This window comes from Erwinia sp. L03-1, from assembly GCF_058686115.1.
This window is the reverse complement of record NZ_CM178762.1, coordinates 461,374-576,716: the sequence shown is the minus strand read 5'-3', so window position 1 is coordinate 576,716 and position 115,343 is coordinate 461,374. Positions and strand designations below refer to the sequence as shown.

Sequence of the window (115,343 nt, the reverse complement as noted above, 5' to 3'; positions counted from 1 at the left end):
AGCGCAGCCGTTCATTATCACTGTGGCGAAACAGATATTCGCTTTCGATCTCAATCACCAGCGGCGCGTGGGCAATGAGTCTGAACTGATAAAACTGCTGCGCGCGCTTTGCTTCATACAGCGAGGGGTGCGGCGTGCGATCGGCAAACAGCAGACCGTTCATGCAGAACTGGCGATCGTTCGGCTTATCACCAAAGTCCCCGCCGTAGGCAAACCATTGCTGGCCGTCAGCCTCCCGTTTTAGCAGGGACTGATCGACCCAGTCCCAGACAAAGCCGCCCTGCAAGCGCGGATACTGACGGAATGCCTGCCAGTAGGTATGAAAACCGCCGAGGCTATTTCCCATCGCATGTGCGTATTCACAGAGGATCAGCGGCCGGGTTTCTCCCGGCAGGCTGAGCCATTTCTTAATCGACCACTTCGGCACCTGGGGAAAAGGCTGATCCTTATCAACCCTGGCGTACATGGGGCAGAGGATATCCGTGGCGGCGGTATTGGCCCCGCCTCCTTCATACTGTACCGGACGGGTGGGGTCCGCTGCTTTGACCCAGCGGTAGAGCGCGTCCTGCGTGGCACCGTGCCCGGACTCGTTGCCGAGCGACCAGATAATGATGCAGGGGTGGTTGCGATCGCGCTGCACCATTCGCGTCACCCGCTCGCTCATGGCCGGGAACCAGGCCACATCATCCGACAAACGGCTCATCGGCTGCATGCCGTGGGTTTCAATATTCGCCTCATCCACCACGTACAGTCCGTAGCGATCGCACAGGCGATACCAGAGCGGGTGGTTAGGGTAGTGTGAGCAGCGTACCGCGTTGAAATTATTCTGCTTCATCAGGCGGATATCCTGGACCATGGTCTCAGGATCCATCACCTGGCCGCGTTCAGGATGATGCTCGTGACGGTTAGTGCCGCGAATCAACAGCGGCTGGCCGTTAAGCGTTAACAGGCCCTGTTCAATGCGCACCTGGCGAAAGCCGACGTCGCAGGCTTCTGCCTCCAGCAGATTACCCTCAGCATCGGTCAGCAGGATCACCGCCCGATAGAGGTGCGGCATTTCGGCACTCCATAAGCGCGGCTGCTCGACAGGCAGCTTGAGTTCGGCCCGCTCGGCGTAGTGACCGCGCTCATCTATCACGGCGCTGCCGGGTCGGACGCTGCACTCTCCCACCAGTACCTGCTGCCACCACAGCTGAAGGGTAATGCGGCTTGCCGCCACCTCCTCCCCGGCAAGCTGGATATTCGCCACCAGACTGGCGGCAGAGAAGTCAGCGTTAAGATCGGTTTGCAGATGAAAATCAGCCAGCCAGGTCACCGGTTTATGCAGCAGCCAGACGTCGCGAAATATGCCGCTCATTCGCCACATATCCTGATCCTCCAGCCAGGTGCCGTCGCTCCATCGCAGCACCATCACCGCCAGCCGGTTCTCTCCGGCTTTCAGCAGCCTGCTGAGATCGAATTCGGCCGGTAGCCGGCTGTCCTGTGAATAGCCTACCCAGACGCCGTTGCACCACAGATGAAAAGCCGAGCTAACACCCTCAAAGATAACGCGCGTGCTGCCTTTCTCCAGCCAGCTGGCGGAGACCTGAAAGCTGAGCGAGTAACAGCCGGTGGGATTCTCGTCCGGCACCGCTGGCGGGGATCCCGCAATGGGGTAGTTTATATTGGTGTAGATCGGCGCATCATAGCCGTGCAGCTGCCAGTTAGCGGGTACCGGGATTGTCGCAGCGTCTGCAAGATCGCCCGCAATCCAGGCGTCCGGCACCTGATAAGGGCTGTGAAAATAGCTGAACGTCCAGTCACCGCTGAGCCTGCACAGGCTGGGGCTTTCATCTTCATCGCGGGCGGCCGCGGCCTCTCGCCAGCTGGCAAAAGGCGGGTGCGCGGGCAGGCGATGAAGCTGGGTAACACCCGGGCTTTCCCAGTCCTTACGAGCCAGAAGCGCAGATAAACTGACGCTGTGGGAGGATCTTGACGCATCGTGCATATGTCGCTCCAGAAAGGTTACCAGCCAGCACCGGGATGACACTATGTTGACCCGCCGTCTGGCTGTAAAGCTGACAGCGCGGATTCGGTGAGACGTCTCACGAAACAAAACGGCGCGACACCGTTAAGAGCGGGTAATCGGCCATAGAAGAATACGCCCTCTTTTTGTGTTAATTAGCAGGAACTTATATGAATAATTACTAAGGGCATTTATGCCTTGCCCTGCTCTCTGCCCCGGCGGCATGATGATCCCGACCGTTCAGCCAGAAGAGATCGCTATGAAGATATCCCCACAGCATCAGCCGCTCGCCGATTCACTCCAGGCCCTGCGCCAGGAGCTTCATCGTCACCCCGAGCTGTCTCGCCAGGAGTTTGAAACCACGGCCCGCCTGCGCGCGGCGCTGACGGAGCGGCAGATCCGCGTTCTGGACCTGCCGCTGGAAACGGGCCTGGTGGCAGAAGTGGGCAATGTGGATGGCCCGCTGGTGGTGCTGCGCGCCGATATTGACGCATTACCGATTGAGGAGCAGGCCGATGTGCCCTGGCGTTCACTGAATAAAGGCGTGATGCACGCCTGCGGACATGATTTTCACGCTACGGCGGCGCTGGGAGCGGCTATTTTGCTGAAGAAAAAGGAGTCCTCGCTCCCTGGCCGGGTGCGGATCCTGTTCCAGGCCGCCGAAGAGACGGGTCACGGTGCATCGGCGCTGCTGGCTACCGGCGCGCTGGATAAGGCTGGGGTGATTTTCGGTATTCATAACGACCCAACGCTACCGGTTGGCGTGGCGGGCAGCAGGGAAGGTCCGCTCACCGCCGCCGTCGATCGCTTTGCCATTACCATCAGCGCCAAAGGCAGCCACGCCGCGCGACCGCATGATGGCAACGACCCGATCGTAATTGCCGGTCAGCTGATTAGCACGCTGCAAACGCTGATCAGCCGCAACCTGCCCCCGGAAGAGACCGCCGTGCTGTCGATTACGCAGGTGCACAGCGGCAGTACCTGGAATGTGATCCCGGATGGCGCCTGGCTGGAGGGCACGGTTCGCACCTTTAGCGCCACGGCACGTACGCTGATTGAGCGGCGTCTGCGCCAGGTTCTGGACGGCGTCGCCGCCACCTTTGATGCCAGCATCGTGCTGGACTGGCAGCCCGGCCCGCCATCGGTGGTGAACGATCGCGGGTGGGTCGATTTTGCACTTGAGCTGGCCCCCGCAGCCGGGTTTGAACCCCGCGAGGTGCCCGCCAGCCCGATAGGCGAAGATTTTGCTTTCTACCTGCAACGGCTGCCGGGTGCCTTTTTGATGATTGGCTCGGGTGGCCCCTTTGCACTGCATCATCCACAGTTTCGCGTGGACGATCGCGCACTCTACCCAACTGCGGACTATCTGGCCCGAATTGCGGTAGCCGCGCTGGATAAGCTACACCGCAGCCAGCATGCCGCCATCAACAAACAGCAGGTGGCCGTTGACGAAGTTCGAGGCATTTGAGGCGAGAAACACTGCGGCCCCAACCAGCTCCTCCGGATCACCCCAGCGCGCCGCCGGGGTGCGTTTGCACAGCCAGTCACTAAATTCCGTATTCTCCACCAGCGCTTTGGTCATCGGGGTATCGAAGTAGCCGGGTGCAATACCGTTGACCTGAATATTGTAGCGGGCAAGCTCGGTACACATGCCGCGCGTCAGCATTTTGACCGCGCCCTTAGCCGCCGCGTAGGGGGTGATGGTGTCGCGCCCCAGCTCGCTCTGCATTGAGCAGATATTGATAATCTTCCCGGCCCTGCGTTCAATCATCCGTTTAGCAACGGTCTGTGAAACCACAAATACACCGGTCTGATTGGTGGCGATGATCTGATTCCACTCCTCCAGCGGGAATTCAGTAAAGGGATGCCGCCGCTGGATCCCCGCATTATTAAACAGGACGTCTATCGGGCCGATATCCTTTTCGATCATCTGTATGGCCTTCTCCACCGCGGGTGCCTCTGAGACATCAAATACCGCTGAGTGCGCACGGTATCCCTCCTCGCGCAGCTGTATAACCGCTTTCTCTGCCCGCTCCGCCGAGGTGCCGTTGATAATGATCTCTGCGCCGTGAGCGGCCAGGCCTCGCGCCATAATAAAGCCAATTCCCTGGGCTGCGCCGGTGACCAAAATGCGTTTATTTTCCAGACTGAATAACTGACTCATGATTTTCTGCTCCGTCCCGTGCTGGCGGGTTGTGAGAAGTTGAGAATAAAACGCCCGTAACTCGTACCGATAATGCCACCGTTTTCAGGCAGAAAGTATCCCTGCTGCGGGAGACAGGCGATGTCGCTTTATCTAACCTCAATAATCCACCCTTGTAACGGCGGCGAAATAAGTAATAGTCCTTACTTCTATAATTAGAATAAGCAGGATAACCAATAAATATAACGCAGGTGCCCAGGGTAAATCACGCTACATTAAACTGTACTCACCTTCCCGGCAGCGACAGTTTCCCTACCCGTGCCAGGGATCTGCCTGAGGTTAATCCAACATATCCTGCCCATGGAAATATATGGTCGAAAACGAGCAGTATTAACTGAACTGCACATTGATCTTCCCTGAGAGATATAAATATGCATAAAACAACAAAAAAACTGCTTTTACTAGCACCCGCCCTTATTATCAGTTTGATCAGTGAAAATACTTTCGCTGAAGAGGCCGGTATCATAATTTCTAATACATCAGCGGGTCCGGAAAAATGTATGGACCTTGCGAGTGATAATAAGAATATTGTTTTTAACCAGTGTAGCAGTGCGGGGTCACAGAAGTGGCTTATATCGCGCGCCTCACTACAGTACAATACCATCAAAAACAGTGCGCTTCCGGCGACGATCTGTCTCTTCTCTTCACCCGATGGAAAAAGCATTGATATGCGTGCCTGTAATAGCGGTACATACAGTTCACAGACATACTGGTCCTTAGATTCACGCTCAGTCTTCAATTACTCTATAATCAGTAAGATCCAAAAAGATTATGGGCGTAATGGCGAACTTTCCGTCGATGACAATAATAAACTCGCCTTAAATAAAGGATCTGACGCCAACGGGCTATGGACGTTAAAAAATTACTCACCGCACAGAAGAAGCATGAAGGGATCGCTGAACATACTGTTATTAAACACCCATTTTACGGGTAAAAAAGAAAGCTCAACAGATGCAATCAGGAAAGCACTTTTCGGGGGAAATGGCCCCAATAGTTCGTTAAGCGACTATATCAGACTGGCCTCCCGTGGTGCGCTGACCCTTAAAGAGGGTAAAACGCTTGATAACCTTGATATCGGTGCACCTGGAGAGAAATGCGATTCCATTCAATACCGGAACAAAGCTCTTGAGCTTGCTAAAAAAGAGGGCGTGGACGCGTCCAGTTACGACATGGTTATTGTAGAGCATACAAGTAACAGCAAGTGTTCATATGCTGCCAATGCCATTTTCCCTACCTCATTAAATGCGCCGGGGAAATTTATGACCTCTAATGCCAGCGGCCACAAACCCTGGGTGTGGTCGCACGAGTTTGGACATGCGCTGGGGTTTGCTCACTCAAACATTCTGGTTGAATGCCCTGCAACTGAATCCGGCGTTAAAATTGATGACAGCTGTAAGATCGGTGGCAAAGACGGTGGGAGTAATGATATCTCGGACACCATGGGGGGCGGTGGCAGCCGGATGTACCCGGTTAATTATATGTATGAAGCAGGCTGGTTAACTGACGAACAATTCCCGATTGTGGGCGACGGCACCTATAAAATTGCTCCCCTGCTTGATGATAAAGAGGGTAAACAGGGCTTACGTATCGCGCGTAACAATAAAAGTTTCCCTTATCTGACCCTGGAATATCGTCAGCCTGGCGGCTTTAACAGCAACTGGCCTGTCGATTCGCCGTTCATTAACGGCGTTATTGTCAGAGAAATTAACCCCCAACTGTTGAAAAGCTATAACGTCATTATTAATACCACCCCAGGCAGCATCGGTCGTGAAGACCCGCCGCTAATGCCGGGCAAGACTTTATATGACACTTATTCAGGCAAGCTGATCACCATTAAATCAGTAGATAAAACCGGTGCAGTGGTGACGATTTCTGAGGGTGAACCGGTAAAAATCCCCGCATGGTCTGCATCTGTTAATTATGCTGCTCCCTGCCAGAAAGTGACCTATCAGGGTGATGCCTGGGAAAACGGCTGGCAAACCCAGGGGGTGATACCGGGTTCAGATGGAGAATGGGGCGTGTGGCGCAAAATCAACAGCGATAACTTTTTCGAGGACTGTAAAGCCGGTATCGATGTCGCCGCAGATACGTTACCGGCTGATGTGAGTGATATTCATTAGTAGGCTATAGCGCTATTTTCCCGGTCAGTAGCCAGATAAACATGCACTGGCTACTGGCCGGGAAAAGGGGGGCTTACCGCACCGCTTTCACTTCCGTCACCAGAGTAGGTAAATCCCAGGTTCCCCCACCGCGAATATAGCGGCACATTCCGGTGGTGGCGATATGGCTTTGACGGAATGCTTTTCCATCCCATACCCAGCTTGCCGAACTCCAGCAGTCACCGATACCCCGGCCTTTCTGAGCCATAGTAATCACCCCTTTATCGTATCCGGAGCCGGAGTCAGTCACCAGCACCGGAGGTTCAGACAGTTTTGCATCCGTCACCCAGTAGCCATAACCTTCGTTATAGGCGGCCCGCCAGCAGAGCGCGGATACCAAAACGTGACTGTCATCCAGCGGCGTCACCGAGAGCCTGTCGTCCTCCGCATCGTCCTTGCGCTCATCTGAGGGCTGCTGACGGTCGCAATAATCATTGCCCTTTAGCGTCACCCGTATTTTAGGTTTAAAGAGGGCGGTTTCCGCTGCCGTTAGCGGGCGAGTGGGGCTTTTACTGACGCTCGCAGCCTGAATAACCGGTGCCGGAACGGCGGGTAACACGCTGCTTTCGGGCTTATCACCCTTTTTGGTCAGCGCACCCGGCGTACCGATGCGCCCCTGCACCTCATCCATTTTCAGCATGACGGCTGAAGCCCCTTCGCCAGAGAGGATAAAAGGCGCAGCACCGCCCCTGAATTCGACTTTTGCGCTGCCCTTAACGGCCCGGATAACGGCCTGGATTTGGGACGCCGACAGCTGCCACGCTTCATCTTTAACCGAAGCCAGCTCGCCGACCGATCGGCCGTTGATCCACAGGGTTAGCTTCGTCACGGGTGCCGCTTTATCCGCATCGGTGTCGGCCAGTATCACCTCGCCCGCTGGCGCGATATCAGGCCCGGCGTCGCGGCTCAGTAACACCGATCCTCCCTCGCCCTCTTCTTTCGCATAGCCTGCTGCGCGGCAGGTCAGCGTATTGTCGCAGGCAAGCTCCCAGTCTTTATGCTCGAAGCTCACGCCGGTTTTATCCGCCATCGCCGGGGCGCTGAGTAGGGTCATCGCGACCAGGGCTGTTTTGTAGAGGTTTTTCATGCCATCTCTCCGTAATGGTTCAGGCCATGAGGGTAGCATAAAGCATCAGCGTCCACTCAGTACCGCTCTGATTGACCGGTATCTGGTCTGTAAATGGGTGTAGTGGGACACTGAATTTGACTGCTACATAAGGTGTTAACGCCATCAGCTTCCTGCTATTTATACTCGTAGTACCGCTCAATGAGGCGCTGGTGGCAGCGTCCGATATATAAGCCCAAAACGATAATAAGCATCACAAATAATATGATAAATGCCAGCCCGCCTATAAACCACCAGCCAGAGACCCGGGCATCTGCCCACCCTCCATTTCGAAGGGAAATAAACAGAACCAGCCCCTCAGCTCCCATCATCAATAGCACATACAACATATATTTAAAGTTTGCGAAAATCCCCCCATCCTGATCCCAGTCATCAACGGTGTGGGGCCTTGTTTCACCGCTTATCAACGCCAGATTAACCTGCTGGTTTTTGACCTGTTGTGTAGCTAGAAGTTGTGCCCGCTGGCCGTTGCGTATTGCACGAGCGCCCCATTCCAGCATCAGCCACTGATAACCCGGCGTCCAGGTTTCGGCCAGACGCATACTGTGCCAGCGTTGGCTTTTTACACCTGTATCAACCTCAGTAAAAGCATCTGATAACAGGTTCAGGCTTTCTCCCTGCAGATTTCCGGTCCAGATATGACGCAGATCCGCGGGATTTATCTGTTCAGCAGCGAACAGAACGTTCAGGTATTTTCCAACCCTATGTTGCTCACTGTTGAGGCTGCGGAAACACCAGACGGGCATTCTGGTATCAGGTATGGATCTCCGGCGAGAAAACAACAAGGCTGTCGCATATTCACAAAAATCATCGTCGTTATCTGCATGAAGTTCAGCCACAATCAACAGACGAAATCCGCTAAATGGGTTCAGAGTCCACTTCTCCAGCAGCGCTCTTTCCGGCAACTCGCTGAGAATTTGGATGTTTGACTGACTGAACGCCGGGCAGGACTGTTGCAGTAGCGTTCCCACCTCCTCGCTGATACTGTCACTGGCATTACGTATATATAACCAGACCTCCGGCCTGTCATAGCGGTCATCGATCATGCTGATATCCAACCGATCCATGAGCGTCTTTATCGTCTGTTGAGTGCGGCTCAATCCCTGTTCCTCATCTTCCCCGATACTCAGCTTACGGGGGATATCCTTCGCCGCTGGCATTTCGCCCTCCAGCCCGATCATCTTCAGCGCCGCGTTGTCTAGCGGGAAAAGTGAGTGGTGTTCAGCAAGTCTGATGCAAACGGCAGCATGTTGCTGCCATTGCTGCCGATTTAGCCTGTAGTGTTCATTTGCTATAGCATACCAGCCGCGGGTAATAAGGTAGCCAATGGCTGCGGTAGTTAACACCATCAGGACAAGAAGTACCGGTAAAACCAGTAATCGCCAGATCATAATCTCCATCACCCGCGTTTCCGCATCCAGCGTGACCACTCCGATCGTCAGAGCGAAAACTGCTGCCAGGATACAGCAGACGATGACGATAACACGCGAGATATGTGGCTCAGGCAACCCCTTATAGTCAGGGGGGATTTTCCAGAAATACTTCATTTAGCTGGCTCCAGCCTCGGGCAATGATGAAATAAATGCACAGCCACATTGCGCATGGCATTGATCCACCACCACATTACGCCCGTTCATCATCCAGGAGGGGTGCCCTTCTGCAGCTAGCGTTTTTCCGTGAACCGCACAGAAAGCACTGTCTCCCTGCAACATCACTGTTTTACCATCAAATACTTCGCCACTGGCACCCGTGACAGTACCTCCCTTTGTCAGGCCATCGCCAAAACGGATAACGCCTTTCACCATAAAGACTCAACTCCCTGTAATGAATAATTCGTACCAGATATTGGGCAACTACAGCCCGGCGTTTAAATCGCACTGCATCCGCGTCCAGCCCCGATAGTTTTTCACTTCCGGCACCTTATCGGGCAGGTTCTGGAAGTTGGTGTAATACTGGTCAACCAAACGATGCAGGATGCGGGGATCGATATAGTTCAGTCCCCAGGTAGAACGCGCCCCTGGATGCACAGCATTAATATGATGTGCAATCTCCCTTCCCCGGAAGGTAATGGTGTAATCAATTCCCGGTCCGCCAGGCTCAAGACGGGGATCGTCAAACGGCAGCGAGGACATATAAATATGCCCCTGGTTTGTCAGAAGGAAGCCCTGGTCGTTAACGACTGTCAGTGATTTGATATTGTCATAGGCAGGAGAATCTGAACCATCATCTTCTTCTCCTTTAAATTTCACAGGGGCACGATTCCATGTTCGTCCATAATCTTTTGAAACCAGCACGCCAGCACTAATACTCCATCCGGGAACAGCAATATAGCGTTCTGAGGCGTTGATATAAGGCTTTGTGAATATCCGGTAAAATTGAGACATCGCCTGACTGCGAATTCCACGCTTCTGGTCGACAAACCACAGCTCTCCCTCGCAGTTAAAGCCCTTCAGCTCCAGCCAGCGGTGGTCGTCAAAACGGTACACCACCTGTACCGGCTTCTGTTTAGTCGCCAGCGACTGCTTCAGCGAGAATGACCCGTTACAACCCGTCAGAAGGGAAAGTGAAACCGCCAGCAGCCATACCCGGCCTGATTTACGCATTACCATATACTTTGCCTGCCATCGGCGGGGTGGATAAAATTCTCACCATCATGACTCAACTCCCTGTAATGAATAATTAGTACCAGATATTGGGCAACTACAGCCCGGCGCTTAAATCGCACTGCATCTTCGTCCAGCCCCGGTAGTTTTTCACTTCCGGCACCTTATCGGGCAGGTTCTGGAAGTTGGTGTAATACTGGTCAACCAAACGATGCAGGATGCGGGGATCGATATAGTTCAGTCCCCAGGTAGAACGTGCCCCTGGATGCACAGCATTAATATGATGTGCAATCTCCCTTCCCCGGAAGGTAATCGTGTAATCAATTCCCGGTCCGCCAGGCTCAAGACGGGGATCGTCAAACGGCAGCGAGGACATATAAATATGCCCCTGGTTTGTCAGCAGGAAGCCCTGGTCGTTAACGACTGTCAGTGATTTTATTTTGTTATAGACAGGCTTATTTGAACCATCATCTTCATCTCCATAAGCTCTTGAGGTTTGCCAGGTTTGACCATAATCCCTGGATACACTCATAGCTCCGGTCATATCCCAGCTAGGAACGGCGATATAACGCTCAGAGGCATTGATATAGGGTTTGGTGAATATCCGGTAAAATTGTGACCAGATCTGGCTTCTGATACCCCGATTTTTATCGACAAACCACAGCTCACCCTCGCAGTTAAAACCCTTCAGCTCCAGCCAGCGATGGTCGTCAAAGCGATACACCACCTGTACCGGCTTCTGTTTAGTCGCCAGCGACTGCTTCAGCGAGAATGACCCGTTACAACCCGTCAGAATGGAAAGTGAAACCGCCAGCAGCCATACCCGGCCTGATTTACGCTTTACCATATACTTTGCCTGCCATCGCCGGGGTGGATAAAATTCTCACCATAAAGACTCAACTCCCTGTAATGAATAATTAGTACCAGATATTGGGCAACTACAGCCCGGCATTTAAATCGCACTGCATCTGCGTCCAGCCCCGATAGTTTTTCACTTTCGGCACCTTATCGGGCAGGTTCTGGAAGTTGGTGTAATACTGCCAGGTCAATTTGTGCAATATCCGGGGATCCACGTAATTCAGCCCCCAGGTTGAAGAATTCCCGCCAATACCAGGGTTACCGGCATTAATATGATGTGCAATCTCTCTTCCCCGGAAGGTAATGGTGTAATCAATTCCCGGTCCGCCAGGCTCAAGACGGGGATCGTCAAACGGCAGCGAGGACATATAGATATGCCCCTGGTTTGTCAGCAGGAAGCCCTGATCATTAATGACGGTAAATGATTTGATATTCTCGTAAACGGGTTTATTTGTTCCATCCTTTTCCTCACCTGTTATTGATGCGCTATGCCATGTTCTCCCGTAATCTTTGGATACTCTTATGCCCGCCTCCCCCCAAATGGGGATTGCAATATACCGTTCAGAAACGTTCAAATAAGGCCTGGTGAATGTGCGATAAAATTGGTAAAAAACCTGACTGCGAATTCCACGCTTCTGGTCGACAAACCACAGCTCTCCCTCGCAGTTAAAGCCCTTCAGCTCCAGCCAGCGGTGGTCGTCAAAGCGATACACCACCTGCACCGGCTTCTGCGGCTTCTTCAAAGAAAATGTGCCGGTACAGCCCGTCAGAAGGGAAAGTGACACCGCCAGCAGCCATACCCGGCCTGATTTACGCATTACCATCCCCAGACTCCCTTTTCACCGTCCCCTGCCGGGACCTCCTGATACCCTGCCGGTTCCGGCATATCCCACTGGGGCAGGGGGATTTCACGGTTGTGTATTTCCGGGTGACGGGCCGGCTCCACCCTGACGGCCGGGGCATATTCATTCACCACGCCAAACTCCCCTGTGGGTAAAACCGCATCAGGTTTGTTCATATAGTCTTTTGTTCGTTCTGTTCGAAGTTTCCCTGTTTTGTAATAACCCTTAGTGTCCGCATCAGGATTATTCCAGTGCCGCCAGTCAGCCATGCGGATCAGGCGCTGCCAGAACTCCCGGTCCTCAAACGCCATACAGTTACCTGTCGCCAGGTCATAGGCCATCGCCTTCTCCGGCACGTCCGGACTCTGCACAATCGACGAGTGCTGGCTGAACCTCACCGGATCGCCATGCTTCTCCATCTCATTAATTTCTTCGTCGCTCTTTTTGCGCAGCAGAAAATATTCCGGCCGCTGGCGCGATCCCCCCACGCGTCCTTCGGTAAACCGGGTTTTATAGTGAAGGTTGACGGCGCTCAGTTCCGTTGCGGTCAGCACATGCCCCGGCTGCAGGGTGTAACCATGAATTCGCAGCAGCGGGCGAGTTTCTCTTACCTGCCAGACGCCTTCATACGCCCGGGCTGAATAGTCGGTATAGCGGTCTTCACCCCGCACGCCGGCTTTATATTTCATCCCGTCCGCGTTGTCGTGGCCCATCAGGGTGAAGGTAAACACCTCCGGCAGCGCTTCCGCATTGATGGTCACCCCACTGTGCAGGGGATAAGCCGCGTTGGTCGGCCAGCCATCATATTTAAAATCCCCCGCCCGGTACGCGGGCTTTTCAAAGGGCTGCGCGGCAGGCTCACCGCCAGCGGTATAATGCTGGCAAAAGACGCGCTGAAAAAGATTGGGGAGGTCGCCAGCAAACGCATCAGGAATACCGCGCCAGCCGATCCCCTGCACGTTCATCAGCGATACCGTGCCATCGTCCGGGCAGAAATAGTTGTATACCCGCCCGTAATTGTTGCGGCTGTAGCGCGGGTCGCTGTGCCAGTGGTGTTTACGCCCCAGCGTACCGTCGTTGTACATGGCTTTCACAAAGTCAGGGTGGTAACGCCCGGCCGGGTCAAATTTCGGGTTGGTGGCCATCAGCCGGCAAAAGTTACGCAGCGTTTCCCGCCGAGCCCTGCTGGTCTGCTGCCGCCCGGGAAGCGGGTTTTCCATAAAACGGTCATCCAGCGAATAGGGCGAATGGCAGAGGATGGCGCAGTCTGCGGGATTAACATCTTTATCCTGTTGTTTAACCAGCATGTTCGCCAGCATGGTGATAAGGGTGCCCTGGCTGTGGGCCACAATATTGATGGTGTCGTGTTCTGTTTTAGGATTTCGTCTGATTTCCAGTATCAAATCTGCCAGCCGCTGGGCGGCGAAGAACTGGTAAATACGGTGGGGATTGCCATAAATAGGGTGGGTAAAATCCCCGCCGTTCAGTTTGCGGCTGTAAATCCCAGCCATCCAGATCGCACCGCCGCTGGCACCCGGCCCCAGCATATCCGGAATGCAGGTGGTGGCGTTGGCAAAGGGGCCGCCGTTTTTTGCCGCCGCCTGGTTCAGCACGTTACCGTAATTATCATTGCAGTAGCCGCGACCTTCCGGATTGAGCCTGCGCAGGCGGGCCGGGTCATCTTCCTGGTAAGCATCGTAAGGCAGCACCGTTTCCAGCCCCCGTTTTCTGACTTCCTCCCGGTAGCGGCACTGGTCTTCGTTATACGCCTGATGGTCAACGGGACGGTAGCCCCAGAAGAACGGAATAATGGGCGAGCGGCCGCTGCACGTTATCCTTCTGGGGGCACCGCTCAGATCGGTCAGCCCCGCCATCTCTCCCCACTGATGCACAAACATATCGTCTCTTGCCAGCCGCGTGTTCAGCCCGGCCACAATGCCCTGCTCCTGATTCTCATAGGCCTCACCGACATCATTGACGCCGTGCACCAGGATAACAATACAGGGGAGCGGGCTTTTCACCGCGAAATCCTGACATATCATCGCGCCTGCGGTATCGCGCTGAAGACCGATAAAACTCCCCAGCTCGGGGTTGTTATAAACCCGGTCCGGTGTTTTTTCCCTGGTCATAATTTAGAACTCCTGACGAGTGTAATAACGAACTGCTCCGTTTCAGCAATATCCAGCAGGGGTGAGTAACCCTTGTCATCCGTTACCCCTTCCGTCACGCTGCCATCCGGTTTCTTTACCCGGAAAGCCTGATGGCCCAGCGGGTGGTTGCGGCCCCCTTCACGAAACAGCCGGGCCTGACGAGCCAGCGGGTTTTTCTGAAAAACGGGAGACACAATCTTCGCCGTATCCCCTTTCTGGTAATTCAGCGCAGGGGATTTTTGTTCGATGCGGGTTGGGGAGAAGATTTCCACGCCGCCACTGGGATGAATGCGGATCCCCCCGCCACCACAGTGAAGGAACAGTCCGTTTTTGGCACTGAGCTGCATCTCACCATTGACGCTGGTCAGGTGCATATCCTGGTCAGAAAGTGCAGCCAGCTTGCCGCGCTGGGCCTGTAGGGTGATATTGCCGCCTGCCGCAATCAGCTTAATACCCACCCGGCGAACAAACGCCGATATCCCCTGCCCGGCGGCCAGTGACAGCGTTTTGAAAATGTTGACGCTGCCACTATTACCCGCCGTCACCACTACATCCTGTCCGGCAGAGAGCTGGATATTTTCCGGCGTGGCCTGCGCAATGCCGGCATCTCCCCAGGCGACAATGCCGGGTTTTTCCAGCCCGGACAGGGCCTGGTTCATATTCTGCTGTGTATCGGTGTTCACCGCATCAGCCCCGGCGCTTCCGGCACTGGACTGGAGGGTGTAGGCCATGCTCAGCGCCTGCTCAAGGTGCCGGATAATTTCTGCCATATCGAGCTGTTTACCGCTGGCCCCGGGCTGCGCAGAAGTGGTCAGCAGAATACCTTCAGCCGCTCTCAGCGCCGCATGTTTGTCCGTGCGAAGCTCTGCCCCTTCGCCGCGAGGCTTGCGGCTGGCGTCCACCATGTGCCCAATATTCAGCTGCGATTTACCGTACCCGGTCGCCAGCTTGATATGCTCGTGGTTTGTCTCATCCTCCATCCGGAGTTTGTTTTGCCCCAGGGTGCGGATAACGTTGCGGGTGCTGTTGCTGTCATTAACCACATCGGGGTTAAGCGCATCGTGAAGCACATGGGCAATATAAGGACGCTCCGGGTCTCCCCCCTCAAAGGCCACGGCCACCTCCGTGTTATCCAGCAGGGGGAAATGAATACCAAAGCGATCACCGGCGTAGATACGCGCCAGGCGCACCGGCATGCTTTCCCGTCCTTTGTCCCACTCATCAAGGTCAAAGCTGAATTTTACGCGGTAACGCCCGTCTTTGTCGGGGCGGGCCAGCCGGTCATTATCGCTGAACCCCGAAACGCGCGCAGGTACGGTGCCGGAAATGATCGGACGGGGAAGTCGTTCAGGACGAAAGGCACTTAGCTCGCTGTAAGGGATGCCACTCAGCTCAGCCTGGAAAGCGTGGCTACGTGATGCACTGCTTTTCAGGCTGGTGACCAGCAGTCCCGGCGAGAAGGCCTCGGGATGCGGACCATCAATGTCGGCCACCACACCGGGTAACAACGTCGGGTCATCCGCTACGGCTTCCAGCCGGATGCGTTCACACAGATGGCGCTCGTGGCGAATGCGGGCGTAAAACCAGCTTGTTTCGGCCTGTCCCCCGCTGATGCTTTCCCAGCGGTCGCCCTCATCATGCTGGATGTCCGCATAGTGGTAATCACAGCCGGTGGTGAAGGGAGCCTGCCGGCTGATGTCCGCCACCGACTCAAGCGGCATGAAGCGCTGTATTCGGTAGTTATAATCGCGGGTACGTACAGCGGCGGGGATCACACTGGCATGACTTATCATTTTTCGGATGGTCGGTTGTTCCCCGACCATACCCGATAGCGGCAATGTCGTAATGTTATGCCCGAAAACATAAGAACTCTGACTGTCACCAAATACCATCACCGTCACGCTGCTGACGGTTTCATGTGGTTTGAAACGGAACCCTATTCCCACCTCGGACAGCAGGCGCTGGATAAAGGCCAGGTCCGTTTCTCCCCACTGAACAATCATTTCGCGCAGAGGGTACGACCAGGACAACCCCTCCATATCAATTTCATAGCCTTCCATGCCGTGAGACTTCAGCAGGTTGCTGACCAGCTCAGGGACAGACATTTGCTGGTAGATAGCGTAGCGGCGAGAGTGGCGGAGGAGCGTGAGCGGGTGTTCAAGGATGGCTTCGTAAAACGATTCATCCAGACTGCTCGAGAGCCGGGAAAGTGAAGTGATCACGCCAGGCACTTCACGCAACGTTTGCCACTTACTCTTCTCCGGCTGGTGGCGAGACCAGCCAGCCGTGGGCCTGCGCATAGTCAGTACCGCAGGTTTCATCATCACCACGTCAGGCACGATATCCTTGTCTGCCGAGGTGAAGCGAATCACATAGCGGTACGGCTGACTTAGCGTTTCTTCACCGGTAAATGATGCAACATCCGCATAAATACCGGGCTGCTGGAAATCCAAAAGATAACGATTAAGCGTATTTACCGGGTCCTCAGCTGCGGTTCCTGAATGGGTCATGTTTTCTCCTTAAAACACCCATAAAGACTGTGGCTAATGGTACACAGGAACCCTGGCGTTTTGTATAAAAATTATCCCGGGAAGTGAATTATGCGATCAAAGTAATATTTTACACGGGACGAGACTGGGGGGATTACAGAACGTCGCCTGAAAAGGCTATATGACTATAGTGATCAAGAAACACTGTCCACGATTTTAGCGTTTTTCCAGAACAATCGTTCTGATTCATTCGGCGTCAAACCACCATTATATTGATGTGGTCTGAGCAGGCTGTAATATCTCGTTATGTAATTAGTTATCGCTGTGCTGGCCTCACTAAAATTAGCATATCCATTATCTGGCATCCACTCCGTTTTCACGCTTCTAAAAAAACGTTCCATCGGGCTGTTATCCCAACAATTCCCCCGACGACTCAGGCTTTGCTTTATCTAATATCTCCACAGTAACTGTCTGAAATACCTGCTGGTAAAGTGGCTACCCTGGTCCAGGTGATACAACACATTAGCGGGCTTTCCTCGCGCTTCCCATGCCATGCACAACGCTTTCGCTGTCAGTGTAGAGTCCGGGAAAAATGACATCGCCCAGCCAGCCGGTTTACGGGAAAACAAATCGAGTACAATACCAGATAAGCCCAACGTTTTCCCGCCCATATAAAAATCACATCACCGCATCAGGCCTGATTACGCTCGGTAACAGCAAACGGGCGATTCAGATAATTAGGGATCTCAATATATTACTCAGACGCCTTCTTATAACGATGACCAGGCTGCTGGCAGCTAATAATTATTGAGCGCTTTCATCAGCCTTCTTGATAAAAAATAGATTATTAAATCTGACGGACCATTAAGAGAGAAGAGCGGAATTTTTACTTCAAGCATTGGCATCACTTCAATTCGTTAGCAGCCGAACTGATCAACTAGTTGACCAAAGTGCTGCAAGCAAATCAGCTGACCACTCATAGATATATGAATCATCGTCAAGTGCTTGTAGCGCCATAGCTTCTTTACTTATTTTTTCTTTCTGATATTTAACCTTACATTGCTGGGCGAACTCTCTTATTCCGGAGATTTCATTTAAGGCGCCATGTTGAAAATATTCCTCAACCTCCCCTTCCCTTACAGAAACACATGATGGAGGGTGGAATATATTTTTTTCATCTAATTCATCAAAATTCATAATGTATCTCCTGGATTTTTCAAATGATTCATGTGAATTTATCGAAGAACTAATATGAAGCAAATATATTGCGGTATTTAAACCTTCCCAGCACAACCCGATTTTGTCTAATGTCTCACTAAGAACCCCAACAAACTCAAGGCACAAGTCTTTATCTTTATAGGATATTGCAATGCAAAGTGTAATTAACTGTGGCGCACATCCCAAAATGAATTCATCATAATCCCTTGATAAACCGAAAGCAGGAGTAATCATAGGCATGTTAGAGCTATTTCTCTGCCAGTTAAGTAACAACGAAGACCAGCATTTAGAACTTTCAGTGTTTTTATTTAGTCCACATAAAAGAGCAGTAATAATTGGAATGCACCACTGATTACCAAGGTATGAGTCTAAAATTGTATCGGAGAAATTATTTTTAGAATCGACTGTAATTAAACTAACCAAGTCAGGTAAAATCTTTGAATCGGAACGACTTATTTTAATGTACGAAGAAATAACTTCTATTCTGGACAGTCCTAAACTAACCGCACCTATTAGCAACTGAGAGCAATTAACTTTTTCTGCCCACAGCTCTGAAGTAAGTAGATTATGCAACTTTAGATAGCTAACATCGTTTTTTACACGAGCATGTTGAGTTAGAATGTCTTTAATAAGATCATTCGCTGAATTGCTACCAACAAGGTAAATTCTGTAATTATGCTTTCCGTATAGAGCTTCTAAATTTCTAGGTCGTGCTGAACTAGTCCCACCCTGTGCGACAACATGAAAGAAAAAGAGAGGTTTCTCGAATGTTCTGTTTTCTTGAGCATAAATTTTTAAAGGGTTATTTGTCATCCCATTGGTAGCTTTACTTTCAACTTCGAAGATAAAGAGCGGGAAGCGATTTCCCTCTTGTGAGAACCATGCAACATCAACGGCTGGTGGCTCACCATATGAAGGTTTATCAACTGGGAACTCTTTTTCAACATGATAACCCAGAACCCGACCTAACTGGACGATTCCCTCTATTAATTGCTTACCTGCTGTGAGTTTATGGTTAGCCATTAAATAAACTGCTCCTCCATCATTGCCAGCTCATAGCCAAACTGATTACGATTATATATTATTTCTATAACATCAATATTGAAGAGCACTAAAGGTATCATGATCAGCTCCCCGTTAATTAATAGAACCCAATCATTAAGTTATATTGATTGTGGCTTAGGTTTGCCCCTGGCACTAAACAGCCCGTCAATATACCTAAAATATGTCGTCTAAATTGACCAGCCCGATAAATCAAACCAACACTTTCAACCCATGCTTCTGCACCACAGTAAGCAGTTTCAGCGCCAGACCACCAGGACGTTTTACGCCACTTTCCCATTTCTGCACCGTTGACACACTGGTATTCAGGTAACTGGCAAAAACCGGTTGGCTGACGTTCAGCTTCTCACGCAATGCTTTAATCTCAACAGGTTGCAGATCGTCCACGTTATTAAGGCAGGCTTTATCAAAGTTGCGCATCGTTTCCTGTGGGATAGCTTCGACGCTGAATAATCCGGAAGCCGCGCTGTGGATGGCCTCAAATGCAGGACTCTTGAATTTACTTTTTGCAGTCATGGCAAATCTCCACCAGTTCTTTACTCTTAATCAGTGCCGTAATCTTTTCATCAGCAAGGGCAGCATAGTGCTTTGCTAATTCGCGGAATCCGGCCAGTTCGCGATTATCAATGTTTGTCATATCCTGTTTGGCATAAAGGAACGTATAAAACCAGTGCTCCCCACCTTTCGCCAGAATAATGGCGCGATCGCGATTCTGGTTCAGCCGTTTCTTGTAAACTCCCCCGCCGAGGTCGTCAGCCCTACCTTGCATCACCGCCTCAATAGCCTGGCATAACTCGCTATCTTTAATCGCGTGAGATTTAGCTACCTTACTGAACCATTTAGTTTTGAATACGCGCATCAGGCTGACATCCTGTTACCTTAACTATAGCACCTGGTGCGAGGTTACTCTCTTTTCTCATTCGTGCAAAGTACCTGAAGACGACATAATTTTGCTGTATTTTAACCACGCATATCCGCTGACAACGACAGCCAGCCAATGTTTCCAGTATCAGGAAGATATGAGCGACCTGTGAGAAACGCTTTCGGGTAGTCAGAGGCAGATAACAATCTGGCGGAAAATGCGCTGCGGATGGTAAGCCCAGGTCGTAAAAACTTCCTGTTCTTCGGCTCCGACTTTAGCGGAGAGCGCGGTGTGCCCCCTGTATAGCCCGATCGGGAGCGGAGGGTTTAATGTGCTTATAGCCACTAAACCCTCTCGCTAATTTTAGTCGAAATAATCCCTATCCAGTTTGGGTATGCGTAGCAGGCGTGAAGAGACACTCACCTAATTTTCGGTCATTAAATGCACCAAACGTTGCCCATCAATCAGTGCTGTTCCTTCCAACTGATGAGAAAAATCCCGCGCCTGAGCGGTAAAACCTGATGTGGTGATAAATACGCCACAACGACTTCCTTATCCCTCTCTTGCTTACAACTGGCGCTGCTGGAGACTGGAATAAATCGTTTTGATTTCACCTGTTAAGCTTTCACCACGATAGACCATTGACGTATCGTACCGTTGATATTTCTCTTCTCGCGTGGCGCTAAACCAGTTAAATGACCCTACACACAGCAGCCCCTCGTCCCCAATCACAATTTTACTGTGAACGCGTTTGACCAGCTTCGTCGCAATACCCATCTCGTTCAGCTTTTCCAGTGCGGCATGAAGATGCTGCTTTTTCTCTATGTGCTTTTGATAATCAGCGTGTTCAGTGTTGTAATTTCTGTCCGTAACCACGGTGATATCAATACCACGCGATCGCGCCTGCATCATCGACGTCAGAAAGCCGGTTTGCTCCAGCTTTTGCCAGCTCAACCAGGGAGAAACGATGGTAATGTTCTTTCCGATAGTGCCGAAGGTCTGGTTCAGAAACGCATCATGCTCCTCCACCCCGTGCAGCGTAGAGATCTGCGTCTGGGCTGTGCTTAAATCTTTGCGTTCCAGAAACTCAAACTGCAATGCATTGCTGTCTGAGGCAAACAGATATTTTGCCAGCAATCCTCGTGGCGAAGAGCCTGGCTGGATCTCAAACAGATCCATATCACCGAAGACCAGGAAGCTATCTTTGGCACGAGAGACGGCGACGTTCAGCATGCTGCTGTCGCTGTCGATAAAACCGCCGTCCTCATGTTTGGAATAGACCGGGGAGAAGAGCACGATCGCTCTTTCCGCCCCCTGCAGGGAGTGCACCGTGCCCACCGTCAAAGAATCGTCACCGCCGCTACAGTTAATGTCGAACTTACGCAATGCCGCTTTGATGGCGTTAACCTGCGCCGAAAAGGGCGTAATGACCCCCACCACTTTATGCAGCGGCTCACCGTAATGGCGCTCAATTTCCTCTTTTTGCGCCACCAGCCAGGCCGCTATCGTTCCGGCCTCAAAGGCGTTATAACGACTCCCACCGTTTGTCTGCATGGCTTTACCGTCGATATGCAGATAGCCCATTGCCGGAAAAGGCTTATCTTTTACAATACCCCGTTTAGGCTGTAATTTACCGTGATAGCACAGTGCATTACAGTAGCCGATAATGTTAGCGAAGCAGCGACGATGCTCGTACAGGTACATCCCACGAGCCAGATCCGGGTCATACTGATAGAGCGAGGTAAACTGGGCCACCTTCATGACGCTGCCGGACGCCGCACTTTTACCTGAATCACATACCCGTGCATAGGCTTCCGTCAGTTCTTCCTGGGTGCCACCGGGGAGAATGTTCTCCTCTACCATATTGCCCATATCGATACCGGGCAAACTGTTCCAGATCGGCGCGATCTGTTCCGTATCGCCTATCACTAATGCTTTTTTCGCCAGCGCGAAGGAAGCCGCGGCCACCTCAGGGAGCACCTGCCCCGCTTCATCGACAATCAGCAGATCGGCAAAATTATATAAATAACTATCGTCAAATTTCTTCGCCCCACCAACATGTTCCCTAATGACCAGATGGTGAGGCAGCATATAGCATGTCATCACCACACAAGGCGTGAGCTTCATTCTCCGCTGCCAGCGGGCCTTAACCGCTTTCGCCCCTTTTAGGCCCTTTTCTTTCTGTACGTTGTCAATGGCAGCCATATCCATCAACCACCGGCCTTCCCAGTAGTGCGTTGCCAAAAGGAACACCGGGAAGCGAATCTGCGTATCAGCCAGCTCATCGGCACCGGCCAGGCTCAGTTCCTCTTCGCCTGTATATCCCAGCGTCCGGGCCAGGCTATCCCAGTACTTGATAGCCTCACGTTCCCGTCGGGAAACGTCCTGAGCATGATTGATTTGCTGTTGATAGTCGCTCTGCTCTTTTTGTGACCGCGTAATCAGGCCGTCGATATACGCATCGATCCCTTCCGGCACAGTCCCCTGGAACGCGGCCATTCTTGTGCCAAAAGTAGCGTCGAGTATGAGGTTAATCTGGTAGTGGCGCTTAGTGCGAACGGCGGGGATCCAGGAGAATAACGCATATACTATCGACTCATCGGCGCGATATTGCTGCCACTGCTTTTTGCCCTGGGTTAACAGCGCGATTTCATCTGTGCTGTCGTGCAGTAACCTGCTTTTGTCCTGAATATACTGCCCGAGATCTTCGCTGATGGCGTTTCGCTCCTGACGAATACGGTTCAGGCTGTCCCAGGCGGGTTCAATTAGCTTAAGCCGATCGGACTGCTGGGTTAAACGCTCATGCAGGCGATCCACGACGCGTTCGACGGAACTGCATTCCACCGCTGGGAATGCTTCTTTAGCCCTTTCAAGATAGAAAGTCTGCGCCTCCTCAACATACTCGCCAGACTCAACGCGATTGAAAAAATCTTCCGTCTGGTATTTTTTTGCGGCCTCGGCCTTACGGCCCGAAGACGGAAAGTAAGCGCCATAACTTTTCAACTCAGGCAGCCAACGCCCAGCCATTGCGCCAGTTCCGGTGGCAAAGTCTTTACCGAAGGCTTCAATAATGTTGGTCACAGCCTGATTGTTGGTTGATGTGGCCATCACCACTGGCGGCTCAGTTTTATTAAGGGCAGCTCTTGCCCATTCAGTGGCAATAATAGAGAGAACGAGGGTGGTTTTGCCGGTTCCCGGCGGGCCGTTGATGGCAAGGATTTCACCCGGCTGCTGGGTCAGATAATGGCTCAGGGCGTCGCGCTGTGCCGCAGCTAGCGGAAACTCATCCCCGGAGTACCCCAGCCGGTCAGTGAACTTTGCATTGGCCGCAAGGAGGGGTTTTAAGGAAGGCATAGCCGGTGAGGCAAAACGCGCCAATAACGGAACGTCTTTTTTACACATCAGCAGATGATCGTACAGGGGAAGAATATGGATGCTGGCTCCGCCGGGCTGATTCGCTTTGATAACATAACCATACCCAGCCGGTTCGTATTGCTCATGGGTTGTGCACCACAGTCCGGCGACGTTGTTTAAGAGATCGTCAGCCTCTTTCAGATATGTTTGCCACTGATGATGATACCTGGCATGCCGCTCTTCCCGCTGCTCATCCGTTTCTTCACGATGCTCATGTTCGTCATCAACACTCAAGGTGGCTGAGTTATGCGTCGTTTTGTATTTATCGTACTGAGTCATCTCGCCAATCGAGAATGTGCCTTTGGGAAGGGGTTCAAGCAGGTCACGGGGAATGGTGGTGGGTGCCTTAGGAAACAAGAAACCTTCACGACTTAGTCGCGCGGAGGTCACCAGCGGTGTGACAATGCCCGGTGCGCCTGCCGTCCGTTCTTTGCCATGCTGAAGCTGACGGATCCAGACATTCGGCCGTAAAAGCACGTCGACCGTTTTAACCGCATCGCCTTCACCCTCAAAGAACGCAAAAACGATCTCCTCATCCAACCGTCCCGTGGTGATATCCATCCAACGGGTGAATTTATCCGCATCTTTACGCTCAAATGCCCCTTTGCCAGACTCGGCATCTGCTAAGGAATTACGCCAGTATGATGCGAACCCCTGAGTGTTCCTGTCCATTGCCCGTCCCGTGACTTAAATGAAATTATTGATTACGTTGATATAACCGCAGCACATAGTTAAGCATTGTCCACGTTGAGAACGCGATCGCAATAATTTATTTGAAAACGGCCGTGGAAATCGGCTGATACCTAATCCGAATAAAAAGTAGATAAGTCAGCGCACCCGGCAGGATCGGGCCTTAAGAAAATTAATAACATCACATAAAAATATCTATAGGTAATTATCAATGATTATTACATAACAAGTGTCAGTATGAGTTTATTTATAATGAAGATTAGCCGCTTGTTTTTTTTCAGCATAACCTTTCGCGCGGTGATTTTATGCATGGCTTCTATCTTAGTTACCCCCTTCTGTGGCAGAAATAGTGATAACTCACTCAGAACCGGATATATCACCCTGCCGGTTTCAGAATCAGTTATTTTTTCTAATTCCTCACGCGAAAGCGATGTGCATGAGGCATAGACTTTCCGAAATATGGCGTTGTAATTTTCGTCTTCCTCCAGAATTCGGCGTGCCTGGTCCGGCCTGATGTAGTCCGTCTTTTCATCAGGTGCCGCCGCCACGGCTGTTAAGATAAACGTCTATATTATGCACGTTACGTTTGCCTGTGCGCAGGCTGACGCCAGCAGCAACGCGATGGTGGTAGCGAGGAGCTTTTTCATTTTACCGTTTTCCCTTTTTGATCTGGACATCCGGTTATCCCGGTGAGGTTAATTTTCCTGGCCGCGCAATGATTCATTGCCCAGTACAAGGGTACGTCCGGCCGAGGAGATAGTGGACGGTCGGTGCGCGATAATGACGCGGGTTATGTTGAGGGTTCGTATCGCCGCATTGATTAGCGCTTCATTCTGTTCATCAAGATGGCTGGTGGCCTCGTCCATAAACAAAATGCCCGGCCGACGATACAGCGCGCGGGCAATAAAAATACGCTGCCGCTGTCCGCCCGACAGGCCCTCGCCGAGCTCGCCAGTCAGGGTTTCATACCTCATCGGCAGTGCCATGATGTCATCGTGAATGTGGCTCAGTCGGGCGCACTCCTCCATCCATTCAACATCGACATCGGGGGAGAATCCGGTGATATTGTCGCGCAGTGAACCCGCCAGTAGCCGGTCTTCCTGCAGGATACAGGCCACTGCCCTGCGGTAAGCTCCCTGAATAGCTCCCTGTACCGCGCCATCTTGTCCCCCACGGTATGCACTGTTACGTACGGCCGAACGACATCCGCCTTCATAATTGGAGTTAGCATTACCACCAGACACAAACTTCAACTCATTAAGCGTCAGTTCTCTTATTTGAACTCCCTATTATTCAGGATAAGTTATGATTTTCTTCGGTAAATTTTATTTTCAACTAAAAAAGCAAGAGTAATAGGTACTACGATGATAAAGAAGTTAGACAGAGCTTCGTTATTATTACCAACATTTGTGGCAAAGTTGGTAATAAAGAAAGAAATCGCCGCGAAAATAACTCCAAATATTATGATTGTTAAAACTCGTTGGATATTCATGAGAGTCTCCTCCGTTAAAGCTTGAATTTTTATACCTTCCCATATTCGTAAAGTTAAGGAAAGAAATGTTACAATATATTTCTTAAATTCCATATGGTTATGTAAAAATTCAGCCTTAAATTGCCAAAATAACGTTATTGGGTACCGGTTTTACGATCGTCAGAAACAGACTCACAAGCCCTGATATCCCATGCCATGAGAGTCTAAATATGATTTTTCTGGCTGGCTCCTGGAAGCTGTAAAAAAAGATGGCAGCGGCTTAATGCCATTTACACTCCGGCCTTTCACCGCGTATGATTCCTCGTGCAGATCTTAACGGACGATTACACAAGGAATGTATCACGATGATCGCACTAGAGTTTCCCTGTATCATATTCAAAACCCAGAAGTGGATGGACGACTACAGCGCCAGTGATATGCGCTGCGGGGATCTGAACAAAGCCCAGTTAACATCCCATTACCGGCTGGACTACATTTCTGACCAGGTTGATCCCTGGACGTTAACCCGCCGTTCCACTATGGATCGGCCTCAATCCATGTTCTGCTGCAATCTGCGCGGATCAGGGGATAAAATTACCCGCCAACAGTGCGCCATTATGCTTTTTGACGAGTTCCGATCATTATCCCGCAAATTTTCCCTTAACGGACCGTACAGACACCTGATTGAAAAAATGATTACCCATATGCAGAATGGCAATGGTACGCCCTTCCGGGATATGGCGCTGAACAGGGCTTTAAAGGAGCAGGTTACCAGGGATAACTCGAAGGAAAACAGTACACGCCTGTTATTGCAGAAAGCGTTAAAAGACAATATAGATTGGGTAAATAAATGTTTACCCGCCAGAGATAAAGATGAGTTGCGCAAAGCGATTACATTCGGAAAACTTCCAAAATTCGACAGATTCCAGGATAATTATAACGGCATGGGCATCACCGTTCATGACACCTGGGCAACGCATATCACTCTAAAATCACTACATATTGATAATGACCACTATCGGGCAGTGGTACATTACAAAGTACAGGACCACTTTGGCCTCGACAGTGAAGATATATTGAAAACAAAATTTAGCCAGTTCCATTTTTTCCGTATCTGGTTCGTACTCCAGCGATACAATCAGTTTGGCTTTAGGCCATTTATGACGAATATGGAAGCTACAGTCGAAATAACCGGGGGCCTTAATGAAAGCTAACCTCAAAAAAACACTGTTCACGCTGTCGTTCTTAGCTTGTCCGCTACTCGCCTGCGCGCTCTGGCTGTCTCTGCGTCCGGTAGAAATTGTCGCAGTTCATGAAGACGGTAACTACAGCTCTGTGTTAATGAAAAAATTTCCAATTACTGACAGGGGAAAAATAGACTGGTGGTTAGAGAATAAAGACACACTAAAACGACGATATGATATTCCTAAACTAGCATCCAACGGAAACTTCACCATTATAGTTTGGTTGTTTGGAGAGGGTTATATGAAGGAAGGTAAATATGACAGACTGTGCTTTGCTGATATGCAACCGCCTGTAAATTGCATAGAAAAGGATCGGGTATTTTCAATCAGTCACAGCAAGAACAGAGGCACTATATTTACAGTCGATGATGGTGAATATCGCATGGAAAAAGATGGGAGAATAATAAAACTGAAAGACGAATAATCCCCGCCATTACGTTGATGTAGCAATAAAATCACTTGTTCTGCCCGGCTTGCACCAGCCATGCAGAAGTAGAAAATATCAGAGAGGCTATTTCGACGGGGGGAGAAAAGCAGCAACGCCTTATCGCCTGCCTTACCTCTTCTGGTATGGGGGGTGCGTCTAAGGCGAACGTGACAGATGAGCAATTCTTTGGCCCTCCTGCCGGGATGTGTTCTGCACATAGGGTCAGTACATTACTAACTAACGGTTGTATCTAATCCTGGAGGCAGGTCACTTTCTGACGTATTCGCCCTGAGTTGCAGAACGGCTGACGATAAACCCCTGCTGCGGAGAAAAAAAGAGGTAAACGCGATAACGTAATATCCGGTATGGCCAAAAATCAACACAGCTTTGCCAGACCAGTTATTATTCCTGGCATGCAGGGCTTCCTTTCTGAAAAGCATTTCCGTCCGGCTCCGGCAGATAAAATATCAGTAAATAATCAAATCAGGGGCAAAGCCTGGCAGGCTGCATGCCCCTGATAATTAATTACCAGTGACACTGTCCATTAACGCTGTGAGCGTTTGCGTCTCCACCTAAATTGCCACCACCGGCATGGTTATTCGAACGACTATCTCTACATCCAATATATCCACCAATAGCTCCCGATATAGCGCCATAAACAGCACCTTCAGCAGCTCCGGTTAATGCTCCGGCTGCAATACCTGCAGGACCACCTGCGATTCCCGCCACTCCCCCTCGCAGTGCATTTGCGGCAGCTCCACCGGCTGCGCCACTAAGGCCGCCCTTCACAGACGCTCTTGCACAGCCACCCTCGTAATTTGAATTAGCATTCCCGCCGGAAATGATATTTATCTCATCTTGCGTCAGTTCTCTTAACATACTACTTATCCTCGGTTGGTAATATTTTAGTAACAATAAATCCAGATACAGTCACAGCTACGGCTACAGTAAAAAACATTATTAAAAAAGGATGAGATACGTAAAAAAAACCACCTGAGATAAAATGAATCACTAGGGATGTTATGGCCGCGCTAAATATAATTATTAGTAGTTTCTCTTTACTTAAAATACTCATACACAACCCTTAATTTTATTTAATTAGTCGGTAATATTTATAATATAAAAAAACTTACAACAAACTGACAAAATAATTTCACAAGGTAACTAAATGATTCAAATGATTTCCAAGATTGGAAAAACTCACTTAATTCTATGTTTTTTTAAGTATTTAAAGGACATATGCTGGTGTGATTTTTTATTACTTTTAGTGCTAATTATTTCATATTGAACTTTACTTATCTAGATTAGGCAAAGAAATGGCCGTGTAAGTATCCCAGCTTTAGTTCCACGCACTTTTTTGAGATTTCCAGTTTCTCTGCCATCAGCCCATATTCTTCCGGCGTCAGGTTATTCAGGGATTCATGAGGCCGCTCACTGTTGTATTCATTCAGCCAGCGCTCCGTTATTTCCCGCGCTTCATCCAGTGTTCTGAACAGATAAAAATCCAGTATTTCTGTCCGGTACGTCCTGTTAAAACGTTCGATAAACGCGTTCTGGGTCGACTTACCCGGCCTGATAAATTCCAGCATCACACCATGGTCTTCAGCCCATTGCGCCAGAGCCAGTGATACCCGTTCCGGCCCATTATCCATACGCATCTTCCGCGGATAGCCGCGGCTTGCCACTATCCTGTCCAGCACCCGGACGACCCGCTGCGCCGGGATATTCAGGTCAATTTCGATAGCCAGAGCTTCACGGTTAAAATCATCCACGACGTTGAAAGTCCGAAAACGTCGGCCGCATGTCAGCGCGTCGTGCATAAAATCAATCGACCAGCCTTGGTTAAGTGCTTCCGGCGTTGCCAGCGGAGCGGGATTGCGCACCGACAGGCGTCGTTTACCCTTACGACGAAAATTAAGTTTTAGCAAACAATATATCCGGTGTACGCGCTTGTGGTTCCAGACATGCCCCTGCCTGCGAAGCACCTGAAAAAGCTTCTTAAATCCATAGCGCGGATAACGTTCGGCCGCCTCAGTCAGGCTCTGGATCACCGGCTCATCACGTCGGGTATCCGGTTGATAACGAAACACCGTCCTGCTCAGCGATAATATCCTGCATGCCTGGCGTATGCTCATCGTATACTGCGTCGTCAGATAGCTGGCGAGCTCACGCTTTATCGCTGGTTTTAAAGTTTTTTTTCGATGACGTCTTTCAGCGCCCGGCATTCAAGACTCAGATCGGCAAACATCTGTTTGAGACGACGATTTTCATCTTCCAGATCTTTGATCTTTTTAATATCAGATGCTTCCATCCCCCAGTACTTCGCTTTCCAGTTGTAACAGGAGGCTTCGGAAATCCCGGCCTCACGACAGACCTCTTTCACGGTACGTCCAGCTTCGACAGACTTCAGGACAGCAATAATCTGGTGTTCGGTGAATCGTGCTTTACGCATAGCGATCTCCTTCATTAGCAGAGTAAGTATGCCGGAAGATCTCTAAATGTGAATGGGCCGTTTTAGCGGGATACTTACAGTCAGTCAGTTCGGCATTGAGTGCCGTTTCCACGGTAAGCTTCGTCAGCATGCGGGAAAACGCATTGAGATCGGCTTCGGTTTTAAGGCCTTTAGCCAGTTCAGCCGCAAGGGCCCTGAGTTTCTTTTCGTCCATAAATTGCCTGTCTCCGTTGTTGGAGTGAAGATATCAAAAACAGGCAGATACACAATTTAAATTACAGGCTCGACTTTGATGATGATGCTTCAATTGTTCTTGATAAAAAAAGTTATTTTGAGAGACTTTATTTCGAATCACCTCTCGATATAAAACTTAGAAGTGACGTGCTTGGCAACTCAGTTCTTTTTATTGGTTCCAGTATTAATGATATAAATATCCGGCTACTCTTCTATCGTTTGACTAAGATGTAGGGAAAACATAAATTAGCCTCTGTACGGCCAAAATCTTATCTCTTTACCAATCGCCCTAATCCAATTGCTGAAGAAGTTCTTAAACATTGGGGCATAGAAATGCTAGTTTCAGAGGAGGATAATCGGCAATTAGCTTTATCATAATTTCTTACACAATTAGTAAAAAATTAAACTATCCTGTTAGCTTTAAAAATCAACGATGAGAAATCATAAATATTTTTTCTCAACATTAGGAAAAATCATAAAAAAGAGGGAGAAAGCTCCCTCAATGAGATAACTATTAGTTAAATATACTTTCTAATAGGGTAGTAGCAATGCCACAAGGCAACTCATTAATATTGGACTTAAACCTTATATTAGTTATTCTTTCATCATCTGAACTGCTGGGTTTGGGAATATCATCCATTCGATAAATTTTAATATCCTTCCTTGCAAATTCCACATCAAAAGATTCGTCTAGTTTCTCGGAAAAATCCGAACCCAATGCTTTAATAATATTTCTCCAAAGCTTTTTCTTTAATTCTGAACTATCTTCTACCCGTTCCTCTATTTTGCTTGCAAGTTCAAAAACACCGCATCCAAAAGACGTTTTTTTTAATAAGACCGACGCTATATAACCATTACCATTGACATGGGGGACTAACTGTTCTAAAGAAAATTCATGGACACGAATATCATGAACTGTAGACTTAACTTCTAATCTCATGCGATTGTTTGAGAAATCAAATCTATCGTATGGATCATTATGCCAAGAATGTAATGCGTTTTTCGGATTGCCTGAAATAAATATAACAAAAAGCTCCGACCATAAACCAGATATCTCACGCCCCCCTGGGGCATTAAGTGTACGAAACAACTCACCTAACTCAAGAATAAAAGATTCAAGTTTTTGAGTATTAGTAGTTTCTGGTAAGTTTTCTACAGCAGAACAAATACATTTTACAAAAATCTCATACAATTCTGGGAGATTTTCTGTAAAATGTATAATACAAAAGTCTCCTTTTAATTCATTATCACCCGAACAAACAGAACATGAAACATTGAATTCAACTGAAAGATTCCGGAAATTTATACTTGGATAATAGTTAATCGAATTGGAGTCATTCAATAAAATTATTGGGGATCCTCCCGGACCTTTAGCAATGAAATCTCTTCGATGCAAAGAAATAGGTATAGCCCTGAATTCTCCAGAGCTATTTTCCGAAGGTAAAGCAACAAACTGTGAAAATGAAAAATTCATTTGCTATTTTCTTCTTTCGATATGAATGTTAGTTCTTAGCCTTGAAGGAATATTAACAGAAAACCATGTTACATCTAGTATGTCTGCTGAAGTTTGTTCACGGGCAATAGTACCAAGATTGAATCGTCTAAGTTGCAAAGAGATCCTTTCCTCAGACATAAAATCCCTATCATTAAGCGTATTTTTACTGTTGCTAAAATATTGATTTAATGGAGCATTTCTATCCTTTTGGCATAAACCACGTCCCGCATTACGTGTACGGTACTGGGATTCTAAATTATTGATAAAAAATACATCAACAACAAGGTTGGGATCTTTAACTAATAACTCAGCCATTGTTATCAACATTGCGCTATGATATTCAGCATCAATTGGATCTTTAACTTCAATTTCTAATAAAAATTCATCCAGTATTGCTCTCAATGGTAATTCCTTCAACACCCGAGTTGTGGATGAGTTTTTCTTTCCGCTGATTTTTATAACATCGATAGCATCCGCAGCTGGGCCAAATTTTTCTTGCCATTCACGTTGAATTTTTGACAGTAATTTTCTATTTGCATCAACTGAAATATCATCCCTTTGTAACACACTTGGCACAATCCAGCCATCAACGGGAATACGTCGAGTATTAATACCAATAACATTTGCTCTTGTCGGTTTTAGTTTATCACCAAGAACAAAATCTCTTCGCCATTCTCTTAAAGACTTACCTCTGTTACTTAGTAAAATTGATCTGACAAATTCCTCGTGATCTACATAAGCCGAAAATGCCTCACGTACATCACTTTGCACGAAAACACGGCATAAACCTAGATACCCTCTCTTATAACCAAAAAAACGTGCTCGCTGCTGAAGAGTATCAGCTGCAGGAGAACTACCAAGAGGTCTAGGCATATAAGTAATAACTAAACCTTCAACAGTATATCCTCTATCTAATTTAGCCCCTCCCACTAAAATCCAATAATCAGTAGATCTCCATTTAACTTTTTTTTCTGCATCAGGAGTACCATTGACTTCAACACAATTCAATTCGCTAAATACATCTTCAATCATTGACTCAATCAATTCAGGTAGCGGTCTTATATCAGGAAAAGTTGATTTTAATGACTCATACTCTTTCCTAAAATAGTTCTCTGCGTCGTGTGGTTTTTTTTCATTAATGTCTTCAATATATTTAGTCAAGGTTGTAATGGATTTATCCATCCAATCCTTATACTCTTTATGAGAACTAGTCTGCATCGCAGGGTGTACCATCATCGATCTATTACGATCTTTTCCTTTAACCTTTGTTAATGCATGTTGAGCAGCCGCTAATAAAAAATACCGCAAGGCTTTAAGTAGACTTTTAGGAGGTGCTATAACAATGTGGTCTTTATTTGGAACTTCTGATGATGGAATATCAATTACTAAGCTTGATTTTTTTTTTAAAAAATCTTTACCACCTGTATAAGCAGGTCCTGGTGTCACTAATTCCGCAAAATTGGGATTAAGCAAATCTGTCTGGGCGATTAAAAGATTTGCTTGTGGTGTAGCTGTATATTGCAAATATGAATGATGTGGGAGTCTGTCTCTAACATTACAAATCCGATCATAAATTGTACTTTTTGCTGTTTCATCCTCTTTCGCTGCGCGAATTTTAGCAGCTAAGGTATTTAAACTAGCCTGATCACTCTCATCATCAATAATTAGAACAGGAACTTGCTCTAAAGGAAGGTTTTCTAAAACAGATGACAAATTTTCAAGATGCACGTTTTGTTTCAAGACAGTTATTAACACTGCTCTTTTCTTAATCGGTCTTCTTTTCCAAGAGTCAATTCTGTCTTTTATTTGACTGGCAACACCTTTCGGGTTTGAGAAATGACACCAATTTTCACCTTCATCAATGCCTAGATCCTTAATTAGTCTCTCCTCTGATTGCTCTCGAAGATTTGTTTTTGTCCCAGCAAAAACAATCACCATTCCATAACTGTTATCCCGCGCTAAAGAAATAACTGTTTCAAATGATAATGTCTTCCCACTTTGAACATAACCGACAACTAACCCAGTCTCTCTACCAGATACTTCCTCTGGCGGTAAACACCGACCTAATATTCGTTGAGCTTCTTGCAGGATTGAACTCTCGCCATTAGTCAAATCACTATAGCTTGGCCCATTTTGATCTTTAGATTTGCTTCGCAGGAACTCCTCTGTAACATCTCCACGTTTTGGTTCCCACCGAAGAGGAGGAAGTATTTTATTAATGATCTTAATCGATGTTGTCATTTTCAAAAACCGTACGCGTAAGCGTTCCTCGTAGTAGATAGTTAAAATGATGTAGGAAACTTTTAGGTGACTCGCCAGTAATATCCTCAGATAAAATGAGTGATATACAAACTACAGATGCTGTGCGGAGGAATAGTTCAATATTCTCATTAGAAGTTCCAAGAAACTTAGTAGAAAATGGATGAGCTAATGATAGATCAATAAACAAACGCCTTATTCTCTTCGTATTATCACTTTTTTCCTCCTGCATTTTCGCCATTGAAACCCATTCATCTCTAGCGGGATCAACAGAAGTACGTAAAATAATTACCCATTGGAAAGTACCATCATTAACCTTAACTATTTTTTCAGATGCTTGTAATGAACTAGGAGCCATTTCCTGCAAAATTACTAATGGCTCTTCAGGATGTTCTTTTATCTCAGTTAATAATGGAGTAATATTATTCTCAATATATTCCGCAACAACTGCTGTTGCTAATTCGGCTTGCTTTTCAATAGATTTTTTAGTGGGGAGCGAACGATAATTTTCAGCTTGTGATATCAAGTCTAATGGAGGATTTTCTATTTCTTCACGTAACCGCTCGAGAAAAATATCTTCATAACCCTCCCAGCGGAAACCATCTTTTGTGTGGCTAACCTCGAAACCTTCTACATAGAGTTCTCCAAATAGCCTTTGATATTGAAAGCTATTTGTTCTTTTAAAAATATATTCAGGCCGATATGTTTCGTCCGAACTTCCAATAATTAGTCGGCCACGTCTAAAAAGTGAAAAACCAGCATAATGTGTTGAACCAATTTCCCTGAGCGCTACAAAACCTTTTACAAAAAGTCCATTTCCCAAGTCTAATTTTATATCTTTACGCCATTCAATTGGTTCAGTACAACTTTTATCAATTATTCCCGGAGAGATATATTTTAGTGATTTGAGAATAGATGGAGATTTATAACACAAAGGCTCCCCATTAAATTTTATTTCTATATTATCATCCCTTAAGAATACTCGATAGATACTACACAAATGTTCTTTAATTTTACCTATAGTTCTTCCTTGAGGTATATGATGTAGTCTTCTCAAAGAAACAACTGTATAGTGATAACTTTCATCTACTTCATTTATTTGTGTATTCAAATTATCAATATTTTCATCGACAATTTTCTTAACATCAAAAGTTATACTTCTTTCAACTTTCTCACCAATTGCTTTAGTCCTAACATTCCAATAATCAGAAAACCAACAGGCAGCACTTTTCATCCCCATACCAAATTCAGAGAGCCCAGTACGATCAATGGGTAACTGCGCCGTTCTGAAAGCCCGAGGGAAATCAGATGTTGAAATTCCGGCGGCATTATCGCATATTGTTAATTGCCCTGGCAGGGTAGAATCTAAACGAATATCAATTTTGAGTTTGAAGGTATTGTTATTGGCATCATTAAGCTTATCCTTATTCGCTATCGAACTTTGAATAGCATTATCAATAAATTCAGCAATAGCATACCAAGGCTTATAGTTAAGATGCCTTAATACAGAAAGTATATTAACTTCAGGCCTTATTTCAATTGGGGCAAGCAACTCTTCATAAGAGTTCATTTTACGTAACCTCCCTTTCGCAAAGACTTTTTACTCGTTTTACAATATCATCAGTATCGCATATTTCAATAGTCTGTTTACAAAGAAGTGCTTTAGCAACGTGCTCTACCACTTGAGAATTTACAGCATTTCCTAGGGCCTGGAAGGCTTGCGTTTGACTAGTTGGTAACTCTTTTAAATCATCTAAACTTTGAAGTCGAGCACATTCTCTTGGAGTCATATAACGTTTCTGCCAAGCAATTATAGGGACTTGAGTATCAGTCATTGCTATAAGACTTGGGGCAGTAGTCCTGCGTTTTACCCGCACTCCAGAGGCTCTAAATTGTAGAACATAAGACCAGATATTATGTTCGCCACCCTGAACATTCCATTCAAGTTTTTGCAAACTGGAAGGGAATTTAAGAATTGAAGGCAGCCATGCATCTATCCAATCTTTATTGTCATGATAAAATTTTCTATTCTGCCTAAGAAAATCTCTCTTCCACTTTGGAAAAGTCATTTCTTCAGTTCTTGCGTGACTCGGAAGTGCAGCCCATCTTTCTTCGATACTTCTATGATAGCCCAATTTTCGACCATGACTTCCTTTGAAGCCTTTGAGCCCATTCAAACCTAGTCGTATTTTCCTTGAATATGGTGTTTCATTTTCAAAGGGATACGTTGCCCCCCATTCCATCGACCAAAGAGGAAACGATGGTAGTTGCACATTTTTAGGGCAAGCCTTAAGGAAAGCATCCCATACATCCAAGCATTCTTCTACCTGTGAAGAAAGGGGTTTAGCCTCAGCAGGATAATCATCCAAAATACTATCTATTGAAGTTTCAACTTCTTTTAATTTAGGCCATTTGAATTCCGGTAGCGGTTCCAAAGAGCCAACTATATATATACGTTCTCTAATTTGAGGTATGCCGAAATTATGAGGCGACAGTTTTGCCGCATCAATATGGTATCCAAGCCCTTCACTACCAAGGAGCTTTTGTATTTTTATCCAAGTTTTTCCATTATCATGCTTCAATAAATTTGGAACGTTCTCTAATATAAAATAATGAGGTTTTTTATATTCTAAAATATTGACTACATTAAAGAATAAATTCCCTTGTTTCGTACACTCGAACCCTAATTGCTCCCCTGCTTTTGAAAATGGTTGGCATGGGAAACCAGCAGTTAATACATCATGGTTAGGTATATCCTCGATAGCGACTTCAGTAATATCACCCGCAGGGCGTAGATTAAAATTGATTTCGTATAGATCCTGCAGATTTTTTTTCCATTCGGCAGCAAAAACACATGTACCACCAAGCTTACTAAGAGCCAGATGAAAACCACCTAAGCCTGCAAATAAGTCTATGAAATTAAAACCTTTTAAATTTTCCATCTAAAATTCTCTGATCATTAATTATTGGGTACGATCAATGTCATTGGTATCTACCTATTATTACTGTATATTAATACAGTTAACTCAGCAAATCTTTCTTAGTCCAAATTGCTTTCGTTAAACATTCTGTTAATTTTTTTACTTTTTTGTCTTCCAAAATCAAATGGACTAACCCCCTTGTCCCGATTCGCTTCAAGAAAATCAGCCCACCATTGTAACATTAGCCTACGCTCCTCCAAATGCTCCGCCTCAAGAATGTAAGACGCACACACAGAGTTACGCTCCTGATGACTCATCTGCCGCTCTACCGCATCCCTAGACCACATCCCTGACTCAATTAACGAACTACATGCCATGGTTCTGAAACCGTGACCACAGACTTCAACTTTCGTGTCATAGCCCATAACTCGTAGTGCATTATTAACCGTGTTTTCACTCATCGGTTTACGCAGGTCATGATCGCCAACGAAAATTAAATCGCGATTACCATTTAGGCGTTTTATTTTCTCAAGGACTGCAAGGGCCTGACGAGATAACGGTACCAGATGCGGCGTTCGCATCTTAGATCCACGGTGAGAATGCTTAACACCTTCCAAGGGTTCGCGATCTGCCGGTATCGTCCACATTGCTGTCTCGAAATCGATCTCCGACCAACGGGCGAAACGCAGTTCACTGGAGCGGTTAAAGACCAGCAATGTCATTTCTATAGCTAAACTAGTGAGCGGTCTGCCGGTGTAGGTATCGATACGGTGAAATAGTTCACGAGTACGGCTAAGTTCTAAGGCGGGGCGATATTGCCGTTTTGCTGTAGCAACGGCTCCAGCCATTTCCTGAGCGGGGTTGTAGTCGTTCAAGCCGATTTGCACGGCATAGCGCATTATTGCGGTGGTACGCTGCTGAAGACGTGAAGCAACTTCAAGACGACCTGATTTCTCAACCGCTTTGATAGGTGCCAGCAAATCGCGGGTTTTAAGTTCGGCAATATTGCATTTACCAATAGAGGGGAAGAGGTTGTCCTCCAGGGTTTTCAAAACACGATTGCTATGATCCTTTGACCACTTTTGATTGGTGGCATGCCATTCAATCGCAACTTCTTTGAATGTCCGGATTTCTGCTTGCTCGACCTTATCTGTTTTCTTTTTATCACTAGGGTCAATGCCGTTCGCTAGCTGCTTACGTGCTTCATCACGTCGTCCCCTGGCATCAGCACGCGTTACTTCTGGGTATATGCCCAATGCCAGCATCTTCTCCTTACCATCAAAGCGATAACGCAAGCGCCAGTACTTTGACCCGTTAGGATGAACCAGTAACACCATGCCGTCGCCATCTGTGAGCTTATAGGCTTTTTCTTCAGGTTTAGCCGAACGAACCTTCACATCACTCAGAGCCATGTTGAGTATCCTTTCAAGGGTTCTGTGTGGGTACAAACATTATCGAACCGGGATATACCCGCAGATGTACCCACATCAGTGAGTTGATGTAGATTGATTCAGGTTGACTTATGTTGACTGAAAAAGCGAGGAAAGCCTTGCAGATACTGAATTGTAAACAAAAAAAAACCGCCATTAAGCGACTTTATTTCATACTAATGGTGCCGAAGGCCGGAATCGAACCGGCACGCCTTGCGGCGGTTGATTTTGAATCAACTGCGTCTACCGATTTCGCCACTTCGGCACTGAAGGGTATGCGGAAAACGAGGTGGATTATACCGTTACGGCTACCCTGCGCAACCTAAATCCTTTAGGACGATCGTTGAGTGGTGAAAAATAGAGCGCTTTAGTCCAGGGTCTTTGCCCCTGCCTTCTTAACCTTACTGAGATTACTCTTAAACCCTTACCCCTCTTGGCGGGTGATATGCGTGTGCGGGAACCTGGCGACTATTGTGCTGTCCCAATGGAATGAAAATGGGTTGCCGTGCCGGCGGTTAGCGAAAGCGCATCTGGCAGCGGCACCGGATAACAAATACAAGGGTATAGCATGAAAGCAACGTCTAAGATGGTACTGGCAATGGCACTCTCTTCCACCCTGCTGGCGGGTGCAGCCTCGGCGGCAAGCTGGCAGGACCAGCTGAGCAGCGCGGCCAGTTCGCTCAGCCAGAATTCTGAATCTGGCACGTCTGGCTCCACCTCGCAGACCGGCACCTCCATGGGCGCGCTGACGGGTCTGCTGAACGGCGGGAATCAGTCGCTGAGCTCCAACAGCATGACCAATGCCGCTGGCGTGTTGCAGTACTGCGTGAAGAATAACGTGGTGGATAACAACGTCAGCTCGGTGAAAGACCAGCTGATGAGCAAGCTTGGCCTGACGGACACCACTAAGCAGCAGGAAACCACCGATTATAAGCAGGGCCTGATGGGTCTGCTGAATACCGGCAACAATCAGCAGGTGAATCTGAGCAGCCTGGGGAATACCGCGCTGGGCAAGAAGGTGAAAACCAAAGCCTGCGATCTGGTGCTGAAGCAGGGCAAGCAGTTTATCTCCTAATCTCTTCGGAGCTGTCCCTCCATTGCCCTTCCCAGGAGCCACAGCAGGTGGCTCTTGTTATCTTGTAGAAAATCCTCCCGCCCCCTCTCGCGTCTGCGCCCTACTGCTTCTCACACTCTGCATGTGACCGAAAAGGACAATCCCTCGCCAGGCTGTTAACCTGTGAGTTGCTTACGCCCGTGATACCAACAAGGAGCCTCCGACGTGAAGGATAAAGAAGCTGAGTTACTTAAGGCCAAACGTCTGCCCCTGATGCTGCTGTGCGGCGCGGCAGTGCTTTTTATTGCTACCGTGCTTTATCCCCTGTGGTTCCCGGCCAGCCGCTGGGTGGGGGCGCTGAAGTCCGTCGCAGAGGCGTCGATGGTGGGCGCGCTGGCGGACTGGTTTGCGGTCAGCGCGCTGTTTCGCCGGGTGCCGATCCCGCTGGTGGGTCGCCATACCGCCATTATCCCGCGCAATAAGGAGCGTATCGCCGATAATCTGGCGCTGTTCGTGCAGGATAAGTTCCTTAATACCGATGCCCTGCTGACGCTGATTCGCCGTCACGATCCGGCGCAGATGATGGCCAGCTGGCTGCGTACCCCGGAGAACGCTGAGCGGCTGGGCGGGTATCTGCTGAAGATGGTCCGAGGCTTCCTCGACCTGGCGGACGACCAGCGCATTCAGGCGTTTATGCGTCGTGCCATTCACAAGGCGATCGATAAGGTCGATCTGTCGCAGTCGGCGGCGATGGTGCTGGAGAGCCTGACCAAAAATAACCGCCATCAGGCGCTGCTGGACGATGCCATCAGCCAGCTATTGCAGCTGGTGAATAAGCCCGCCACCCATGACTTTATCGCCGCACAGGTGATGCGCTGGCTTAAGCGCGAACATCCGCTTAAGGAGAAGATGCTGCCCACCGAATGGGTGGGCGAAAAGAGTGCCGAGATGGCCGCCAACGCGGTGAGGTCCATCCTTAACGACATCGAGCAGGATGGTACCCATGAGATCCGTCAGGGCTTCAATCGCGCCGTGGAGCGGCTGATTAGCCGCCTGAAAAGCGATCCGGAAATGCAGCTTAAGGCGGAAGAGATTAAGGACTACCTCAAGCAGGACGAGGCGCTGAATACCTATATCAGCCAGCTGTGGGGCGATCTGCGCGGCTGGCTGAAGGCCGATCTGGATAAGTCAGATTCGGTGCTGCATGCAAAGGTGAGCGCGGCCGGGCAGTGGCTGGGTGAAACGCTGGTGCAGGATACGCATCTGCGCGCCTCGCTCAATCAGCATCTGGAGGAGGCCGCCATGGGCGTCGCACCAGAGTTCTCGGCGTTCCTCAGCCGCCATATTAGCGATACGGTGAAAAGCTGGGACGCGAAGGATATGTCGCATCAGGTTGAGCTGAATATCGGTAAGGACCTTCAGCGTATCCGCATTAACGGCACGGTAGTGGGCGGCGTTATTGGCCTGATCCTGTGGCTGCTGTCGATGGTGCCGGTGGCGATTGAAACGCTGCGTTCGGGGTATTGATTACCGTGGCCAGCTCAGGAATTCACAGTTAAAAAAAGGGGCGAAAATCTTAGATTTCCGCCCCTTTTCTCTCATCTGCCACCCCGGTATAACCAGCGCGCCGTCTGCATTTTTGCTACCCGACCGCCCTGTGCAACACCTATCGGCGCTTAAGCAGCATCATCATGCTAATGGCGAAGAAAACGGCGCTCGGCAGCAGCGCTCCCAAAACCGGTGGGATATTGTAGACCAGGCTCAGCGGGCCAAATATCTGGTCCAGCACGTAGAACAGGAAGCCGAAGCTGATGCCGGTTACCACCCGCATCCCCATGGATACGCTGCGCAGCGGGCCGAAAATAAACGACAGCGCCATCAGCATCATCACCGCCACCGACAGCGGCTGGAAGATTTTGCTCCACATATTCAGCTGGTAGCGTCCGGCAACCTGGCCGCTCTGCTTAAGGTACTTCGAGTAGTTATACAGCCCGCTGATCGACAGCGCATCCGGGTCCAGCGCCACCACGCCCAGCTTGTCCGGCGTCAGGGAGGTTTTCCACTGGCCGCTCAGCGTCTGGCTGCCGGTCACCTGTTTCGGGTCGGTCAGATCGGACTGTTCCACTTCCGACAGGTCCCACAGCTTTTCACTGGCGTTGTATTTCGCCGAGGCCGCATAGCGCACCGATTGCAGGCGGCGATCTTTATCAAAGTTATAGATACTGATGCCCCCCAGCTCGCTGTTGTCCTTCAGCCGCTCAATAAAGATAAAGCTACGCCCGTCCTTCGCCCACAGGCCGTTCTGCGTGGAGAGCAGCGAGCCGCCGATCATCTGCTGCGCACGGTAGTTACGCGCCATCTGCTCGCCCTGCGGCGCAACAAATTCGCCGACCGCCATGGTCAGCAGCACCAGCGGAATGGCGGTTTTCATCACCGACGCGGCAATCTGCATGCGGGTAAAGCCGGACGCCTGCATCACCACCAGCTCGCTGCGCTGGGCCAGCGTACCCAGCCCGAGCAGCGCGCCAAGCAGTGCTGCCATGGGGAAGAAGATCTCAATGTCCTTCGGCACGCTGAGCAGGGTGTAAAGCCCGGCACCGACCGCGGTGTAGTCACCCTGGCCGGTTTTACGCAGCTGATCGACAAACTTGATGATGCCGGAGAGCGACACCAGCATAAACAGCGTCGCCATGATGGTGTTGAAAATCGTTTTACCGATATATCTGTCGAGTACGCCAAACATCAGACGGAGCCTCCCTTGCTGAAGCGCGCGCGAATACGTCGCATCGGCACCGTATCCCACAGGTTAAGCAGCACCGCCAGCGCCAGATACCCCAGGTTGACTACCCACATCCACAGCGCCGGATCCAGCCGCCCTTTCGCGCCGCTGGAGCGCAGGGAGCTTTGCAGCAGGAAGAAAATCAGGTAGAGCAGCATCGCGGGCAGCATGGAGAGCACCCGGCCCTGACGTGGGTTAACCACGCTAAGCGGCACCACCATCAGCGCCATTACCAGCACGGAGAAGACCAGCGTCAGTCGCCAGTGGAGCTCGCTGATAAAATCCGGCTTGGTGGAGTGCCGCAGGGCGCTGAACGACATCTGCTCGGCGTCGTTCGGGTCAAGCAGCACTTCCTGATGCCCGATAATCGCCTGATAGTTTTTGAAATCGGTAATGCGGAAGTCACGCAGCATCGCCGTGCCCTCGAAGCGCGTACCGTTATCCAGGGTCACCACCTGCGATCCGTCATGGCGCTGCGACATATGGCCTTTGTCCGCCACCACCACAGAGGGACGGGCATTGTCTTTTGGCCGCAGCTGCGCGAGGAAGACGTTGCCGAAGGTGTTCCCCTTCACGTTTTCGATAAAGAGTACCGCCTGCCCGTCGCCCGACTGCTGGAACTGGCCGGCTGCCAGCGCCGCCGCGCCGGGGTTAGCCTTGGCGTTTTTGGTCACTTCGTTCTGATCGCGCGCCGACCACGGCCCAAGCCAGGCGACGTTGGCGGCGGCTACGGCGGCGGTGATCAGCATCAGCACCATCGCGGCTTTCACCAGCACCGCCTTGCTCAATCCGCAGGCGTGCATAACGGTGATTTCACTTTCGGTATAGAGCCGCCCGAAGGTCATTAAAATGGCTAAAAACAGGCTTAGCGGCAGAATTAGCTGAGCCATTTCCGAAATACCAAGACCCAGTAAAGTCAGGACTAAATTTGTGGGTACTTCGCCGTCCGCCGCTGCGCCTAAAATCCTGACTAACTTCTGACAAAAGAAGATTAGCAGCAGGATAAAAAGGATAGCCAGCTGGCTCTTGAGCGTTTCCCGGACCAGATATCTAATGATGATCACGCTGAGTACGCCTGTGAAAACTTGTCTTTTTGCAGGAAAATCGCTAGTTTCATCGCTTATACGCCATTTATTCTCATTGATGGCCATGGTCATAGCTGAAATAGTATGACAATAATCGTGTTCTGGTGGTGCTAAAACCATTCTACCCAGTGACGGGCGATCACCAAAACTAAAAGTTGCCCGTTAGCCTAACGGCGCGGTGCCACGGCGTTACGCGTGACGAAAGCGCACCATTCTAGCCGCAGCAGGCGCCGTTGTCTTTAAGATTCAGGAGAGTGCATGGAGTTCAGTGTAAAAAGCGGTAGCCCGGAAAAACAGCGCAGTGCCTGTATTGTGGTCGGCGTGTTTGAGCCGCGCAGGCTGTCACCGATTGCTGAACAGCTGGATAAAATCAGCGATGGCTACATCAGCGCCCTGCTGCGCCGCGGTGAGCTGGAAGGGAAGGTCGGGCAGACGTTGCTGCTTCATCACGTGCCGAATATCCTGTCTGAACGTATTTTGCTGATTGGCTGTGGCAAAGAGCGTGAGCTTGATGAGCGGCAGTACAAGCAGGTGATTCAGAAAACCATCAATACGCTTAACGACACCGGATCGATGGAAGCCGTCTGCTTTCTGACCGAGCTGCACGTTAAGGGCCGCAACACCTACTGGAAAGTGCGTCAGGCGGTTGAAACCTCCAAAGAGACGCTGTACAGCTTCGATCAGCTGAAAAGCAATAAGGTCGAGCCGCGCCGTCCGCTGCGCAAAATGGTGTTTAACGTCCCAACCCGTCGCGAACTGACCTGCGGCGAGCGGGCGATTCAGCACGGCCTGGCCGTGGCGGCGGGCGTCAAAGCCGCCAAAGACCTCGGCAATATGCCACCGAACATTTGTAATGCTGCCTATCTGGCATCCCAGGCGCGCCAGCTGGCCGATGCCTGGAGCAATATCACCACGCGGGTGATCGGCGAGCAGCAGATGAAAGAGCTGGGCATGAATGCCTATCTCGCCGTCGGTCAGGGTTCGCAGAATGAATCGCTGATGTCGGTAATTGAGTACAAGGGCAGCCCGGATGCGGACAGCAAGCCTATTGTGCTGGTCGGTAAAGGCGTGACCTTTGACTCCGGCGGCCTGTCGATCAAGCCTGCGGAAGCCATGGACGAGATGAAGTACGACATGTGCGGCGCCGCGTCGGTCTATGGCGTGATGCGCATGGTGGCCGAGCTTAACCTGCCGCTGAACGTGGTGGGCGTGCTGGCCGGCTGTGAGAACATGCCGGGCGGCCGCGCCTATCGTCCGGGCGACGTGCTGACCACCATGTCCGGCCAGACCGTCGAAGTGCTGAATACCGATGCGGAAGGCCGTCTGGTGCTGTGCGATGCCCTGACCTACGTTGAGCGTTTTGATCCCGACGTGGTGATCGACGTCGCGACCCTGACCGGTGCCTGCGTGATCGCGCTGGGCCACCATATCAGCGGGCTGCTCTCTAACCATAATCCGCTGGCGCACGAGCTGATTGGCGCGTCCGAACAGGCCGGCGACCGCGCGTGGCGTCTGCCGATGTCGGATGAGTATCAGGATCAGCTGGACTCCAACTTTGCCGATATGGCCAATATCGGCGGTCGTCCCGGCGGGGCTATCACCGCTGCCTGCTTCCTGGCGCGCTTTACCCGCAAATATAACTGGGCGCACCTGGATATCGCCGGAACCGCATGGCGCTCCGGGAAAGCGAAAGGCGCCACGGGCCGTCCGGTCGCCCTGCTGTCGCAGTTCCTGCTGAACCGCGCCGGCCTTAACGGCGACGATTAACGGTAATGAAAAACGCCACCTTCTACCTGCTGGAAACCGATACGCCGGTTGACGGACTCAGCGCCCTTGAGGCGCTGGTCTGCGACCTGGCGGGACTTCACTGGCGTGAGGGGAAGCGCGTACTGGTGGCCTGTGAAGATGAAGCCCAGGCTGTCAGGCTGGACGAGGCGCTGTGGAAGCGTCCGGCCAGCGCCTTTGTCCCGCATAATCTGGCGGGAGAAGGGCCAAAATACGGCGCCCCGGTCGAGCTGGCCTGGCCGCAGCGTCGCGGTAATGCGCCGCGCGATCTGCTGATCAGCCTGCTGCCGCAGTTTGCAGATTTTGCTACTGCTTTCCATGAAGTGATAGACTTCGTGCCTTATGAAGAAAATTTGAAACAGCTGGCGCGCGATCGTTATAAAACGTATCGCAGCGTTGGATTCCACTTGAATACGGCCACGCCGCCCGGGCCGCCAACGATATAGCAGACATGGAAAAGACATATAACCCGCAAGAGATCGAACAGCCGCTTTACGAGCACTGGGAAAAGCAGGGCTACTTTAAACCGAATGGCGATACCAGCCAGGAAAGCTTCTGCATCATGATCCCGCCGCCAAACGTCACCGGCAGCTTGCATATGGGTCACGCATTCCAGCAAACCATTATGGATACCCTGATCCGCTACCAGCGTATGCAGGGTAAAAATACCCTGTGGCAGGCCGGGACCGACCATGCCGGTATCGCGACCCAGATGGTGGTGGAGCGTAAAATCGCGGCTGAAGAGGGTAAAACGCGTAAGGATTACGGACGCGACGCCTTTATCGACAAAATCTGGCAGTGGAAGGCGGAATCCGGCGGCACCATTACCCGTCAGATGCGCCGTCTGGGCAACTCCGTGGACTGGGAGCGCGAGCGCTTCACCATGGATGAAGGTCTGTCCAACGCGGTGAAGGAAGTCTTTGTGCGCCTGTACAAAGAGAACCTGATCTATCGCGGCAAGCGCCTGGTGAACTGGGATCCTAAGCTGCGCACGGCGATTTCCGACCTGGAAGTGGAGAACCGCGAGTCAAAAGGCTCAATGTGGCATATCCGCTATCCGCTGGCCGACGGCGTTAAAACCGCCGATGGCAAAGATTATCTGGTGGTGGCGACGACCCGCCCCGAAACCGTGCTGGGCGATACCGGCGTCGCGGTTAACCCCGAGGATCCGCGCTACAAGGATCTGATCGGCAAGTTTGTTGAGCTGCCGCTGGTTAACCGCCGTATTCCCATCGTCGGTGACGAACATGCGGATATGGAGAAAGGCACCGGCTGCGTGAAAATCACCCCGGCGCACGACTTCAACGACTACGAAGTGGGCCGCCGTCACAAGCTACCGATGATCAATATCCTGACCTTTGACGGTGATATCCGTGAATCTGCGCAGGTTTATGACACCAACGGGGAAGAGTCCACCCAGTGCGATCCCACCATCCCGGCGGAGTTCCAGAAGCTTGAGCGCTTTGCCGCGCGTAAGGCCGTGGTTGCCGCCATTGATGCGCTGGGCCTGCTGGACGAGATCAAGCCGCACGACCTGACCGTGCCTTATGGCGATCGCGGCGGCGTGGTAATTGAGCCGATGCTGACCGACCAGTGGTACGTGCGTACCGCGCCCCTGGCAAAAGTGGCGGTGGAAGCCGTTGAACAGGGCGATATCAAGTTCGTGCCTAAGCAGTACGAGAACATGTACTTCTCCTGGATGCGCGATATTCAGGACTGGTGTATTTCCCGCCAGCTGTGGTGGGGCCACCGCATTCCGGCCTGGTACGATGCCGGGGGCAACGTTTACGTTGGCCGCACCGAAGCTGAGGCGCGCGCCGATAATAACCTGGCTGACGATCTGGTGCTGAACCAGGACGAAGACGTGCTGGACACCTGGTTCTCCTCCGGCCTGTGGACCTTCTCAACGCTGGGCTGGCCTGAGAATACCGAAGCGCTGCGTACCTTCCACCCTACCAGCGTGCTGGTGAGCGGCTTCGACATCATCTTCTTCTGGATTGCCCGCATGATCATGCTGACCATGCACTTTATCAAGGATGAGGATGGCAAGCCGCAGGTGCCGTTTAACACCGTCTATATGACCGGTCTGATCCGCGATGACGAAGGGCAGAAGATGTCGAAGTCGAAAGGCAACGTCATCGATCCGCTGGATATGGTGGACGGGATATCGCTGCCGGATCTGGTGGCTAAACGCACCGGCAACATGATGCAGCCGCAGCTGGCAGAGAAAATCCGCAAGCGCACCGAGAAGCAGTTCCCGAACGGCATTGAGCCGCACGGCACCGATGCGCTGCGCTTCACCCTGGCGGCGCTGGCCTCTACCGGACGCGATATCAACTGGGATATGAAGCGCCTGGAGGGCTACCGCAACTTCTGTAACAAGCTGTGGAACGCCAGCCGCTTTGTGCTGATGAATACCGAAGGCATGGATTGCGGCTTCAATGGCGGCGAGATGACGCTCTCCCTGGCCGACCGCTGGATCCTTGCCGAATTCAACCAGACGGTGAAAGCTTACCGCGAAGCGCTGGATAGCTACCGCTTCGATATTGCGGCCAACATCCTGTATGAGTTCACCTGGAACCAGTTCTGCGACTGGTATCTGGAGCTGGCTAAGCCGGTAATGACCGGTGGAAATGAAGCAGAGCTGCGCGGCACCCGCAATACGCTGGTTACCGTGCTGGAAGCCCTGCTGCGTCTGGCGCATCCGATTATTCCGTTTATTACCGAAACCATCTGGCAGCGCGTGAAGGTGCTGAAGAACATCAGCGATGACACTATCATGCTGCAACCGATGCCGGCCTTTGAGGCCAGCAAGGTTGACGATGTCGCCCTCAGCGACACCGAGTGGCTGAAGCAGGCTATCGTCGCGGTGCGTAATATTCGCGCCGAGATGAACATCGCCCCTTCCCGTCCGCTGGACGTGCTGCTGCGCGCCAGCAGCGCCGAGGTGGTGCGTCGGGTTAACGACAACCACAGCTTCCTGAAATCGCTGGCGCGACTGGCCAGCATCAGCCTGCTGTCTGCCGACGATAAAGGCCCGGTTTCCGTCACCAAGATTATCGACGGCGCCGAGCTGCTGATCCCGATGGCGGACCTGGTGGATAAGGCGGCCGAGCTGGAGCGTCTGGCGAAGGAAGTGACTAAGCTGGAAGTGGAAATCGGTAAGATCGAAAGCAAGCTCTCTAACGAAGGTTTTGTCTCCCGCGCTCCTGCTGCCGTCGTGGCGAAAGAGCGTGAGCGCATGGCTGAGTTTGAGCAGGCGAAGGTCAAACTGATTGAGCAGCAGGCGGTCATCAACGCCCTGTAATCACTGATGTTGCCCTCAAGGCCCGGCAGAGCAGCGCTCTCCGGGCCTTTTTATTGGCCGGGATTGCATCACAGCCGCTGCGATGTTATTACACTGCCATCAAACCAGAAAACTAACGGCACTGAGTTATGACGACGCTACCCACCGGCCTGCTGGTTCGCCCCATTCAGGCAGAAGATAATCCGCACATCGCCCGCGTGATCCGCGAGGTCTCCGCTGAGTTTGGTCTGACCGCCGACAAAGGCTTCACCGTGGCCGACCCTAATCTCGATCATCTGTATGAGTTGTACAGCCAGTCTGACAGCGCCTACTGGGTGATTGAACTTGAGGGCAGGATTGTGGGCGGCGGCGGCGTGGCGCCTCTGCTGTGCAGCGAGCCGGGCATCTGTGAGCTACAGAAGATGTACTTTATGCCCGCCGTACGCGGCATGGGGCAGGCGCGCGAGCTGGCGATGCAGGCGATGGACTTTGCCCGCGAACGGGGTTTTACCCGCTGCTATCTGGAGACGACGGCCTCGCTGAGCCGCGCGGTACGGCTGTATGAACACCTGGGCTTTACGCATATCGACGGCCCGCTGGGCTGCACCGGGCACGTTGACTGCGAAGTACGGATGCTGAAAAGCCTCTGAGCGGCGCGGACGATCGCTACACCACAGAGGCTCAGGCCGTTGCAAATGCTGGTACGCCGCTGTGAAAGCGCAGCTCGCTGTCCGGTGACTGGATCAGCTTTGCTTCGGTTACGCCAATTTGTCTGACGCGCGCGCTGATGTCGGTAGTGGAAATGTCAGCGGCCAGCGCCAGGTAGTCCTGGTAGTGCCGCGCCTCCGATCGCAGGAGCGAAACATAAAATGCCGCCAGCTCCCCGTCCAGATGGGGCGCCAGGCTGGCGAATCGTTCGCAGGAGCGCGCTTCAATATAGGCCCCGCAAATCAGCTTATCGACCAGCGTCTGGGGTTCATGGGTGGTAACCTCACGCAGCAGCCCTTTGGCATAGCGGCTGGCAGTGATTTTGATATAGGGAATGCCGCGTGCCTGCATAATTTCCAGCACCTGATAGAAATGGTGCAGCTCCTCCTTGATCAACAGCACCATTTTGTCCACCAGCGCATCGCCCCAGGGCGCTTCGACGCGGCTGATAACCGCTTTCGACAGCGCCCGATGCTGTTCCAGGAAGGCCAGATCCGCATTTTCGCTGTGAACGAACTGCTCCCAGGGTTTTAGCCACGCCAGCAGCGCATCGCCGCTCTCTTTATCCGCCACGTATTTACGGATCAGCCACATGGCGGTCTGTGCCGCTTTCAGCTCACACACCAGGTGGTCGGTCAGCAGCAGCGGCAGATTCTCTGGCCGACAGGCCTGGTCAATCCAGGCCTGGGGCGTGCGGCATTGCAGAAAGGCGTGAATGGGGGCAAGCAGGGGATCAGTGACGAATGCCATTGTCTTCGTCGTCAATCTCTTCGCCATCGTCCTCTTCGTCTTCGGCATCGGGATCTTCGAAATAGGTTCCCCATCCGTCGTAGTCGACGTTGAACTTGCCAGCCAGATCGACCAGTTGCTCAACCTGGGCATCGATCAGTTCAGCGTTCAGCGCCGCCTCGCTCAGAATATCGCAGCACATCACTTTGGTGCCGTCTTCCAGCTCCAGCTCTTCCGGCTCCGTCACTTCATAGCCGATTTTAAAGGCTTCAACCGCCGCCTTTTCCAGCGCGTCAAAGCTGTCGCAGGAGAGGTGGTGCTCAATGGTGTAGAGCGCATCCGGATCGCTGCCGTCATCCAGCAGTTCTTCAATTATCAGCCGCGTCTCTTCGCGCTGCTCTTCCAATAAAGCTTCGTTCGCCATGATCTGTTCCTCAGTATGTGGCTTCTCTTATCAGTATTTTCCCACACTGCCCTTCGCGCCACTACCTTTATACAAAAGTTTCTGCGCGCCGGGGTTGAAAATGAATATTCATACGGTTAAATTGAATTTTAATTCAATAAAGACCACACGGAGTGCTTTATGAGTCATTTATACCAGCGTCATTTTCTCAGGCTGCTCGATTTTACGCCTGCTGAAATAAACGCTCTGCTGGCGCTGGCCGCCACCCTGAAGTCCGATAAGAAAAACGGTGAGGAAGTTCAGCACCTGCAAGGTAAGAACATTGCGCTCATCTTCGAAAAAGACTCGACCCGTACGCGATGCTCTTTCGAAGTTGCCGCCTACGATCAGGGTGCCAGGGTGACCTGGCTCGGGGCCAGCGGCAGCCAGATCGGTCATAAGGAGTCGATCAAGGATACCGCCCGCGTGCTGGGCAGGATGTACCACGGCATTCAATACCGTGGCTATGGGCAGGCGCTGGTTGAATCGCTGGCCGAACACGCGGGCGTGCCGGTATGGAACGGCCTGACCGATGAGTTCCACCCTACCCAGCTGCTGGCCGATCTGCTGACCATGCAGGAGCATCTGCCGGAAAAATCCCTCAGCGAAATGGTGTTTGTCTACGTCGGCGATGCGCATAACAATATGGGCAATACGATGATGGAGGCCGCCGCGCTGGTCGGTCTGGATCTGCGCCTGGTGGCGCCAAAAGGCTGCTGGCCGGATGAGGCGCTGGTGGCCGAGTGTCGGGCGGCGGCAGCTAAAACCGGCGGTAAAATTACCCTGACCGAAAATATTGCCGAAGGCGTGCGGGGCGCTGATTTTATCTATACCGACGTCTGGGTCTCCATGGGTGAACCGAAAGAGGTCTGGGAGGAGCGGATTACGCTGCTGCGCCCCTATCAGGTTAATAGCGCCATGCTGGCGCTGACCGGCAATCCGCAGGTGAAGTTCCTGCACTGCCTGCCCGCTTTCCACGACGACCAGACCACTCTTGGCCAGCAGATGGCGCAGCAGTACGATCTGCACGGCGGCATGGAAGTCACGGACGAGGTGTTTGAATCCCCCCACAGCGTGGTATTCGATCAGGCAGAGAACCGTCTTCACACCATCAAAGCGGTAATGGTTGCAACGCTGTCTGAGACGCATTAATACCCGCCACCTGCGGGTCATTTAAAATTGATCCGCTGGCTTTTTTCTCTGACCGCTTCCACGCTGGAATATATTTATTTCTAACTGAAGCGCGTTCCCTGAGACAGCCATAAATAATTATGCACCTCACTGGCATATATTATTTTCCTGCCGATAAATTCATCCGTATAACCTTTTGAGTTTTCCACATTAAAAATAATTCTTACCCTTTCATCACAAACAGGCCATACGGCCATTTGCGTCAGAAGGAATAAATATTTCAAATGAAAATGACTTTTACAGATATTTTTATCATTTTTAGCCATAACCATTCAAAATAAAAATAAAAACCTTAACATTCATATACCTGCATTCATGCAAGGGTAGGCTTCACTCTATTAAAACCCCGCAACAGAGAAACTTAATCGTAATAAGCCTTTAATTATTCATTTCTTTATCATTACAGAATGCACGTCACATGACCCTCATCAAATTAAATCCGCATAGTTCATTCCGCTTATTTTTTTGTGACAGATATCAAATTTGGCCAGGCAACGATGGTTACTATCACCTGGCAACCCTACTGGTAATAAGCTGATGCCAAATGAAAGGATTTATTCATTTGGTGCTGCTATTCCCTGAACAAACGGAACTGAATATGAAAAAACACTATGTTGGATCGGAAATAGGCCAGCTTCGATCCGTGATGCTTCATCGCCCTCATTTAAGCCTGAAACGCCTTACCCCTTCTAACTGTCAGGAGCTTCTGTTTGACGACGTGCTGTCGGTGGAAAAAGCCGGTGAAGAGCACGATTTTTTCGCCCAAACGTTACGCGATCAGGGCGTAGAGGTTCTGCTTTTCACCCAGCTGCTGACCGAAACGCTTGCGGTGCCAGAGGCCAAGGCCTGGCTGCTGAACACGCAGATTTCCGATTATCACCTTGGCCCTTCTCTTGCGGCGGATATTCGCGGCTGGCTGGCGGATGCGCCCCACGGACAGCTCGCACGTAACCTCTCGGGCGGCCTGACCTATGGAGAGATGCCAACGGGCTTTAGCAGCATGACCTCAGATATTCACGCGCCGGATGACTTTATTATGGCGCCCCTGCCCAACCATCTCTTCACTCGCGATACCTCGTGCTGGATCTATAACGGCGTGTCGATTAACCCCATGGCCAAAGCGGCCAGAAGGCGGGAAACCAGCAATCTGCGCGCCATCTATCGCTGGCACCCGACCTTTGCTGGCGGAGACTTTATTCACTATTTCGATGAGGAAGGCGTCAATTACGAAGAGACCACGCTGGAGGGCGGCGACGTGCTGGTGCTGGGAAACGGCACGGTCATGATCGGCATGTCAGAGCGCACTACCCCCTGCGGCATTGAGTTCCTCGCCCGCTCGCTGTTTCAACACCATCAGGCCAGCAAAGTTATTGCAATCGAGCTGCCCAAACATCGCGCCTGTATGCATCTTGATACCGTGATGACCCAGCTCGACCTGAATACCTTCTCCATTTATCCGGACGTTATCACCCGGCAAACCCGCAGCTGGACCCTGACCAGCGATGGTCACGGCGGCCTGGCGCGCAGGGAGGAGAAAACCGTTATGCATGCCATTGAGCAGGCCCTGGGTATTGATCAGGTTCGTTTGATCACGACGGGCGGCGACCGCTTCGAAGCCGAGCGTGAACAGTGGAATGATGCCAACAACGTGCTCACCGTGCGCCCCGGCGTGGTTATTGGCTATGAGCGTAACACTTATACCAATGAGAAATATGACAAAGCTGGCATCAGGGTATTACCCATTCCCGGTAACGAACTGGGCAGAGGGCGTGGCGGCGCGCGCTGCATGAGCTGCCCGCTGGAACGTGATGGCCTCTGAACACAGGAAAAGCTAATGACCAAACCTCTATTAGTGGTGGCGCTGGGCGGGAACGCCCTGTTGAAACGCGGCGAGCGGCTTGAAGCAGATACCCAGCGTAAAAATATTGCACAGGCGGCCAGCGCCATTGCCGCACTGACGCAGACGTGGCGGGTGGTGCTGGTACACGGCAACGGACCGCAGGTTGGGCTTCTGGCGCTACAGAACAGCGCCTACGATGCCAACGCGCCCTGGCCGCTGGATGTGCTGGTGGCCGAGACGCAGGGAATGATTGGCTACATGCTTCAGCAGGCATTACAGAATGCCCTGCCACAGCAGCCGGTCAGCATGCTACTGACCCAGGTGGAGATCGATAGCCAGGATCCCGCCTTCCATAATCCCACCAAGTATATCGGTCCGGTTTACCGCCCCGAGCAGGCCAGTACGCTGGCCCAGGCCCAGAACTGGACGATGAAAGCCGATGGTGACTTTGTACGCCGGGTGGTGCCTTCGCCACTGCCGGTACGCATCGTCGAGCTGGAAGCGATACAGGCGCTGGCGGAAAAAGGACATCTGGTAATTTGCAACGGCGGCGGCGGCATCCCGGTGGTGCGCCACCCCGGGGGGCAACGGTGCGGTGCCGAGGCCGTTATCGACAAAGACCTCTCTGCCGCCCTGCTGGCTTCACACCTCTCGGCAGATGCGCTGCTGATCCTGACCGATGCCGATGCGGTCTATCTCAACTGGGGCCAGCCCGACAGCCGGGCGCTGCACCAGATAACCCCCGCCGACCTGAAAGGGATCGCTTTCGATGCCGGATCGATGGGCCCTAAAGTCGCCGCATGCTGTGAATTTGTTGAACAGCAACAGGGGATAGCCGGGATAGGTTCGCTTGCGGATGCCGCAGAGATCCTGGAGGGCCGTAAAGGCACGCTGATCCGCGCTTAGTTACTAAGTCACTCAATCTCTGATTCAAAGATTAACTTTCTCAATTTAAGGAAATTTTCATGTCATCTTCACTGCATAACCGCCATTTCCTCAAGCTGCTGGACTTTACCCGCTCTGAAATCCAGGGCCTGCTCGATCTCTCCTTTTCACTAAAAAATGCCAAATATGCGGGTCATGAAGAGAAACACCTGAAGGGAAAAAACATTGCGCTGATTTTTGAAAAAACCTCCACCCGCACCCGCTGTGCGTTTGAGGTTGCCGCCTTCGATCAGGGCGCGCAGGTGACCTATCTTGGCCCCAGCGGCAGCCAGATTGGACACAAAGAGTCGATGAAAGATACCGCCCGCGTACTGGGCCGGATGTATGACGGCATTGAGTACCGTGGATTTGGGCAGGAAATCGTGGAGGAGCTGGCTGAGTTCGCCGGCGTGCCGGTCTGGAACGGGCTGACCGATCGGTTCCACCCCACGCAGATCCTGGCCGATCTGATGACCATGCTGGAACACGCTCCCGGTAAATCGCTGCACCAGATCGCTTTTGCCTACCTTGGCGATGCGCGTAACAACATGGGGAATTCACTGATGGTGGGCGCGGCCAAAATGGGGATGGATATCCGCCTGGTGGCGCCGAAATCGTTCTGGCCTGACGCGGATCTGGTCGCCACCTGCCAGGCGCTGGCACGGAAAAGCGGCGGGCGAATCACCCTCACCGAGAACGTTAGCGAAGGCGTGGAGGGCGTGGACTTCCTCTATACCGACGTCTGGGTCTCGATGGGAGAGCCAAAAGAGGCGTGGGCAGAGCGCGTCGCGCTGATGACGCCTTATCAGGTGAACGCCGATATGCTCGCGACCACGCATAATCCGCAGGTGAAATTTATGCACTGCCTGCCCGCTTTCCACAATGAAATGACCCGAACCGGGCGGGAAATTGAGGAAGCCTTCGGCATGAAGGGGCTGGAGGTGACCGACGACGTCTTCGAATCCCGCCACTCGATAGTCTTCGACCAGGCAGAAAACCGTATGCACTCGATTAAAGCGGTGATGGTCGCCACCCTCGGCGTTTAGCCTCCTCTCCGCCGCTCCGACAGCAAGCGGAGCGGCGGTATAAATAGCGATTAAGGATAAGACGTTATGCGTAAGTTCACCTTTCCGTCGGCCTACACCATTTTACTGATACTCATCGCGCTGGTGGCGGGCCTGACATGGGTCATTCCGGCAGGTCAGTACCAGATGGAGATGAATACCACGCTGAATAAGAGCGTACCCATTGCCGGCACCTGGCAGCCCACCACGCCGCATCCTCAGGGGCTGGTGGACATTGTGCTGGCACCGGGGGATGGCCTGTACGATCACAAAACCTATCAGGCGGGTGCCATTGATGTCGCGCTGTTTATCCTGGTGATCGGCGGCTTTCTGGGCGTGGTGAACAAGACGGGCGCCATTGATGCCGGTATTGAGCGGGTGATGCAGCGGCTGAAGGGCAGAGAGGAGTGGATGATCCCGATCCTGATGGCGCTGTTTGCCGCAGGGGGCACCATTTATGGCATGACCGAGGAGTCGCTCCCCTTCTACTCGCTGCTGGTGCCGGTCATGCTGGCCGCCCGCTTCGATTCGGTCGTCGCCGCCGCTACGGTAATGCTGGGCGCGGGGATCGGCACCCTGGGTTCGACGATCAACCCCTTTGCAACGGTGATCGCTTCTAATGCCGCAGGGATCTCTTTTACCGCCGGTATTGGCTTTCGCCTGGTGATCCTGCTGGTCGGCTGGCTTATCTGCGTACTCTGGGTCATGCGCTATGCGGTCAGGGTTCGTCGCGATCCCTCAAAGTCGATCGTCGCGGATCTGCTTAGCGAACATCGCGCCTTTTTCCTGAACGATCACGCCGACGACAGCAGCCGGGCTTTTACGCCCGTGCGCAAGGTGATCCTCGTGCTCTTTGCCGTGGCCTTTGCGGTGATGATTTATGGCGTGGCGGTTCGGGGCTGGTGGATGGCGGAGATTTCCGGCGTCTTTCTGGTGGCAGCAATCGTTATCGGCCTGGTGGCCCGTATGAGTGAAAAAGAGCTCTCCAGCACCTTTATCGACGGCGCGCGCGACCTGCTGGGCGTGGCCCTGATTATTGGTATCGCCCGCGGCATTGTGGTGGTGATGGACAATGGTATGATCACCCACTCCATCCTGCATGCCGCCGAAGTCACCGTGACCGGACTTTCATCGGCCGCCTTTATCAGCGTGATGTTTCTGCTTGAGGGCGTGCTCTCCTTCCTGGTGCCCTCCTCATCTGGCCTGGCGGTCTTAACCATGCCTATCCTCGCCCCGCTGGCTGATTTTTCGCATATCAGCCGCGATCTGGTGGTGACGGCTTATCAGTCTGCATCCGGCCTGGTCAACCTGATTACGCCCACCTCGGCGGTGGTCATGGGCGGTCTGGCGATTGCTCGCGTTCCCTATGTTCGCTGGGTGAAATGGATAGCTCCGCTGTTGCTGCTGCTGATGATTTTGCTTATTGCTGCGCTAAGTCTGGGCGCACTGCTCGGATAGTCGCGATAATTCTGCCCCTCATGGATACCCACCCTGGGTCGCAACGGAGTAATGGAAACTAAGGCTATGTCAAAAAAATCTACGGCAACGCTCGATCGGGAAAACAGCCAGCTGACGCTCTGTCGTCAGCTCATTGATACGCATAGCTTCCACAGCCAGCAGGAGATAAGAACGGCACTTCAGCAGCGGGGCTACCCGGAGATCAGTCAGTCAACCGTGTCGAAATTATTAACCCTGCTGGACGTGGTTAAAGTCGCCAATGCCCGGGGAGAGAAAATTTATGCGCTGGCCTCGGCCCTGCAGAGTAAGCCCGACGCGGTCAGCCCGCTTTCTGCCATGGTGGTCAGCGTGGATTACAATGAAAAATTTATCGTCGTTCACGTCGCGGCTGGCTACGCACGCGCCGTTGCACGCGTGATTGAACACTGGAAGCTGGATGGGATACTCGGCGTGGTCGCCACGAATAACTGTATCTGGATAGCACCGCGCACCTCGTACTCCATTCGGCGTCTCCACCAGCATATTACGGCACTGCTACAGCCCTGCGCCGGTGAGGAGCAGCAGGCGTGGCGGGAAGCACTCTCCTCCGATGAGGCGGGTGCGCTGCCTGTCCGGTTCCCCTGAGTCGCTGTTGCCAACAGCGCCTCAGGAGGAGGCTGGGTGAGATCAGGTGGGTTGCCATCACGCTAAAGTGCATGCGGAAGGCGAAAGAAAGCGCTGATGATATCTTGAACACCGCCAACATCTGCGTATAATGCCCCCCGTTTGCCTGGAGGATGTATGAAACTGCGTACCGTTAATACAACTGAACTGACGCGCCTGACCACGGGCGGGCAGCACCGTTTTTCCCACTCCGGCATCACTATTCATAAAAAAAAGCCCCTCCATGAGGGGCTTTTTTTTGCCCGTTTTTCAGCTAACCGGCAGGTATAAGGGGTGTGAAGATGGCCAATTCGCTGTATCACAGACATATTATTTCTATCAACGATCTCAACCGCGAAGAGCTTGAGCTGGTGCTGCATACCGCCGCCAGCCTGAAGGCAGATCCACAGCCGGAGCTGCTGAAGCACAGCGTGGTCGCCAGCTGCTTTTTTGAAGCCTCGACCCGCACGCGGCTCTCATTTGAAACCGCCATCCACCGTTTGGGCGCTTCGGTAGTGGGCTTCGCCGACGGGGGCAATACCTCGCTCGGCAAAAAGGGTGAGACGCTGGCCGACACTATCTCAGTGATTAGCACCTATGTTGATGCCATTGTCATGCGCCATCCTCAGGAGGGTGCCGCGCGCCTGGCGACCGGGTTTTCCGGCGGCATTCCGGTCCTGAACGCCGGTGACGGGGCTAATCAGCATCCCACCCAGACGCTGCTGGATCTGTTTACCATTCAGGAAACGCAGGGCCGCCTCAGCAATCTTGACGTCGCCATGGTGGGTGACCTCAAATATGGCCGCACGGTGCACTCTCTGGCGCAGGCGCTGGCTAAGTTTGAGGGTAACCGCTTCTGGTTTATCGCCCCGGATGCGCTGGCGATGCCCGCCTATATCACCGATATGCTGGACGAAAAGGGCATTGCCTGGAGCCGTCACAACAGCATTGAAGAAGTCGTGTCGCAGGTGGATATTCTCTATATGACCCGCGTGCAGAAAGAGCGCCTCGATCCGTCGGAATACGCCAACGTTAAGGCGCAGTTTGTCCTGCGCGCCGCCGACCTGGCTGGCGCTCGCGACAATATGAAGGTGCTGCACCCTCTGCCGCGTATTGATGAGATCAGCACAGATGTCGATAAAACGCCGTACGCCTGGTATTTCCAGCAGGCCGGTAACGGCATTTATGCGCGCCAGGCTCTGCTGGCGCTGGTACTGAATCGCGAACTGGCTCTGTAAGGGGTATTGATGATGACGCACGATAATAAATTGCAGGTCGAAGCGATCAAACGCGGCACGGTAATCGACCACATTCCGGCGCAAATCGGCTTTAAGCTGCTTTCGCTGTTTCGCCTGACGGAAACCGATCAGCGCATTACCATCGGCCTTAACCTGCCCTCCGGTGAGCTGGGACGTAAGGATCTGATCAAAATCGAGAATACCTTTCTGACCGACGATCAGATCAACCAGCTGGCGGTCTATGCGCCCCACGCCACGGTTAACCGCATTGATGAATATGAGGTGGTGGGGAAAATCGCGCCAACGCTGCCGGATACGATTGAACGGGTACTCACCTGCCCGAACAGCAACTGTATCAGCCGCAGCGAGCCGGTAAACTCCAGCTTTGCCGTAAAAAAACGTCACGGTGACGTGCAGTTAACCTGTAAATATTGTGAAAAAGCCTTCGCTCACCACGTGGTGCTGGCGAACTGGTAATCAACCGTCAGCCGCCTATAATGAGCCGACACCGGACGAAATCACGTCCTCATTTATCAGGGAGAACGTATGTCTCGCGAAATCAGTACTGAAAACGCACCCGCCGCGATCGGCCCCTATGTGCAGGGCGTCGATCTTGGCAGCATGATCATCACCTCCGGCCAGATCCCGGTCGATCCCGAAACCGGCACCGTGGCCGATGACGTCGCCGCACAGGCGCATCAGTCGCTGGAAAACGTGCGCGCTATCGTAGAAGCCGCCGGACTGACCGTCGGCGACATCGTTAAAACGACGGTGTTCGTTAAGGATCTGAATGACTTCGCCACCGTTAACGCCGCCTATGAAGCCTTTTTCACCGCGCACAATGCCCGCTTCCCGGCCCGCTCCTGCGTGGAAGTGGCACGGCTGCCAAAAGATGTGAAAATCGAAATCGAAGCGATCGCCGTTCGTCGCTGATGCTATCGCCTCGCCTTTTAACGGGCGGGGCGCTTTTCCCCTGTTTCCCACCCGCTATTTTTCCGCCCTTAGCAGTTTCCCAACCGGCCGAACCAGCGCAATCACCACCTCATCCTGCGTTACCGCTGCACTGTCCAGCAGCAGCGCCATTTTTGCCAGCTCGTTTGCGCTAAAACTGCGGTGATTTTCCCGCGCATCCAGCAGCGACAGCCCGAGGCGGCTTATTGCTTCAACCTGCTTCGCGACCGACAACAGCGGCCGTAGCTGCGTATTTTTTGCCAGCAGCGCAGTCACGACCGGGATATTTTGCTGCCAAAGCGTTAGCTGGCGACGAACCGCCTGCATGGCCTGACGATCGCCGCGATGATTAATCAGCGCCTCAACCTGAAGGTTTAGCCTGCGAATAGCGTCGCTCTCCGCAGGCAGTATGTCGGCCAGGCGATTAAGCGGCTCGCTAAGATCGTAATGACCCGCCTGAAACTTCAGATGCTGCCGCGTGTAATACTGTGCAGGCTCCAGCGCTTCGGCGAAAATCTGTAGCGGAAGCGTATCACTGCCGTTGGCCAGACGAATCATCTGCGTCTGCGCCTGCGCGTGCTGTTGCAGCCCGACCGATACCGTTGACCATGCATCCACCGCCGCCAGGCGCTGATACATATTCTCCTCATCGGTCACCTCTTTCGCCGACCACAGACGTTCCGCTACCACGAATGCACGGGGCCAGAGGCGAATGTCGATAACCTGCGGATTGACCAGCTCCGACCAGAGTGCGGCCTCCCCGCCCAGCAAATTATCCTGCATCTGCTGCCCGCTGGGCAGGCTCGGCTGGATACCGGTCGGCATCTTTTCCAGCCGCTCTCCCTCAGCCGGATAGCGGGTGTTCCCCACCCGTATATAGCCGCTGAGTTGATTCTCCTTCAGGGTAACCACCGGCCTGAATTCACCCATCCAGCTGTCCACGCTGAAGGTGAGCCGATCCGGGGCCAGCCACTTAAGGTTATGCACCAGCCGACGTGACCTTCCGGCGAAATCAATAAAGCCCCGCCAGCGGCTGTCATGCTCGATCAGCGTGAAGCTGCCCCTGACCGCGCTCCCTTTCAGCCTTGGCATGGTGAATGCCCAGCTATGAGCGACATCGCCAGGGCGTAGTCGGTCTTCGCCGTTCAAACCGCTGGGATAGACTTCATTGCGATAGTGATAAGCCGCAGGCTGGGGCTGGTCGAGATAGAAGCCAGCAGAAAGGATACCGCGCCTGTTATTGCGGCCCACCTCACCCAGCGCATCCTGCCCCTGCCAGGATTGGATCAGGATGGTGCGCGGCAGGTCGGGATGGGCGATTTCATCCCAGCCGACCATCTGCCGGTGGTGCTTTTCGAGGATCTTTTCCACACGCTGATTGAAGTAAGCCTGTAGCGCATGCTCATCCTTTAGTCCCTGGACCCGCATAAACTGCTGAATGTGGGCAGAGGCCTTCCACTGGGTGGCATCCACCTCGTCACCGCCAATGTGCAGCCAGGGATCCGGGAAGATCGCCGCTACCTCGCCCACCAGCGTGTCGATAAATGCATAGACTTTCTCACTGCTGGGATCGAGCAGGGGTTTGAAGACGCCCCAGCCGCGTTCGATCTGATAAGGGCCGGACGCGCTGATTAACTCCGGCATGGCGGCGGCCAGCGCAGTCGCGTGGCCGGGGAGATCGATTTCCGGCACCACCCGCACCCCACGTTCGGCAGCGTACTGTACCAGCGCCTTCATCTGCTCACGGCTATAAAACAGCCCGTCGCTGCCCTTCTGTTGCAGCTGGGGGAAATGTTCAGAGGCAAACCGCCAGCCCTGATCGTCGGTCAGATGCCAGTGAAAGACGTTCATACGCGCCGCAGCAATGCCATTGATCTGACGGCGCAGGGTCTCCAGCGGGAGGAAGTGCCGGGCCGGATCGAGCAGGATGCCGCGCCAGGGGAAGCGCGGTTTATCATGGATTGTCACCCAGGGGAGCGTACCGCTCTGCGGTGTATTGCCCACCAGCTGAAGCAGGGTTTCCATACCGCGCATCGCGCCAAAGCGGGTAACGGCAGCGAGCTTTACGCCATCCCCGCTGACGGTCAGGCTATAGCTTTCATCACTGTCGGGTTGAGGGATAGCATTAACCCGTTTGGCGATGGAGATCAGAATGTCCGCCTTCTGCCCCTGGTCCGTTTGAGGCAGCATTTCCCAACCGGTCTGCAAACCGATACGCTGTCGCCAGCGCGGGACTGCATCGCCCAGATCATCCCCCTCCACGCGAATGATCAGCCGATTATTCAGTGCCAGGCTACCGCCAGCTTCAGGCTGAATGACCTGCTGAGGCCAGGGCATCAGCGGCAGATTACGGTGGGCAGAGGCAAAAGCGGTTAGCGTGGTCAAAAGACAGCTGGCAAACAGTATCAGGCGCAGCAGGCTGAACATAGTTGAACTCCCTTCTCTAAGGATCTTTCATTCCTGTCCTCATAAAGCATACTTCCTCTGACACATCAAGTTACACATCGAGCCGTTCAGCACCGCGTGTCGCATTTTGTGACGCGCTTATCGCCAGATAATTCTCACTTTTTTTCATTGCATCGGCCGTGCGAGGGCCGACTGGCGCGGATTTAACGGGCTTCGCGGCCGCCTGTGGAAAATTATTTGCTTTTCACGGCCTCCGGACGGTCTCACCATGGCAGTTAATGGCTAACCTTATTGAAGAACAAAAAGTGAGAATGTCTTTATACATACGGGTGGACCTTTTCACCCTGAATATGGGATTGAGCGATGAATAAAAATCCACCATGGTGGCAGAACGGCGTTATCTATCAAATTTATCCCAAGAGCTTTCAGGACACGACGGGCAGCGGTACGGGCGATATCGCAGGGATCATCCAGCGGCTGGACTACCTCAAGACGCTGGGCGTTGACGCTATCTGGCTGACGCCCTTTTATATCTCGCCGCAGGTCGACAACGGCTACGATGTGGCGAACTACACCGCCATCGATCCGATTTTTGGCACCATGACCGACTTCGATAACCTGGTGGAAGAGACTCATCGGCGCGGCATGCGGCTGATCCTTGATATGGTGTTCAACCACAGTTCGACACAGCATCACTGGTTCCATGACGCGCTGGACCCGGACAGCCCCTACCGTTCCTACTATATCTGGCGGGATGGTACCCCCACCGAGCCGCCCAATAACTGGCAGTCGAAGTTTGGCGGCAGCGCGTGGCGCTGGCACCCGGAAAGCGGACAGTACTATATGCACCTGTGGGCGCCGGAACAGGCGGAACTTAACTGGGAAAACGATAATCTGCGCGCCGAGCTGAAGCAGATTGTTAACTTCTGGGCCGACCGGGGGATTGACGGGCTGCGGCTGGACGTGGTGAACCTGGTCTCCAAGCATCAGGACTTCCCTGACGATCCGAACGGCGATGGCCTGCGGCTCTACACCGACGGGCCGCGCATCCATGAATATATGCAGGAGATGAGCCGCGACGTTTTTCGCCCGCGCGAGCTGATGACCGTCGGAGAGATGTCTTCCGCCACCCTGGAGCACTGCCAGCGCTACGGTTCGCTGGATGGCGAGGAGCTGTCGATGGTTTTCAGCTTCGACCATGTGGAAGTCGACTTTTATAACGGCCAGAAATGGACGCTGACGCCGCTGGACCTGGTGGCGCAAAAGGCCATTTTCACCCACTGGCAAAAGGGGATGCATAACAAAGCCTGGAATGCGCTTTTTTGGTGTAACCACGATCAGCCCCGGGTCGTGTCGCGCTGGGGCGATGAGGGGCAATACCGCGTTCAGTCGGCGTGGATGCTGGCTCTGGTGTTACACGGAATGCAGGGCACCCCCTATATTTTCCAGGGGGAAGAGCTGGGTATGACCAATCCCCACTTTACCCGCATCCTCGATTATCGCGATATTGAAAGCCACAATATGTATGCCGAGCTGCGCTCGCAGGGCCGCGACAGCGATAATTTGCTGGCGATCCTCGCCAGTAAATCCCGTGATAACGGGCGCACCCCCATTCCCTGGAACGCCGGGGAGAACGGCGGTTTTACCAGCGGTACGCCGTGGATCGGCATGTGCGACAACAGGGAGACCATCAATGCGGAAGCCGCGCTCGCCGACGAAAACTCGGTTTTCTACGCTTATCAGAAGCTGATCAGGCTGCGTAAGGAGTACGCCATTCTGACATGGGGAGACTACCTGGATTTACTGCCCGAGCATCCGCACCTGTGGTGCTACTGCCGTCGATACGGCAGGGAGACGCTGGTGGTGGCCGCCAACTTCAGCGGCGATACTCAGGTCTGGCATCCCCCGGCCTATAGCGGCCAGTGGGACGTGCTGATCAGTAACTATCCGGATACGCACGTCACGCCCGGCGAGGTGATGCTGCGCCCCTGGGAAGCGGTATGGTGGTATCAGAAGCGCGGAAGCAGCGCATCACTTCGCCAGCAAAGCGTTGTATCCGGTACGAATTGAGTTGACCGGCTGAACGCGCTCCGTCCAATACGGAGTAAGCACTCAGGCTGAAAGCGCCGCGCCTGACGCCGTCAGCCTGAGAGCGGGAGACCGCCCCGCGAATGAGCGCAAAACCCGACAGGCGTTAATCCAGGGATATAAGCACTCACCGGCCCTCAAACCCTTTCTCCCCTTTCAGAGGGGATCGAACAGCGCGGCCAAATCGTCGCTGGTCCACAGGCCCGGCTCGTTAAGCCCATCTTCCAGAATCCCACCGGCCAGCTCGGCCTTTTGCTGCTGAAGCGCAACGATTTTTTCCTCGATGCTGCCTGCCACGATCAGCTTATAAACAAAGACCGTCTTATCCTGGCCCAGCCGGTAGGCGCGATCCGTGGCCTGATTTTCTGCCGCCGGGTTCCACCAGGGATCGTAGTGGATCACCGTATCCGCCGCCGTCAGGTTCAGCCCGACGCCGCCCGCTTTCAGACTGATCAAAAAGACCGGCACCTCGCCCTGCTGGAAACGCCGTACCGGCTCGGTGCGATCGCGGGTGCTGCCCGTCAGCATCACATAGGGAATGCGCGCCTTTTGCAGTTCGTCGGCGATAAGCGTAAGCATGGTGGTGAACTGAGAGAAGATCAGGATCCGGCGATCTTCCGCCAGCAGCTCACTGAGCATCTCCCGCAGCAGCGCCAGCTTGGCCGACTGTTTAACGCCCGCCTCACCCGCCTTGTCGATCAGGCGCGGATCGCAGCAGATTTGCCGCAGTTTAAGCAGCGCATCCAGCACCAGCAGGTGACTTCTCCCCGCCCCCTGCTGCTCTACCGCCAGCCTGACGCGATCCTGCATCGCGCTGCGCACCGATTCGTACAGGTCGCGCTGTGCGCCCACCAGCTCCACCGAGCGCACGATGGTGTTTTTCGGCGGCAGCTCCTTCGCCACCTCCTGCTTACGCCGCCGCAGCATAAAAGGCCGGATGCGCCGGGCCAGCAGTTCCCGTCGTACCCTGTCGCCATTGCGCTCAACGGGAATGCGCCACTCCTGGGTAAACTGCTTTTCGCTGCCCAGAAAGCCGGGCAGCAGAAAATCAAACTGCGACCACAGCTCGCCGAGGTGGTTTTCCAGCGGCGTCCCGGTCAGGCAGAGACGGTGACGGGATTTAAGCGATCGAATTACCGAGGCGGCGCGCGAGGCGCTGTTCTTCACGTACTGCGCCTCATCAAGGATCAGCAGATGATAGCTAAAACCCAGCAGCTGAGGCTGGTCGCGCCACAGTAGCGAATAGGTGGTCAGCACCACATCATACTGTTCGATACGATCATAGAACTCTTTACGCTGCGGGCCGGTCAGCGCCAACACCCTCAGGTCGGGGGTGAAACGGCTGGCCTCCTGGGTCCAGTTATACACCAGCGTCGTAGGCACCACGATAAGCGCGGGCCTGTCCAGCCGCCCGGCCTCTTTCTCCAGCAGCAGGTGCGCCAGCGTCTGAACGGTTTTGCCCAGCCCCATATCATCGGCCAGCACCCCGCTCAGATCCTGCTTACGCAGGAACTGCATCCAGTTTAGCCCCTGCTGCTGGTAGTCACGCAGCTGGGCCTTAAGGCCCACCGGCGGAGCGACGGGCTGAATGCCCTCTCCGCTGCGCAGACGCTCAGCAAGCTGCTGGACGCCGCTTTCGCCATGAAACTGCCAGCGCCCCGTGTCGCTCAGCGCGGCTAACCTGCCTGCTTCATAGGGCGGCAGCCGCAGCGGGGTATCTGCCCCCTGGCTGAAGAGGTCGATCAGGTTACTCACCACCGGTTTAAGCTGGCCCGCCGTGAGCTGCCAGCGCACATTCCGGTCGCCGCGCAGTTCAATAGTTTCATCGTCGGGAATTAAGGCGAGGTTGCCGCTAAACCAGCGGCGATCCTGTTGGAAGAGTGGGGCGAGCAGCGGCTGTAAGTTCTGCTTTCTGCGTCCCGCCTGAACCTCAAGGTGCAGGGTGAACCAGCCATCGCTACCCTGCTCTGCGCGGCCATCAATCGCCTTGATAGCGGTAAAGTTCCAGGTGAAGTCGTCATCAACCGTCACCTTCCAGCCTCGCCGGCGCAGTGCTGGTAGCGTCGCGTCGATAAACGTGCGCCATCCGGCCGGGGATGCTGGCGCAAAGAGGGTCGGCGGCAGCGGTGCGCCGGTTGGCGTATAGATATGCGCGCCGGGGATAGCCTCCAGCCCTGCTTCACTCATCTGTTGCAGCCACGCCTGCTCGGCTTCAGCCCGACGCTGTACGGTAAAGAGTTTGCCTCTGGCATCCGCAAAGCGCCGGTCGGTGCTGCCCGCTGCGACCTGAACCCCGGCATAATCAAAGGAGACCGCGGCGAAATCCAGACGTTTTTGCCGATGACCGTAGCGGCCAAATCCACTGATGAATTTTGAGCGTGATTCCAGCCGGAGCATGGGTAACGGTTCAGCAGAGAGGAGATCGGAGGGAAGATCCCCCGCCGCTACCCGCCGCTGACGCAGGTTCGCCAGCATCACCGCCGCCACGTGACGACAGTTATTTTTGACCGGGCAGGTACATTCCCCGCTGGCATGTAGCTTTCCCTGTGGCAGGCTGAAATGCACCATCACCTGGAAGGGTTCGACCGTGCGTCCGGGCACCTCGCCAGTCAACAGATCGCTTTGCCACTGGATATTCTGCGCTCTTTCCACCAGGCCTTTCGCTCTGGCAACGGTGCGCGCACCGATCCATCGGCTAACCTGGTTTTCGTTATATGTTACAGACGGCATCAGACAGTATCCCGGAATGACCCGAGCAGGGGCATAGCTGCTCAGCATAACAGGCAATAATATGGATCCCGCCCCCTGTAATGCAACCGTGTTACGCGATTTGCCCGCGAAAAAATCCCCGGGACAGAGGTAAAGGCTCCGGCAACGTCACAGCGACGGCGGGAAATCCCCTCCCGCCGGGCGCAGTAGGTTAGCGAAAATACAGCGATCAATTATCTTTGTTTAAGGTCAATAAAAGCGCAGTTAAATTAAGCACAGCACTACATGTTGCGTTTACTATGCCACTCTCATTCTATATATAGACATCAGGGTTGGGAGCACGGCATGTTATCCAGGGTAATAAAACGGGATGGCTGTAAGGTGGCGTTTGATGAATCACGTATTCGCGAGGCCATTCTCTGCGCGGCTCAGGCGGCAGATATTGATGATAAGCGTTACTGCATTACGGTCGCCAGCCAGATAAGCCAGCAGCTGCAGCGACAGCACAGCGTGGATATTCACGATATTCAGAAGACGGTGGAAAATCAGCTTATGACCGGGCCTTACCCGGAACTGGCCCGCACCTATATTGAGTATCGCCACGACCGCGATATCGCTCGCGAGCTGCGCGGCAAGCTGAATAACGCCATCCGCGGCCTGATCGAACAGACCAATCCCGCCCTGCTGAACGAGAATGCCAATAAAGACAGTAAAGTCATCCCTACCCAGCGCGATCTGCTGGCGGGGATTGTCGCCAAACACTACGCTACCGATCACATCTTGCCGCGCGACGTCGTGCTGGCCCATGATCGCGGTGAGATCCACTATCACGACCTCGATTATTCGCCCTTTTTCCCGATGTTTAACTGCATGTTAATCGATCTGAAAGGCATGCTGACGCAGGGCTTTAAGATGGGCAATGCCGAGATAGAACCGCCCAAATCCATTTCGACCGCGACCGCCGTCACCGCGCAAATTATCGCCCAGGTCGCCAGCCACATATATGGCGGCACCACTATTAACCGCATTGACGAGGTGCTGGCGCCCTTTGTCGAAGCCAGCCTGGAGAAACACCGCGCCACGGCGCGTGAATGGCAGATTGCCGATGTCGAAGGCTACGCTCAAAACCGCACCGAAAAAGAGTGCTTCGACGCTTTTCAGTCGCTGGAGTACGAGGTGAACACCCTGCACACGGCCAATGGCCAGACGCCTTTTGTCACCTTTGGTTTTGGCCTGGGGACCTGCCGGGCGGCCAGGCTGGTACAACAGTGCATCCTGCGCAACCGGCTCGCCGGGCTCGGGAAAAATCACAAAACGGCTGTCTTTCCCAAGCTGGTGTTTGCCATCAGAGAGGGAGTGAACCGCTCGCCGCAGGATCCGAACTACGACATCAAACGGCTGGCGCTGGAGTGCGCCAGCAAACGTATGTACCCGGACATTCTCAATTACGATCGGGTGGTGGAGGTCACCGGATCGTTCAAAACGCCGATGGGCTGTCGGAGCTTTTTAGGAGTATGGGAAGAGGACGGCCGCCAGGTCCATGAGGGCCGTAACAATATCGGCGTGATCAGCCTGAATCTGCCGCGTATTGCGCTTGAAGCAAAAGGGGATGAGGCGGCATTCTGGAGGCTGCTGGATAAACGGCTGCTGTTGGCGAAAAAAGCACTGCTTACCCGCATTGCCCGGCTGGAAAACGTTAAAGCGCGCGTTGCTCCCATTTTGTATATGGAAGGCGCCTGCGGCGTGCGGCTACAGGCAGATGATAACGTCGCCGACATCTTCAAACATGGCAGAGCCTCTATTTCCCTCGGTTACATTGGCATTCACGAGGCCATTAACGCGCTAAGCGGCGGTGAGACCCACCTCTTTGACGATCCGCTGCTGCGCGAAAAAGCCGTGGCGATCGTCAGCCATATGCGTAACGCCGTGGATGCATGGAAAGCCGAAACCGACTATGGCTTCAGCCTGTACAGTACGCCAAGCGAAAATCTGTGCGATCGCTTCTGCCGCCTGGATGCCGCCGAGTTCGGCATCATTGCCGGGGTAACCGATAAGGGCTACTACACCAACAGTTTTCACCTGGATGTGGAGAAGAAGGTTAACCCCTACGATAAAATTGATTTTGAAGCGGCCTACCCGCCGTTAGCGAACGGCGGTTTTATTTGCTACGGCGAATATCCCAATATTCAGCACAACCTGAAGGCGCTGGAGGACGTATGGGATTACAGCTACAGCCGAATTCCCTATTACGGCACCAATACGCCTATCGACGAATGCTATGAGTGTGGCTTCACCGGCGAATTTTCCTGTACCAGTAAAGGCTTTACCTGCCCGAAATGCGGTAATCACGATGCCTCCCGCGTTTCGGTTACCCGGCGCGTCTGTGGTTATCTCGGCAGCCCGGATGCGCGCCCGTTTAACGCGGGCAAGCAGGAAGAGGTCAGGCGTCGCGTTAAGCATATGGACACCGGCCAGCTGGAATGAATATTCATCAGTATTTTCCGGTAGATATCGTTAACGGGCCGGGAACGCGCTGTACGCTGTTTGTAGCAGGCTGCGAACACCGCTGCGCCGGGTGCTACAATAAATGCACCTGGCGGGTGAACTCCGGCGTTCCCTTCACGCTTTTGCATGAAGAACGCCTGATCGCCGATCTTAACGATAGCCGCATTCCGCGTCAGGGTCTGTCGCTTTCCGGCGGCGATCCGCTGCATCCCGCCAACGTTGCCGACATACTCAGGCTGGTGAAACGCGTACGTCGCGAGTGTTGTGGGAAAGATATCTGGCTGTGGACCGGCTACCGTCTCGCCGACCTGAGCGACGCCCAGCGGGAAGTGGTCCGGCTGATTGACGTGCTGGTTGACGGCAAATTTGTCGAGGCCCTGAAGGACCCGGCGCTGCTGTGGCGAGGGAGCAGCAATCAGGTGATTCACTACCTGACACGGCCCGCAGATTATCAGGCTGAAATCAGCCACATACAGTACAAACTCACCCCTCCGACTTGATTTTTCAGAATGACCAACCACACTTAAGGGCATTGTCAGCGTTAAAACACCGGAGGAAACGATGAGCAAGAAGATCGCGGTATTAATTACAGATGAGTTCGAAGATTCAGAATTCACGTCTCCTGCTGAAGCCTATACCAAAGCGGGACACCAGGTTGTCACCATTGAAAAGCAGGCCGGGAAAACCGTTACCGGGAAACAGGGTCAGGCGAAGGTAAAAATCGATAAGAGCATTGATGAGGTTCACGCCGCTGAATTTGATGCACTGCTGTTGCCGGGTGGACACTCCCCTGACAGCCTGCGCGGCGACGATCGCTTTGTTAACTTCACTAAAGATTTTGTCGCGCTGGGCAAACCGGTATTCGCTATCTGCCACGGGCCACAGCTGTTGATCAGCGCCAACGCGGTACGCGGCCGTAAAATGACCTCGGTGAAAGCCATTGCCATTGATTTGAAAAATGCCGGTGCAGACTTCCACGATAAAGAGGTCATCGTCGACAACGACAGGCTGGTGACCAGCCGTACGCCGGACGATTTACCCGCGTTTAACCAGGAATCTCTGCGTATTCTTGAAATTTCCTGAACCGCACTGTATTCCCCCGATCGGCACTGAAACTTCCGCATCACTAAAACCGACATTACCAATCGGCATTAAAACCGGGTTCGCCCGGTTTTTTACCCTGCCTGCTCCCGCATCCAGCTGAGTTTTTTGCCAAACCCCAGCGCGTTATCGGTCATTTTGACCTCATCAAGCCTGATTTCCCACAGCGGAGCCGACGCTTTGATCGCAACCGGGAAACGCTTCACATAGGCGCTGTGCGCGGCCTTTGCCTTATCGCCCTCCAGCAGCGTGATACGCCCGGCGTACTGTACACCTTTGATCAGCAATACTGATTTAGGCTGCCCGTTAATCGTTCCGGCCACCTGGGGGTCACTCAGCATTTGCGCCCCGTGCCGCGTATGCCTTTCGGTCATCAGCCAGAATACACAGCTATCGGGGTCGAAGACGTAAAAACAGTTAGCGCACCAGACGGGCGGCCCTGAACATAAGGACAATACATGCTGTTTTTTTAGAAAACGGCTGATGGCGGCGGGCATTGCGGTATCGGACATAGTAGCCTCCCTGAAAAAGCCCACTTTGCCACACCCGCCCCCTGCATAGCCAGCCACAACGCCGGGAGACACTTTTCCTGTGGCGGGAAGCTGCTAGAATCCCCTTTATCGCCCCTCTGAAACGGGGATAAACAGGACAGAAAGGACGTGATGAACAGCAGCGAAGCCGCGCCATGGCGACTCTATATTTTACGTACCCGCAGCGGGGCGCTCTACACCGGGATCACCAACGACGTCGCGCGGCGTTTTTTGCAGCATCAGTCGGGTAAAGGCGCAAAGGCATTGCGCGGTAAAGGTCCGCTGGAACTGCTGTTTCACTGCGAAGCGGGCGATCGTTCCCGTGCGTCAAAACTGGAGTATCAGGTTAAGCAGCTCAGGAGAAGCGATAAAATCAGGCTGGTGACGCACCAGCCTGACTCTCTCACCGCCTGGCTGGAGGAGCTCAGGAGCAGCTGAACCTGAGCTCACAGAGCAGAACGCCGCCGTGCGCCCTCGCCCCTGGCGGCAGCGTTCTCAGGCCTCAGCGAAGGGAGCCGCGTACTCAATAAGGCCCTCTGCCTGAACGAGCGCCTCGTCGGCCAGTTTGTAGACCTGGAGCGCTTCCGCGCCGGACAGGCGGCAGTGGAGATGATGTCGGGCCGCGGGTTCAAATCCCAGGCGACCATAAAAATCCGGTTCGCCCATCACGACCACGGCGGCGTAGCCAAATTCATTGAGCGTATCCAGCCCCTCATAAATAAGCTGTTTACCCAGCCCGTCACCGCGGCTGCTCTCCTCCACCGCCAGCGGCGCGAGGGCCACCCACTGGTGATCCTCGCCGTTAAGAGTTACCGGGCTGAATGCCGCATAGCCCAGCACCTGGCCTTCGTCGTCGGTCGCCACCACGCCCAGCGTCAGCAATCCATCCTCACGCAGCTGTTGAACCAGCTCAGCCTCTCTGACCGTCGCAAAACAGCGTCGTAGCAGCGCGTCGATCCTGGCGGCGTCTATGCCGATTTCAGTACGAATTAACATGGCACACCTGCGCGATCCGCAGGGGAAGTCGCGTCCTCAGAGAGTCCCGCCTCAATCAGGTTAGCCAGCTGCATCAGTCCGAAACGCAGCGGCGCGGGCATATGTTCAGGTTCCATCGCATCCATCAGATTCTTCACTTCCAGCCCCAGGTCAGTGTCGCCTTCAATCACCAGACGACGTTGAAAGAACAGCGTATCGGGGTCCTGCCTGCGGGCAGCCACCAGCAGCAGGTCGTTAGCCTCACCGCGGAACCAGACGTCGGCCTCTTCCCGTTCGGCAACCTGCAATTTCCCCTGCTCAAGGGTAGTGACCCAGCGCAGGCCCAAATCGCGGATCTCCACGCCTAACCCGCGCCCCTCAAGAAAGGCTAAATCACCTTCCGCCAGAGCATAGTGAAACTGCCAGCTTAACAGCTGTTGCAGGCACTGTTTTTTGAGTGCAAAAGGTGCCAGCTGCAGCGGAATTCGCAAAAATTGTGGCCCCTTGCGGACAAGTTTTGCACATAATGGGTTCAACACCATTATTACTCCTTACGTATGAATTTTGACTATTTTGCCACACTGGCAAAACGAATCTGACGAATGGATCAGTAAAGTGTGCGAACTCTACAGAATTTTGGCATTAAATCCATTGTTCATCATTACGCCATTAGCTGCCTTAAATCAAAAGTTCTGATCGTTTCCCTGTTTACACTCACGGATCCTAAAGTTTGTACGGAAGAGTAATATGGAACTGCTTTGCCCTGCGGGAAATTTGCCCGCGCTAAAGGCTGCGGTCGAAAACGGAGCAGACGCCGTTTATGTTGGCCTGAAGGATGACACCAACGCCCGTCACTTCGCGGGCCTGAATTTCACCGAAAAACGGCTGAAGGAAGCGACCGGGTACGTTCATCAGCACCGACGTAAGCTACATGTTGCGATCAACACCTTTGCGCATCCCAGCGGCTACGAGCGCTGGCAGTATGCGGTGGATATGGCCGCGAGCGTCGGCGTAGATGCGCTGATCCTGGCAGATATCGCCATGCTGGAGTATGCCGCTGAACGCTATCCGCATATTGAGCGACACGTTTCGGTTCAGGCCTCGGCAACCAACGTCGAGGCAATCAAATTCTATCAGCGCAATTTCGATGTCGCCCGGGTCGTCCTGCCCCGCGTGCTCTCTATGCATCAGGTGCGCCAGCTGGCGCGCGTCACCCCCGTGCCGCTGGAGGTCTTCGCCTTTGGCAGTCTGTGCATCATGGCAGAAGGACGCTGTTTCCTCTCATCCTGGCTTACTGGCGAATCCCCCAATACCGTCGGCGCCTGCTCCCCCGCCCGCTATGTTCGCTGGCAGCAGACGCCCGGCGGGCTGGAGTCGCGGCTAAATGAGGTGCTTATCGATCGCTATGACGCCACGGAGAATGCAGGTTACCCAACGCTGTGTAAGGGCCGCTACCGTTTAGACGGCGCGCGCTATCACGCGCTGGAAGAGCCAACCAGCCTGAATACCCTTGCGCTACTCCCGGAACTGCTGGCCGCTAATATCGCCTCGGTAAAAATTGAGGGCCGCCAGCGTAGCCCGGCCTACGTGGAACAGGTTACGCGCGTCTGGCGTCAGGCTATCGATCGTTGCAGGGCCGATCCCGCCGGTTTTACCGCTCAGCAGAACTGGATGAATACGCTCAGCGCACTCAGCGAAGGAACACAGACCACGCTGGGCGCCTACCATCGTCAATGGCAGTAGGATACCCCATGAAATACGCATTAGGCCCGGTACTCTGGTACTGGCCAACTGGGACGCTACAGGATTTTTACCAGGCCGCTGCCAGCAGCAGTGCAGAGATCGTCTATCTGGGTGAAGCCGTATGCAGCAAACGTCGGGCAACCAAAATGGCAGACTGGATGGCGATGGCGAAAGCGCTGGCTGCGGCGGGCAAGCAGGTGGTGCTGACCAGCCTGGCGCTGGTGCAGTCCCCTTCAGAACTGGTTGAGCTGAAACGCTATGTGGATAACGGCGAATTCCTTATCGAAGCTAACGATATGGGAACGGTCAATATGGTCGCGGAAGCGGGTCTGCCCTTCGTCGCCGGCCATGCGCTGAACTGCTACAACGCCGTCACGCTGCGTCTGCTGTTAAAAATGGGTATGGTGCGCTGGTGTATGCCGGTTGAGCTGTCCCGCGACTGGCTGGACAATTTGCTGACGCAGTGCGAGACGCTGGGCATTCGCAACCGGTTTGAAGTGGAGGTGCTGGGTTATGGCCATCTACCGCTGGCTTATTCTGCCCGCTGCTTTACCGCCAGGGCGGAGAACCGCGGCAAAGATGACTGTCAGACCTGCTGTAGTGAGCATCCCCTTGGGCGAAAACTTTATTCACAGGAAGATCAGCTGGTATTTGTGCTTAATGGTATCCAGACGATGAGTGGTTATTGCTATAACCTGGGCAACGAGCTGATTTCAATGCAGGGGCTGGTGGATATTGTCCGCTTATCTCCCCAGGGGACAGAGACGCTGGCGATGGTGGATGCCTTTCGCGCCAACGAAACGGGTAAGCATCCCTTATCGCTGCAATCCCACAGGCAGTGTAATGGCTACTGGCGGCAGGTGGCCGGACTGGAGCTTGTCAGCTAAAACCGGGCGGGTTGTCGCCTGCTCATCCCCGCTAACAATAAATGCGGTTTTACCCGGGCGAATGATAAGTCATACTCACGCATAGCCCGGGCCACGCCTTATCAGGGCAGATTGTGCGCCAGGACTGTCTGGTAAAAGGTAAAGTGCTGCAAACTGCCAATCCTTTTATCAAAAAATCGTCCAGGCTATCTGCTTGCACCAGTACGTTAACCTTCGGTTATCGAATTGTATGGGGCGGTAGCTAAAGTACCGACCCTTACTGAAAAGCGTGGCTGTTCGGCATAATAACAGCCAGCATACCTGCAATTTGAAGGATGAGGGTTATTTTCGGCCCTTCAAAAAAAAGTGAGCGACTATGTCCGATATAAAAAACGCCCCCCTGTCGATCCTCGATCTTGCGCCTATTCCGCAGGGCGCAACCGCCTCTGATGCGTTCAAAACCTCTCTTTCACTGGCACAGCAGGCCGAAAAGCTGGGTTACAATCGCTACTGGCTGGCCGAACACCACAATATGTCCGGTATCGCCAGTGCCGCCACCTCGGTGCTGATTGGCTTTCTTGCGGCAAATACGCAGACGCTGCGGCTTGGCTCCGGCGGCGTGATGCTGCCAAATCATGCACCGCTGGTCATTGCTGAGCAGTTCGGCACGCTGGAATCTCTCTATCCGGGCCGTATTGATTTGGGGCTGGGCCGCGCGCCGGGTTCCGATCAGCGAACCATGATGGCACTTCGTCGGCATATGGGCGGTCATATTGATAATTTTCCCGCTGACGTACAGGAGATGATTAGCTGGTTTGATGCCGCCGGGGATGAGCGTCCGGCCGTACAGCCGGTGCCGGGTCTGGGACTTAAGATCCCGGTCTGGCTTCTCGGTTCCAGCCTCTACAGCGCTCAGCTTGCCGCGAAGCTGGGGATGCCGTTTGCTTTTGCTTCACACTTTGCGCCAGACCTGCTTTTCCAGGCACTTCACCTCTACCGGGAAGACTTCACGCCGTCCGCACGGCTGCAAAAGCCCCATGCGATGGTTTGCGTTAATGTCGTCGCCGCCGACAGCGAGCGAGACGCCCGATTCCTGTTTACCTCCATGCAGCAGCAGTTTATCAATCTGCGTCGTGGTCGGCCCGGCCCACTGCCCGCGCCAGTGGAGAATATGGATAATCTGTGGTCGCCATCAGAACAGTACGGCGTTCAGCAGGCGCTGAGTATGTCGGTGGTGGGTGACAAGGATAAAGTGCGCCAGGGTCTGGTCTCCCTGCTGCGTGAGACAGAGGCCGATGAAATTATGATTAATGGGCAGATTTTTGACCAACAGGCGCGACTGCACTCCTTTGCGCTGGCGATGGAAGCCTGGCGTTCGATCTGACAGCCGCAATCCTCCCGGGCGACGTCGTAAATTACCGGGAAGATATTCCCATCGTTAAAAACCCGCTACTCAGGGTTTTTAACGATCCTGAACCATTTTTTCAGCGTTTAATATCAATCCCGACGATGATGACTGTATGAGCAGTCATGAACCCTGGTCTTAATCTTATAAGCGCGGATTATCGCCATACTGACGTCCTCGCGGCGGTTCCAAAGATATCTGACTCTCATCTGCGCTGCGGCCTGATCGGCTTGTCTGATTATAATCATCCGTGACAAATTGCCTTCCAAGATAACTCCCGGCGCACATTATATATATGTATTCGCCAGAACCTTTAGATAAGGTTGTCGCATTGAACATCAGACAATAAAGCGGAGCAGGATATCTCTCCCCTATAAAGCAGAGGGGGATGCCACGGGAAGTTGTATTAATAATCTTTCCATCGCCATTAAAATCTTGCGCATTCCTTTCATCAAAAGCCTTGCCAATATTATACTCAACGCTGTCCCGCGAAAATTTTTTATACATATACGCGGGAAGGTATTCAGCTTTCAGCGCCCCGGTAAGCGCATCATATTTTGAAAAATAAACCGCCGAAAAAGTATAAGTATGAATTTCTTTACCGTCACTTGTTGAATCATAAGAAGACGTGTAGTCAAAGCCAGTAATGACTTCTTCACCTATCTTACAAATTCTGTAATTCCCCCAATCACTAACGGTATAAGGTGAACGTCCAACGTCGTATTCATATTTTTCCTCAGTGCCCAGTATAATTTTAAACCCGGCACCTAATTCCCCATCGGTAACGACCAGCTTAAATGTATCCTGCGTTTCATTGTAAAAAAACTCAAACCCCAATAGCGCGTAACCCTTTTTCGCCCGATGCCTGACCGTGGGTCGCTTATCCAGAGCGGGAAACGCCCCCACTATGGGGACGAAATGCGGACTGTTATGCGTTGCCATCAAAGCGTTTCGTTCAGTCGTGATTTTAGACATAATCTGAGAAAAGAGTTGCTGCTGCTCGTTGAGTGCAGATTTCATCTCACTGGCATAATCATAATAGGGATAATTCATTATTGCCCGGCACGAACAGAATGCACCCAGCGCTTTCGCTTGTATAAGCTGGGAGTTAAGCAAAAAATCGATCGCCCGTGATACACTGCTTACGTTATTGAAAACGGTCTCCGTCGACATAAATTCGGGTATAACGAGCTGGAGATTGCTTGTTGATAAAATATTCTTCCCGACTAATGAATTATGGATGGTATTTAAATGATAAATAATATTATTTAGGGCCGGTTCGGTGACGCTTTTCGCAAATTCATATAACTCAACGAAAGAGTCGCTTTCCAGAATTTCACTGTTATCTTCTGACCGGGTTTTCAACTCCACTACCTTTTCAGAAAATTGGTCGTACCTTTCTGAAACAAACCTGACGGCCTGATAAGAAGATGTCATCTCAGCAAGGCTGGAGTTGAGACTGATTTGCCGGGCAATGTTGTCCAGCTGTTCACTTATTAGCGCCAGACGATTTCTGACATCACCGAGCATGCCAATAATTTGCCTGTTCTGAGAAGAAACATAGTAAATTGCATTCAGAATCGTAGGGAGATAAAAATCAAGATTACTTTTTATGGCGAGAATGTTTTTATTGGCTACGCTAATCAGCTTACTTTGCCTTGAAGACATATCAATAAGAAGCCTGATTTGAGCCTGCGTCAGAGTGCCCTGTGCCAATAGCGTGTTAATATCATCGCCCATCCCTCCTAACGATGATTGTATATTCTCCCACAGCGCGGCATTAGACATAGCACCATCTAAGTTGCCACCAATGTTAGCTATGGACGAAAAGATACTTCCAATATTATCTATAAATGAGTAGATAGTATTAAACCCACCAATAACATCCATTATACGCGTATTATTCTGACGCACTGATAATTCCATTTGCTGCTCCTGTATGAATTTTGAATAATAAACACCTCCCATAAACATTAGCTTTGCTTATGCTTTAGCCACCAGTGAAAATGGCTTATTTATTGTTCTTCATGCCCGTCCTTTCAGATACCCGTTGTGCAAACTGCGTTTATTTTTGCATCTTGAAATTACTATCAGGCAGCAATGAATAACCGTCATCTTTAGAGTCGTGACGCCCTGTCATCCGGGATGCCCGGGACAGTATAAAAAACAGATTGAGGGCAAAGATAATTTTTCAGCAATGCATTAATGCATGCGGCAGGGTGGGGTGATTGTGATTCAGACGCAGAGGATGAAGTGAGGATAACGATAGAGAAGAGGATATCACGAGAGTTAAAGACGACGACCAAAATAAGTCATCGCGCTGCTATCCTCAGCGAGAATGAGGGCATCAACGCAAAAAAAAACCGGCCACACAGCGTGACCGGTTTTCAGCATTATGGGTTGTTATACCCTGATGCGATTAGGCGTCGCGACGACGGGTTGGCGCAGCGCCACCCTCTTCACGGCGTGGACCACGGCTTGCACCGCCGCCACGACGCTCGCCACCGCCGCTACGGTCGCTGAAGCGACGTGCGCCTTCAGGACGATCGCCACGAGGGGCGCCGTCACGGGCACCGAAACCGCCGCGTGCTGGAGCGCCAGAACCGCGACGCTCACCGCCACCGCTGCGTTCGTTGCTGCGAGGCTGTGCATCACCAATCAGCTGCATATTCATCGGCTTGTTCAGAATACGCGTGCGGGTGAAATGCGTCAGAATGTCACCAGGCATACCCTTAGGCAGCTCGATGGTTGAGTGAGTACCAAACAGCTTGATGTTACCGATGTAACGGCTGCTGATATCACCTTCATTGGCAATAGCACCAACGATGTGGCGAACTTCTACGCCGTCATCGCGACCCACTTCAATGCGGTAAACTTCCATATCCCCAACGTCGCGACGTTCACGACGTGGACGATCGCCACCTTCACGGTTTTCACGTGGGCCACGCTCAGGACGATCGCCACGGCGATCGTCACGCTCTTTGAACTCACGACGCGGACGCGGTGCCGGATCGGCAGGCACGATCAGCGGACGTTCACCCTGAGCCATTTTCAGCAGAGCGGCGGCCAGGGTTTCCATATCCAGGTCTTCTTCAGGCTGCATTTTAGCCAGCAGAGCACGGTACAGGTCCAGATCGCTGCTTTCCAGCTGCAGCTGAACTTTAGCGGCAAACTTAGCCAGACGACGCTCGCCCAGCAGGTCTGCGTTCGGCAGCTCAACTTCTGGAATAGTCAGCTTCATGGTGCGTTCGATGTTACGCAGCAGACGACGCTCACGGTTCTCAACGAACAGCAGCGCACGGCCTGCACGACCTGCACGACCGGTACGGCCGATACGGTGAACGTAAGACTCTGCATCCATAGGGATATCAAAGTTTACCACCAGGCTGATACGCTCAACGTCCAGACCACGGGCTGCAACGTCCGTTGCGATCAGAATGTCCAGACGACCATCCTTCAGACGCTCCAGCGTCTGCTCGCGCAGGGCCTGGTTCATATCGCCATTCAGTGCTGCGCTGTTATAGCCGCTGCGCTCCAGCGCTTCAGCCACTTCCAGGGTCGCGTTTTTAGTACGAACGAAGATGATGGCTGCATCAAAGTCTTCAGCTTCCAGGAAGCGCACCAGAGCATCAGTTTTACGACCGTAGGCCGTCCAGTAGCTCTGGCTGATATCAGGACGCGTAGTCAGGCTTGACTGAATGCGCACTTCCTGAGGATCTTTCATAAAGCGTTTAGTAATACGACGAATCGCTTCCGGCATGGTAGCCGAGAACAGTGCGGTCTGATGATTCGCAGGCATCTGTGACATGATGGTTTCAACGTCTTCGATGAAGCCCATACGCAGCATTTCATCAGCTTCGTCCAGCACCAGGCCGCGCAGGTTAGAAAGATCTAACGTGCCGCGTTTCAGGTGGTCAAGCAGGCGTCCAGGCGTACCCACAACTACCTGTGGTCCCTGGCGCAGGGCGCGCAGCTGTACGTCGTAACGCTGGCCGCCGTAAAGGGCCACCACGTTAAGACCGCGCATATGCTTGGAGAAATCAGTGACGGCTTCTGCAACCTGAACCGCCAACTCACGCGTTGGTGCCAGCACCAGGATCTGCGGTGCTTTCAGGTTGCTATCAATATTGTGAAGCAGTGGCAGCGAGAACGCTGCGGTTTTACCGCTCCCGGTCTGCGCCATACCCAGCACATCACGGCCAGCCAGCAGGTGAGGAATACACTCAGCCTGGATTGGAGAAGGCTTTACGTAGCCCATACCGTTCAGTGATTCAAGGAGTTCGGCGTTCAGGCCAAGGTCAGCAAAAGTGGTTTCAATATCAGTCATGTAGTACACGTGCCTCTTAGATTGCGGCGGCCAGTCTACATAACTCGTCGTGAAAACATTTAGTCATTTTCATCAAAAAGTGTGAACCGGCTCAAATTAGTGGTTTCGACGAACAAAAAGGCCCTCATCCGCTAAGATGATGACTTTTCGAAAAAAAGGGCAATATTAGTTCGTCAGCTATTGCTGGTCAGATTCTGATAAATCGTCTTGTGTCTGGCCGAGTAGGGCCAGCTCCAACAATGCATATCGGTGCTCAACAAAGTTATGAACGTTGTTAGCGACCGTCAGCTTGAACAACGCTTCTGCGTTGTCCTTCTCCCCCAGACTTAGGTAATGTTTACCTAAATAGAAGTTGGTTTCACTGAGATGTTCAGCGAGCGAGGTGTTATCCGTTGCATCCGCCTTAAGACGTTCCATCAGCGTACTTTCGCTGATGTTGCCCAGGTAGAACTCGACAATATTCCATCCCCATTGATCTCTGACCGCTTTGTCGTAACGCTGTTGTAGCGCTACTTTGGCCTTGTCGGCATTCATCTCTTTTTCGTCGAGATAGAGCCACAGGCTACGGAAAGGATCGTTAGGATCGTCTTGATAAAACGCCAGCAGATCATCTTGCGACAATTTAAACCTTCCGCCGTAGTACAGGGCGATACCGCGGTTTAAATGTGCGTAATTGTAAGTTGGATCAAGCTCAAGTACAGAATCAAACGCTTCATAGGCAGCATCATAGTTGCCTGCCTGCGTTAAATATATGCCTAAGTAATTGAATACTTCAGGCATATCCGGTCTGACAGATAGCGCTTGTGAAAAATCATTTCGCGCCAGTGCTCTCAAACCTAAACTATCATACAACACTCCGCGCTCATATAACAGCTGTGCACGTTCATCATCGGTAAGGGCACGACTGGCAAGTATTTGTTCCATGCGCGCCAGAATGACTTCCTGCTGCAGCGTAGGCTGCAAAGGTACGGCCAGGACCTCGTTCTTACGCCAATCAGAGTTGCTGCATCCTGCCAGCGTTAAAGCTGTCGCAACGAAACACCAGCGCAAAAAAGGCTTCATTTCCCACTCCCGAATACAAACAATAGGATGGTAGTCCGTTCATCCGCTTGCCATGCACAAGGTGACGCGTCCTGCCCTCGCGATGAAACAGCTCTCCGTGACGCGCACGGAGAGCTTAATAGTATGACTTTATTCTGCTTCTGGTGCCGGGGCAACAGCAGGGGTTACCGCTTCTGGTTCAGACTGCTCGGTCGCTTCTTTGATGCTCAGGCGTACGCGGCCCTGACGATCAACTTCCAGCACTTTCACCGGCACTTCCTGACCCATCTGCAGATAGTCGGTCACTTTCTCTACGCGCTTGTCAGCGATTTGAGAAATGTGCACCAGACCTTCTTTACCACCACCGATGGCGACGAAGGCTCCAAAGTCAACGATGCGGGTCACTTTACCGTTGTAGATACGACCCACTTCGATTTCTGCCGTGATCTCTTCGATACGGCGGATAGCGAATTTCGCTTTATCACCGTCGGTCGCAGCGATTTTCACCGTACCGTCATCTTCGATCTCAATGGTGGTGCCGGTTTCTTCGGTCAGCGCACGAATAACCGAGCCGCCTTTACCGATGACATCTTTAATTTTGTCCGGGCTGATCTTGATGGTGTGGATGCGCGGAGCAAACTGAGAGATGTCGCCGCGCGGGGTGCTGATCGCCTGCTCCATCACGCCCAGGATGTGCAGTCGTGCACCTTTAGCCTGGTTCAACGCCACCTGCATGATTTCACGGGTGATGCCTTCTATTTTAATGTCCATCTGCAGCGCGGTGATACCTTCACGGCTACCGGCTACCTTGAAGTCCATGTCGCCCAGGTGATCTTCGTCGCCGAGGATATCGGAGAGAACGACGAAGTTTTCACCCTCTTTCACCAGGCCCATGGCGATACCAGCAACTGCGGCCTTGATTGGCACGCCGGCATCCATCAGCGCCAGAGAAGCACCACACACGGACGCCATTGACGATGAGCCGTTTGATTCAGTGATTTCAGACACCACACGTACGGTGTAAGGGAACGCATCACCCTTCGGCATCACGGCCAGTACGCCGCGCTTGGCAAGACGGCCGTGGCCGATCTCGCGACGCTTAGGTGAACCTACCATACCGGTCTCACCGACGGAGTACGGAGGGAAGTTGTAGTGGAACAGGAAGTTGTCGGTACGCTCGCCCATCAGCTCATCGAGGTTCTGTGCGTCACGTGCGGTACCCAGGGTAGCGGTAACCAGCGCCTGCGTCTCACCACGGGTAAAGAGCGCAGAACCGTGAGTGCGCGGCAGTACGCCAGTGCGCACGTCCAGGCCACGGATCATATCTTTTTCACGGCCGTCAATGCGCGGTTCGCCACGAAGAATGCGGCTGCGTACGACGTCTTTTTCCAGACCATGCAGAATGTCGCTGATTTCGCCTTCGTTCAGGCTTTCGTCTTCAGCCAGCAGCGCAGCAGTCACTTCGCTCTTGATAACACCAACGCGATCGTAACGCTCCTGCTTCTCAGTGATGCGATAAGCATCGCTCAGGCGAGATTCGGCCAGCGCGGCAATACGGCTGGTCAGAGATTCGTTTACGGCTTCTGGCTGCCAGTCCCAGCGAGGTTTACCGGCTTCGGCAACCAGGGAGTTGATCTGGTCGATAACAATCTGCTGCTGCTCGTGACCGTAGACCACCGCACCCAGCATCTGATCTTCGCTCAGCACTTCGGCTTCAGACTCAACCATCAGCACGGCACCCTGAGTACCGGCAACAACCAGGTCCAGTTTGCTCTCTTTCAGCTCGTCGGTGGTTGGGTTCAGCACATACTGATCGTTGATGTAACCTACGCGCGCGGCACCGATAGGACCATTGAACGGCAGACCGGACAGGCTCAGCGCTGCAGAGGCACCGATCATCGCCACGATATCAGGGTTAACCTGTGGGTTAACGGAAACCACGGTCGCGATGACCTGAACTTCGTTAACGAAACCTTCCGGGAACAGGGGGCGAACCGGGCGGTCAATCAGGCGTGAGGTCAGGGTTTCACCTTCGCTCGGGCGGCCTTCACGACGGAAGAAGCTACCTGGAATGCGGCCAGCAGCGTAGGTACGCTCCTGATAGTTTACGGTCAGCGGGAAAAAGCCCTGGCCCGGCTTGGCTTTTTTCTGGCCAACAACGGTAACGAATACCGCGGTGTCATCCATACTGACCATTACAGCTGCCGTGGCCTGGCGAGCCATCATACCGGTCTCCAGGGTGACGGTATGCTGACCATATTGGAATTTTCTTACGATCGGGTTCAGCAAAATTAAATCCTTAACGTTCTGACAGGGCACTGACCCTGACGAAAAATTTTTAATCTTCATTTGCATCCTCGCGACTAATGACAACCCTTAATCCCGCCCCGGGGACAAAGCCTCTCATTAGCCGCGCGAAACGCTGCAACTGAAGATCGCACGTGTCAACAATACAATAGTTTGGCGAAAAATGCTGCCGCTTAGCGGAAAAAAGGGGCCAAGAAGGCCCCTTTTTAGCAAAACTCGCACAAATCTGCCTTTAAGCCATTTATCGTATCAGATTGCGCTGAAACGTACCGGGCAAGGCAGATTCTAAGATTTAGCGACGCAGACCCAGACGCTCGATCAGGCTGGTGTAACGTGCAACATCTTTACGCTTCAGGTAATCCAGCAGCTTACGACGCTGGGAAACCATACGCAGCAGACCGCGACGGCTGTGGTGATCTTTTTTGTGCTCAGAGAAGTGACCCTGCAGATGGTTAATCTGAGCGGTCAGCAGAGCAACCTGAACTTCGGTAGAACCACTGTCGTTAGCATCGCGACCGTAGTCGGCAACGATCTGTGCTTTAGTTTCAACACTTAGAGACATGATACAACTCCAAATTAAGATAAATGTACAGGTGCCGATCTCTAATTCAGCGACCCAATGTAAAGCCGCGCTATTCTACTCTGCGCCTGATACTTTCGCAAATGGCGCGTCGGAATATTCCACGACCAGCCGTCGGGGTGCAACACGGCCATCCCCGGCAATTTCCGCCATACCAATAAATTTGCGCGTTTCACCTTCGGTGACGCGGACCAGCCCCGTAGCAGGAACATGACCCGCCTGCACGGGTTGCCCCTGCCTGAAGTAAGCGGCAACCGAACTCAGAAGGTTAACTTCCGGGTACGCGGCGGCCGGGCTGTCCATCGGCATCAGCAGCGGGTCCAGCAGGTCAGCAGGCGTTTTGCCACTGGCGTAAGCTTCCTCGCTAAGCGCCGACAGCTGCTCCAGGGTCACCATGCTGGCGATCGGGTAGGTCGCAACCTGTAGCCGACGTAAATATGCCACATGGGCACCACAGCCGAGCAGTTCACCCAGGTCATCCGTAATGGTACGAATGTAGGTCCCCTTGGAGCAGTGGATTTCCAGCTCCAGCTCATCGCCTTCCCAGCGGATAAGCTGCAGATCATAGACGGTGATACTGCGCGCCTCACGCGGCACTTCAATACCTTCGCGGGCGTACTCATAAAGCTTCCGCCCCTGATACTTCAGCGCGGAATACATCGACGGGACCTGCTGGGTTTCCCCGCGGAAGCCGTCGAGCACCTCACGCAGCTGCTGCTCGGTGAAGGTCACCGGACGTTCACTGATGAGGGCACCCTCTGCGTCTGAGGTATCGGTACGCTGCCCCAGTTTTGCAATAACGCGATAGCGTTTATCCGAGTCAAGCAGGTACTGGGAAAATTTCGTGGCTTCGCCCAGGCAAATTGGCAGCATACCGGTGGCCAGAGGATCCAGCGCACCGGTATGACCCGCGCGGTTCGCCGTGAAGAGGCGCTTCACCTTTTGCAGCGCATCATTACTGGACAGACCGATAGGTTTATCCAGCAGCAGCACACCATGGACGTCGCGACCGCGACGACGAGGACGGCTCATCAGTCCTCCTTGTCTTCTTCCGCAGGGCCACGACGCTCGGCATCGTTTCTCACTACGTTAGTGACAAGGTTAGACATACGCATGCCTTCAACCAGTGAATTGTCATAGAACCAGGTCAGCTCAGGCACGATACGCAGGCGCATGGCTTTACCCAGCAACGAACGGATATAGCCGGAAGCATCGCCAAGCGCCCGCAGGCCGCCTTTGATAGCGTCTTCGTCTTTGTCGTTCAGGAAGGTGACAAACACTTTGGCATAGGCCAGGTCGCGAGAAACCTCGACACCTGACACCGTTACCATCATGCCAAGACGTGGATCTTTAATCTCACGCTGTAAAATCATCGCGATCTCTTTCTGCAATTCCTGAGATACGCGCTGTGGGCGACCAAATTCTTTCGCCATATTAAAACTCTCCAGATTAAGGCTGTGTCCGACCCTGGGTATTAAGACCGTCGGAATACCAACAGTTCGTGATCAAGGTGGAAGGTGAAGGGCATAGCAGACTATGTTCAAACCTGACAACGCAGGACGCGAGCTACTGGTGGGACACAGCCTACGGGAGGCCCAGTGGGCCTCCCGGATACGTCACTTTTTCAAGAGACCATTAATCGATAGTACGCTGGATCTCGATAATTTCGAACACTTCGATCATATCGCCAACGCGCACATCGTTGTAGTTCTTCACGCCGATACCACATTCCATGCCGTTACGGACTTCGTTGACGTCATCTTTGAAGCGGCGCAGGGATTCCAGCTCGCCTTCATAGATAACCACGTTGTCGCGCAGTACGCGGATAGGGTTATGACGCTTAATGTTACCTTCGGTCACCATACAACCGGCGATAGCACCAAATTTCGGGGATTTGAACACGTCACGTACCGCAGCCAAACCGATGATCTGCTGTTTGTACTCAGGTGCAAGCATACCGCTCATCGCTGCTTTCACTTCGTCAATCAGGTTATAGATGACGGAGTAGTAACGCAGATCCAGGCTTTCAGTATCAATCACGCGGCGCGCAGAGGCATCGGCACGGACGTTAAAGCCAACCAGGATAGCGTTAGACGCTGCTGCCAGCGTGGCGTCGGTTTCAGTGATACCGCCCACACCAGAACCCACGATTTTAACTTTCACTTCATCAGTTGAAAGTTTCATCAGGGAGTCGGAGATAGCTTCGACAGAACCCTGTACGTCGGCTTTCATCACGATGTTCAGTTCAGATACTTCGCCTTCGGTCATGTTAGCAAACATGTTTTCCAGCTTAGATTTCTGCTGACGCGCCAGCTTAACTTCACGGAATTTGCCCTGACGATACAGTGCCACTTCACGCGCTTTTTTCTCGTCGCGTACGACGGTCGCTTCATCACCTGCTGCCGGAACGCCCGACAGACCCAGAATTTCTACCGGGATAGAAGGACCTGCGGTCAGGACTTCACGCCCTAACTCATCACGCATCGCACGCACGCGGCCGTATTCAAAGCCACAAAGAACGATATCGCCTTTGTTCAATGTACCTTCACGCACCAGTACGGTAGCAACCGGACCACGGCCTTTATCCAGGAAGGATTCAACGACCACGCCGCTCGCCATACCCTGACGGACTGCGGTCAGTTCCAGCACTTCAGCCTGCAGCAGGATGATGTTCAGCAGGTCGTCGATACCGGTACCCGCTTTCGCAGAGACGTTGACGAACATGTTTTCACCACCCCACACTTCCGGGATAATCCCGTACTGAGTGAGTTCGTTTTTAACACGATCCGGGTCGGCTTCAGGTTTGTCGCACTTATTCACTGCAACAACAACTGGCACGTTCGCCGCTTTCGCATGCTGGATAGCTTCAACCGTCTGTGGCATGACGCCATCATCCGCTGCCACCACCAGGATAACGATATCCGTTGCCTGAGCACCACGAGCACGCATTGCGGTAAACGCGGCGTGTCCCGGGGTGTCCAGGAAGGTGATCATACCGCTATCAGTTTCAACGTGGTAAGCACCGATGTGCTGAGTAATGCCGCCCGCTTCGCCAGAGGCGACTTTGGTTGAGCGGATATAGTCCAGCAGAGACGTTTTACCGTGGTCAACGTGGCCCATGATGGTCACGACTGGCGCACGAGACTCGCGCTCAGCCTGAGTATCACGATCGCTCATTACCGCTTCTTCCAGCTCATTCTCGCGGCGCAGCGTCACTTTGTGACCCATTTCTTCCGCAACCAGCTGGGCAGTTTCCTGATCGATAACCTGGTTAATCGTCGCCATGGCGCCCAGCTTCATCATCGCTTTGATGACCTGAGAACCTTTCACTGCCATTTTGTTAGCCAGCTCGGCCACGGTGATAGTCTCACCGATGATCACGTCGCGGTTAACAGCCTGTGCAGGCTTGTTAAAGCCCTGCTGCAGCGTGCTTGGCTTGCGCTTGCCGCCTTTACCACCGCGGAACTGCGCGCGCGCTTCTTCACGGTCGGTTTTCGCTTCAGAATGCTTGTTGCCCTTCTTCTGGCGAGGCGCTTTCGCTGGACGCGTACGACGATCGCCTTCTACCTTGGCATCGTTTTCGTCTTCAGCGGCACGCGCATGGGTGGAGGTGGTGACATGATAGTCAGAAGTGTCTTCGACTTCTTTTTCCGCTTCAGCCCATTCTGAGCCTTTTTCTTCCGCCATTTTACGGGCCTCTTCCGCTACGCGCTTCGCGTCTTCTTCGATTTTGCGACGCGCTTCTTCTTCAGCTTTACGCTTCAGCTCTGCGGCTTCAGCTTCGCGGCGGGCTTTATCAGACTGGGCCGCCCGGGTTGTTTCGTCGGTATGTTGATTGCTCACTTTTTCTTTTTCCGCTGCTTCACGTTTGGCTTTATCAGCTGCCTGACGTTTAGCCTGCTCCTCGGCCTCACGCTTCGCTTTCTCTTGAGCTTCGTGCGCGGCTTTCTCTTCAGCCTCGCGACGAGCCAGTTCTTCCGCTTCACGCTGTGCCTGCTCTTCTGCTTCAGCCTGTGCAGCTTCTGCAGGATCGCCTTTTACATAGGTGCGCTTTTTGCGGACTTCAATCTGCACCGCTTTGCTTTTACCGCCGGTGCCCGGCACGTTCAGGGTGCTGCGCGTTTTGCGCTGCAGAGTAAGTTTACCAGAACCGCCGTTATGGTCGCGGTTCAGATGGCTAAGGAGCGTCTCTTTTTCCTGCTGGGTCACAGAATCGGTCTCAGACTTGCGGATCCCTGCATCAGCAAATTGCTGTACCAGGCGTTCTACCGGGGTCTGAATCTCTGCGGCCAGCGATTTTACGGTTACATCTGTCATGCTGTTCCTTCCTGCTTACAGTTTATTACGCGTCGTCGCCGAACCAGCAGATATTACGTGCAGCCATAATCAGCTCACCGGCCCGTTCATCGCTCAGGCCCTCAATATCTGACAGATCGTCAACACCCTGCTCGGCAAGATCTTCCAGCGTGCATACGCCAATCGCCGCCAGCTTAAATGCCAGTTCACGATCCAGACCTTCCAGATTCAGCAAATCTTCTGCCGGCTGGTTTTCACCCAGGCTCTCTTCTTTCGCCAGCGCCAGGGTAGTTAACGCATTTTTTGCCCGATCGCGCAGCGCTTCTACCGTATCTTCATCCATCCCGTCGATTTCCAACAGTTCATTGATGGGAACATACGCGAGCTCTTCAAGTGAGGAGAAGCCCTCTTCAACCAGCATGGTGGCGAAATCTTCATCAATATCGAGATATTTGGTAAAGACATCGATAGCAGCGTGGGCTTCAGCCTGATGCTTAGCCTGAAGATCGTCGACCGTCATCACGTTCAGCTCCCAGCCACTCAGCTGTGAAGCCAGACGCACGTTTTGGCCATTACGGCCTATCGCCTGAGCCAGATTTCCGGCTTCAACGGCGATGTCCATGGTGTGATTATCTTCATCCACCACGATAGAGGCAACATCCGCAGGCGCCATGGCGTTGATCACGAACTGCGCAGGATTATCATCCCACAGCACGATATCAATACGCTCACCGGCCAGCTCGCTGGACACTGCCTGAACACGCGCACCACGCATACCAACGCAGGCACCGATAGGATCGATACGCTTGTCGTTGGTTTTCACGGCAATCTTGGCACGAGAACCCGGATCGCGCGCAGCGGCTTTAATTTCAATCACTTCCTCGCCGATTTCCGGCACTTCGATACGGAAGAGTTCGATCAGCATTTCAGGTTTTGAACGGCTGACGAACAGCTGGGCACCACGGGCTTCAGGGCGAACTGCGTACAGAACACCACGAATACGGTCGCCCGGACGGAAGTTTTCGCGCGGCAGCATATCCTCACGGATAATGACCGCTTCCGCATTATTGCCCAGGTCCAGAGAGATATTATCGCGATTGACCTTTTTTACCACGCCGGTGATGATTTCACCTTCCTGCTCGCGGAACTGATCCACGACCATCGCGCGTTCGGCTTCGCGCACTTTTTGCACGATAACCTGCTTAGCGGTTTGGGTAGTGATACGGTCAAAGGTGACAGATTCAATCTGATCTTCAACGAATCCGCCGACGTCCAGGGACTCGTCTTCAAAACGCGCGGCATCGAGCGTAATTTCACGCGTCGGCTGGGTCACTTCATTGACAATAACCCAACGGCGGAAGGTGTCAAAATCACCGCTTTTGCGATCGATGCTGACGCGAACGTCAATTTCCTGCTCGTATTTTTTCTTTGTTGCCGTTGCCAGTGCGCTCTCCAGCGCTTCGAAAATCTTCTCGCGAGGAAGGGATTTCTCGTTAGATACGGCCTCAACAACAGCTAAGATTTCTTTATTCATCCTGGTATGCCTCAATCCGGACTTTTAAAAGTGGGGAACCAGGTTCGCTTTCTGAATATTACTCAGCGCGAACACTTCATCGTTACCCTCAACGGCAACAGTCACCATTTCACCTTCTACAGCTTTAATGATTCCCTGCCACTTGCGGCGGTTCTGTACGGCCATACGCAGTACCAGGCTCACTTCGTCACCGATGAATTGCGTATAATGCTTAGCGGTGAAGAGAGGACGCTCCAGGCCTGGTGAAGAGACTTCAAGGGTATAAGCGACGGTAATAGGATCTTCAACGTCAAACACGGCGCTTACCTGGTGGCTTACATCGGCACAATCGTCAACGGTGATGCCATCTTCACTATCAATATAGATGCGCAGCGTGGATGTGCGACCGCGTACAAACTCAATACCAACCAGTTCGTAGCCTAGCGCTTCTACCGGTGCTGAAATCAGCGCTGTTAATTTTTGCTCTAATGTGGACAAGCCCACCCCCAAGACATAAAAAAAGGGCTTAATAGCCCAGTATGCTGTTTCCTGATAACAAAAAACCCCGAAAATTCGGGGCTTTTTGCGACTGGACCCTGTACGCCATCACTGGCGGTTCGGCACAATCCAAAAGAATTTTTTTCAAAAAACTGCTATTGATGCGCCAGTAAACAGTGCAAACAGTATATTTGAAAAAGAACTCTAAGAGAAAGTGGTTGCGGGGGCCGGATTTGAACCGACGACCTTCGGGTTATGAGCCCGACGAGCTACCAGGCTGCTCCACCCCGCGTCCGAAAACGTGGCAAATACTACGCCAAACTTGCACGAAATGCAAGCAATACTGAGATTTGGTACCGAGGACGGGACTTGAACCCGTAAGCCCATGCGGGCACTACCACCTCAAGGTAGCGTGTCTACCAATTCCACCACCACGGCACTAAAGAGGCGACTTTTTTATTTCTGTCGCGTCGAAATGGTTACTGCTTTTACTGCTTACTGTGGGATGTCGCTACCCGGCGCTGCCGGTTTAGCTGGCTGGCTCTGCTGCGACTGTGCAGGCTGAGTCAGATTTTCCCACTCGCTTCCTTTCTGGGTTTTGTTGCTGTTGAGGTTACCCAGAATCAAGCTGATGATGAAGAACAATGCCGCCAGCACTGCGGTCATACGGGTCATAAAGTTGCCTGAGCCGTTAGAACCAAAGAGCGTTGCGGAAGATCCTGCACCAAACGACGCGCCCATATCAGCGCCTTTACCTTGCTGCAGCATAATCAAACCTACAAGGCCGATCGCCACAATAAGGAAAACTACCAAAAGAGCTTCGTACATATTCAACCTGTTCCTTGCGCGGTTACCGCACATCAAAAGCTTCAAACCAGTTAGAGAGATAGCGTTGCCACTACCCATCAGAAGCGGGTGTGAATACTAACCAAAGCGCGCACCCTACGCAAGGGCAATTTACTGTCGTGCGATCGTTTGCAGAAAAAAACGACAAAAGGCTGTTCAGTGCGCAATAAGTGAACGGATAAGGCTGAAATAAAGGCAGAAAAAAATATCTGCTCATCAGCCCATTCCGGTTATTTAAGCGTCGTGCCCCTCGCCTTTAAACGGCTTTTACCGCATCGGCGATGCGGTGTGCCAGCGCGGTGACCTGTGCTTCATCCTCACCTTCCACCATCACGCGGATAAGCGGTTCGGTCCCAGACTTACGCAGCAACACGCGCCCGCGCCCGTTCAGCTCGGCTTCTGCGGCGGCGGTTGCCGCGGTGACCCGTTCGTCGGAGAGCGGATCGTTGCTGCCACTGAAGCGGACGTTGACCAGGATCTGCGGCAGTAGCTTCATGCCGCTACACAAATCATGCAGGCTCATATGGTTACGCACCATCGCCGTGAGCACCTGCAGGCCCGCCACAATGCCATCTCCGGTAGTGGTTTTGTCCAGCAGGATAACGTGGCCGGAGTTCTCGGCCCCCAGACGCCAGCCCTTTTCCTGTAGCTTCTCCAGCACGTAGCGATCGCCAACTTTTGCCCGCGCGAAGGGAATGCCCAGCTGTTTCAGGGCCAGCTCCAGCCCCATATTACTCATCAGGGTACCGACGACCCCGCCGCGCAGCTGACCCTGACGGAGTCCTTCGCGAGCGATGATATAGAGTATCTGATCGCCATCGACCTTAAGGCCAAGATGGTCCACCATCATGATGCGGTCGCCATCCCCGTCGTAGGCAAGGCCAATATCCGCCTTTTCAGCCAGGACGCGTTCCTGCAGCTTGCGCACGTCCGTCGCGCCGCACTCCTCGTTGATATTCATGCCATCCGGCTGAACGCCGATTGAAATCACCGTCGCGCCCAGCTCACGTAGCACGTTAGGGGCTATGTGATAGGTAGCGCCGTTGGCGCAGTCCACCACGATTTTTAAACCGTTCAGATTCAGTTCGCTGGGAAAGGTACCCTTGCAGAACTCAATATAACGCCCGGCAGCATCAACGATGCGGCTTGCGCGGCCCAGCTCAGCAGATTCGACACAGGTGATCGGTTTTTCCATTTCCGCTTCTATCGCCTCTTCGACATCGTCGGGAAGCTTCGTCCCTTCGATGGAAAAAAACTTAATACCATTATCATCGAATGGATTATGCGATGCGGAAATCACGATGCCCGCTTCTGCGCGGAAGGTTCGGGTCAGGTAGGCGATGGCAGGCGTCGGCATCGGTCCGGTAAAGGCCGCAGACAGCCCGGCCGCCGCCAGTCCAGCTTCAAGTGCAGATTCCAGCATGTAGCCGGAGATACGCGTGTCTTTACCGATAATAATTTTTTTGGAACCGTTTCGTGCCAGCACCTTCCCGGCCGCCCAGCCCAGTTTCAGTACGAAGTCCGGAGTAATAGGCGGCTCACCCACTTTGCCACGGATGCCGTCGGTACCAAAATACTTACGCTTGCTCATAACTTAGTCTTCCTTCGCTGACAGTGTTGCTTCGACGACGCGCATCGCTTCAACGGTTTCTTTAACATCATGGACGCGCAGGATCTGCGCCCCCTGCATGGCGGCGATAACCGCACAGGCCAGGCTGCCGGTCAGGCGCTGAGATGGCCCGACGTTTAACAGTTGCCCTATCATGCTTTTCCGCGACATACCGACCAACAGCGGAAGCCCGAAGTGGTGGAAATCAGCCAGGTACGCCAGAAGCTGATAATTATGTGAGAGATTCTTACCGAAACCGAATCCCGGGTCGAGCAGCAGCTGCTCTTTTTTAATCCCTGCCGCTTCACAACGTGCAATCTGCTGGACAAAGAATGCGTCAACGTCCTGAAGCAGATCGCTATATTTTGGTGCCTGCTGCATGGTACCCGGCTCACCCTGCATATGCATCAGACATACCGGTAACCCTGTCTCAGAGGCGGCTTCCAGCGCACCCGGCTCCCTGAGCGAACGGATATCGTTAATGATATGGGCGCCAGCGCGCGCTGATTCACGGATCACCTCAGGCTTTGAGGTATCGACCGAGATCCAGACTTCAAAGCGCTGCGAAATCGCCTCAACCACCGGAATGACGCGCGCCAGCTCCTCATCAACGCTGACCTCATCGGCCCCCGGGCGCGTCGACTCTCCGCCGATATCAATTATTGTCGCGCCGGCATTAATCATCGCATTGGCATGGGTCAGCGCCTGGATAAGCTCATTATGCCTGCCACCGTCTGAGAATGAATCCGGCGTCACATTCAAAATACCCATAACGTGGGGATGTGACAGGTCAAGCACGGAATCCTGGGCGTAAAGCTTCATAGCGGGGAATTCTCCAAACGGGGTGTGATATCGGTATGGCCAATAGCTTAGTGACTGCGAGGATATAAAAAAACCCCGGTCGATGCCGGGGTTTCGCTTTTTTCGAGACTGGGCAGAATTTCTTTGTCGCCCAACTCTGCTTACATCGTGTTGCCTGGATTCGGCGTACGCGGTTCATCAACCGGACGTGGCGCCTTAGGCGTACCGTTGCTGTCAGAATTGTTGGTGCCCGGATCTTCCCAACCTGCTGGCGGACGCACTTCACGTCGGGCCATCAGGTCGTCAATCTGCGGAGCATCAATGGTTTCATACTTCATCAACGCGTCTTTCATTGAGTGAAGAATGTCCATATTTTCGTTCAGTATACGGCGAGCACGCTGGTAATTTCCCTCAACCAGCAGCTTCACTTCCTGATCGATGATACGCGCGGTTTCATCAGACATATGCTTGGCTTTAGCGACTGAACGTCCCAGGAAGACTTCACCTTCTTCCTCCGCGTACAGGAGTGGGCCAAGCTTCTCTGAGAAGCCCCATTGCGTAACCATGTTACGTGCAATTGAGGTCGCTACCTTGATGTCATTAGAGGCACCGGTAGAGACATGCTCAACGCCGTAGATGATCTCTTCAGCCAGACGGCCGCCGTACAGGGTCGAAATCTGGCTTTCCAGCTTCTGACGGCTGGCGCTGATAGCGTCTCCCTCAGGCAGGAAGAACGTCACGCCGAGTGCACGACCGCGAGGAATAATCGTCACTTTGTGAACCGGGTCATGCTCAGGCACCAGGCGGCCAATGATGGCATGGCCTGCTTCGTGGTATGCCGTTGACTCTTTTTGCGATTCCGTCATCACCATAGAGCGACGTTCCGCACCCATCATGATTTTGTCTTTCGCTTTTTCGAACTCAACCATCGAAACAACACGCTTGTTACCACGAGCCGCGAACAGCGCCGCCTCGTTAACAAGGTTTGCCAGATCCGCACCGGAGAAGCCTGGCGTACCACGTGCAATCACTGAGGCATCAATATCTGGCGACAGTGGGACACGGCGCATATGCACTTTCAGAATTTGCTCACGTCCACGCACGTCCGGCAATCCGACCACAACCTGACGGTCAAAGCGTCCTGGACGCAGCAGCGCAGGGTCAAGTACGTCCGGACGGTTAGTTGCCGCAATGACGATAATACCTTCATTACCTTCAAACCCGTCCATCTCTACCAGCATCTGGTTAAGCGTTTGCTCACGTTCATCGTGACCACCGCCCAGACCTGCACCACGCTGACGCCCTACCGCATCGATCTCATCGATAAAGATGATGCAGGGTGCCGCTTTCTTAGCCTGTTCGAACATGTCACGGACGCGGGACGCACCCACACCGACGAACATTTCAACAAAGTCAGAACCGGAAATGGTAAAAAACGGCACTTTCGCTTCACCCGCAATGGCTTTCGCCAGCAGGGTTTTACCGGTACCCGGCGGGCCAACCATCAGCACGCCTTTCGGAATTTTACCGCCGAGTTTCTGGAAGCGGCTCGGCTCGCGCAGGTATTCAACCAGCTCGCTCACTTCTTCTTTCGCTTCGTCACAACCCGCGACATCGGCAAAGGTGGTTTTGATCTGATCTTCCGTTAGCATGCGAGCTTTGCTCTTGCCAAAGGACATCGCGCCCTTTCCGCCGCCGCCCTGCATCTGACGCATGAAGAAGATCCAGACACCAATAAGTAACAGCATTGGGAACCAGGAGATAAAGATCGACGCCAGCAGGCTCGGTTCTTCTGGAGGTTCGCCAACCACTTTTACATTTTTAGTCAACAGGTTATCGAGTAACTTAGGATCGTTGACGGGAATGTAGGTCGTGTATCGGTTACTGTCTTTTTTGGTAACGTTGATTTCACGCCCGTTAATACGAGCCTCGCGAACCTGATCCTGATTAACTTCGGACAGGAAGGTTGAGTAATCAACCCTGCGGCTATTCGACTCGCTGGGCCCAAAGCTCTGGAAGACAGACATCAGCACGACTGCGATGACTAACCAAAGAATCAGGTTTTTCGCCATGTCACTCAAGGGATTAACCTCTTATTACAACTGTGTTAACAGACAGCGTAGGGTACTATATATTCATCATATCTGGAATCACTGCGGTGATGAGCGGTGTCGCTAACTTCAACAACTTACTGATGTAAGCCTGGAGTCGCTCCCCTCTCACCCTGCTGCGCATCCAGCTATTTTGGCTATAGTTTGCGCCCTGTCGCTACAATGTACACTTCACGCGAACGAGAGCGCGAAGCGTCCGGCTTACGAATTTTCACTTTCGTAAACAGGGAGCGAATTTCCCGGAGGTAATCTTCAAAGCCATCTCCCTGAAACACTTTCACTAAAAAACTGCCGTTGGGTGCCAGTACATCTCGACACATTTCCAGTGCAAGCTCAACTAAATACATCGACCGGGGAATATCGACTTCTGGCGTACCGGTCATGTTGGGTGCCATATCCGACATCACAACCTGAACCTTTTTGTCGCCAACGCGTTCCAACAGGGCTTTCAGCACCAGTTCATCACGAAAATCGCCCTGAAGGAAATCGACGCCAACGATAGGATCCATCGGTAGGATATCACAGGCGATGACGCTGCCTTTTGACCCAATCTGCGTTACCACATATTGGGACCATCCCCCAGGCGCCGCGCCTAAATCAACCACGGTCATACCCGGTTTGAACAGTTTGTCACCCTGCTGTATTTCATCAAGTTTAAACCAGGCGCGCGAACGCAACCCTTTTTTCTGCGCCTGAAGCACATATTTATCGCTAAAGTGTTCCTGTAGCCAGCGGCTGGAACTGGCCGAACGCTTTTTACCAGTCATACAATTTCCAACTATGATTCAACGTATGCGATAAATAAACCGCGCAAATCAGCACGCCGATTTGGTGATACACCCGAGATGGCGGTAGAATGACCCGTTTTCAATCCCAATGTAAGTAAAAAATACGATGAATCTGAGTACCAAACAAAAACAGCACCTGAAAGGACTGGCCCATCCACTGAAGCCCGTCGTTATGTTAGGCAACAATGGTCTGACCGAAGGAGTGCTGGCCGAAATCGAACAGGCACTGGAGCACCACGAGCTCATCAAGGTGAAAATCGCCACGGAAGACCGTGAGACGAAAGCCCTTGTGGTTGAAGCGATCGTGCGTGAAACCCGTGCAGCTAACGTACAGGTTATCGGCAAGACGCTGGTGCTGTACCGTCCAACGAAAGAGCGTAAAATCGCTATTCCACGCTGAGGCCATTCGTTAAGCCTTATCGCGGAGGTGCAGAAAGTGCCACGCTCGTCATGTTGATAAAAGGCCGCGATGCGGCCTTTTACCTGTTTTTACATTCCGCCGGGATTATCCAGCGTAGCAGAAATCACAGATAGCTTATCTTCAGGATTTCATACTCGACGTCGCCGCCAGGCGTTTTAATAATAGCAACGTCATCCACTTCTTTGCCAATCAGACCACGAGCCATCGGCGAATTGACAGAAATCAGATTCTCCTTAAAGTTCGCTTCATCGTCGCCAACAATGCGATAGGTTGACTCTTCATCATTGTCCATATTGAGCACGCTCACGGTGGAACCGAAGATGACCCGCCCATTGGCGTTCATTTTGGTGACATCAATAACCTGTGCGTTAGACAGCTTTGCTTCAATTTCCTGGATTCGGCCTTCACAAAAGCCCTGCTCTTCACGCGCAGCATGGTATTCCGCGTTCTCTTTCAAATCGCCATGCTCGCGGGCGTCAGCAATTGAGGCAATAATTCTGGGGCGTTTAATGGTTTTCAGCTCTTCAAGCTCTTCACGCAGTTTTTCTGCGCCCCTTAACGTCATCGGAATCTGATTCATCTCAATACCTCGTAAACTCTGTCCTGTGCAAAATTTCGTCATCCTGACAGGTTGATGCAGAAAAAGCGTTCTGCGGCGCTGGCCACTGAATTACAAACGAAAGAAACCTGGCCCGGAGTATGCTCTGGGCCCGGCAGGTTTTGCATTTTGATACGTATTTTACCCCAGAGTTCCTTATGGGTCATCGTTTACTTTCCACCTTGATGCACCGTAGTATGATGCGCATCACCTGCCAGTAAACGCGAGATTATGCGATTTTCACGAATTGTAACCGGCCTGGCCTGCGCATTTATGCTGAATGCCCACGCAGCCCCGGTCGAAAGCTATACCCAGTATTTACCCGACGGCGCGAACCTGGCGCTGATTGTACAGAAAATCGGCGCACCCTCGCCCTCAATTGACTACCACAGCAAGCAGATGGCCCTGCCTGCCAGTACGATGAAGGTGATAACCGCGCTGGCTGCGCTGTTGCAGCTGGGACCGGATTTCCGTTTTCATACCCAGCTGGAGAGTAAAGGTACCCTTAGCGGCGGTACGCTGCGCGGCGATCTGGTCGCGCGATTCGGCGGCGATCCAACCCTGACGCGTCAGGATCTGCGGAACATGGTTACGGCGCTTAAAAAACAGGGCGTCCAGCATATTCAGGGCAACCTGGTAATTGATACCTCCGTCTTTGCCAGCCATGATAAGGCCCCTGGCTGGCCGTGGAACGATTTGACCCAGTGTTTCAGTGCGCCTCCGGCGGCGGCTATTGTCGATCGCAACTGCTTTTCGGTCTCGCTTTACAGCGCCCCCCGGGCGGGCGATAACGCCTTTATTCGCGTCGCGTCTTATTATCCGGTGAACATGTTCAGCCAGGTCCGTACGCTCGCCAAAGGCTCATCGGAGGCGCAGTACTGCGAGCTGGACGTCGTGCCGGGGGAGCTTAACCGTTTCACGCTCACCGGCTGTATGACGCAGCGGGCGGAACCTCTTCCCCTCGCGTTCGCCATTCAGGACGGTGCCAGCTATGCCGGTGCGTTACTTAAGGCTGAGCTACAACAGGCGGGAATCGACTATTCCGGCCATTTACTCCGTCAGACCCAGGCCACGCCTCCCGCTACCGTTCTGGTTGAAAAGCAGTCAGCACCGCTGCACGACCTGTTAAGGATCATGCTTAAGAAGTCCGACAACATGATTGCTGATACCGTGTTTCGCACCATCGGGCATGAGCGCTTCGGCGTACCTGGCACCTGGCGGGCGGGTTCGGATGCGGTACGTCAGATCCTGCGGCAGAAGGCCAGTGTCGATCTGGGCAACAGCATACAGGTCGATGGCTCGGGTTTGTCACGTCACGACCTGATTTCTCCTGCGACGATGATGCAGGTATTACAGTATATTGCACAAAACGATCAACAGCTGAATTTCATTTCTATGCTGCCGCTCGCAGGCTATGACGGAACCTTGCGCTATCGCGGTGGTCTTCATGAAGCTGGCGTTGACGGCAAGGTTTCAGCCAAAACCGGGTCGCTACAGGGCGTTTATAATCTTGCAGGATTTATGACCACCGCCAGCGGGCAACGCGTGGCATTCGTCCAGTACCTTTCGGGCTATGCCGTTCCGCCGGAGGATCAGCGCCAGCGTCGCATTCCGCTGGTTCGCTTTGAAAGCCGGCTCTATAAGGATGTTTATCAGAATAACTGACGCCAATGAAGCTACTGATTGTTGAAGATGATGCGTTACTGCTGGCGGGACTGGTCCAGGCACTAACCTCAGAGGGTTATGCCGTCGATTCAGCCGTCACCGGTTCGCAGGCCTGCTCACTACTACAGAGCGGTCAGTACAGCCTGATCGTTCTGGATCTGGGCCTGCCGGACCGCGATGGTGGTGACCTGTTGCGTAAGTGGCGTAAAGAGCATATTGACCTGCCCGTGCTGATCCTCACCGCGCGGGATGCGCTTGAAGATCGCGTGGGCGGTTTGGATGCCGGAGCTGATGATTATCTGGTTAAGCCTTTCGCTCTGGTGGAGCTTAAGGCGCGCGTTCGGGCGCTGATTCGACGCTATCAGGGCCGCAGCGACAATCTTTTGCAGCACGGCGATATCTCACTCAACCTCTCTTCGCAGCAGGTATTTATTGAGACCCGCCCGGTAGAAATTACCCCGAAAGAGTTCGCACTGTTGACCAGGATGCTGATGCGTATTGGTCAGACGGTGCACCGGGAAACCCTCCAGCAGGATCTCTACAGCTGGCAGGATGATACCGGCTCAAATACGCTTGAGGTACATATTCATAACCTGCGACGTAAGCTGGGCAAGGATCGGATTAAAACGGTGCGCGGCGTAGGCTACCGACTGGAAGAACGCGCGTGAACAGTATGCGTCGGCGTTTGCTGATCATGCTGGCCCTTATTCTGCTGAGCTGCCAGCTTATGAGCGCGGCCTGGCTGTGGCACGAAAGCCGTGAGCAGATAGGCTTTCTGGTTAATGAGACGTTGTCCGCGCACTCCCGTAATGAGCACGTCGAGCGGGAAATTCGTGAAGCGATTGCATCGCTGCTGCTGCCCTCGGTGGTCATGGTGGGCTTCACCCTGCTGCTCTCATTCTGGGCAATAAGCTGGATAATTCGCCCCCTGCGCGCGCTGCAAACCAGCCTCAGCGAGCGGTCGGCTGACAATCTCTCGCCGCTGCCGCTGTTTTCCGATATGGATGAAATCGTCGCCGTCACCACTGCCCTGAACCAGCTGCTGGGCAGGCTCGACCATACGCTCCAGCAGGAGCGCCTGTTTACTGCTGATGCCGCACATGAGCTGCGTACGCCGCTCGCCGGTCTGCGACTGCATCTGGAGCTGCTGGAGCAGCAGGGTGTCAGGCAGGGGCCCATGCTGGTTGAACGTATCGATCAGCTGATGCACGTTATTGAGCAGTTGCTGATGCTGTCGCGCGCCGGACAGGCGCTGGCAAGCGGCCATTACCAGGTGGTAAACTGGGGAGCCATTTTTGCCCCCTTAGAGCAGGAGATGACAGAAATGCTGGCTCAGCGCCAGCAGAGGCTGGCCCGCTCTGGGGATACCCGTCTGGAAGTCCAGGGAGACGCCGTGCTGTTACGGCTGATGCTGCGTAACCTGCTGGAGAATGCCTCCCGCTACAGCCCGCCGGGCAGCCTTATATCAGTGATCGTACAGCCTGAAAACAGTGGTACACGCGTTACCGTACGTGACGAGGGCCCGGGAATTGAGGCTGAGTCAGCGCAGGATTTGACCCAGGCATTTCGGCGGATGGACCAGCGATACGGCGGCAGTGGGCTTGGGCTGAATATTGTCCAGCGCATCACTCAGATTCATCATGGTGAGCTGCGACTGACCAATCGTAATGACCGCAGCGGCCTGGATGCCGTTTGCTGGCTACCACACACGCTCAATTAGCAGTCCAAATAAAAAGGGACACGGTCTGTGTCCCTTAAGTCGGCTAGTGCTGGTAAATGATTTCGACCCCTTCGTCGTCCTCATCATCCCAGTCATCATCATCGTCTTCTTCAGCTTCCGCTTCTTCAAGCTGCTGACGGTGATAGTCATCCCACATAAATTCGACTTTCTCAGGCTGTTTAGCCTCAAGCTCCGCTTCTTTCGGGTTAGCAACAATAAATGACATCACATCCCAGCAGAGCTCTTTGACCCCAGTGCGGTTAGCGGCGGAGATCAGATAGTATTTGTCAGTCCAGCCCAGCGCGTCTGCAATCGCTTTAGCGCGAGCTTCTGCCTCTGCCTCATCCAGCAGGTCAACTTTATTGAAAACCAGCCAGCGCGGCTTGTTAAACAGCTTGTCACTGTACTTTTCCAGCTCACCCAGAATAATGCGCGCATTTTCTACCGGATCGGATTCGTCAATCGGTGCCAGATCGATGGTGTGCAGCAGCACCCGGCAGCGTTCAAGATGCTTGAGGAAGCGGATACCCAGCCCGGCGCCGTCGGAGGCACCTTCGATCAGGCCAGGGATGTCGGCCAGTACAAAGCTCTTTTCATGGTCCATACGCACCACGCCCAGGCTTGGCACCAGGGTAGTGAACGGATAATCCGCCACTTTAGGTTTCGCGGCTGAAACGGCACGGATAAAGGTAGATTTACCGGCGTTAGGCAGGCCCAGCATACCGACGTCAGCCAGCAGCATCAGCTCCAGCTGGATATCGCGGTTTTCACCTGGGGTACCCATCGTCTTCTGGCGGGGAGAACGGTTAACGGAGGATTTGAAACGGGCGTTGCCCAGGCCGTGCCAGCCGCCTTTAGCGACCATCTGAACCTGACCATGGTGAGTCATATCACCCAGCGTTTCGCCGGTGCCCTGATCGATAATACGCGTCCCAACCGGGACTTTGATGATGATGTCCTTGCCGCGTTTACCGGTACAGTCACGGCTCTGGCCATTCTGACCACGTTCGGCGCGGAAAGATTTCTCAAAGCGATAGTCGATCAGGGTATTGAGGTTTTCATCGGCCTGCATATAGACGTCGCCGCCGTCACCGCCGTCACCGCCGTCCGGACCGCCTTTAGGGATATACTTTTCACGACGGAAGCTGACGCAGCCGTTGCCACCATCGCCCGCAGCAACGAGAATCGTCGCTTCATCAACAAACTTCATTTTACTTCTCCGTAAATCATTCGCCCGGACCGGGGAATAAAGGTGCCGGGGGTGATCCGTCGCGGCCAACAGCGATGTCGCGTGACAGAACAGGGTGACTCCGCCGCAAAAAGTGTCTTTGCGTGGTTACCTGTTCAGGGATCCGCCATAAGACATCGTGCAGCTGAATATAAAGTGTACAGCAAAATAACGTGCTGTGGATCCACGCGCACAACGCACTGAGCCGTGAATTAAAATACAGAATGTAAAAAGCCCCGCAATCATAGCGGGGCTTTTAAATTCGCTGCTGAAACAGGTATCAGATACCCGTTTCAGACTCGAAGAACCTTACTCAGCAACGATGCTGATGTACTTACGGTTGTTCGGGCCTTTAACTTCGAATTTGACCTTGCCGTCTGCAGTTGCAAACAGAGTGTGGTCACGGCCGCAGCCTACGTTAACGCCCGCATGGAACTTGGTGCCACGCTGACGAACGATGATGCTACCTGCCAGAACCGCTTCGCCGCCGAAGCGCTTAACGCCCAGACGTTTTGCGTTGGAATCGCGGCCATTTCGAGTGGAGCCGCCAGCCTTTTTGTGTGCCATTTGTCAGATCTCCTCTTAGGCGCTGATGCCAGTGATCTTCACATCAGTAAACCACTGACGGTGACCCTGCTGCTTACGGTAGTGCTTACGACGGCGAAATTTAACAATCTTAATTTTCTCGCCACGACCGTGAGCAACGATTTCTGCTTTGATCACGCCACCTGAAACTAACGGCGCACCGATAGTCACGTCTTCGCCATTAGCGATCATCAGAACCTGGTCGAACTCAATTGTTTCGCCGGTTGCGATGTCCAGCTTTTCCAGGCGAACGGTCTGACCTTCGCTTACTCGGTGTTGTTTACCACCACTTTGGAAAACCGCGTACATATAAAACTCCGCTCATGCGCTCGCCGTCTTAGTTTCAGGCTGCGCTATAAATATTCACAATAGGGCGCGAATTCTACGCAACTTCGGCAGCGAAGACAAGTGCCTGTTGCAGGGTATTGCAGAAAAAAAACGCAAAGCGAATGCAAACGTTTCACCCCGGTCATTTTCAAGTACAATCTGTTATACATTACATGCCGCAGACACCGGTAAAGACGCCTATCATAGCAGCATACTGAGCAATAGCCGAACAGACTGATGAACTTAGAACAGATAAACGAACTCACCGCGCAGGACATGGCGGACGTCAATGCAATCATACTTGAGCAGTTGAACTCTGAGGTCTCCCTCATTAATCAGCTGGGTTATTACATCATTAGCGGTGGCGGTAAGCGCATCAGGCCGATGATCGCCGTTCTGTCCGCCCGCGCCCTGAATTATACGGGTAAACAGCATGTTACGGTCGCTGCCCTGATTGAATTCATTCATACGGCCACGCTGTTACATGATGATGTGGTCGATGAGTCGGATATGCGCCGGGGCAAAGCGACGGCTAATGCCGCCTTTGGTAATGCGGCCAGCGTGTTGGTAGGGGACTTTATCTATACCCGCGCCTTCCAGATGATGACCAGCCTCGGCTCCCTGCGGGTTTTGGCGCTCATGTCAGAAGCCGTAAACGTGATTGCCGAGGGTGAAGTGTTACAGTTGATGAACTGTAATGACCCCGATATCACGGAAGAGAGCTATATGCGGGTGATTTACAGCAAAACCGCCCGTCTTTTTGAAGCGGCATCCCAATCCTCTGCAATTCTGGCCGATGCGACCCCTGCTCAGGAAAAGGCGCTACAGGATTACGGACGGTTTATCGGAACTGCTTTTCAGCTGATAGACGATCTGCTTGATTACAGTGCTGACGGCCAGACGCTGGGTAAAAACGTGGGAGATGACCTTAGCGAAGGGAAACCTACACTGCCTCTGCTGCACGCCATGCGTAATGGCACACCTGAGCAGGCCGCGATGATTCGTGAGGCTATTGAGCAGGGTAACGGCCGGCATTTACTGGAACCAGTTTTGGAAACTATGCGCCAGTGTGGCTCGCTCGAGTGGACCCGGCAGGCAGCTGAACAGGAAGCCGATAAGGCCATAGCGTCTCTTGAAGCATTGCCTGAGTCTCCGTGGCGTAGCGCGCTTGAAGCCCTGGCCCATATGTCAGTCCAGCGCGAGTTTTAGTCTACTAAGCGCGGTACGCCGCGTTTTTCTTAAGACCTTTTCTTAAATAACTCCCCTCAGCTTTTCCCCCCGCGCCTCTCCAGGGTTTCGTTGCGTGTAAATCATCACCTTTGCTTGCATGAATTTGCGTTGTAATTCACAGTACTTAAAATTCTGGAAGAAACTGGAAATAACAAACTAAAAATTGTTGTAAAGTATCCCTGCTTTTCCATCTTTTGCTCCTGCCTGTTTCGACTTATTAGCATCAGGCAATGAGGAGCAGAGCGGTGACTTTGAGCACAAATACTACTGGAGAACTTCGCGTACACGGAGGATAGCAATGCTTAAAGATAAGAAAGACTGGCACAATGCAGACATCATTGCAGGCTTGCGGAAAAGGGGGACCACACTGGCAAGACTCTCGCGTGAGGCAGGATTGAGCTCATCAACGCTTGCGAATGCACTGTTTCGGCCCTGGCCTAAGGGAGAATGGCTGATAGCGGATGCGCTGGAAATACATCCCGGCGAAATCTGGCCAAGCCGGTATTATGATCCCGTCAGCCAAAGTCTCATCGATCGTAAAAAACGTCTTAGAAATTAAACAGAGGGGGCCGATGATGGCCCCCTGTTAACGTTGTCGCGTTGAGCGATTATTCACTGCTGCCGCTAATGCGCTCGATGTTAGCGCCAAGGGATGAAAGCTTGTCTTCAATATGCTCATACCCGCGATCGATATGATAAATACGATCGACAATTGTCGTTCCGTTCGCGATACAGCCCGCCAGCACCAGACTCGCAGAAGCCCGGAGATCGGTTGCCATAACCTGCGCGCCGGACAGCGTTTCCACGCCGTGGCAGATCAACGTGTTGCTTTCGATTTCAGCGTGTGCACCCATGCGAATAAGCTCAGGGATATGCATGAAACGGTTTTCAAAAATCGTTTCAGTAATCACCCCGGTGCCTTCAGCCACCAGGTTGAGTAAGCTGAACTGGGCCTGCATATCGGTTGGAAAGCCCGGATGCGGCGCGGTACGGAAGGTCACGGCTTTTGGCCGCTGACCGTGCATATCCAGGCTAATCCAGTCTGGCCCCACCTCAATATCGGCCCCTGCCTCACGAAGCTTAGACATGACGGCGTCCAGCGTATCAGGCTGGGCATTGCGACACATTACCTTACCCCCGGAGATCGCCCCAGCGACCAGGAAGGTCCCGGTTTCAATACGGTCAGGCAGAACGCGATAAACGCCGCCGCCAAGACGCTCAACGCCCTCGATGGTGATACGATCGCTACCCGCACCGCTGATTTTTGCGCCCAGCGTATTGAGGAAGTTGGCCGTATCAACGATTTCCGGCTCGCGGGCCGCATTCTCAATAATCGTCGTGCCCGTTGCCAGCGTTGCTGCGCTCATAATGGTGACGGTCGCGCCTACGCTGACCTTATCCATTACGATGTGCGCGCCTTTCAATCGGCCCTCTACCGAAGCTTTAACGTAGCCTTCTTCCAGTTTGATTTCAGCGCCCAGCTGTTCCAGACCCGTAATGTGCAGATCGACCGGACGGGCACCAATGGCACAGCCGCCGGGCAGGGAAACCTGTCCCTGACCAAAGCGGGCCACCAGCGGGCCAAGCGCCCAGATGGACGCCCGCATGGTTTTCACCAGATCATAGGGTGCACAGTAAATATTGACTTCACTGGCATCCAGATGGACCGATCCGTTACGTTCGACCTTCACCCCAAGCTGGCTGAGAAGCTGCATGGTAGTATCAATATCCTTCAGTTTCGGGACATTCTGAATCTCCACCGGCTCTTCAGCCAGCAGAGCGGCGAACAGGATCGGCAGCGCCGCATTTTTAGCGCCGGAGATTGTGACTTCCCCGCTTAAACGGGTGGGACCCTGTACACGAAATTTATCCATTACACCTGCTCTCTTTGTCAGACATTCAGTACTACCCGCCGCATCGCGACCCTGCGCGATGACAACAGCGAGTCAGCTTAAAAACCGTTTAGCTTACGGTCACGCGCCCATTCTTCAGGGGTATAGGTTTTTATGGATACCGCATGAATACGGTTGTCGGCAATAAACTCCATTAACGGCGCATACACCGTCTGCTGTTTTTTTACCCGGCTGAGCTCGCCGAACAGATCACCGACGGCAATAACCTGAAAGTGGCTCCCCTCGCCGGTGACGTGGACTTCCTGAAGCGGCAGCGCGCTCATCAGCACGGCCTGGATTTCGCTATTTTCCATAAGACTTCTTATATTCGATGTTTGAGAAACAGGGCACTATCTTAGTGGAAAGCGGCGCTATCTTAAACAAGCAAAAAAGCCCCTTAAGGCTAAGGGGCTTTGCAGGGTCTGGCTAAAGGGGCTTTTCAGACAGGTGAAACAATGATCTGCTGCAAATTGTAGAGGGTGATTAGCGAATGGAGCTTATCGGTGATCCCGGTAAAGTGCAGAGTATTACCCTGCCCCAAAGCTATCTGCCGCAGGTGAACCAGCAGCGCCAGCCCGGCAGAATCCACGCGGTCCAGTGCTGAAACATCAATGATATCAACCTGCTTCATTACCGACTCCCGCTCTGCCCAGAGCGCCAGCAGCGTTTCACGCTCCAGCTCCCCGGACAGATGCAGCTGCCGTACGGTAACTTGCCAGCTTAATGATTCACGCATTACTGCTGCTTATCCAGAGTGATAGGCTGTTTTGCCGCGGAATTAAGCAGTGTTGTCAGGCCATCAATCCCTTTCTGACGCAGCGTATCGCTCCACTCGTTCTGCTTGGTGGTTATCATGCTCACGCCTTCGGCAATCATGTCGTACGCCTTCCAGTCACCGGTGCGGCTGTTTTTACGCCACTGGAAATCAAGGCGAACCGGCGGGCGTCCGTTGGGATCGATGATCGTCACGCGAATAGCGATGATATTGGCGTCGGCATAAGACTGGGGGGGTGCAATCTGGTAGGTCTGTCCGTGATAAAGGGCCAGCGCCTGACCATACGCCTGCGCCAGATAGTCACCAAAAGCCTTGAAGTAGGCTTCACGCTGGGCTGGCGTGGCTTCTTTGTAATAACGGCCCAGGACTAATGCACCTGCATATTTGATCTGGACGTAAGGCAGAAGCTCTTCACGCACGATTTGACGCAGGTAGTTAGGATCCTGCTTGATTTTTGGCTGCTCGGTTTTGAGACGCGTAAAGGTTTTTGCCGCCGCCTCATTCATTTGCTCGTAGGGATTGGTCTGGTCAGCAGTCGCAGCGCTGGCGATGCCAGGGGCAATAACCAGCATAGCTACCATCAGGAAACGTTTAAACATTACTTATCCTCTTAGGGTTTAGTCGTAGCGGCGGGCGCAGGTTGCGCAGTGGCACCCGGTGCCGCCGATGATGCATCTTTCTTGTCGTTACCGTTGCCGCTCTTATACAAGAACTGGCCAATGAGATCTTCCAGTACCATGGCTGACTTAGTGTCCTGAATGGTACTGCCATCCTTAAGTATAGTCGTTCCCATATCCGGGTCGTCAAAGCCAACGTTCAGTGCCAGGAACTGTTCCCCCAGCAGGCCAGAGGTTCTGATGGCCAGCGAGCTGGTATCCGGCAGCTGATTGTATTTATCTTCAATATCCATGGTCACGCGGGGCGACAGCGTTTTGTCGTCGAGTGAGATATCCGACACGCGTCCAATGACCACGCCACCAATTTTAACCGGCGAGCCGGTTTTCAGGCCCCCGATATTGTCGAAGGTGGCATAGAGGCGCCAGGTTGGCTCATTGCCGAGAGATTTCAGATCGGCCACGCGCAGGCACAGAAACAGTGCCGCGCAGAGCGCCAGCAGCAGGAACGCCCCTACCCAAATTTCGCTTTTTTTCGTTTGCATCGAATCAGTTCCCAAACATCAGTGCCGTAAGCACAAAATCCAAACCGAGTACTGCCAGTGAGGCATGTACCACAGTACGCGTCGTTGCCCGACTGATCCCTTCTGAGGTCGGGATCGCGTCGTAACCGTTGAACAGCGCAATCCACGTCACCGTAAAGGCAAACACGGCGCTTTTAATGACGCAGTTGACGATGTCCGTGCGCACATCAACGGCGTTATGCATCGCTGACCAGAAAAACCCGCTATCAATCCCCTTCCAGCTCACGCCCACGATGGCGCCGCCCATGATGCCGACCGCCACAAATATCAGGGTCAGCAGTGGCATGCTGATAAAGCCTGCCCAGAAACGAGGAGAGATGATTCTGCGTAGCGGGTCGACGGCCATCATCTCCATACTGGATAGCTGCTCCGTCGCTTTCATCAGGCCAATTTCAGCCGTCAGCGCGGAGCCTGCCCGACCCGCGAACAGCAGCGCGGTGACCACCGGCCCCAGTTCACGCAGCAGAGAAAGCGACACCAGCATGCCCAGGCTGCTTTCCGCGCCGTAGGTATTCAGTACCAGATAACCCTGAAGACCCAGAACCATGCCGATAAACAGTCCCGACACCACAATGATAAGCAGTGAAAGTACGCCAATGCTGTAAAGCTGTTTGACTAACAGCGGGGCATGTTTGCGAAAGCGGGGGATCCCCACCAGCGCATGGAAGAGCATCAGTCCGGCGCGACCAAACGAAGCGCAGGTATTGATCCCCTTTCGTCCTGTTGACGCCAGTGCACGTAGTAACATCAATGAATTAACTCCCTGAGCCGGTTAAATCTTGCAGGTAATCCCCTGCCGGGAAGCGAAACGGCACCGGACCATCAGCGATGCCATCAATAAACTGGCGTACGCGGGCGTCCTGATTTCCATGCAGCGCGCTGGCCGTTCCCTGTGCAATCACTTTCTGACCGGCAATGATATAAGCATAGTCGGCGATACTCAGGACTTCCGGCACGTCGTGCGAAACGACGATACAGGTCATCCCCAGCGAATGGTTAAGCTCATCGATCAGCTTGACCAGCACGCCCATGGTAATAGGGTCCTGACCGACAAAAGGCTCATCAAACATAATCAGCTCAGGCTCGAGCGCAATAGCACGCGCCAGCGCCGCGCGTCTGGCCATGCCGCCTGACAGCTCGGAAGGCTTAAGCCATGCCGCGCCGCGTAGCCCTACGGCTTCCAGCTTCATCATCACCGTACTGTGCAGTAGCTGAGGGGGAAGCTGGGTATGCTCACGCAGCGGCCAGGCCACATTATCAAACACGGTCAAATCGGTGAACAGTGCGCCCGACTGAAACAACATACTCATTTTTTTGCGCGCCTCATAAAGGCGTGAGCGTGAGAGGCTGGGTATGTTCTCGCCGTTGAACCAGATCTCTCCGCTATCGGGCCGCAGTTGCCCACCAATTAAACGCAGCAGCGTTGTTTTACCAATGCCTGAGGGACCCATAATGGCAGTAACTTTCCCTTTGGGCACCGTAAGCGAGATGTTATCGAACACCGGCCTATCTCCGCGGGCGAAGCTCACGCCCCGGACATCCACCAAATTCGTCTCCGTCTGGCTCATAGTTACCTCTTATCCTCTCTATCCAGGCACATGTTTACCTCCGATGGTAGCGTATAACCCACCAGGCAGGACACTTTTACAGAAACTTACGGCGAAGACGTGTCTAAAACTGGCATACGTTTTACTTTTTGCCTTCAGACCGTCAAAATCACCGCATTGACTGACGACGCCTTCATTTTCCTCTGTCACGCAAGGCAGCCGACGATTATACCCGATCAAAGGACATTTCATGCTCGTAGCTACCGCACTATTATTTATCGGTTTAGTCCTGCTGGTATATGGTGCAGATCGTCTGGTTTTTAGCGCCGCGATTCTCTGTCGTGCATTGGGTGTTCCCCCTCTGATTATCGGGATGACCGTGGTAGGGATCGGCACTTCCCTTCCCGAGCTGATTGTCGCTTTCTCCGCCTCTACGCACGGTCAGATGGATATTGCCGTTGGCACCGCGATGGGCTCAAATATTACGAACATCCTGCTGATTCTGGGCGGCGCGGCGCTGATTCACCCGCTCACCGTTCACTCAAGGCTGGTGCGCCGCGAGCTTCCCCTGATGCTGTTAGTCACGCTTTTATGCGGCGTGCTGCTGTGCGACAACGCGCTGAGCCGGGGCGACGGGCTGCTGCTGCTGGCGCTGGCCGCCGCCTGGCTGCTGTTTATTATCAAAATTGCCCGCCGCGCCGAACGCGATAACAGTGACTCCCTCACGCGCGAGCAAATTGCCGAGCTGCCGCGCGACGACGCGGGCAACACGGTGGCGTTTCTCTGGCTGGCGGTTGCGTTAATTATCCTGCCTATGTCGACCAGCATGGTGATTGATAATGCGACCGTAATCGCGAACTACTTCGGCATCAGCGAACTGGTTATCGGCCTGACGATAATTTCTGTCGGCACCAGCCTCCCTGAGCTGGCGACGGTGCTTGCCGGTGCGCTGAAAGGCGAAGATGACATTGCGATAGGCAATCTGATCGGATCGAATATCTACAATATTGCCATCGTTCTGGGCGTGCCCGCGCTGATCCATCCTGGAGCAGTTGATACCCAGGCTTTTGCGCGGGATTATTGGGTTATGCTGGGCGTCAGCGCCCTTTTTACACTTTTGTGTCTACAGCGCAGCCGCTGCATTGGAAGAGTCGCAGGTTCGCTGCTGCTCTGCGGCTTTGTTGCCTGGGTCGCCGTGCTTTACTGGCAGCCTGGCGCTACCTTCTGGTAAAAGGATTGTAAACTATGGCACCTCGAACGCTCGATCCGGGCTTTGATTTTCAACAGGCAGGCAGAGATGTCCTGAACATTGAACGTCAGGGACTGGAACAGCTTGATCAGTACATTAACGAAGACTTTACCGAAGCCTGCAAGCGGATCTACAGCTGCCGGGGTAAAGTGGTGATAATGGGCATGGGTAAGTCGGGGCACATTGGTAAAAAGATGGCCGCGACCTTCGCCAGTACCGGAACGCCGGCCTTTTTTGTTCATCCGGCCGAAGCCAGCCATGGCGATCTCGGCATGGTCAGTGCAGGTGACGCCGTCATTGCCATCTCCAACTCGGGCGAATCCTCCGAGATTCTCGCGCTGATCCCGGTACTGAAACGTCTGCACGTTTCACTTATCTGTATCACCAGCCGACCAGAGAGCGCGATGGGCCGTGCTGCCGATATCCATCTCTGTGTTAAAGTACCTAAGGAAGCCTGTCCGCTGGGCCTGGCGCCAACCAGCAGCACCACAGCGACGCTGGTGATGGGAGACGCCCTGGCCGTCGCCCTGCTAAAAGCGCGCGGCTTCACCGCAGAAGATTTTGCGCTCTCCCACCCCGGCGGCACCCTGGGGCGTAAGCTGCTGTTAACCGTTAATGATATTATGCACGCGGGCGATGAGATCCCTCACGTCAGCCGCGACGCCTCCCTGCGCGATGCGCTGCTGGAGATAACGCGCAAAAATATGGGTATGACGGTCGTCTGTAACGATCTGATGAAGATTGAGGGCATCTTTACCGATGGTGACCTGCGGCGGGTCTTTGATATGGGCATTGATATCCAACACGCCAGCATTGCCAGCGTAATGACCTCAGGCGGCATTCGGGTTCGCCCCAATACGCTGGCCGTGGAGGCGCTTAACCTGATGCAGAGCCGTAATATTACCGTCGTGATGGTCGCCGATGGCGATCATTTGCTCGGGGTTGTCCATATGCATGACATGCTGCGTGCCGGCGTTGTCTGACAAGGAATCTGAACATAATGAGTACATCCGCAGGCTGGGTTGAAACCTGTTACGGCGCGGTAAGCGCAGACGTGATGTCGCGCGCCCGGGCGATTGCATTGCTGATTTGCGACGTGGACGGCGTTATGTCCGATGGCGTCATTTATCAGGGCAATAATGGCGAGGAGCTGAAAGCGTTTAACGTACGCGATGGCTACGGTATTCGCTGCCTGCTGACCTCTGACGTGGAAGTGGCTATTATTACCGGCCGCAAAGCAAAGCTTCTGGAAGATCGCTGCGCCACGCTAGGAATTACACATCTTTACCAGGGTCAGTCTGATAAGCTTCTGGCCTTCCGGGAACTTCTGGATAAACTGTCGCTAACGCCGGATCGAGTGGCCTATATTGGCGATGACCTGATCGACTGGCCGGTAATGGCAGAAGTGGGCCTTAGCGTAACCGTCGCAGATGCTCATCCGGTACTGCTTCCGCGTGCAGATTACGTCACTCGCCTTGCGGGTGGGCGCGGAGCGGTACGAGAAATTTGCGATCTGATTTTAATCGCCCAGGACAGATTTGATGAGGCCAAAGGACAGTCTGTATGAGTAAAACAAGGCGTTGGATTACGCTACTGCTGGCCCTGGTGGCTATCGTACTGATCGGCTGGAATATGGCCGATAACGATAAGGGCAATGCCCCGGCGGCGGCAAACGGGCTGGAGCCGACCTATACCAGTGAGACCTCAAATACGGTGGTGTATAACCCCATGGGGGCGCTGAGCTATAAGCTGGTTTCCGATAAGGTGACTTACTTTTCGCAGGATGGCGTGAGCTGGTTTGATAATCCGCTTATGACGACCTATGACGAAAACAAAATCCCAACCTGGTCCGTCAGAGCGGATAAAGCCAAACTGACAAATGATCGGATGCTGTACCTGTATGGTCACGTTGAGGTTAACAGCCTGACGAAAGATGCTCAACTCCAGCGCATCAAGACCGATAATGCCGTGGTCAACCTCGTAACGCAGGATGTTACGTCAGAGGATCAGGTAACGCTTTATGGCAGTAGCTTTAACTCTTCGGGCATGAAGATGCGTGGGAATTTACGGAATAAAACTGCCGAGTTGATTGAAAAGGTCAAAACCTCCTATGAAATTCAAAATGAAAAACAACCTTAAGCTCATCACGCTCAGCTTGCTGCTGGCCGCAAGCCTGCCGGCGTTTGCCCTGACGGGTGACTCCAATCAGCCGGTTAACGTCTCTTCCGAAAACCAGTCGCTGGATATGCAAAGTAACGTCACCACCTTTACCGGGAATGTGGTGGTCACTCAGGGGACCATTAAAATTACCGCGGACAAGGTTGTGGTGACCCGTCCCGGCGGCGACAGTAAAAAAACCATCGTCGATGCCTGGGGCAACCCGGCGACCTTCTACCAGATGCAGGATAACGGCAAACCGGTGAAGGGCCACGCGCAGAAAATGCATTACGAGCTGGCGAAAGACTTCGTTGAGCTGACCGACAACGCCTATCTTGAGCAGCTTGATAGTAATATTAAAGGCGATCGCATCACTTACCTGGTTAAAGAACAGAAAATGCAGGCCTACGGCAGCACCGGTAAACGCGTGACCACCGTACTGGTACCGTCACAGCTTCAGGATAAAGGCACTCCGTCAACCGGACAGAAAAAGAGTAATTAATGGCTACTTTAATTGCGGAAAACCTGGCGAAGGCCTACAAAGGCCGTCGCGTGGTGGAAGATGTCAGCCTGCAGGTTAAATCAGGCGAAATTGTGGGCCTGCTGGGCCCGAACGGCGCGGGTAAGACCACCACCTTCTATATGGTGGTCGGCATTGTGCCCCGCGATGCAGGCCGCATCGTCATTGATGATGAGGATATCAGTATCCTGCCCATGCACGCGCGTGCGCGTCGCGGGATAGGCTATCTGCCTCAGGAAGCCTCCATCTTTCGCCGTCTGAGTGTGTATGACAACCTGATGGCGGTACTGCAAATTCGTGACGATCTGACCACGGAACAGCGTGAAGATCGCGCCAACGAGCTGATGAATGAATTCCACATCGATCACCTGCGCAACAACATCGGCCAGGCGCTGTCCGGTGGTGAACGCCGCCGCGTTGAGATCGCCCGCGCGCTGGCAGCCAATCCAAAGTTCATTCTGCTGGATGAGCCCTTTGCCGGTGTCGATCCGATTTCCGTTATTGATATCAAAAAGATCATCGAACATCTGCGCGACAGCGGTCTGGGCGTGCTGATCACTGACCACAACGTTCGCGAAACGCTGGCCGTTTGTGAACGCGCCTATATCGTCAGTCAGGGCCATCTGATTGCTCACGGTTCCCCGGAAGAAATCCTGGCAGATGAACAGGTTAAACGCGTCTATTTGGGAGAAGAGTTCAGACTCTGATAAGGTGTTCAGACCGGGTAAAATTTTTGAGGAATTACTATCCTGAATATGAAGCAAGGTTTGCAACTCAGGCTTAGCCAACAGCTTGCCATGACGCCACAGCTGCAACAGGCCATTCGTCTGCTGCAGCTCTCTACGCTTGAACTACAGCAGGAAATACAGCTGGCGCTGGAAAGTAATCCGTTGCTTGAGCAAACCGACATTCATGAGGAAGTTGACGCTCAGGAGTATGAGGAGAAAGAAGCGCTGGATACACGGGAGGCGCTTGAGCAGAAGGATATGCCAGAGGAGCTTCCGCTCGATGCCACCTGGGATGAGATCTATACCGCAGGCACTCCCTCTGGCACCGGGTCCGACTATCATGATGATGAACTGCCGGTCTATCAGGGGGAAACCACCCAGTCGCTTCAGGATTACCTGATGTGGCAGGTTGAACTGACACCCTTTAGCGAAACCGACCGCGCCATTGCCACTTCGATTATTGATGCGGTTGATCCCACCGGATATCTGACGGTGACGCTGGATGATATTCAGGAAAGCATGGGCAATGACGATGTCACCATGGAAGAGGTCGAAGCCGTGTTGAAACGGGTGCAGCGCTTCGATCCCGTTGGCGTCTGCGCGCGCGATCTTCGCGACTGCCTGCTGGTTCAGCTTTCCCAGTTTCCCGATACGCCCTTCCTGAAGGAAGCCCGTCTGATCGTCAGTGAACATCTTGATTTGCTGGCGAATCACGATTTTCGCAGCCTGATGCGCGTCACCCGGCTGAAGGAAGAGGTGCTGAAAAGCGCGATGCAGCTGATTCAGTCTCTCGATCCGCGTCCGGGCCAGTCGGTCAATACCGGCGAGCCCGAGTACGTCATTCCCGATGTACTAGTGCGTAAAGTCGGTCAGCGCTGGAGGGTGGAACTCAACGCAGACAGCGTGCCGCGCCTTAAAATCAATCAGCACTATGTTTCGCTGGGCAGCGCTAATCGCAGCGACAGCGACAGCCAGTTTATCCGCAGTAATCTTCAGGAAGCGAAATGGCTAATCAAAAGTCTTGAGAGCCGTAATGATACGCTGCTGAAGGTCACCTGCTGTATCGTTGAACAGCAGCAGGCTTTTTTTGAACAGGGCGAAGAGTTTATGCGCCCGATGGTGCTGGCAGATATCGCGACCGCCGTTGATATGCATGAATCAACCATTTCACGCGTGACCACCCAAAAGTATCTGCACAGCCCACGAGGGATCTTTGAACTCAAATATTTTTTCTCCAGCCATGTGAACACCGAAGGCGGAGGCGAAGCCTCCTCAACGGCAATCCGCGCGCTGGTGAAAAAATTAATCTCGACGGAGAATCCCGTCAAACCTCTTAGCGACAGTAAGCTGACCACCCTGCTCTCCGATCAGGGGATCATGGTAGCCCGCCGTACCGTCGCGAAGTACCGAGAGTCTTTATCCATCCCGCCTTCGAATCAGCGTAAGCAACTGGTCTGAACGAACAGATAAGGAAGAAAGCATGCAACTCAATATCACTGGGCTAAATGTTGAAATCACCGATCCCCTGCGCGAATTTGTTACCACCAAATTTGCTAAGCTGGAGCACTATTTCGACCGGATTAATCAGGTTTATATTGTTCTTAAAGTCGAAAAGGTTACGCAGATAGCCGATGCGACCCTGCATGTGAACGGCGGTGAGTTGCATGC

100 protein-coding genes, 3 tRNA genes and 7 pseudogenes (2 of these 110 only partly in view) are annotated in these 115,343 nt (G+C 52.9%); 44 read left to right on the top strand and 66 right to left on the bottom strand.

The window, feature by feature from the left end; all coding sequences use genetic code 11:
* Nucleotides 1-1,987: the 5' portion of a beta-galactosidase gene (locus tag AC4PCC_RS02670; RefSeq protein ID WP_492126300.1), read on the bottom strand. The gene continues 1,190 nt to the left of window position 1, outside the view; only the first 1,987 of its 3,177 coding nucleotides appear in the window; the start codon lies at nucleotides 1,985-1,987; its stop codon lies beyond the left edge, outside the window.
* A gap of 277 nt (nucleotides 1,988-2,264) precedes the next feature.
* Between AC4PCC_RS02670 and AC4PCC_RS02665 the strand changes: the two genes are divergently transcribed.
* Entirely contained in the window at nucleotides 2,265-3,473 is a 1,209-nt protein-coding gene (locus AC4PCC_RS02665; RefSeq protein ID WP_492126299.1) for an amidohydrolase, read from the top strand.
* Here the strand turns inward: AC4PCC_RS02665 and idnO are convergent.
* Nucleotides 3,405-4,169 carry a gluconate 5-dehydrogenase gene (idnO, locus tag AC4PCC_RS02660; protein ID WP_067706131.1) on the bottom strand — a complete coding sequence of 255 codons (765 nt, stop codon included), beginning with the start codon at nucleotides 4,167-4,169 and terminating at the stop codon, nucleotides 3,405-3,407. The two genes, AC4PCC_RS02665 and idnO, sit on opposite strands and share 69 nt — an antisense overlap.
* A 410-nt stretch (nucleotides 4,170-4,579) precedes the next feature.
* Here idnO and AC4PCC_RS02655 point away from each other — a divergent pair, with 410 nt between their 5' ends.
* Nucleotides 4,580-6,328: a hypothetical protein gene (locus AC4PCC_RS02655; RefSeq protein ID WP_492126298.1), complete on the top strand. Its 1,749-nt coding sequence runs from the start codon at nucleotides 4,580-4,582 to the stop codon at nucleotides 6,326-6,328.
* Between the two features lie 73 nt (nucleotides 6,329-6,401).
* Here the strand turns inward: AC4PCC_RS02655 and AC4PCC_RS02650 are convergent, their stop codons facing one another.
* From AC4PCC_RS02650 to AC4PCC_RS02595, 12 genes and pseudogenes are all read right to left on the bottom strand, one after another.
* Nucleotides 6,402-7,454 (bottom strand): DUF1176 domain-containing protein, encoded by a 1,053-nt coding sequence (locus AC4PCC_RS02650; protein ID WP_492126297.1) that lies wholly within the window; start codon nucleotides 7,452-7,454, stop codon nucleotides 6,402-6,404.
* Between the two features lie 155 nt (nucleotides 7,455-7,609).
* Nucleotides 7,610-8,896 (bottom strand): hypothetical protein, encoded by a 1,287-nt coding sequence (locus tag AC4PCC_RS02645; RefSeq protein WP_492126296.1) that lies wholly within the window; start codon nucleotides 8,894-8,896, stop codon nucleotides 7,610-7,612.
* 144 nt (nucleotides 8,897-9,040) lie between these two features.
* Complete coding sequence (locus AC4PCC_RS02640; protein WP_492126295.1) at nucleotides 9,041-9,298, bottom strand: PAAR domain-containing protein; 258 nt, start codon at nucleotides 9,296-9,298, stop codon at nucleotides 9,041-9,043.
* Nucleotides 9,299-9,346: 48 nt separating this feature from the next.
* Nucleotides 9,347-10,102 carry a T6SS immunity protein Tli3 family protein gene (locus tag AC4PCC_RS02635; RefSeq protein ID WP_492126294.1) on the bottom strand — a complete coding sequence of 252 codons (756 nt, stop codon included), beginning with the start codon at nucleotides 10,100-10,102 and terminating at the stop codon, nucleotides 9,347-9,349.
* Nucleotides 10,103-10,193: 91 nt separating this feature from the next.
* On the bottom strand, nucleotides 10,194-10,943 hold the full coding sequence (locus AC4PCC_RS02630) for a T6SS immunity protein Tli3 family protein (protein ID WP_492126293.1): 750 nt from the start codon (nucleotides 10,941-10,943) through the stop codon (nucleotides 10,194-10,196).
* A gap of 91 nt (nucleotides 10,944-11,034) precedes the next feature.
* Nucleotides 11,035-11,772: a T6SS immunity protein Tli3 family protein gene (locus AC4PCC_RS02625; protein WP_492126292.1), complete on the bottom strand. Its 738-nt coding sequence runs from the start codon at nucleotides 11,770-11,772 to the stop codon at nucleotides 11,035-11,037.
* Nucleotides 11,772-13,925: a T6SS effector phospholipase Tle3 domain-containing protein gene (locus AC4PCC_RS02620; protein ID WP_492126291.1), complete on the bottom strand. Its 2,154-nt coding sequence runs from the start codon at nucleotides 13,923-13,925 to the stop codon at nucleotides 11,772-11,774. Before AC4PCC_RS02620 ends, AC4PCC_RS02625 begins: the two co-directional genes overlap by 1 nt.
* Nucleotides 13,922-16,456 carry a type VI secretion system Vgr family protein gene (locus tag AC4PCC_RS02615; protein WP_492126290.1) on the bottom strand — a complete coding sequence of 845 codons (2,535 nt, stop codon included), beginning with the start codon at nucleotides 16,454-16,456 and terminating at the stop codon, nucleotides 13,922-13,924. The genes AC4PCC_RS02620 and AC4PCC_RS02615 overlap by 4 nt, the downstream gene beginning before the upstream one ends.
* A gap of 173 nt (nucleotides 16,457-16,629) precedes the next feature.
* A pseudogene (locus AC4PCC_RS02610) lies at nucleotides 16,630-17,240 on the bottom strand (IS3 family transposase); the annotation flags it as partial.
* 128 nt (nucleotides 17,241-17,368) lie between these two features.
* A complete protein-coding gene (locus AC4PCC_RS02605) occupies nucleotides 17,369-18,676 on the bottom strand; it encodes a hypothetical protein (RefSeq protein ID WP_492126289.1) in 1,308 nt (435 codons plus the stop codon).
* A 231-nt stretch (nucleotides 18,677-18,907) separates the two neighbouring features.
* The gene (locus AC4PCC_RS02600) at nucleotides 18,908-19,231 is read right to left on the bottom strand and encodes a helix-turn-helix domain-containing protein (protein ID WP_492126288.1); all 324 of its coding nucleotides are present in this window, start codon (nucleotides 19,229-19,231) and stop codon (nucleotides 18,908-18,910) included.
* Entirely contained in the window at nucleotides 19,215-19,574 is a 360-nt protein-coding gene (locus AC4PCC_RS02595) for a type II toxin-antitoxin system RelE/ParE family toxin (RefSeq protein ID WP_492126287.1), read from the bottom strand. The genes AC4PCC_RS02600 and AC4PCC_RS02595 overlap by 17 nt, the downstream gene beginning before the upstream one ends.
* Nucleotides 19,575-19,766: 192 nt before the next feature.
* On the opposite strand from AC4PCC_RS02595, the pseudogene AC4PCC_RS02590 reads away from it, so the two are divergent.
* Nucleotides 19,767-19,868: pseudogene (locus AC4PCC_RS02590) on the top strand (IS66 family transposase); the annotation flags it as partial.
* A gap of 132 nt (nucleotides 19,869-20,000) precedes the next feature.
* On the opposite strand, the pseudogene AC4PCC_RS02585 reads toward AC4PCC_RS02590, so the two are convergent.
* From AC4PCC_RS02585 to AC4PCC_RS02570, 4 genes and pseudogenes are all read right to left on the bottom strand, one after another.
* Nucleotides 20,001-20,117, bottom strand: a pseudogene (locus AC4PCC_RS02585) (restriction endonuclease); the annotation flags it as partial.
* A gap of 27 nt (nucleotides 20,118-20,144) precedes the next feature.
* The gene (locus AC4PCC_RS02580; protein WP_492126286.1) at nucleotides 20,145-23,663 is read right to left on the bottom strand and encodes an AAA domain-containing protein; all 3,519 of its coding nucleotides are present in this window, start codon (nucleotides 23,661-23,663) and stop codon (nucleotides 20,145-20,147) included.
* Nucleotides 23,664-24,376: 713 nt separating this feature from the next.
* Nucleotides 24,377-24,811, bottom strand: a pseudogene (locus tag AC4PCC_RS02575) (ATP-binding cassette domain-containing protein); the annotation flags it as partial.
* 173 nt (nucleotides 24,812-24,984) lie between these two features.
* Nucleotides 24,985-25,173: a hypothetical protein gene (locus tag AC4PCC_RS02570; RefSeq protein WP_492126285.1), complete on the bottom strand. Its 189-nt coding sequence runs from the start codon at nucleotides 25,171-25,173 to the stop codon at nucleotides 24,985-24,987.
* Nucleotides 25,174-25,517: 344 nt separating this feature from the next.
* Here AC4PCC_RS02570 and AC4PCC_RS02565 point away from each other — a divergent pair, with 344 nt between their 5' ends.
* Nucleotides 25,518-26,366, top strand: coding sequence for a YPO3983 family protein (locus AC4PCC_RS02565; protein WP_492126284.1), 849 nt, complete (start codon nucleotides 25,518-25,520; stop codon nucleotides 26,364-26,366).
* The gene (locus AC4PCC_RS02560) at nucleotides 26,356-26,820 is read left to right on the top strand and encodes a DUF943 family protein (RefSeq protein ID WP_492126283.1); all 465 of its coding nucleotides are present in this window, start codon (nucleotides 26,356-26,358) and stop codon (nucleotides 26,818-26,820) included. Before AC4PCC_RS02565 ends, AC4PCC_RS02560 begins: the two co-directional genes overlap by 11 nt.
* A 528-nt stretch (nucleotides 26,821-27,348) precedes the next feature.
* On the opposite strand, the gene AC4PCC_RS02555 is transcribed toward AC4PCC_RS02560, so the two are convergent.
* The 3 genes and pseudogenes from AC4PCC_RS02555 to AC4PCC_RS02545 form a co-directional block, all read right to left on the bottom strand.
* Nucleotides 27,349-27,702, bottom strand: a complete 354-nt coding sequence (locus AC4PCC_RS02555) for a hypothetical protein (RefSeq protein WP_073981005.1) — start codon at nucleotides 27,700-27,702, stop codon at nucleotides 27,349-27,351.
* 460 nt (nucleotides 27,703-28,162) lie between these two features.
* Nucleotides 28,163-29,275: pseudogene (locus AC4PCC_RS02550) on the bottom strand (IS3 family transposase).
* A 16-nt stretch (nucleotides 29,276-29,291) separates the two neighbouring features.
* Nucleotides 29,292-29,489: pseudogene (locus tag AC4PCC_RS02545) on the bottom strand (IS256 family transposase); the annotation flags it as partial.
* Nucleotides 29,490-29,557: 68 nt separating this feature from the next.
* On the opposite strand from AC4PCC_RS02545, the pseudogene AC4PCC_RS02540 reads away from it, so the two are divergent.
* Nucleotides 29,558-29,887, top strand: a pseudogene (locus AC4PCC_RS02540) (SIR2 family protein); the annotation flags it as partial.
* A gap of 136 nt (nucleotides 29,888-30,023) precedes the next feature.
* On the opposite strand, the gene AC4PCC_RS02535 reads toward AC4PCC_RS02540, so the two are convergent.
* From AC4PCC_RS02535 to AC4PCC_RS02510, 6 genes are all read right to left on the bottom strand, one after another.
* Nucleotides 30,024-30,983, bottom strand: coding sequence for a PD-(D/E)XK motif protein (locus AC4PCC_RS02535; RefSeq protein ID WP_492126282.1), 960 nt, complete (start codon nucleotides 30,981-30,983; stop codon nucleotides 30,024-30,026).
* Between the two features lie 3 nt (nucleotides 30,984-30,986).
* Nucleotides 30,987-33,245: a Z1 domain-containing protein gene (locus tag AC4PCC_RS02530; protein WP_492126281.1), complete on the bottom strand. Its 2,259-nt coding sequence runs from the start codon at nucleotides 33,243-33,245 to the stop codon at nucleotides 30,987-30,989.
* A complete protein-coding gene (locus AC4PCC_RS02525) occupies nucleotides 33,229-34,833 on the bottom strand; it encodes an ATP-binding protein (RefSeq protein ID WP_492126280.1) in 1,605 nt (534 codons plus the stop codon). The genes AC4PCC_RS02530 and AC4PCC_RS02525 overlap by 17 nt, the downstream gene beginning before the upstream one ends.
* 1 nt (nucleotide 34,834) lies before the next feature.
* Nucleotides 34,835-36,205 (bottom strand): DNA cytosine methyltransferase, encoded by a 1,371-nt coding sequence (locus tag AC4PCC_RS02520; protein ID WP_492126279.1) that lies wholly within the window; start codon nucleotides 36,203-36,205, stop codon nucleotides 34,835-34,837.
* Nucleotides 36,206-36,303: 98 nt separating this feature from the next.
* Entirely contained in the window at nucleotides 36,304-37,596 is a 1,293-nt protein-coding gene (locus AC4PCC_RS02515; protein ID WP_492126278.1) for a tyrosine-type recombinase/integrase, read from the bottom strand.
* A 198-nt stretch (nucleotides 37,597-37,794) separates the two neighbouring features.
* Nucleotides 37,795-37,879: transfer RNA gene (locus AC4PCC_RS02510), tRNA-Leu, on the bottom strand.
* Between the two features lie 303 nt (nucleotides 37,880-38,182).
* Here AC4PCC_RS02510 and AC4PCC_RS02505 point away from each other — a divergent pair.
* Both AC4PCC_RS02505 and AC4PCC_RS02500 read left to right on the top strand, forming a co-directional pair.
* Nucleotides 38,183-38,689 (top strand): YjjA family protein, encoded by a 507-nt coding sequence (locus AC4PCC_RS02505; RefSeq protein ID WP_067706084.1) that lies wholly within the window; start codon nucleotides 38,183-38,185, stop codon nucleotides 38,687-38,689.
* A gap of 252 nt (nucleotides 38,690-38,941) precedes the next feature.
* Nucleotides 38,942-40,195, top strand: coding sequence for a DUF445 domain-containing protein (locus AC4PCC_RS02500; RefSeq protein WP_345831628.1), 1,254 nt, complete (start codon nucleotides 38,942-38,944; stop codon nucleotides 40,193-40,195).
* 139 nt (nucleotides 40,196-40,334) lie between these two features.
* On the opposite strand, the gene lptG is transcribed toward AC4PCC_RS02500, so the two are convergent.
* Together lptG and lptF are read right to left on the bottom strand one after the other, a co-directional pair.
* Nucleotides 40,335-41,411 carry an LPS export ABC transporter permease LptG gene (gene lptG / locus AC4PCC_RS02495; protein WP_067706082.1) on the bottom strand — a complete coding sequence of 359 codons (1,077 nt, stop codon included), beginning with the start codon at nucleotides 41,409-41,411 and terminating at the stop codon, nucleotides 40,335-40,337.
* Complete coding sequence (gene lptF, locus AC4PCC_RS02490) at nucleotides 41,411-42,511, bottom strand: LPS export ABC transporter permease LptF (protein WP_067706308.1); 1,101 nt, start codon at nucleotides 42,509-42,511, stop codon at nucleotides 41,411-41,413. Before lptF ends, lptG begins: the two co-directional genes overlap by 1 nt.
* A gap of 279 nt (nucleotides 42,512-42,790) precedes the next feature.
* On the opposite strand from lptF, the gene pepA reads away from it, so the two are divergent.
* From pepA to AC4PCC_RS02470, 4 genes are all read left to right on the top strand, one after another.
* A complete protein-coding gene (pepA, locus tag AC4PCC_RS02485) occupies nucleotides 42,791-44,299 on the top strand; it encodes a leucyl aminopeptidase (protein WP_067706080.1) in 1,509 nt (502 codons plus the stop codon).
* Nucleotides 44,300-44,304: 5 nt separating this feature from the next.
* Nucleotides 44,305-44,763: a DNA polymerase III subunit chi gene (locus AC4PCC_RS02480; protein WP_067706078.1), complete on the top strand. Its 459-nt coding sequence runs from the start codon at nucleotides 44,305-44,307 to the stop codon at nucleotides 44,761-44,763.
* A 5-nt stretch (nucleotides 44,764-44,768) separates the two neighbouring features.
* Nucleotides 44,769-47,624, top strand: coding sequence for a valine--tRNA ligase (locus AC4PCC_RS02475; RefSeq protein ID WP_492126277.1), 2,856 nt, complete (start codon nucleotides 44,769-44,771; stop codon nucleotides 47,622-47,624).
* 128 nt (nucleotides 47,625-47,752) lie between these two features.
* On the top strand, nucleotides 47,753-48,253 hold the full coding sequence (locus tag AC4PCC_RS02470; protein WP_067706074.1) for a GNAT family N-acetyltransferase: 501 nt from the start codon (nucleotides 47,753-47,755) through the stop codon (nucleotides 48,251-48,253).
* Nucleotides 48,254-48,284: 31 nt separating this feature from the next.
* On the opposite strand, the gene miaE is transcribed toward AC4PCC_RS02470, so the two are convergent.
* Together miaE and rraB are read right to left on the bottom strand one after the other, a co-directional pair.
* Nucleotides 48,285-49,061 carry a tRNA isopentenyl-2-thiomethyl-A-37 hydroxylase MiaE gene (gene miaE / locus AC4PCC_RS02465; protein WP_492126276.1) on the bottom strand — a complete coding sequence of 259 codons (777 nt, stop codon included), beginning with the start codon at nucleotides 49,059-49,061 and terminating at the stop codon, nucleotides 48,285-48,287.
* On the bottom strand, nucleotides 49,045-49,464 hold the full coding sequence (rraB, locus tag AC4PCC_RS02460; protein ID WP_067706070.1) for a ribonuclease E inhibitor RraB: 420 nt from the start codon (nucleotides 49,462-49,464) through the stop codon (nucleotides 49,045-49,047). Before rraB ends, miaE begins: the two co-directional genes overlap by 17 nt.
* A 159-nt stretch (nucleotides 49,465-49,623) precedes the next feature.
* Between rraB and argF (AC4PCC_RS02455) the strand changes: the two genes are divergently transcribed.
* Nucleotides 49,624-50,634 carry an ornithine carbamoyltransferase gene (argF, locus tag AC4PCC_RS02455; RefSeq protein WP_492126275.1) on the top strand — a complete coding sequence of 337 codons (1,011 nt, stop codon included), beginning with the start codon at nucleotides 49,624-49,626 and terminating at the stop codon, nucleotides 50,632-50,634.
* Nucleotides 50,635-50,714: 80 nt separating this feature from the next.
* On the opposite strand, the gene AC4PCC_RS02450 is transcribed toward argF (AC4PCC_RS02455), so the two are convergent.
* Entirely contained in the window at nucleotides 50,715-50,939 is a 225-nt protein-coding gene (locus AC4PCC_RS02450; protein WP_492126274.1) for a hypothetical protein, read from the bottom strand.
* 332 nt (nucleotides 50,940-51,271) lie between these two features.
* On the opposite strand from AC4PCC_RS02450, the gene arcA reads away from it, so the two are divergent.
* The 9 genes from arcA to ridA all read left to right on the top strand — a co-directional run bounded on the left by arcA (nucleotide 51,272) and on the right by ridA (nucleotide 58,772).
* A complete protein-coding gene (arcA, locus tag AC4PCC_RS02445) occupies nucleotides 51,272-52,492 on the top strand; it encodes an arginine deiminase (RefSeq protein ID WP_492126273.1) in 1,221 nt (406 codons plus the stop codon).
* Nucleotides 52,493-52,507: 15 nt separating this feature from the next.
* Nucleotides 52,508-53,419: a carbamate kinase gene (arcC, locus tag AC4PCC_RS02440; protein WP_492126272.1), complete on the top strand. Its 912-nt coding sequence runs from the start codon at nucleotides 52,508-52,510 to the stop codon at nucleotides 53,417-53,419.
* 59 nt (nucleotides 53,420-53,478) lie between these two features.
* Nucleotides 53,479-54,483 (top strand): ornithine carbamoyltransferase, encoded by a 1,005-nt coding sequence (argF, locus tag AC4PCC_RS02435; RefSeq protein ID WP_492126271.1) that lies wholly within the window; start codon nucleotides 53,479-53,481, stop codon nucleotides 54,481-54,483.
* A 66-nt stretch (nucleotides 54,484-54,549) separates the two neighbouring features.
* Nucleotides 54,550-55,959 (top strand): YfcC family protein, encoded by a 1,410-nt coding sequence (locus AC4PCC_RS02430; protein WP_067706061.1) that lies wholly within the window; start codon nucleotides 54,550-54,552, stop codon nucleotides 55,957-55,959.
* 66 nt (nucleotides 55,960-56,025) lie between these two features.
* Entirely contained in the window at nucleotides 56,026-56,583 is a 558-nt protein-coding gene (locus tag AC4PCC_RS02425; RefSeq protein ID WP_492126270.1) for an arginine repressor, read from the top strand.
* Between the two features lie 156 nt (nucleotides 56,584-56,739).
* On the top strand, nucleotides 56,740-56,892 hold the full coding sequence (locus AC4PCC_RS02420) for a hypothetical protein (RefSeq protein WP_492126269.1): 153 nt from the start codon (nucleotides 56,740-56,742) through the stop codon (nucleotides 56,890-56,892).
* A gap of 11 nt (nucleotides 56,893-56,903) precedes the next feature.
* Nucleotides 56,904-57,839: an aspartate carbamoyltransferase gene (pyrB, locus tag AC4PCC_RS02415; protein ID WP_492126268.1), complete on the top strand. Its 936-nt coding sequence runs from the start codon at nucleotides 56,904-56,906 to the stop codon at nucleotides 57,837-57,839.
* Between the two features lie 12 nt (nucleotides 57,840-57,851).
* Nucleotides 57,852-58,316, top strand: a complete 465-nt coding sequence (pyrI, locus tag AC4PCC_RS02410; protein ID WP_492127441.1) for an aspartate carbamoyltransferase regulatory subunit — start codon at nucleotides 57,852-57,854, stop codon at nucleotides 58,314-58,316.
* Between the two features lie 69 nt (nucleotides 58,317-58,385).
* Complete coding sequence (gene ridA / locus AC4PCC_RS02405) at nucleotides 58,386-58,772, top strand: 2-iminobutanoate/2-iminopropanoate deaminase (protein WP_067706054.1); 387 nt, start codon at nucleotides 58,386-58,388, stop codon at nucleotides 58,770-58,772.
* A 54-nt stretch (nucleotides 58,773-58,826) separates the two neighbouring features.
* Here the strand turns inward: ridA and AC4PCC_RS02400 are convergent, their stop codons facing one another.
* A complete protein-coding gene (locus AC4PCC_RS02400; protein WP_492126267.1) occupies nucleotides 58,827-61,217 on the bottom strand; it encodes a beta-N-acetylhexosaminidase in 2,391 nt (796 codons plus the stop codon).
* A gap of 342 nt (nucleotides 61,218-61,559) precedes the next feature.
* Between AC4PCC_RS02400 and treC the strand changes: the two genes are divergently transcribed.
* Nucleotides 61,560-63,266 carry an alpha,alpha-phosphotrehalase gene (treC, locus tag AC4PCC_RS02395; protein WP_492126266.1) on the top strand — a complete coding sequence of 569 codons (1,707 nt, stop codon included), beginning with the start codon at nucleotides 61,560-61,562 and terminating at the stop codon, nucleotides 63,264-63,266.
* Nucleotides 63,267-63,440: 174 nt separating this feature from the next.
* Here treC and AC4PCC_RS02390 read toward each other — a convergent pair whose 3' ends face one another.
* Nucleotides 63,441-66,014, bottom strand: a complete 2,574-nt coding sequence (locus AC4PCC_RS02390) for a DEAD/DEAH box helicase (protein ID WP_492126265.1) — start codon at nucleotides 66,012-66,014, stop codon at nucleotides 63,441-63,443.
* 324 nt (nucleotides 66,015-66,338) lie between these two features.
* Between AC4PCC_RS02390 and nrdD the strand changes: the two genes are divergently transcribed.
* The 3 genes from nrdD to AC4PCC_RS02375 all read left to right on the top strand — a co-directional run bounded on the left by nrdD (nucleotide 66,339) and on the right by AC4PCC_RS02375 (nucleotide 69,581).
* Nucleotides 66,339-68,477, top strand: a complete 2,139-nt coding sequence (gene nrdD, locus AC4PCC_RS02385) for an anaerobic ribonucleoside-triphosphate reductase (RefSeq protein WP_492126264.1) — start codon at nucleotides 66,339-66,341, stop codon at nucleotides 68,475-68,477.
* Nucleotides 68,474-68,998: an anaerobic ribonucleoside-triphosphate reductase-activating protein gene (nrdG, locus tag AC4PCC_RS02380; RefSeq protein ID WP_492126263.1), complete on the top strand. Its 525-nt coding sequence runs from the start codon at nucleotides 68,474-68,476 to the stop codon at nucleotides 68,996-68,998. Before nrdD ends, nrdG begins: the two co-directional genes overlap by 4 nt.
* 61 nt (nucleotides 68,999-69,059) lie before the next feature.
* The gene (locus tag AC4PCC_RS02375; protein WP_067706044.1) at nucleotides 69,060-69,581 is read left to right on the top strand and encodes a type 1 glutamine amidotransferase domain-containing protein; all 522 of its coding nucleotides are present in this window, start codon (nucleotides 69,060-69,062) and stop codon (nucleotides 69,579-69,581) included.
* Nucleotides 69,582-69,673: 92 nt separating this feature from the next.
* Here the strand turns inward: AC4PCC_RS02375 and AC4PCC_RS02370 are convergent, their stop codons facing one another.
* On the bottom strand, nucleotides 69,674-70,111 hold the full coding sequence (locus AC4PCC_RS02370; protein WP_492126262.1) for a YhbP family protein: 438 nt from the start codon (nucleotides 70,109-70,111) through the stop codon (nucleotides 69,674-69,676).
* Nucleotides 70,112-70,261: 150 nt separating this feature from the next.
* Between AC4PCC_RS02370 and AC4PCC_RS02365 the strand changes: the two genes are divergently transcribed.
* Nucleotides 70,262-70,567, top strand: coding sequence for a GIY-YIG nuclease family protein (locus AC4PCC_RS02365; protein WP_492126261.1), 306 nt, complete (start codon nucleotides 70,262-70,264; stop codon nucleotides 70,565-70,567).
* A gap of 57 nt (nucleotides 70,568-70,624) precedes the next feature.
* Here the strand turns inward: AC4PCC_RS02365 and AC4PCC_RS02360 are convergent, their stop codons facing one another.
* The gene (locus AC4PCC_RS02360; RefSeq protein ID WP_345829120.1) at nucleotides 70,625-71,125 is read right to left on the bottom strand and encodes a GNAT family N-acetyltransferase; all 501 of its coding nucleotides are present in this window, start codon (nucleotides 71,123-71,125) and stop codon (nucleotides 70,625-70,627) included.
* Entirely contained in the window at nucleotides 71,119-71,646 is a 528-nt protein-coding gene (ubiT, locus tag AC4PCC_RS02355) for a ubiquinone anaerobic biosynthesis accessory factor UbiT (RefSeq protein WP_492126260.1), read from the bottom strand. The genes AC4PCC_RS02360 and ubiT overlap by 7 nt, the downstream gene beginning before the upstream one ends.
* Before the next feature lie 205 nt (nucleotides 71,647-71,851).
* On the opposite strand from ubiT, the gene ubiU reads away from it, so the two are divergent.
* The 3 genes from ubiU (at nucleotide 71,852) to AC4PCC_RS02340 (ending at nucleotide 75,097) form a co-directional block, all read left to right on the top strand.
* Complete coding sequence (gene ubiU / locus AC4PCC_RS02350) at nucleotides 71,852-72,847, top strand: ubiquinone anaerobic biosynthesis protein UbiU (RefSeq protein WP_345829124.1); 996 nt, start codon at nucleotides 71,852-71,854, stop codon at nucleotides 72,845-72,847.
* An 8-nt stretch (nucleotides 72,848-72,855) separates the two neighbouring features.
* Nucleotides 72,856-73,734 carry a U32 family peptidase gene (locus AC4PCC_RS02345; RefSeq protein ID WP_492126259.1) on the top strand — a complete coding sequence of 293 codons (879 nt, stop codon included), beginning with the start codon at nucleotides 72,856-72,858 and terminating at the stop codon, nucleotides 73,732-73,734.
* Nucleotides 73,735-74,089: 355 nt separating this feature from the next.
* Nucleotides 74,090-75,097: a luciferase-like monooxygenase gene (locus tag AC4PCC_RS02340; protein ID WP_492126258.1), complete on the top strand. Its 1,008-nt coding sequence runs from the start codon at nucleotides 74,090-74,092 to the stop codon at nucleotides 75,095-75,097.
* Nucleotides 75,098-75,262: 165 nt separating this feature from the next.
* Here AC4PCC_RS02340 and AC4PCC_RS02335 read toward each other — a convergent pair whose 3' ends face one another.
* From AC4PCC_RS02335 to rlmE, 18 genes are all read right to left on the bottom strand, one after another.
* Nucleotides 75,263-77,044, bottom strand: coding sequence for a vegetative insecticidal protein Vip3A family protein (locus AC4PCC_RS02335; RefSeq protein ID WP_492126257.1), 1,782 nt, complete (start codon nucleotides 77,042-77,044; stop codon nucleotides 75,263-75,265).
* Between the two features lie 493 nt (nucleotides 77,045-77,537).
* Entirely contained in the window at nucleotides 77,538-79,445 is a 1,908-nt protein-coding gene (locus AC4PCC_RS02330; protein WP_492126256.1) for a DEAD/DEAH family ATP-dependent RNA helicase, read from the bottom strand.
* A 16-nt stretch (nucleotides 79,446-79,461) separates the two neighbouring features.
* Nucleotides 79,462-79,512, bottom strand: coding sequence for a hypothetical protein (locus tag AC4PCC_RS02325; RefSeq protein ID WP_492127440.1), 51 nt, complete (start codon nucleotides 79,510-79,512; stop codon nucleotides 79,462-79,464).
* A gap of 110 nt (nucleotides 79,513-79,622) precedes the next feature.
* Nucleotides 79,623-80,507: a lipoprotein NlpI gene (nlpI, locus tag AC4PCC_RS02320; RefSeq protein WP_067706027.1), complete on the bottom strand. Its 885-nt coding sequence runs from the start codon at nucleotides 80,505-80,507 to the stop codon at nucleotides 79,623-79,625.
* A 129-nt stretch (nucleotides 80,508-80,636) separates the two neighbouring features.
* Nucleotides 80,637-82,775 (bottom strand): polyribonucleotide nucleotidyltransferase, encoded by a 2,139-nt coding sequence (gene pnp, locus AC4PCC_RS02315; RefSeq protein WP_067706026.1) that lies wholly within the window; start codon nucleotides 82,773-82,775, stop codon nucleotides 80,637-80,639.
* A 310-nt stretch (nucleotides 82,776-83,085) separates the two neighbouring features.
* The gene (rpsO, locus tag AC4PCC_RS02310; RefSeq protein ID WP_024966694.1) at nucleotides 83,086-83,355 is read right to left on the bottom strand and encodes a 30S ribosomal protein S15; all 270 of its coding nucleotides are present in this window, start codon (nucleotides 83,353-83,355) and stop codon (nucleotides 83,086-83,088) included.
* 75 nt (nucleotides 83,356-83,430) lie between these two features.
* On the bottom strand, nucleotides 83,431-84,405 hold the full coding sequence (truB, locus tag AC4PCC_RS02305) for a tRNA pseudouridine(55) synthase TruB (RefSeq protein ID WP_492126255.1): 975 nt from the start codon (nucleotides 84,403-84,405) through the stop codon (nucleotides 83,431-83,433).
* Complete coding sequence (rbfA, locus tag AC4PCC_RS02300) at nucleotides 84,405-84,806, bottom strand: 30S ribosome-binding factor RbfA (RefSeq protein ID WP_345829138.1); 402 nt, start codon at nucleotides 84,804-84,806, stop codon at nucleotides 84,405-84,407. The genes truB and rbfA overlap by 1 nt, the downstream gene beginning before the upstream one ends.
* A 202-nt stretch (nucleotides 84,807-85,008) precedes the next feature.
* On the bottom strand, nucleotides 85,009-87,690 hold the full coding sequence (infB, locus tag AC4PCC_RS02295; protein WP_492126254.1) for a translation initiation factor IF-2: 2,682 nt from the start codon (nucleotides 87,688-87,690) through the stop codon (nucleotides 85,009-85,011).
* A 25-nt stretch (nucleotides 87,691-87,715) separates the two neighbouring features.
* Nucleotides 87,716-89,203, bottom strand: a complete 1,488-nt coding sequence (nusA, locus tag AC4PCC_RS02290) for a transcription termination factor NusA (RefSeq protein ID WP_067706016.1) — start codon at nucleotides 89,201-89,203, stop codon at nucleotides 87,716-87,718.
* 24 nt (nucleotides 89,204-89,227) lie between these two features.
* Entirely contained in the window at nucleotides 89,228-89,680 is a 453-nt protein-coding gene (gene rimP, locus AC4PCC_RS02285; RefSeq protein ID WP_067706295.1) for a ribosome maturation factor RimP, read from the bottom strand.
* A 215-nt stretch (nucleotides 89,681-89,895) separates the two neighbouring features.
* A tRNA-Met gene (locus AC4PCC_RS02280) sits at nucleotides 89,896-89,972 on the bottom strand.
* A gap of 59 nt (nucleotides 89,973-90,031) precedes the next feature.
* Nucleotides 90,032-90,118 (bottom strand) — tRNA-Leu (locus AC4PCC_RS02275).
* A 57-nt stretch (nucleotides 90,119-90,175) separates the two neighbouring features.
* The gene (gene secG / locus AC4PCC_RS02270) at nucleotides 90,176-90,508 is read right to left on the bottom strand and encodes a preprotein translocase subunit SecG (protein WP_067706015.1); all 333 of its coding nucleotides are present in this window, start codon (nucleotides 90,506-90,508) and stop codon (nucleotides 90,176-90,178) included.
* Nucleotides 90,509-90,782: 274 nt separating this feature from the next.
* Complete coding sequence (glmM, locus tag AC4PCC_RS02265) at nucleotides 90,783-92,117, bottom strand: phosphoglucosamine mutase (protein WP_492126253.1); 1,335 nt, start codon at nucleotides 92,115-92,117, stop codon at nucleotides 90,783-90,785.
* Between the two features lie 3 nt (nucleotides 92,118-92,120).
* Nucleotides 92,121-92,957, bottom strand: a complete 837-nt coding sequence (folP, locus tag AC4PCC_RS02260; protein WP_492126252.1) for a dihydropteroate synthase — start codon at nucleotides 92,955-92,957, stop codon at nucleotides 92,121-92,123.
* 140 nt (nucleotides 92,958-93,097) lie between these two features.
* Complete coding sequence (gene ftsH / locus AC4PCC_RS02255; RefSeq protein WP_067706010.1) at nucleotides 93,098-95,008, bottom strand: ATP-dependent zinc metalloprotease FtsH; 1,911 nt, start codon at nucleotides 95,006-95,008, stop codon at nucleotides 93,098-93,100.
* Nucleotides 95,009-95,184: 176 nt separating this feature from the next.
* Nucleotides 95,185-95,814, bottom strand: a complete 630-nt coding sequence (gene rlmE / locus AC4PCC_RS02250; protein ID WP_067706007.1) for a 23S rRNA (uridine(2552)-2'-O)-methyltransferase RlmE — start codon at nucleotides 95,812-95,814, stop codon at nucleotides 95,185-95,187.
* A gap of 127 nt (nucleotides 95,815-95,941) precedes the next feature.
* Here rlmE and yhbY point away from each other — a divergent pair, with 127 nt between their 5' ends.
* A complete protein-coding gene (yhbY, locus tag AC4PCC_RS02245) occupies nucleotides 95,942-96,235 on the top strand; it encodes a ribosome assembly RNA-binding protein YhbY (RefSeq protein ID WP_067706003.1) in 294 nt (97 codons plus the stop codon).
* A gap of 124 nt (nucleotides 96,236-96,359) precedes the next feature.
* Here yhbY and greA read toward each other — a convergent pair whose 3' ends face one another.
* The gene (greA, locus tag AC4PCC_RS02240) at nucleotides 96,360-96,836 is read right to left on the bottom strand and encodes a transcription elongation factor GreA (RefSeq protein ID WP_492126251.1); all 477 of its coding nucleotides are present in this window, start codon (nucleotides 96,834-96,836) and stop codon (nucleotides 96,360-96,362) included.
* A 249-nt stretch (nucleotides 96,837-97,085) separates the two neighbouring features.
* Here greA and dacB point away from each other — a divergent pair, with 249 nt between their 5' ends.
* The 3 genes from dacB to pmrB are packed head-to-tail and all read left to right on the top strand — an operon-like array spanning nucleotide 97,086 to nucleotide 100,239.
* Entirely contained in the window at nucleotides 97,086-98,519 is a 1,434-nt protein-coding gene (gene dacB, locus AC4PCC_RS02235) for a serine-type D-Ala-D-Ala carboxypeptidase (protein WP_492126250.1), read from the top strand.
* Between the two features lie 5 nt (nucleotides 98,520-98,524).
* A complete protein-coding gene (gene pmrA, locus AC4PCC_RS02230) occupies nucleotides 98,525-99,187 on the top strand; it encodes a two-component system response regulator PmrA (RefSeq protein ID WP_492126249.1) in 663 nt (220 codons plus the stop codon).
* Nucleotides 99,184-100,239 (top strand): two-component system sensor histidine kinase PmrB, encoded by a 1,056-nt coding sequence (pmrB, locus tag AC4PCC_RS02225; RefSeq protein WP_492126248.1) that lies wholly within the window; start codon nucleotides 99,184-99,186, stop codon nucleotides 100,237-100,239. The genes pmrA and pmrB overlap by 4 nt, the downstream gene beginning before the upstream one ends.
* A gap of 43 nt (nucleotides 100,240-100,282) precedes the next feature.
* Here the strand turns inward: pmrB and cgtA are convergent, their stop codons facing one another.
* The 3 genes from cgtA to rplU all read right to left on the bottom strand — a co-directional run bounded on the left by cgtA (nucleotide 100,283) and on the right by rplU (nucleotide 102,361).
* The gene (cgtA, locus tag AC4PCC_RS02220) at nucleotides 100,283-101,449 is read right to left on the bottom strand and encodes an Obg family GTPase CgtA (RefSeq protein WP_492126247.1); all 1,167 of its coding nucleotides are present in this window, start codon (nucleotides 101,447-101,449) and stop codon (nucleotides 100,283-100,285) included.
* 327 nt (nucleotides 101,450-101,776) lie between these two features.
* Nucleotides 101,777-102,034 carry a 50S ribosomal protein L27 gene (rpmA, locus tag AC4PCC_RS02215; protein ID WP_067705989.1) on the bottom strand — a complete coding sequence of 86 codons (258 nt, stop codon included), beginning with the start codon at nucleotides 102,032-102,034 and terminating at the stop codon, nucleotides 101,777-101,779.
* A gap of 15 nt (nucleotides 102,035-102,049) precedes the next feature.
* Nucleotides 102,050-102,361, bottom strand: a complete 312-nt coding sequence (gene rplU / locus AC4PCC_RS02210) for a 50S ribosomal protein L21 (RefSeq protein ID WP_034890465.1) — start codon at nucleotides 102,359-102,361, stop codon at nucleotides 102,050-102,052.
* 255 nt (nucleotides 102,362-102,616) lie between these two features.
* On the opposite strand from rplU, the gene ispB reads away from it, so the two are divergent.
* Entirely contained in the window at nucleotides 102,617-103,588 is a 972-nt protein-coding gene (gene ispB, locus AC4PCC_RS02205; protein WP_067705988.1) for an octaprenyl diphosphate synthase, read from the top strand.
* A gap of 319 nt (nucleotides 103,589-103,907) precedes the next feature.
* Entirely contained in the window at nucleotides 103,908-104,168 is a 261-nt protein-coding gene (locus AC4PCC_RS02200; protein WP_067705985.1) for a helix-turn-helix domain-containing protein, read from the top strand.
* A gap of 49 nt (nucleotides 104,169-104,217) precedes the next feature.
* Here the strand turns inward: AC4PCC_RS02200 and murA are convergent, their stop codons facing one another.
* The 7 genes from murA to mlaF all read right to left on the bottom strand — a co-directional run bounded on the left by murA (nucleotide 104,218) and on the right by mlaF (nucleotide 109,042).
* Nucleotides 104,218-105,483, bottom strand: coding sequence for a UDP-N-acetylglucosamine 1-carboxyvinyltransferase (gene murA / locus AC4PCC_RS02195; protein WP_067705983.1), 1,266 nt, complete (start codon nucleotides 105,481-105,483; stop codon nucleotides 104,218-104,220).
* 77 nt (nucleotides 105,484-105,560) lie between these two features.
* The gene (gene ibaG / locus AC4PCC_RS02190) at nucleotides 105,561-105,815 is read right to left on the bottom strand and encodes a BolA family iron metabolism protein IbaG (protein ID WP_345829152.1); all 255 of its coding nucleotides are present in this window, start codon (nucleotides 105,813-105,815) and stop codon (nucleotides 105,561-105,563) included.
* Nucleotides 105,816-105,940: 125 nt separating this feature from the next.
* The gene (gene mlaB / locus AC4PCC_RS02185) at nucleotides 105,941-106,237 is read right to left on the bottom strand and encodes a lipid asymmetry maintenance protein MlaB (RefSeq protein ID WP_492126246.1); all 297 of its coding nucleotides are present in this window, start codon (nucleotides 106,235-106,237) and stop codon (nucleotides 105,941-105,943) included.
* Nucleotides 106,237-106,875, bottom strand: coding sequence for a phospholipid-binding protein MlaC (gene mlaC / locus AC4PCC_RS02180; RefSeq protein ID WP_067705976.1), 639 nt, complete (start codon nucleotides 106,873-106,875; stop codon nucleotides 106,237-106,239). Before mlaC ends, mlaB begins: the two co-directional genes overlap by 1 nt.
* 11 nt (nucleotides 106,876-106,886) lie before the next feature.
* A complete protein-coding gene (gene mlaD, locus AC4PCC_RS02175) occupies nucleotides 106,887-107,435 on the bottom strand; it encodes an outer membrane lipid asymmetry maintenance protein MlaD (RefSeq protein WP_492126245.1) in 549 nt (182 codons plus the stop codon).
* A 4-nt stretch (nucleotides 107,436-107,439) separates the two neighbouring features.
* Nucleotides 107,440-108,222, bottom strand: coding sequence for a lipid asymmetry maintenance ABC transporter permease subunit MlaE (mlaE, locus tag AC4PCC_RS02170; RefSeq protein WP_345831629.1), 783 nt, complete (start codon nucleotides 108,220-108,222; stop codon nucleotides 107,440-107,442).
* A gap of 7 nt (nucleotides 108,223-108,229) precedes the next feature.
* A complete protein-coding gene (mlaF, locus tag AC4PCC_RS02165; RefSeq protein ID WP_492126244.1) occupies nucleotides 108,230-109,042 on the bottom strand; it encodes a phospholipid ABC transporter ATP-binding protein MlaF in 813 nt (270 codons plus the stop codon).
* Between the two features lie 229 nt (nucleotides 109,043-109,271).
* Here mlaF and AC4PCC_RS02160 point away from each other — a divergent pair, with 229 nt between their 5' ends.
* The 8 genes in view from AC4PCC_RS02160 to hpf are tightly spaced (at most 48 nt apart) and all read left to right on the top strand, a layout consistent with a single transcriptional unit that may run on beyond the window.
* Nucleotides 109,272-110,252: a calcium/sodium antiporter gene (locus AC4PCC_RS02160; RefSeq protein ID WP_067705962.1), complete on the top strand. Its 981-nt coding sequence runs from the start codon at nucleotides 109,272-109,274 to the stop codon at nucleotides 110,250-110,252.
* A 14-nt stretch (nucleotides 110,253-110,266) separates the two neighbouring features.
* Complete coding sequence (kdsD, locus tag AC4PCC_RS02155; RefSeq protein ID WP_492126243.1) at nucleotides 110,267-111,253, top strand: arabinose-5-phosphate isomerase KdsD; 987 nt, start codon at nucleotides 110,267-110,269, stop codon at nucleotides 111,251-111,253.
* 17 nt (nucleotides 111,254-111,270) lie between these two features.
* Nucleotides 111,271-111,837, top strand: coding sequence for a 3-deoxy-manno-octulosonate-8-phosphatase KdsC (gene kdsC / locus AC4PCC_RS02150; RefSeq protein WP_067705960.1), 567 nt, complete (start codon nucleotides 111,271-111,273; stop codon nucleotides 111,835-111,837).
* Nucleotides 111,834-112,409, top strand: coding sequence for an LPS export ABC transporter periplasmic protein LptC (lptC, locus tag AC4PCC_RS02145; protein ID WP_067705958.1), 576 nt, complete (start codon nucleotides 111,834-111,836; stop codon nucleotides 112,407-112,409). The genes kdsC and lptC overlap by 4 nt, the downstream gene beginning before the upstream one ends.
* Entirely contained in the window at nucleotides 112,381-112,929 is a 549-nt protein-coding gene (gene lptA, locus AC4PCC_RS02140) for a lipopolysaccharide ABC transporter substrate-binding protein LptA (protein ID WP_067705954.1), read from the top strand. Before lptC ends, lptA begins: the two co-directional genes overlap by 29 nt.
* On the top strand, nucleotides 112,929-113,654 hold the full coding sequence (gene lptB, locus AC4PCC_RS02135; RefSeq protein WP_067705953.1) for an LPS export ABC transporter ATP-binding protein: 726 nt from the start codon (nucleotides 112,929-112,931) through the stop codon (nucleotides 113,652-113,654). Before lptA ends, lptB begins: the two co-directional genes overlap by 1 nt.
* 48 nt (nucleotides 113,655-113,702) lie before the next feature.
* A complete protein-coding gene (gene rpoN / locus AC4PCC_RS02130) occupies nucleotides 113,703-115,133 on the top strand; it encodes an RNA polymerase factor sigma-54 (protein WP_492126242.1) in 1,431 nt (476 codons plus the stop codon).
* 22 nt (nucleotides 115,134-115,155) lie between these two features.
* Nucleotides 115,156-115,343: the 5' portion of a ribosome hibernation promoting factor gene (gene hpf / locus AC4PCC_RS02125; RefSeq protein ID WP_067705950.1), read on the top strand. The gene runs 100 nt beyond the window's last position; the window shows 188 of its 288 coding nt (coding positions 1-188); the start codon lies at nucleotides 115,156-115,158; the stop codon falls past the right edge of the window.

Coding starts and splice junctions, on each gene's coding strand:
- AC4PCC_RS02665 (WP_492126299.1), top strand. CDS start 2,265: ATGAAGATATCCCCACAGCATCAGCCGCTCGCCGATTCACTCCAGGCC.
- idnO (WP_067706131.1), bottom strand. CDS start 4,169: ATGAGTCAGTTATTCAGTCTGGAAAATAAACGCATTTTGGTCACCGGC.
- AC4PCC_RS02655 (WP_492126298.1), top strand. CDS start 4,580: ATGCATAAAACAACAAAAAAACTGCTTTTACTAGCACCCGCCCTTATT.
- AC4PCC_RS02650 (WP_492126297.1), bottom strand. CDS start 7,454: ATGAAAAACCTCTACAAAACAGCCCTGGTCGCGATGACCCTACTCAGC.
- AC4PCC_RS02640 (WP_492126295.1), bottom strand. CDS start 9,298: ATGGTGAAAGGCGTTATCCGTTTTGGCGATGGCCTGACAAAGGGAGGT.
- AC4PCC_RS02635 (WP_492126294.1), bottom strand. CDS start 10,102: ATGGTAATGCGTAAATCAGGCCGGGTATGGCTGCTGGCGGTTTCACTT.
- AC4PCC_RS02630 (WP_492126293.1), bottom strand. CDS start 10,943: ATGGTAAAGCGTAAATCAGGCCGGGTATGGCTGCTGGCGGTTTCACTT.
- AC4PCC_RS02625 (WP_492126292.1), bottom strand. CDS start 11,772: ATGCGTAAATCAGGCCGGGTATGGCTGCTGGCGGTGTCACTTTCCCTT.
- AC4PCC_RS02620 (WP_492126291.1), bottom strand. CDS start 13,925: ATGACCAGGGAAAAAACACCGGACCGGGTTTATAACAACCCCGAGCTG.
- AC4PCC_RS02615 (WP_492126290.1), bottom strand. CDS start 16,456: ATGACCCATTCAGGAACCGCAGCTGAGGACCCGGTAAATACGCTTAAT.
- AC4PCC_RS02605 (WP_492126289.1), bottom strand. CDS start 18,676: ATGGCTAACCATAAACTCACAGCAGGTAAGCAATTAATAGAGGGAATC.
- AC4PCC_RS02600 (WP_492126288.1), bottom strand. CDS start 19,231: ATGACTGCAAAAAGTAAATTCAAGAGTCCTGCATTTGAGGCCATCCAC.
- AC4PCC_RS02595 (WP_492126287.1), bottom strand. CDS start 19,574: ATGCGCGTATTCAAAACTAAATGGTTCAGTAAGGTAGCTAAATCTCAC.
- AC4PCC_RS02580 (WP_492126286.1), bottom strand. CDS start 23,663: ATGGACAGGAACACTCAGGGGTTCGCATCATACTGGCGTAATTCCTTA.
- AC4PCC_RS02570 (WP_492126285.1), bottom strand. CDS start 25,173: ATGAATATCCAACGAGTTTTAACAATCATAATATTTGGAGTTATTTTC.
- AC4PCC_RS02565 (WP_492126284.1), top strand. CDS start 25,518: ATGATCGCACTAGAGTTTCCCTGTATCATATTCAAAACCCAGAAGTGG.
- AC4PCC_RS02560 (WP_492126283.1), top strand. CDS start 26,356: ATGAAAGCTAACCTCAAAAAAACACTGTTCACGCTGTCGTTCTTAGCT.
- AC4PCC_RS02555 (WP_073981005.1), bottom strand. CDS start 27,702: ATGTTAAGAGAACTGACGCAAGATGAGATAAATATCATTTCCGGCGGG.
- AC4PCC_RS02535 (WP_492126282.1), bottom strand. CDS start 30,983: ATGAATTTTTCATTTTCACAGTTTGTTGCTTTACCTTCGGAAAATAGC.
- AC4PCC_RS02530 (WP_492126281.1), bottom strand. CDS start 33,245: ATGACAACATCGATTAAGATCATTAATAAAATACTTCCTCCTCTTCGG.
- AC4PCC_RS02525 (WP_492126280.1), bottom strand. CDS start 34,833: ATGAACTCTTATGAAGAGTTGCTTGCCCCAATTGAAATAAGGCCTGAA.
- AC4PCC_RS02520 (WP_492126279.1), bottom strand. CDS start 36,205: ATGGAAAATTTAAAAGGTTTTAATTTCATAGACTTATTTGCAGGCTTA.
- AC4PCC_RS02515 (WP_492126278.1), bottom strand. CDS start 37,596: ATGGCTCTGAGTGATGTGAAGGTTCGTTCGGCTAAACCTGAAGAAAAA.
- AC4PCC_RS02505 (WP_067706084.1), top strand. CDS start 38,183: ATGAAAGCAACGTCTAAGATGGTACTGGCAATGGCACTCTCTTCCACC.
- AC4PCC_RS02500 (WP_345831628.1), top strand. CDS start 38,942: ATGCTGCTGTGCGGCGCGGCAGTGCTTTTTATTGCTACCGTGCTTTAT.
- lptG (WP_067706082.1), bottom strand. CDS start 41,411: ATGTTTGGCGTACTCGACAGATATATCGGTAAAACGATTTTCAACACC.
- pepA (WP_067706080.1), top strand. CDS start 42,791: ATGGAGTTCAGTGTAAAAAGCGGTAGCCCGGAAAAACAGCGCAGTGCC.
- AC4PCC_RS02480 (WP_067706078.1), top strand. CDS start 44,305: ATGAAAAACGCCACCTTCTACCTGCTGGAAACCGATACGCCGGTTGAC.
- AC4PCC_RS02475 (WP_492126277.1), top strand. CDS start 44,769: ATGGAAAAGACATATAACCCGCAAGAGATCGAACAGCCGCTTTACGAG.
- AC4PCC_RS02470 (WP_067706074.1), top strand. CDS start 47,753: ATGACGACGCTACCCACCGGCCTGCTGGTTCGCCCCATTCAGGCAGAA.
- miaE (WP_492126276.1), bottom strand. CDS start 49,061: ATGGCATTCGTCACTGATCCCCTGCTTGCCCCCATTCACGCCTTTCTG.
- rraB (WP_067706070.1), bottom strand. CDS start 49,464: ATGGCGAACGAAGCTTTATTGGAAGAGCAGCGCGAAGAGACGCGGCTG.
- argF (WP_492126275.1), top strand. CDS start 49,624: ATGAGTCATTTATACCAGCGTCATTTTCTCAGGCTGCTCGATTTTACG.
- AC4PCC_RS02450 (WP_492126274.1), bottom strand. CDS start 50,939: ATGGCTAAAAATGATAAAAATATCTGTAAAAGTCATTTTCATTTGAAA.
- arcA (WP_492126273.1), top strand. CDS start 51,272: ATGAAAAAACACTATGTTGGATCGGAAATAGGCCAGCTTCGATCCGTG.
- arcC (WP_492126272.1), top strand. CDS start 52,508: ATGACCAAACCTCTATTAGTGGTGGCGCTGGGCGGGAACGCCCTGTTG.
- argF (WP_492126271.1), top strand. CDS start 53,479: ATGTCATCTTCACTGCATAACCGCCATTTCCTCAAGCTGCTGGACTTT.
- AC4PCC_RS02430 (WP_067706061.1), top strand. CDS start 54,550: ATGCGTAAGTTCACCTTTCCGTCGGCCTACACCATTTTACTGATACTC.
- AC4PCC_RS02425 (WP_492126270.1), top strand. CDS start 56,026: ATGTCAAAAAAATCTACGGCAACGCTCGATCGGGAAAACAGCCAGCTG.
- AC4PCC_RS02420 (WP_492126269.1), top strand. CDS start 56,740: ATGAAACTGCGTACCGTTAATACAACTGAACTGACGCGCCTGACCACG.
- pyrB (WP_492126268.1), top strand. CDS start 56,904: ATGGCCAATTCGCTGTATCACAGACATATTATTTCTATCAACGATCTC.
- pyrI (WP_492127441.1), top strand. CDS start 57,852: ATGACGCACGATAATAAATTGCAGGTCGAAGCGATCAAACGCGGCACG.
- ridA (WP_067706054.1), top strand. CDS start 58,386: ATGTCTCGCGAAATCAGTACTGAAAACGCACCCGCCGCGATCGGCCCC.
- AC4PCC_RS02400 (WP_492126267.1), bottom strand. CDS start 61,217: ATGTTCAGCCTGCTGCGCCTGATACTGTTTGCCAGCTGTCTTTTGACC.
- treC (WP_492126266.1), top strand. CDS start 61,560: ATGAATAAAAATCCACCATGGTGGCAGAACGGCGTTATCTATCAAATT.
- AC4PCC_RS02390 (WP_492126265.1), bottom strand. CDS start 66,014: ATGCCGTCTGTAACATATAACGAAAACCAGGTTAGCCGATGGATCGGT.
- nrdD (WP_492126264.1), top strand. CDS start 66,339: ATGTTATCCAGGGTAATAAAACGGGATGGCTGTAAGGTGGCGTTTGAT.
- nrdG (WP_492126263.1), top strand. CDS start 68,474: ATGAATATTCATCAGTATTTTCCGGTAGATATCGTTAACGGGCCGGGA.
- AC4PCC_RS02375 (WP_067706044.1), top strand. CDS start 69,060: ATGAGCAAGAAGATCGCGGTATTAATTACAGATGAGTTCGAAGATTCA.
- AC4PCC_RS02370 (WP_492126262.1), bottom strand. CDS start 70,111: ATGTCCGATACCGCAATGCCCGCCGCCATCAGCCGTTTTCTAAAAAAA.
- AC4PCC_RS02365 (WP_492126261.1), top strand. CDS start 70,262: ATGAACAGCAGCGAAGCCGCGCCATGGCGACTCTATATTTTACGTACC.
- AC4PCC_RS02360 (WP_345829120.1), bottom strand. CDS start 71,125: ATGTTAATTCGTACTGAAATCGGCATAGACGCCGCCAGGATCGACGCG.
- ubiT (WP_492126260.1), bottom strand. CDS start 71,646: ATGGTGTTGAACCCATTATGTGCAAAACTTGTCCGCAAGGGGCCACAA.
- ubiU (WP_345829124.1), top strand. CDS start 71,852: ATGGAACTGCTTTGCCCTGCGGGAAATTTGCCCGCGCTAAAGGCTGCG.
- AC4PCC_RS02345 (WP_492126259.1), top strand. CDS start 72,856: ATGAAATACGCATTAGGCCCGGTACTCTGGTACTGGCCAACTGGGACG.
- AC4PCC_RS02340 (WP_492126258.1), top strand. CDS start 74,090: ATGTCCGATATAAAAAACGCCCCCCTGTCGATCCTCGATCTTGCGCCT.
- AC4PCC_RS02335 (WP_492126257.1), bottom strand. CDS start 77,044: ATGGAATTATCAGTGCGTCAGAATAATACGCGTATAATGGATGTTATT.
- AC4PCC_RS02330 (WP_492126256.1), bottom strand. CDS start 79,445: ATGACTGATATTGAAACCACTTTTGCTGACCTTGGCCTGAACGCCGAA.
- nlpI (WP_067706027.1), bottom strand. CDS start 80,507: ATGAAGCCTTTTTTGCGCTGGTGTTTCGTTGCGACAGCTTTAACGCTG.
- rpsO (WP_024966694.1), bottom strand. CDS start 83,355: ATGTCTCTAAGTGTTGAAACTAAAGCACAGATCGTTGCCGACTACGGT.
- truB (WP_492126255.1), bottom strand. CDS start 84,405: ATGAGCCGTCCTCGTCGTCGCGGTCGCGACGTCCATGGTGTGCTGCTG.
- rbfA (WP_345829138.1), bottom strand. CDS start 84,806: ATGGCGAAAGAATTTGGTCGCCCACAGCGCGTATCTCAGGAATTGCAG.
- infB (WP_492126254.1), bottom strand. CDS start 87,690: ATGACAGATGTAACCGTAAAATCGCTGGCCGCAGAGATTCAGACCCCG.
- nusA (WP_067706016.1), bottom strand. CDS start 89,203: ATGAATAAAGAAATCTTAGCTGTTGTTGAGGCCGTATCTAACGAGAAA.
- secG (WP_067706015.1), bottom strand. CDS start 90,508: ATGTACGAAGCTCTTTTGGTAGTTTTCCTTATTGTGGCGATCGGCCTT.
- glmM (WP_492126253.1), bottom strand. CDS start 92,117: ATGAGCAAGCGTAAGTATTTTGGTACCGACGGCATCCGTGGCAAAGTG.
- folP (WP_492126252.1), bottom strand. CDS start 92,957: ATGAAGCTTTACGCCCAGGATTCCGTGCTTGACCTGTCACATCCCCAC.
- ftsH (WP_067706010.1), bottom strand. CDS start 95,008: ATGGCGAAAAACCTGATTCTTTGGTTAGTCATCGCAGTCGTGCTGATG.
- rlmE (WP_067706007.1), bottom strand. CDS start 95,814: ATGACTGGTAAAAAGCGTTCGGCCAGTTCCAGCCGCTGGCTACAGGAA.
- yhbY (WP_067706003.1), top strand. CDS start 95,942: ATGAATCTGAGTACCAAACAAAAACAGCACCTGAAAGGACTGGCCCAT.
- greA (WP_492126251.1), bottom strand. CDS start 96,836: ATGAATCAGATTCCGATGACGTTAAGGGGCGCAGAAAAACTGCGTGAA.
- dacB (WP_492126250.1), top strand. CDS start 97,086: ATGCGATTTTCACGAATTGTAACCGGCCTGGCCTGCGCATTTATGCTG.
- pmrA (WP_492126249.1), top strand. CDS start 98,525: ATGAAGCTACTGATTGTTGAAGATGATGCGTTACTGCTGGCGGGACTG.
- cgtA (WP_492126247.1), bottom strand. CDS start 101,449: ATGAAGTTTGTTGATGAAGCGACGATTCTCGTTGCTGCGGGCGATGGT.
- rpmA (WP_067705989.1), bottom strand. CDS start 102,034: ATGGCACACAAAAAGGCTGGCGGCTCCACTCGAAATGGCCGCGATTCC.
- rplU (WP_034890465.1), bottom strand. CDS start 102,361: ATGTACGCGGTTTTCCAAAGTGGTGGTAAACAACACCGAGTAAGCGAA.
- ispB (WP_067705988.1), top strand. CDS start 102,617: ATGAACTTAGAACAGATAAACGAACTCACCGCGCAGGACATGGCGGAC.
- AC4PCC_RS02200 (WP_067705985.1), top strand. CDS start 103,908: ATGCTTAAAGATAAGAAAGACTGGCACAATGCAGACATCATTGCAGGC.
- murA (WP_067705983.1), bottom strand. CDS start 105,483: ATGGATAAATTTCGTGTACAGGGTCCCACCCGTTTAAGCGGGGAAGTC.
- ibaG (WP_345829152.1), bottom strand. CDS start 105,815: ATGGAAAATAGCGAAATCCAGGCCGTGCTGATGAGCGCGCTGCCGCTT.
- mlaB (WP_492126246.1), bottom strand. CDS start 106,237: ATGCGTGAATCATTAAGCTGGCAAGTTACCGTACGGCAGCTGCATCTG.
- mlaC (WP_067705976.1), bottom strand. CDS start 106,875: ATGTTTAAACGTTTCCTGATGGTAGCTATGCTGGTTATTGCCCCTGGC.
- mlaD (WP_492126245.1), bottom strand. CDS start 107,435: ATGCAAACGAAAAAAAGCGAAATTTGGGTAGGGGCGTTCCTGCTGCTG.
- mlaE (WP_345831629.1), bottom strand. CDS start 108,222: ATGTTACTACGTGCACTGGCGTCAACAGGACGAAAGGGGATCAATACC.
- mlaF (WP_492126244.1), bottom strand. CDS start 109,042: ATGAGCCAGACGGAGACGAATTTGGTGGATGTCCGGGGCGTGAGCTTC.
- AC4PCC_RS02160 (WP_067705962.1), top strand. CDS start 109,272: ATGCTCGTAGCTACCGCACTATTATTTATCGGTTTAGTCCTGCTGGTA.
- kdsD (WP_492126243.1), top strand. CDS start 110,267: ATGGCACCTCGAACGCTCGATCCGGGCTTTGATTTTCAACAGGCAGGC.
- kdsC (WP_067705960.1), top strand. CDS start 111,271: ATGAGTACATCCGCAGGCTGGGTTGAAACCTGTTACGGCGCGGTAAGC.
- lptC (WP_067705958.1), top strand. CDS start 111,834: ATGAGTAAAACAAGGCGTTGGATTACGCTACTGCTGGCCCTGGTGGCT.
- lptA (WP_067705954.1), top strand. CDS start 112,381: ATGAAATTCAAAATGAAAAACAACCTTAAGCTCATCACGCTCAGCTTG.
- lptB (WP_067705953.1), top strand. CDS start 112,929: ATGGCTACTTTAATTGCGGAAAACCTGGCGAAGGCCTACAAAGGCCGT.
- rpoN (WP_492126242.1), top strand. CDS start 113,703: ATGAAGCAAGGTTTGCAACTCAGGCTTAGCCAACAGCTTGCCATGACG.